At 40.8% G+C, this 115,343-nt stretch carries 108 protein-coding genes, 1 tRNA gene and 1 other RNA gene (1 of these 110 running past the window's edge); 41 read left to right on the top strand and 69 right to left on the bottom strand.

Going from position 1 to position 115,343, the window contains the following annotated elements:
• Positions 1-1,242, bottom strand: partial view of a tetratricopeptide repeat-containing sensor histidine kinase gene (locus WG989_RS19840; protein WP_340431833.1) — the 5' portion only. Its footprint begins 687 nt before the window's first position; 1,242 of the gene's 1,929 nt are visible here — the first part of the coding sequence; the start codon lies at positions 1,240-1,242; the stop codon falls past the left edge of the window.
• A gap of 160 nt (positions 1,243-1,402) precedes the next feature.
• Here WG989_RS19840 and WG989_RS19835 point away from each other — a divergent pair, with 160 nt between their 5' ends.
• The 4 genes from WG989_RS19835 to WG989_RS19820 all read left to right on the top strand — a co-directional run bounded on the left by WG989_RS19835 (position 1,403) and on the right by WG989_RS19820 (position 8,259).
• Positions 1,403-1,918 carry a hypothetical protein gene (locus WG989_RS19835; RefSeq protein ID WP_340431832.1) on the top strand — a complete coding sequence of 172 codons (516 nt, stop codon included), beginning with the start codon at positions 1,403-1,405 and terminating at the stop codon, positions 1,916-1,918.
• Positions 1,919-1,939: 21 nt separating this feature from the next.
• Entirely contained in the window at positions 1,940-4,069 is a 2,130-nt protein-coding gene (locus WG989_RS19830; RefSeq protein ID WP_340431831.1) for a tetratricopeptide repeat protein, read from the top strand.
• A 14-nt stretch (positions 4,070-4,083) separates the two neighbouring features.
• A complete protein-coding gene (locus tag WG989_RS19825) occupies positions 4,084-5,445 on the top strand; it encodes a hypothetical protein (protein WP_340431830.1) in 1,362 nt (453 codons plus the stop codon).
• A 90-nt stretch (positions 5,446-5,535) separates the two neighbouring features.
• Positions 5,536-8,259, top strand: a complete 2,724-nt coding sequence (locus WG989_RS19820) for a hypothetical protein (RefSeq protein ID WP_340431829.1) — start codon at positions 5,536-5,538, stop codon at positions 8,257-8,259.
• A gap of 508 nt (positions 8,260-8,767) precedes the next feature.
• On the opposite strand, the gene WG989_RS19815 is transcribed toward WG989_RS19820, so the two are convergent.
• The 8 genes from WG989_RS19815 to ssrA all read right to left on the bottom strand — a co-directional run bounded on the left by WG989_RS19815 (position 8,768) and on the right by ssrA (position 19,377).
• Positions 8,768-10,111 (bottom strand): MFS transporter, encoded by a 1,344-nt coding sequence (locus tag WG989_RS19815; protein ID WP_340431828.1) that lies wholly within the window; start codon positions 10,109-10,111, stop codon positions 8,768-8,770.
• 134 nt (positions 10,112-10,245) lie between these two features.
• On the bottom strand, positions 10,246-11,139 hold the full coding sequence (locus WG989_RS19810; RefSeq protein ID WP_340431827.1) for a glycerophosphodiester phosphodiesterase family protein: 894 nt from the start codon (positions 11,137-11,139) through the stop codon (positions 10,246-10,248).
• A 26-nt stretch (positions 11,140-11,165) separates the two neighbouring features.
• Positions 11,166-12,341 (bottom strand): glycerophosphodiester phosphodiesterase family protein, encoded by a 1,176-nt coding sequence (locus tag WG989_RS19805; RefSeq protein ID WP_340431826.1) that lies wholly within the window; start codon positions 12,339-12,341, stop codon positions 11,166-11,168.
• A gap of 38 nt (positions 12,342-12,379) precedes the next feature.
• A complete protein-coding gene (locus tag WG989_RS19800; RefSeq protein ID WP_340431825.1) occupies positions 12,380-13,732 on the bottom strand; it encodes a RagB/SusD family nutrient uptake outer membrane protein in 1,353 nt (450 codons plus the stop codon).
• A 26-nt stretch (positions 13,733-13,758) separates the two neighbouring features.
• Positions 13,759-16,935, bottom strand: a complete 3,177-nt coding sequence (locus tag WG989_RS19795) for a SusC/RagA family TonB-linked outer membrane protein (protein ID WP_340431824.1) — start codon at positions 16,933-16,935, stop codon at positions 13,759-13,761.
• Between the two features lie 86 nt (positions 16,936-17,021).
• On the bottom strand, positions 17,022-18,071 hold the full coding sequence (locus tag WG989_RS19790; RefSeq protein WP_340431822.1) for a FecR family protein: 1,050 nt from the start codon (positions 18,069-18,071) through the stop codon (positions 17,022-17,024).
• Positions 18,072-18,138: 67 nt separating this feature from the next.
• Positions 18,139-18,702, bottom strand: coding sequence for an RNA polymerase sigma factor (locus WG989_RS19785; RefSeq protein WP_340431821.1), 564 nt, complete (start codon positions 18,700-18,702; stop codon positions 18,139-18,141).
• Positions 18,703-19,004: 302 nt separating this feature from the next.
• Positions 19,005-19,377, bottom strand: a transfer-messenger RNA (tmRNA) gene (gene ssrA / locus WG989_RS19780).
• 230 nt (positions 19,378-19,607) lie between these two features.
• Between ssrA and WG989_RS19775 the strand changes: the two genes are divergently transcribed.
• Positions 19,608-21,410: a MutS family DNA mismatch repair protein gene (locus WG989_RS19775; RefSeq protein WP_340431820.1), complete on the top strand. Its 1,803-nt coding sequence runs from the start codon at positions 19,608-19,610 to the stop codon at positions 21,408-21,410.
• 77 nt (positions 21,411-21,487) lie between these two features.
• Here WG989_RS19775 and rseP read toward each other — a convergent pair whose 3' ends face one another.
• From rseP to WG989_RS19760, 3 genes are all read right to left on the bottom strand, one after another.
• The gene (rseP, locus tag WG989_RS19770; protein WP_340431818.1) at positions 21,488-22,858 is read right to left on the bottom strand and encodes an RIP metalloprotease RseP; all 1,371 of its coding nucleotides are present in this window, start codon (positions 22,856-22,858) and stop codon (positions 21,488-21,490) included.
• A 93-nt stretch (positions 22,859-22,951) separates the two neighbouring features.
• A complete protein-coding gene (locus WG989_RS19765; RefSeq protein ID WP_340431816.1) occupies positions 22,952-24,118 on the bottom strand; it encodes a 1-deoxy-D-xylulose-5-phosphate reductoisomerase in 1,167 nt (388 codons plus the stop codon).
• Between the two features lie 57 nt (positions 24,119-24,175).
• Positions 24,176-25,672 (bottom strand): GH3 family acyl-acid amido synthetase, encoded by a 1,497-nt coding sequence (locus tag WG989_RS19760; protein WP_340431815.1) that lies wholly within the window; start codon positions 25,670-25,672, stop codon positions 24,176-24,178.
• Between the two features lie 141 nt (positions 25,673-25,813).
• Here WG989_RS19760 and rplU point away from each other — a divergent pair, with 141 nt between their 5' ends.
• The 3 genes from rplU to WG989_RS19745 all read left to right on the top strand — a co-directional run bounded on the left by rplU (position 25,814) and on the right by WG989_RS19745 (position 26,680).
• Positions 25,814-26,116 (top strand): 50S ribosomal protein L21, encoded by a 303-nt coding sequence (rplU, locus tag WG989_RS19755; RefSeq protein WP_340431814.1) that lies wholly within the window; start codon positions 25,814-25,816, stop codon positions 26,114-26,116.
• A gap of 67 nt (positions 26,117-26,183) precedes the next feature.
• Positions 26,184-26,450, top strand: a complete 267-nt coding sequence (gene rpmA, locus WG989_RS19750) for a 50S ribosomal protein L27 (RefSeq protein WP_340431813.1) — start codon at positions 26,184-26,186, stop codon at positions 26,448-26,450.
• A gap of 77 nt (positions 26,451-26,527) precedes the next feature.
• Positions 26,528-26,680, top strand: coding sequence for a hypothetical protein (locus tag WG989_RS19745; protein WP_340431812.1), 153 nt, complete (start codon positions 26,528-26,530; stop codon positions 26,678-26,680).
• Positions 26,681-26,763: 83 nt separating this feature from the next.
• Here the strand turns inward: WG989_RS19745 and ftsY are convergent, their stop codons facing one another.
• From ftsY to rpmB, 4 genes are all read right to left on the bottom strand, one after another.
• Positions 26,764-27,726 (bottom strand): signal recognition particle-docking protein FtsY, encoded by a 963-nt coding sequence (gene ftsY / locus WG989_RS19740; RefSeq protein ID WP_340431811.1) that lies wholly within the window; start codon positions 27,724-27,726, stop codon positions 26,764-26,766.
• Positions 27,727-27,835: 109 nt separating this feature from the next.
• Entirely contained in the window at positions 27,836-28,009 is a 174-nt protein-coding gene (locus WG989_RS19735; RefSeq protein ID WP_340431810.1) for a DUF4295 domain-containing protein, read from the bottom strand.
• Positions 28,010-28,071: 62 nt separating this feature from the next.
• Positions 28,072-28,254 carry a 50S ribosomal protein L33 gene (rpmG, locus tag WG989_RS19730; protein WP_182801770.1) on the bottom strand — a complete coding sequence of 61 codons (183 nt, stop codon included), beginning with the start codon at positions 28,252-28,254 and terminating at the stop codon, positions 28,072-28,074.
• A gap of 24 nt (positions 28,255-28,278) precedes the next feature.
• On the bottom strand, positions 28,279-28,515 hold the full coding sequence (gene rpmB, locus WG989_RS19725; RefSeq protein WP_340431808.1) for a 50S ribosomal protein L28: 237 nt from the start codon (positions 28,513-28,515) through the stop codon (positions 28,279-28,281).
• 152 nt (positions 28,516-28,667) lie between these two features.
• On the opposite strand from rpmB, the gene WG989_RS19720 reads away from it, so the two are divergent.
• The 3 genes from WG989_RS19720 to WG989_RS19710 all read left to right on the top strand — a co-directional run bounded on the left by WG989_RS19720 (position 28,668) and on the right by WG989_RS19710 (position 32,818).
• Complete coding sequence (locus WG989_RS19720; protein ID WP_340431806.1) at positions 28,668-29,084, top strand: OsmC family protein; 417 nt, start codon at positions 28,668-28,670, stop codon at positions 29,082-29,084.
• A gap of 57 nt (positions 29,085-29,141) precedes the next feature.
• Positions 29,142-31,739 (top strand): DNA mismatch repair protein MutS, encoded by a 2,598-nt coding sequence (mutS, locus tag WG989_RS19715; RefSeq protein WP_340431804.1) that lies wholly within the window; start codon positions 29,142-29,144, stop codon positions 31,737-31,739.
• Between the two features lie 62 nt (positions 31,740-31,801).
• The gene (locus tag WG989_RS19710; protein ID WP_340431803.1) at positions 31,802-32,818 is read left to right on the top strand and encodes a helix-turn-helix domain-containing protein; all 1,017 of its coding nucleotides are present in this window, start codon (positions 31,802-31,804) and stop codon (positions 32,816-32,818) included.
• A 101-nt stretch (positions 32,819-32,919) separates the two neighbouring features.
• Here the strand turns inward: WG989_RS19710 and WG989_RS19705 are convergent.
• A tRNA-His gene (locus WG989_RS19705) sits at positions 32,920-32,996 on the bottom strand.
• Between the two features lie 101 nt (positions 32,997-33,097).
• Here WG989_RS19705 and WG989_RS19700 point away from each other — a divergent pair.
• The 11 genes from WG989_RS19700 to WG989_RS19650 all read left to right on the top strand — a co-directional run bounded on the left by WG989_RS19700 (position 33,098) and on the right by WG989_RS19650 (position 43,023).
• Positions 33,098-33,703: a DUF445 domain-containing protein gene (locus WG989_RS19700; RefSeq protein ID WP_340431801.1), complete on the top strand. Its 606-nt coding sequence runs from the start codon at positions 33,098-33,100 to the stop codon at positions 33,701-33,703.
• Between the two features lie 136 nt (positions 33,704-33,839).
• Positions 33,840-36,458 carry a TonB-dependent receptor gene (locus tag WG989_RS19695; protein WP_340431800.1) on the top strand — a complete coding sequence of 873 codons (2,619 nt, stop codon included), beginning with the start codon at positions 33,840-33,842 and terminating at the stop codon, positions 36,456-36,458.
• Between the two features lie 155 nt (positions 36,459-36,613).
• Complete coding sequence (locus WG989_RS19690) at positions 36,614-37,294, top strand: NAD-dependent epimerase/dehydratase family protein (protein ID WP_340431799.1); 681 nt, start codon at positions 36,614-36,616, stop codon at positions 37,292-37,294.
• A gap of 9 nt (positions 37,295-37,303) precedes the next feature.
• On the top strand, positions 37,304-38,158 hold the full coding sequence (locus WG989_RS19685) for an endonuclease/exonuclease/phosphatase family protein (RefSeq protein ID WP_340431798.1): 855 nt from the start codon (positions 37,304-37,306) through the stop codon (positions 38,156-38,158).
• 203 nt (positions 38,159-38,361) lie between these two features.
• The gene (locus WG989_RS19680) at positions 38,362-40,068 is read left to right on the top strand and encodes a S41 family peptidase (protein ID WP_340431797.1); all 1,707 of its coding nucleotides are present in this window, start codon (positions 38,362-38,364) and stop codon (positions 40,066-40,068) included.
• A gap of 67 nt (positions 40,069-40,135) precedes the next feature.
• Positions 40,136-40,390 (top strand): exonuclease/endonuclease/phosphatase family protein, encoded by a 255-nt coding sequence (locus tag WG989_RS19675; RefSeq protein WP_340431796.1) that lies wholly within the window; start codon positions 40,136-40,138, stop codon positions 40,388-40,390.
• 88 nt (positions 40,391-40,478) lie between these two features.
• Positions 40,479-41,171 (top strand): RibD family protein, encoded by a 693-nt coding sequence (locus WG989_RS19670; protein WP_340431794.1) that lies wholly within the window; start codon positions 40,479-40,481, stop codon positions 41,169-41,171.
• A 41-nt stretch (positions 41,172-41,212) separates the two neighbouring features.
• Positions 41,213-41,554: a tyrosine-type recombinase/integrase gene (locus tag WG989_RS19665; RefSeq protein ID WP_340431792.1), complete on the top strand. Its 342-nt coding sequence runs from the start codon at positions 41,213-41,215 to the stop codon at positions 41,552-41,554.
• Positions 41,555-41,822: 268 nt separating this feature from the next.
• Positions 41,823-42,194: an ArsR/SmtB family transcription factor gene (locus WG989_RS19660; protein WP_187256061.1), complete on the top strand. Its 372-nt coding sequence runs from the start codon at positions 41,823-41,825 to the stop codon at positions 42,192-42,194.
• Complete coding sequence (gene merTP, locus WG989_RS19655; protein WP_187256062.1) at positions 42,191-42,808, top strand: mercuric transport protein MerTP; 618 nt, start codon at positions 42,191-42,193, stop codon at positions 42,806-42,808. Before WG989_RS19660 ends, merTP begins: the two co-directional genes overlap by 4 nt.
• Positions 42,808-43,023: a GDCCVxC domain-containing (seleno)protein gene (locus WG989_RS19650; RefSeq protein ID WP_276505010.1), complete on the top strand. Its 216-nt coding sequence runs from the start codon at positions 42,808-42,810 to the stop codon at positions 43,021-43,023. Before merTP ends, WG989_RS19650 begins: the two co-directional genes overlap by 1 nt.
• A gap of 219 nt (positions 43,024-43,242) precedes the next feature.
• Here the strand turns inward: WG989_RS19650 and WG989_RS19645 are convergent, their stop codons facing one another.
• On the bottom strand, positions 43,243-43,908 hold the full coding sequence (locus tag WG989_RS19645) for a protein-L-isoaspartate(D-aspartate) O-methyltransferase (protein WP_340431788.1): 666 nt from the start codon (positions 43,906-43,908) through the stop codon (positions 43,243-43,245).
• 175 nt (positions 43,909-44,083) lie between these two features.
• The gene (locus WG989_RS19640; RefSeq protein WP_340431786.1) at positions 44,084-45,811 is read right to left on the bottom strand and encodes a phospho-sugar mutase; all 1,728 of its coding nucleotides are present in this window, start codon (positions 45,809-45,811) and stop codon (positions 44,084-44,086) included.
• A 68-nt stretch (positions 45,812-45,879) separates the two neighbouring features.
• Between WG989_RS19640 and WG989_RS19635 the strand changes: the two genes are divergently transcribed.
• Both WG989_RS19635 and WG989_RS19630 read left to right on the top strand, forming a co-directional pair.
• Entirely contained in the window at positions 45,880-46,848 is a 969-nt protein-coding gene (locus WG989_RS19635) for a DUF2279 domain-containing protein (protein WP_340431784.1), read from the top strand.
• A 4-nt stretch (positions 46,849-46,852) separates the two neighbouring features.
• On the top strand, positions 46,853-47,170 hold the full coding sequence (locus tag WG989_RS19630; RefSeq protein ID WP_340431783.1) for a hypothetical protein: 318 nt from the start codon (positions 46,853-46,855) through the stop codon (positions 47,168-47,170).
• Between the two features lie 2 nt (positions 47,171-47,172).
• Here the strand turns inward: WG989_RS19630 and WG989_RS19625 are convergent, their stop codons facing one another.
• A complete protein-coding gene (locus WG989_RS19625) occupies positions 47,173-47,757 on the bottom strand; it encodes a DUF6702 family protein (protein WP_340431971.1) in 585 nt (194 codons plus the stop codon).
• Between the two features lie 70 nt (positions 47,758-47,827).
• Between WG989_RS19625 and WG989_RS19620 the strand changes: the two genes are divergently transcribed.
• From WG989_RS19620 to WG989_RS19605, 4 genes are all read left to right on the top strand, one after another.
• On the top strand, positions 47,828-48,406 hold the full coding sequence (locus WG989_RS19620; RefSeq protein WP_340431782.1) for a HupE/UreJ family protein: 579 nt from the start codon (positions 47,828-47,830) through the stop codon (positions 48,404-48,406).
• 11 nt (positions 48,407-48,417) lie between these two features.
• Positions 48,418-50,739, top strand: a complete 2,322-nt coding sequence (locus WG989_RS19615; RefSeq protein WP_340431781.1) for a M1 family metallopeptidase — start codon at positions 48,418-48,420, stop codon at positions 50,737-50,739.
• 164 nt (positions 50,740-50,903) lie between these two features.
• Positions 50,904-51,743: an alpha/beta hydrolase gene (locus WG989_RS19610; RefSeq protein ID WP_340431780.1), complete on the top strand. Its 840-nt coding sequence runs from the start codon at positions 50,904-50,906 to the stop codon at positions 51,741-51,743.
• A 12-nt stretch (positions 51,744-51,755) separates the two neighbouring features.
• Positions 51,756-52,187 carry a hypothetical protein gene (locus tag WG989_RS19605; RefSeq protein ID WP_340431779.1) on the top strand — a complete coding sequence of 144 codons (432 nt, stop codon included), beginning with the start codon at positions 51,756-51,758 and terminating at the stop codon, positions 52,185-52,187.
• Between the two features lie 124 nt (positions 52,188-52,311).
• Here the strand turns inward: WG989_RS19605 and WG989_RS19600 are convergent, their stop codons facing one another.
• From WG989_RS19600 to WG989_RS19575, 6 genes are all read right to left on the bottom strand, one after another.
• The gene (locus WG989_RS19600) at positions 52,312-53,721 is read right to left on the bottom strand and encodes a TolC family protein (RefSeq protein ID WP_340431778.1); all 1,410 of its coding nucleotides are present in this window, start codon (positions 53,719-53,721) and stop codon (positions 52,312-52,314) included.
• Positions 53,722-53,748: 27 nt separating this feature from the next.
• Complete coding sequence (locus WG989_RS19595) at positions 53,749-55,110, bottom strand: HlyD family secretion protein (protein ID WP_340431777.1); 1,362 nt, start codon at positions 55,108-55,110, stop codon at positions 53,749-53,751.
• Positions 55,111-55,120: 10 nt separating this feature from the next.
• Positions 55,121-56,818 (bottom strand): peptidase domain-containing ABC transporter, encoded by a 1,698-nt coding sequence (locus WG989_RS19590; protein ID WP_340431776.1) that lies wholly within the window; start codon positions 56,816-56,818, stop codon positions 55,121-55,123.
• 135 nt (positions 56,819-56,953) lie between these two features.
• Positions 56,954-58,381 (bottom strand): L-serine ammonia-lyase, encoded by a 1,428-nt coding sequence (locus WG989_RS19585; RefSeq protein ID WP_340431775.1) that lies wholly within the window; start codon positions 58,379-58,381, stop codon positions 56,954-56,956.
• Between the two features lie 82 nt (positions 58,382-58,463).
• A complete protein-coding gene (locus WG989_RS19580) occupies positions 58,464-58,973 on the bottom strand; it encodes an FKBP-type peptidyl-prolyl cis-trans isomerase (protein ID WP_340431774.1) in 510 nt (169 codons plus the stop codon).
• A 71-nt stretch (positions 58,974-59,044) separates the two neighbouring features.
• Positions 59,045-59,371, bottom strand: a complete 327-nt coding sequence (locus WG989_RS19575) for a hypothetical protein (protein ID WP_340431772.1) — start codon at positions 59,369-59,371, stop codon at positions 59,045-59,047.
• Positions 59,372-59,547: 176 nt separating this feature from the next.
• Between WG989_RS19575 and WG989_RS19570 the strand changes: the two genes are divergently transcribed.
• The 4 genes from WG989_RS19570 (at position 59,548) to WG989_RS19555 (ending at position 63,013) form a co-directional block, all read left to right on the top strand.
• The gene (locus tag WG989_RS19570; RefSeq protein ID WP_340431771.1) at positions 59,548-60,480 is read left to right on the top strand and encodes an SPOR domain-containing protein; all 933 of its coding nucleotides are present in this window, start codon (positions 59,548-59,550) and stop codon (positions 60,478-60,480) included.
• Positions 60,481-60,490: 10 nt separating this feature from the next.
• On the top strand, positions 60,491-61,156 hold the full coding sequence (locus WG989_RS19565; protein ID WP_340431770.1) for a lysoplasmalogenase: 666 nt from the start codon (positions 60,491-60,493) through the stop codon (positions 61,154-61,156).
• A gap of 161 nt (positions 61,157-61,317) precedes the next feature.
• The gene (gene nhaA / locus WG989_RS19560) at positions 61,318-62,460 is read left to right on the top strand and encodes a Na+/H+ antiporter NhaA (RefSeq protein ID WP_340431768.1); all 1,143 of its coding nucleotides are present in this window, start codon (positions 61,318-61,320) and stop codon (positions 62,458-62,460) included.
• Between the two features lie 13 nt (positions 62,461-62,473).
• Positions 62,474-63,013, top strand: a complete 540-nt coding sequence (locus tag WG989_RS19555) for a hypothetical protein (protein WP_340431767.1) — start codon at positions 62,474-62,476, stop codon at positions 63,011-63,013.
• Positions 63,014-63,066: 53 nt separating this feature from the next.
• On the opposite strand, the gene WG989_RS19550 is transcribed toward WG989_RS19555, so the two are convergent.
• The 5 genes from WG989_RS19550 to WG989_RS19530 form a co-directional block, all read right to left on the bottom strand.
• Complete coding sequence (locus WG989_RS19550) at positions 63,067-63,189, bottom strand: hypothetical protein (RefSeq protein WP_340431765.1); 123 nt, start codon at positions 63,187-63,189, stop codon at positions 63,067-63,069.
• Between the two features lie 149 nt (positions 63,190-63,338).
• Complete coding sequence (groL, locus tag WG989_RS19545) at positions 63,339-64,976, bottom strand: chaperonin GroEL (protein ID WP_340431764.1); 1,638 nt, start codon at positions 64,974-64,976, stop codon at positions 63,339-63,341.
• A gap of 97 nt (positions 64,977-65,073) precedes the next feature.
• Positions 65,074-65,355 (bottom strand): co-chaperone GroES, encoded by a 282-nt coding sequence (locus tag WG989_RS19540; protein WP_182801800.1) that lies wholly within the window; start codon positions 65,353-65,355, stop codon positions 65,074-65,076.
• Positions 65,356-65,536: 181 nt separating this feature from the next.
• The gene (locus WG989_RS19535; RefSeq protein WP_340431762.1) at positions 65,537-66,040 is read right to left on the bottom strand and encodes a hypothetical protein; all 504 of its coding nucleotides are present in this window, start codon (positions 66,038-66,040) and stop codon (positions 65,537-65,539) included.
• A 68-nt stretch (positions 66,041-66,108) separates the two neighbouring features.
• Positions 66,109-70,155, bottom strand: a complete 4,047-nt coding sequence (locus WG989_RS19530) for a T9SS type A sorting domain-containing protein (RefSeq protein WP_340431761.1) — start codon at positions 70,153-70,155, stop codon at positions 66,109-66,111.
• Between the two features lie 140 nt (positions 70,156-70,295).
• Here WG989_RS19530 and nusB point away from each other — a divergent pair, with 140 nt between their 5' ends.
• The 5 genes from nusB (at position 70,296) to WG989_RS19505 (ending at position 73,423) form a co-directional block, all read left to right on the top strand.
• The gene (gene nusB / locus WG989_RS19525; protein ID WP_340431760.1) at positions 70,296-71,222 is read left to right on the top strand and encodes a transcription antitermination factor NusB; all 927 of its coding nucleotides are present in this window, start codon (positions 70,296-70,298) and stop codon (positions 71,220-71,222) included.
• 43 nt (positions 71,223-71,265) lie between these two features.
• A complete protein-coding gene (locus WG989_RS19520; protein ID WP_340431758.1) occupies positions 71,266-71,709 on the top strand; it encodes a DUF1573 domain-containing protein in 444 nt (147 codons plus the stop codon).
• A gap of 11 nt (positions 71,710-71,720) precedes the next feature.
• Positions 71,721-72,053 (top strand): preprotein translocase subunit YajC, encoded by a 333-nt coding sequence (gene yajC, locus WG989_RS19515; RefSeq protein ID WP_340431757.1) that lies wholly within the window; start codon positions 71,721-71,723, stop codon positions 72,051-72,053.
• A 99-nt stretch (positions 72,054-72,152) separates the two neighbouring features.
• Complete coding sequence (gene coaE / locus WG989_RS19510; RefSeq protein ID WP_340431756.1) at positions 72,153-72,758, top strand: dephospho-CoA kinase; 606 nt, start codon at positions 72,153-72,155, stop codon at positions 72,756-72,758.
• An 11-nt stretch (positions 72,759-72,769) separates the two neighbouring features.
• The gene (locus WG989_RS19505) at positions 72,770-73,423 is read left to right on the top strand and encodes a CPBP family intramembrane glutamic endopeptidase (protein WP_340431754.1); all 654 of its coding nucleotides are present in this window, start codon (positions 72,770-72,772) and stop codon (positions 73,421-73,423) included.
• Between the two features lie 78 nt (positions 73,424-73,501).
• On the opposite strand, the gene porQ is transcribed toward WG989_RS19505, so the two are convergent.
• From porQ to pafA, 3 genes are all read right to left on the bottom strand, one after another.
• Positions 73,502-74,566 (bottom strand): type IX secretion system protein PorQ, encoded by a 1,065-nt coding sequence (gene porQ / locus WG989_RS19500; RefSeq protein WP_340431753.1) that lies wholly within the window; start codon positions 74,564-74,566, stop codon positions 73,502-73,504.
• A gap of 204 nt (positions 74,567-74,770) precedes the next feature.
• Positions 74,771-77,194: an endopeptidase La gene (gene lon / locus WG989_RS19495; RefSeq protein ID WP_340431752.1), complete on the bottom strand. Its 2,424-nt coding sequence runs from the start codon at positions 77,192-77,194 to the stop codon at positions 74,771-74,773.
• A gap of 105 nt (positions 77,195-77,299) precedes the next feature.
• Positions 77,300-78,952, bottom strand: coding sequence for an alkaline phosphatase PafA (gene pafA, locus WG989_RS19490; RefSeq protein ID WP_340431751.1), 1,653 nt, complete (start codon positions 78,950-78,952; stop codon positions 77,300-77,302).
• A gap of 149 nt (positions 78,953-79,101) precedes the next feature.
• Here pafA and WG989_RS19485 point away from each other — a divergent pair, with 149 nt between their 5' ends.
• Positions 79,102-80,403: an aminotransferase class I/II-fold pyridoxal phosphate-dependent enzyme gene (locus WG989_RS19485; RefSeq protein WP_340431750.1), complete on the top strand. Its 1,302-nt coding sequence runs from the start codon at positions 79,102-79,104 to the stop codon at positions 80,401-80,403.
• Positions 80,404-80,713: 310 nt separating this feature from the next.
• Positions 80,714-83,185 carry a T9SS type B sorting domain-containing protein gene (locus WG989_RS19480; protein ID WP_340431749.1) on the top strand — a complete coding sequence of 824 codons (2,472 nt, stop codon included), beginning with the start codon at positions 80,714-80,716 and terminating at the stop codon, positions 83,183-83,185.
• Between the two features lie 71 nt (positions 83,186-83,256).
• On the opposite strand, the gene lolA1 is transcribed toward WG989_RS19480, so the two are convergent.
• The gene (gene lolA1, locus WG989_RS19475) at positions 83,257-83,922 is read right to left on the bottom strand and encodes an outer membrane lipoprotein periplasmic chaperone LolA1 (protein ID WP_340431748.1); all 666 of its coding nucleotides are present in this window, start codon (positions 83,920-83,922) and stop codon (positions 83,257-83,259) included.
• Positions 83,923-84,134: 212 nt separating this feature from the next.
• Positions 84,135-86,651 carry an FtsK/SpoIIIE family DNA translocase gene (locus WG989_RS19470; protein WP_340431746.1) on the bottom strand — a complete coding sequence of 839 codons (2,517 nt, stop codon included), beginning with the start codon at positions 86,649-86,651 and terminating at the stop codon, positions 84,135-84,137.
• A 333-nt stretch (positions 86,652-86,984) separates the two neighbouring features.
• Here WG989_RS19470 and WG989_RS19465 point away from each other — a divergent pair, with 333 nt between their 5' ends.
• The gene (locus WG989_RS19465) at positions 86,985-88,655 is read left to right on the top strand and encodes a sensor histidine kinase (RefSeq protein WP_340431744.1); all 1,671 of its coding nucleotides are present in this window, start codon (positions 86,985-86,987) and stop codon (positions 88,653-88,655) included.
• Here the strand turns inward: WG989_RS19465 and WG989_RS19460 are convergent.
• From WG989_RS19460 to rpsJ, 32 genes are all read right to left on the bottom strand, one after another.
• Positions 88,652-89,047 carry a DUF423 domain-containing protein gene (locus WG989_RS19460; RefSeq protein WP_340431742.1) on the bottom strand — a complete coding sequence of 132 codons (396 nt, stop codon included), beginning with the start codon at positions 89,045-89,047 and terminating at the stop codon, positions 88,652-88,654. The genes WG989_RS19465 and WG989_RS19460 overlap by 4 nt on opposite strands.
• Positions 89,040-89,546 (bottom strand): shikimate kinase, encoded by a 507-nt coding sequence (locus tag WG989_RS19455; RefSeq protein WP_340431741.1) that lies wholly within the window; start codon positions 89,544-89,546, stop codon positions 89,040-89,042. Before WG989_RS19455 ends, WG989_RS19460 begins: the two co-directional genes overlap by 8 nt.
• Positions 89,547-89,786: 240 nt before the next feature.
• The gene (gene rpsA, locus WG989_RS19450; RefSeq protein WP_340431740.1) at positions 89,787-91,703 is read right to left on the bottom strand and encodes a 30S ribosomal protein S1; all 1,917 of its coding nucleotides are present in this window, start codon (positions 91,701-91,703) and stop codon (positions 89,787-89,789) included.
• A 273-nt stretch (positions 91,704-91,976) separates the two neighbouring features.
• The gene (locus tag WG989_RS19445) at positions 91,977-92,774 is read right to left on the bottom strand and encodes a TspO/MBR family protein (RefSeq protein ID WP_340431739.1); all 798 of its coding nucleotides are present in this window, start codon (positions 92,772-92,774) and stop codon (positions 91,977-91,979) included.
• Positions 92,775-92,823: 49 nt separating this feature from the next.
• Positions 92,824-93,735: a 1-acyl-sn-glycerol-3-phosphate acyltransferase gene (locus WG989_RS19440; RefSeq protein WP_340431737.1), complete on the bottom strand. Its 912-nt coding sequence runs from the start codon at positions 93,733-93,735 to the stop codon at positions 92,824-92,826.
• A gap of 118 nt (positions 93,736-93,853) precedes the next feature.
• Positions 93,854-94,387 carry a hypothetical protein gene (locus WG989_RS19435; protein WP_340431735.1) on the bottom strand — a complete coding sequence of 178 codons (534 nt, stop codon included), beginning with the start codon at positions 94,385-94,387 and terminating at the stop codon, positions 93,854-93,856.
• 70 nt (positions 94,388-94,457) lie between these two features.
• The gene (locus WG989_RS19430; protein WP_340431734.1) at positions 94,458-95,744 is read right to left on the bottom strand and encodes an aminotransferase class V-fold PLP-dependent enzyme; all 1,287 of its coding nucleotides are present in this window, start codon (positions 95,742-95,744) and stop codon (positions 94,458-94,460) included.
• Positions 95,745-95,916: 172 nt separating this feature from the next.
• On the bottom strand, positions 95,917-97,152 hold the full coding sequence (locus tag WG989_RS19425; RefSeq protein WP_340431733.1) for a BaiN/RdsA family NAD(P)/FAD-dependent oxidoreductase: 1,236 nt from the start codon (positions 97,150-97,152) through the stop codon (positions 95,917-95,919).
• A 9-nt stretch (positions 97,153-97,161) separates the two neighbouring features.
• Positions 97,162-98,694 (bottom strand): M20/M25/M40 family metallo-hydrolase, encoded by a 1,533-nt coding sequence (locus WG989_RS19420; protein WP_340431731.1) that lies wholly within the window; start codon positions 98,692-98,694, stop codon positions 97,162-97,164.
• Positions 98,695-98,735: 41 nt separating this feature from the next.
• Positions 98,736-99,542, bottom strand: a complete 807-nt coding sequence (gene map / locus WG989_RS19415; RefSeq protein WP_340431730.1) for a type I methionyl aminopeptidase — start codon at positions 99,540-99,542, stop codon at positions 98,736-98,738.
• A 61-nt stretch (positions 99,543-99,603) separates the two neighbouring features.
• On the bottom strand, positions 99,604-100,944 hold the full coding sequence (gene secY, locus WG989_RS19410; protein WP_340431729.1) for a preprotein translocase subunit SecY: 1,341 nt from the start codon (positions 100,942-100,944) through the stop codon (positions 99,604-99,606).
• Between the two features lie 77 nt (positions 100,945-101,021).
• On the bottom strand, positions 101,022-101,471 hold the full coding sequence (gene rplO, locus WG989_RS19405; protein WP_340431728.1) for a 50S ribosomal protein L15: 450 nt from the start codon (positions 101,469-101,471) through the stop codon (positions 101,022-101,024).
• 125 nt (positions 101,472-101,596) lie between these two features.
• Complete coding sequence (rpmD, locus tag WG989_RS19400; protein WP_340431727.1) at positions 101,597-101,779, bottom strand: 50S ribosomal protein L30; 183 nt, start codon at positions 101,777-101,779, stop codon at positions 101,597-101,599.
• A gap of 85 nt (positions 101,780-101,864) precedes the next feature.
• On the bottom strand, positions 101,865-102,383 hold the full coding sequence (gene rpsE, locus WG989_RS19395) for a 30S ribosomal protein S5 (RefSeq protein ID WP_340431726.1): 519 nt from the start codon (positions 102,381-102,383) through the stop codon (positions 101,865-101,867).
• Between the two features lie 28 nt (positions 102,384-102,411).
• On the bottom strand, positions 102,412-102,771 hold the full coding sequence (rplR, locus tag WG989_RS19390; RefSeq protein WP_340431725.1) for a 50S ribosomal protein L18: 360 nt from the start codon (positions 102,769-102,771) through the stop codon (positions 102,412-102,414).
• A gap of 48 nt (positions 102,772-102,819) precedes the next feature.
• Positions 102,820-103,374 carry a 50S ribosomal protein L6 gene (gene rplF, locus WG989_RS19385; RefSeq protein WP_340431724.1) on the bottom strand — a complete coding sequence of 185 codons (555 nt, stop codon included), beginning with the start codon at positions 103,372-103,374 and terminating at the stop codon, positions 102,820-102,822.
• A gap of 87 nt (positions 103,375-103,461) precedes the next feature.
• The gene (gene rpsH / locus WG989_RS19380) at positions 103,462-103,860 is read right to left on the bottom strand and encodes a 30S ribosomal protein S8 (RefSeq protein ID WP_340431723.1); all 399 of its coding nucleotides are present in this window, start codon (positions 103,858-103,860) and stop codon (positions 103,462-103,464) included.
• Between the two features lie 89 nt (positions 103,861-103,949).
• On the bottom strand, positions 103,950-104,219 hold the full coding sequence (rpsN, locus tag WG989_RS19375; protein WP_340431722.1) for a 30S ribosomal protein S14: 270 nt from the start codon (positions 104,217-104,219) through the stop codon (positions 103,950-103,952).
• Positions 104,220-104,222: 3 nt separating this feature from the next.
• A complete protein-coding gene (gene rplE / locus WG989_RS19370; RefSeq protein WP_340431721.1) occupies positions 104,223-104,798 on the bottom strand; it encodes a 50S ribosomal protein L5 in 576 nt (191 codons plus the stop codon).
• 27 nt (positions 104,799-104,825) lie between these two features.
• A complete protein-coding gene (rplX, locus tag WG989_RS19365; RefSeq protein ID WP_340431720.1) occupies positions 104,826-105,158 on the bottom strand; it encodes a 50S ribosomal protein L24 in 333 nt (110 codons plus the stop codon).
• A 68-nt stretch (positions 105,159-105,226) separates the two neighbouring features.
• A complete protein-coding gene (gene rplN / locus WG989_RS19360; protein WP_129132878.1) occupies positions 105,227-105,595 on the bottom strand; it encodes a 50S ribosomal protein L14 in 369 nt (122 codons plus the stop codon).
• Between the two features lie 102 nt (positions 105,596-105,697).
• Entirely contained in the window at positions 105,698-105,955 is a 258-nt protein-coding gene (rpsQ, locus tag WG989_RS19355) for a 30S ribosomal protein S17 (protein WP_182801835.1), read from the bottom strand.
• A 54-nt stretch (positions 105,956-106,009) separates the two neighbouring features.
• A complete protein-coding gene (gene rpmC, locus WG989_RS19350; protein ID WP_340431719.1) occupies positions 106,010-106,219 on the bottom strand; it encodes a 50S ribosomal protein L29 in 210 nt (69 codons plus the stop codon).
• Positions 106,220-106,251: 32 nt separating this feature from the next.
• Positions 106,252-106,671, bottom strand: coding sequence for a 50S ribosomal protein L16 (rplP, locus tag WG989_RS19345; protein ID WP_340431718.1), 420 nt, complete (start codon positions 106,669-106,671; stop codon positions 106,252-106,254).
• Positions 106,672-106,742: 71 nt separating this feature from the next.
• Positions 106,743-107,525, bottom strand: coding sequence for a 30S ribosomal protein S3 (gene rpsC / locus WG989_RS19340; protein WP_340431717.1), 783 nt, complete (start codon positions 107,523-107,525; stop codon positions 106,743-106,745).
• 18 nt (positions 107,526-107,543) lie between these two features.
• Positions 107,544-107,909 (bottom strand): 50S ribosomal protein L22, encoded by a 366-nt coding sequence (rplV, locus tag WG989_RS19335; protein ID WP_340431716.1) that lies wholly within the window; start codon positions 107,907-107,909, stop codon positions 107,544-107,546.
• Positions 107,910-107,982: 73 nt separating this feature from the next.
• Positions 107,983-108,255 carry a 30S ribosomal protein S19 gene (gene rpsS, locus WG989_RS19330; RefSeq protein ID WP_340431715.1) on the bottom strand — a complete coding sequence of 91 codons (273 nt, stop codon included), beginning with the start codon at positions 108,253-108,255 and terminating at the stop codon, positions 107,983-107,985.
• A gap of 37 nt (positions 108,256-108,292) precedes the next feature.
• Positions 108,293-109,132: a 50S ribosomal protein L2 gene (rplB, locus tag WG989_RS19325; RefSeq protein ID WP_340431714.1), complete on the bottom strand. Its 840-nt coding sequence runs from the start codon at positions 109,130-109,132 to the stop codon at positions 108,293-108,295.
• A 60-nt stretch (positions 109,133-109,192) separates the two neighbouring features.
• On the bottom strand, positions 109,193-109,492 hold the full coding sequence (gene rplW / locus WG989_RS19320) for a 50S ribosomal protein L23 (protein ID WP_340431713.1): 300 nt from the start codon (positions 109,490-109,492) through the stop codon (positions 109,193-109,195).
• A gap of 31 nt (positions 109,493-109,523) precedes the next feature.
• Positions 109,524-110,156, bottom strand: a complete 633-nt coding sequence (gene rplD, locus WG989_RS19315; protein WP_340431712.1) for a 50S ribosomal protein L4 — start codon at positions 110,154-110,156, stop codon at positions 109,524-109,526.
• Between the two features lie 20 nt (positions 110,157-110,176).
• Positions 110,177-110,794, bottom strand: coding sequence for a 50S ribosomal protein L3 (rplC, locus tag WG989_RS19310; protein WP_340431711.1), 618 nt, complete (start codon positions 110,792-110,794; stop codon positions 110,177-110,179).
• A 281-nt stretch (positions 110,795-111,075) separates the two neighbouring features.
• A complete protein-coding gene (gene rpsJ / locus WG989_RS19305; RefSeq protein ID WP_129132889.1) occupies positions 111,076-111,381 on the bottom strand; it encodes a 30S ribosomal protein S10 in 306 nt (101 codons plus the stop codon).
• 667 nt (positions 111,382-112,048) lie between these two features.
• Between rpsJ and WG989_RS19300 the strand changes: the two genes are divergently transcribed.
• Positions 112,049-113,563 (top strand): Ig-like domain-containing protein, encoded by a 1,515-nt coding sequence (locus WG989_RS19300; protein WP_340431710.1) that lies wholly within the window; start codon positions 112,049-112,051, stop codon positions 113,561-113,563.
• 104 nt (positions 113,564-113,667) lie between these two features.
• On the opposite strand, the gene WG989_RS19295 is transcribed toward WG989_RS19300, so the two are convergent.
• A partial coding sequence (locus WG989_RS19295; RefSeq protein WP_340431709.1) for a T9SS type A sorting domain-containing protein occupies positions 113,668-115,343 on the bottom strand: 1,676 nt, incomplete at its 5' end.

The raw sequence follows: 115,343 nt of genomic DNA, 5'->3' as shown, positions 1-115,343 counted from the left end.
GTGCCTGTAATTGCGATACGATAATAATGAAATGATCAGTATTGTTGCGGCGCTGCCAACAAGTAAATAATTGATAAAACTTTTTTGTTTCAACTCAGATTGTTGAAGTTTTATTTGATTGTCCTTTCGTTCAGACTCATATTTTTTTTCAATATCAATGATGTCCTTCTTAATTTGATCATTATTGATGCTGTCCAGAATCATCGCCGCTTGCACGGCATATTGCTGGCCGGTTACAACATCCTGCCGGGCATAATATATGCGGGAGAGCTCTTCGAATATCTTCGCTTTTTCAGGCAGCATTTGTTCTTCATTTACAATAGCAAGTGCTTTCATTGCCATATTTTTGGCCTGTTGAAAATCTCTTTTAAAAAAATAATAAATTGAAATACCACGATAAGAGATCGCCTGTATTTCCTTACTGTTTAATTCCTTTGCTACGGCAAGAACTTGTTCATAGGCAGTTTTCAGCATTTCATAATCTCCTTTTTTATAGCTTAAATCTGCTAGATTCAATAGAGCCGAAGCATGCATATCTAAATTATTTATCCTGCTGCCAATCTCAACAACTTCCTCAAAACTGCTTTCAGCTTTGTCACACTTCAACTGTTTTGAATAACTTAAACCCAGATTATTTAACGAATTCCCCAGCCAGACGGAATCGGTTGTTTTTCGGAAATATTGAACTGCTTTTTCTCCATAAAAGACTGCACGCTCATAATCTTTAAGATCATAATATAAAATCTGTAAAATATCATTAGCTTTTGCTTCCATCGATTCATTCATAATACCGGCAAATATTTTTTTACCCTCCTCATAGTAAACAGCGGCATTTTGATATTGTGATAATATGCGATAAGAGGTACCGGTATTAAACAGAGCCTTACCAATCAATTCCGGGTCAGCTGTTTTTTTGGCTAACGCTACAGACAACAGATTCAGTTGAAGACTCGAGTCAAATTTGCCCTCAACATTCAGTACATAGGTATAATTAAAAATGTAACGGGTTTCGCCTTCGGGGTAGTTGATTTTTTTACTGAGATCTCCGGCTTTTCTGTAATAAAATTTTGCAATCGCAGGTTCATTTGATTCATATTGCTGCCCGAGATTAATATACAGGTCTACCGCCTCTTTATTGTCTTTTACCTGCGGTAATAACTTCAACAGACTGTCTCTATTCATCAATACCTGTGCATGAGCAGTGGTAAACAGAAAGACCGTATAGAAAAGTAGTTTTTTCATTCAAATAAAGTAAACCAAATTTATCTTATTACAAATAAAAAGGACTATTACCAAACTTCTTATCCCAGTTTTCCATGATATACCGTCCTGAAAATCCTGTTTTTCAGGGAAATAGTTGAAACGTTCGGGGTGCTACGTTTACATCGCAAATCATTCCAACATGAAACGATCATTTCAATTTTTACTGCTTGCTGTATTAACAGCTGCTTTTACATCGGCTGATCTACAATTGAAACAGCAAACTTTTTTACAGATGGTTGATGCAAAAGGTCAGCTTATACAAGGCAGCAGTGTGCAACGTGGCTATGAACGACTGATCACTGCCACTTCTTTCTCGGGTGTTACTACCGGCAATGCACAGGTGAAGTATACGATGCCTTCGGGTGGAGCTTCTGCGGTATTAGCAACCATGCAAGGAAGTAAGCAAAAACTTCCATATGCTGTTTTTACAATTACTGAACCCGGAGAAGCACGATTGAATGTGCTCTCCACCATTCGTCTTGAATCTGTCAGCATTATTCGTGTGGAAGATGTAAATGGCAGCACCAACGTAACTCTGCAGGCTGCCCGCATTGGCACTACTTATTTTCAAAATAACCTGAAAACAGGTATACGAACAATTAGCGGTAAAACGGGATTTGATTACACAACAGGACAAACCTGGAATTCATTCTGATCCAACCTGAACATATTAATCATGAAAATACTTTTGTTATTACTACTGCTGCTTAGTCTGCAAACATCAGCACAAAAAAAACCGGTTAAAAAAGATCCGCCTCCTTCTCAAAAAGAAATGAATGAAATGATGAAGGAAATGGAGGATGCGTTTAACAACATGAGCCCTGAGGAAAAAAGGTTTATGGATAGCATGGGCATTAAAATGCCGAATGCAAAACAGATGAAAAAAACGGCTGATTTTGCAATGGCAAACTCCAGTGTACAACCAGATGTGCTTGTACCAAAACGGGATGCAATAAGAATTGCTGCTATTTCAAAAATGCCATTAACAAAAGCAGCGTTACCTGTGTACCTCCAATCGGTTTATCAAAATCTGATCAGCAAGTTTCCATCATCTGTAATTTCAAAAACAGATGAACTGTATAAGGCTGTAAAGTCGAAATACGGTTCATCAACGGCCGTTGCTAACGCTGCCGTGGGTTGCTGGGCCTTTGGCAAAGCAGCTCCGGCATTACTTTTATTGGGTCGTGCCTGTTCTGAAGATCCAACAAACAGTAACCACCTGAATAATTTTGCTGCCATGTTGAACATGTGTGGTGGTGAACAATTATCGCTTCCGCTTCTCAATTACCTCAATAAACAACATCCGCAAAACAGTACCATTCTAAACAACATAGCGCATGCATGGTTTGGATTGGGCGATGTAACAACTGCATCAAAATATATTGACAGTACCATTCGCTTATGTGCATGGCATCCGCAAGCCAACCAGATCAAAGCGGCTATTGCAGAAAGTAAAGGCAATAAAACCGAAGCTATAAAAGCATTGAAGCAATCGATCAGCCGGATGCACACACCAGACAAAGAACGGGCGCTTAATAATCTGGGATATGAATTGAAAAGCGACGACATCGTATGGGGTCCACGTAATGCACCCGACCAATTAGGTCTTTCGAAGTTTGCATGGCCATCGTTTCCAAAATCTGTTACTGAAAGTGAAGATGCAGAGATTTATTGGAAGGCAATCCGCAGTGAGTTTGATGCCAGGATGGCTGCATTGAAAGTTGAACACGAGATACTCCTCAATAATTACAACCAAGCATTCCAGGCCCGGATGAAGCATGATATGAATGCACCACAAACAGGCGCCACTACTTCAGCAATGTTTGGCAATGTTGTTCCCAAAGCAGTGATCAAACTCAGGCCTTACGTTGATATGTTACTCGAACAGGAAGCAAAAGATCCTTTGGGTTTAGCAGTGGTGACGTTGAGAGATACGCTGAGAATTTACGAAGAAAATTATGAGAAAAGATTGAAAGAAATCAATGAAAATATATCTCCCGGTGCAGAAGGAAGCGGCATCAACAAAGCTTATTGCGATGCGATGGATGCCGCTGCAACAGAATTTCTGAAAAGTGCGAATACAGTGATAGAAGCATTCTGCATCAGGCATCGGGACAGGGCAAAAAAGCGTATCACTGAATTGGTAAATCTTAAACTGTATAGCGAGTTCCCTGAAAAATTTGCGCTTACTGTTAATGAAGCGAAAATGGAGTGGCTCTCGTTAATGATGATGCCCAAAGACCTCATCTACTTTAAAGATCCCAACAGGATGTGCACCCAAAAACAGGAAAACACAAGGGGTAGGTTTGCGTTGGCTGATTATGATGATGTGAACTGTCTTTACCGCAGCAAGTCCGACTTTGTTTTCGGATCTATTGAAACCATTTGCGGACGCATCGTTGCTGAAATAGAAATTGATTTTGTAAAAATCGGATTGGAAACCAAATCAGCTGATCTTGAAGCGAACCGGAATTTCATGGACGAATTTCAACGATGCACAATTGAAGTTACAGCAGGCGTAGACAGATCGATTGGCGAAGGCCCATTGCAATTACAAGCATCAGTTGGAGCAACAGGGTTTTTAGAATTCGATCGTTCAGGATTAAAAGATGCAGGTGTAAAGATCGATGCAAATGTGAGTGTAGGAAGCAATGTGCTGGATACAAAAGTCGACACTGATATTGGCGAAGTGAATGTTGGACCAAATGAACCTTCGTTATCACTTGGCGGCGTAAATGCAACCATCTCCATCAATAGTGGCTTTACAGCAACAGGCAGCGGCATCTTAAAAGGAGTTAAACTGTAATTAAACTAAACATCATGAAACAAACTTTCATTTTCATTTTTCTATTGCTTCAGCAAATTGCAAATGCACAGCAACAGACGTTCGACATATTTACGTTTACCCCACCAAAAAAATGGACCAGAGCGGCAAAAGAAAATAGTCTCATCTTTTCAACAACAGATAATAGTAAACGTACATGGGCACAAATTGATTTTGTAAAAAGTACTGCCAGCAAAGGAACCATTGATGCCGACTTTGAAAATGAATGGAAAGAACTTGTAATGAACCGTTATGGTGTGCAAGGAGAGCCGTTGGCAACAGACACACAAACCTTCAATGGATGGAAACTTTACACAGGGCTTGGAAAGTTTCTATTTAATAATGACACCTCAACTGTATTGTTAAATACGTTCAGTGATGGCCTCAATTGTGCAAGTTTTCTTTTGTTGAGTAATACAACATCGTATGGACAAGTATTGGATGAGTTTATTGCATCATTAAATGTTTCGTTACCCAACACAAATAAGCCGCAGGATAATCCGGTTCAAGAAATTAAAACGACTCCAACGAACGATGGCTTTACGTTCAACACCACCAATTTTGATGATGGCTGGACAAGCGTGGTGAAAGAAGATTGGGTAGAAGCTACAAAAGGCAACATCAAAGTATTACTGCATTATCCACGTGCAGAAGACAGCAAATATTATACACAGCACGATGAGCGGATGAATACATTTTGGAATCTGCTGGTTGCGCCACGTTATTCAAATCTGCGTAACTACGAAGCTCCTGGAAGCAATCTTCCTGAATCGGCCTACTTTGCTTGTGGCATGTTGCAAGACAATACAACGGGTAAAGATGTTTGGGTAACATTGTTCAATAAAGGAAAGAGTGGTTGGATCGAGATCATCACACCCGATAAAAATACATTTGTGCAAGCCTTTGGTATCAACAATCCGCACATGTATTATACTGAATGGAATTCATTATTAAATCTTGCGGGCATGAATCGTTTTGCCGTGGGCGAAAAAGATCTTCCCGGTAAATGGTCGAATGAATTTCAGGGTTCAACTGCGTACTATAATATGTACACCGGTATATACGCTGGTTCTACAACACATGCATCAAGACAAAATTTCATTTTCCGTAATAACAAAACATACAATTGGGATTTGGTAGTGGGAAGCAGCGCTTATGGTTCTACCATGAAAGTTGACCAGGCAAAAGCAAGTGGCAATTGGAAATTTTTAAATAACTGGCAGATCTGGTTTTCTGATATTGAACGCAGTGCTAAAACATACAACGCCTATTTCTCTTGTTTTAAAGGTGGCCGCATTTTGTGGTTGCAGGATACAAGTTACGGCAGCTATACTGCTTATGGAAAAATAAATCAATAAACACAAAAGCGTATCATGTTACAAAGAATATTCGCATGTATATTATTAGTTACCTCGGCACAAACTCATGCACAAGACAATGATGCATGTATGAATCGCATTATGGCAAAATCGGGTGTTTGGAAAAAACTACCTGAAGCCGTGAAGAGTAGCACGGCCGATCAGGCAATTCAAAGGCGTTTTTATAACGCAGTGCATACTCCCTTGCAAGCCGCATACCAGCCGAAAGGTTTAGATGCCGCTTATTCAGGATCGTTTCAACCCGTTCAATACAGCCAGAAACTTTCGTACTGCTGGTACACATTATTTGGAGAACGTTACTTCTGTGAAGGTGATGGGCTAACCTTAAACAAGTTCGATATCAATTCCACGTTAAAAGTTCTTTTCAACTATGCTCCGTTTGTAGAAATTTATGATACAACTGTTTCTGATAATCCTCTTGGGTATCATGTGCTGCGTGAAGGTTTTCCGGTTGAAATTCGTCCAGGCATCTGGCAGTTTAATGAAGTAGTCTTTAAAAAAAGCAGTACAGAAGTCTATCACACGAAAATGTGGTTAATCACTTACGATGCACAACTGCCCTGGAGCTACGTTACCCGTCGTGAATTTTTACTGAAGCGAAAGGTTTTTCTGCAAAAGCAAATGGCGGCAGTAGCTCCACGTTTAAAAGAACAACTGCTTAGATGGGAGCAAATGAAAAAAGCGAAAGAGCAGGAATGGAAATCCGAACCTGCAAAGCTCGCCAACTATATGTCAGGCACACATAACCCGGCTATTGAACGTGAACAGTCGAATTTTAAAAAAGAAATGCAGGGGTACGAAAGAGCCTTGGCAAGAATTGACGAGCAACTCTCGGCACCTGCTGATGAATTGGGTAAATGGGCGATCGTGATCAAAAGCACACAAAACAATTTCGATTACAGTTTTACCGATAAAATAGAACCGTTTGCAGAATTGCTGATTAAACCTAACCCGGCTTATTTCAAAAAAATGAGTTCGCCTGCTGTGCCGCAAATGATCAATGTAATCCTTAACTCTGAACCGAAAGATCCAAGATCAGCAACCTTTGCTACAGAAATAGAAAAGCTGTTAAATTTCGATTATTACAAATCTTTCATCGGTAAAACAGCACCACCTTCATCTACGGTATCATCGTCTTCACAAAATCAAGTTGGTAGTACAACCAATAAAGTGAGTGCACCTGCATCTTCTGGTCAAAGTACATCTTCATCAAAAACCAATAAGGAAACAACATCGAAACCATTAACTCCGCAAGGTCCTTTAGCAAGTAATGGAATGTTTCTTACAGGCACATTAAGTGCACCGGCAGAAGTACCTGTTACTCTTGCTTACAATAATGGTAACGATCTCACCATCACACCGGCAAAAGCCAACGGAAATTTGTATTCTACATCGCCCATACGTTTTTCAAAATCTTTGAAAGAAGAGGAAGCGTATAATGTGACGCTGAAAAAAATTGCTTCCAACATGAAAGGCGTAGTGTATTATGGAAAAGGGAAAGCGCCTAATGATGTAAATCAAATAAAAGTGGGTGTTGATTTCACCTATGAATTGCTCACACGCAGTTCAGAAGACAAAGTGATGAGTAGCTTTTATGAATCGTTTGCACCGGCTGTTGGTGGATTTCAAGGAGAAGAAGGCAGGTATGTTGTATTTGTATCAGCAACAAAAGATTTTGCAGGATCAAACGGCAAGTTCCGGCAGGTGTTTTGGCGTGACAGGAATACAGGGGTTACAAAAATGATTTCGGTTAGTGCAAGCGGTGAGCAAGGCAATGCTGATTGTGCCGAGCCATCGATTTCTGCAGATGGACAAACCGTTGTGTTTGAATCAAAGGCTACGAATCTTGTATCGGGCGATAATAATAATGCAAAAGATATTTTCCTTTGGAGAAAGAGTACTAACAACATTGAGCTGATCAGCAAAGCAACAAACGGTGCTGCTGCAGATGCAGAAAGTTTTGATGCATCCATATCGGGCAATGGTAATTTTGTTGTGTTTACTTCACCCGCTACCAACCTCGCTACAATGCCTAAAGGAAGATCGCTTGCTAACATTTTCTTACGTGATATTCAAAATGGAAAAACAGAAATGATCAGCGTTGATCCTGTTGTGAAAACAGGGGGCAATGGTTATAAAGGAAGTATTTCATTCGATGGGAGTCGCATTAGTTTTTGTTCTCCCTCCGGTACTTTAGTGGCGAATGACAAAAATAATTTGTGGGATATTTTCTTGTGGCAACGTGGACAACCAGGTTTGAAACGAATCAGTATGACACACGACGGCAAAGAAAAAAATGGCGGCACTGAATCAGCTTCACGCCAGGTAGCGTCTTCCATCTCCGGCAACGGACGCTATGTAGCATTTGCCACCACCGCCAGCAATATGGTGCCCAACGACAATAATACATTTCAGGATGTATTTGTGGTTGATGTAGAAACAGGGAAAGTAAATGTTGCCAGCTTTACCGATGATGGACAACCTTCCAACAACGACAGTCCTATAGAACAGGGTGAACGTGTAGCAATCAGTTACGATGGTACGTGGGTCGCCTTTCCAACAAAAGCAACCAATCTTGGTGCTGCAGCTTCCAACATTATTTTACACAATACGATCAGTGGGAAAAAAACAGCAGTGAGTAATGTAAGCGGCAGTTATGGCGGCAGGCCGGCCATTTCATACAGCGGCAGCTATGTGTTGTTTGGCAAATCCGTTAACCTTGACAATCGATTTTCAGATTCAGGCATTTTCGCACACTTTACCGGTAACGGACCTTGCAGGGATTGTAAATAAACAACATTCATCAATAAAAAATTGACCGACTGTATGTCGGACAGCGGAACGAAATAAACAAACGTCGATAATTTTGATGATAGTATGTTTATATCACGTTTTCATAGTTAAGTCAAAACAAACCAGTGATTGAAAATTTTCCGAAATAATCCGGATTATATTACAATAGAATCGAACTATTAATACAGCGCCGTTACATTCATAGAATTCATTTAGTAATTTTCCAGAATATTCCGAAATATTGTTTACAGTTTCAGAATATTCCGGAAGAGGAATTTATAAAGCCACAATAAAATGAACATTTAACTTAACCTTTGAGCATCTTTTGAGCATCGTAATTGAAAACAAAAATCAAATTGTAGAAGGTTCGACATGACACAAAAAACTTAGCGTTTATTCCAGAAAAAACTCACTTCTTCTTCAAGCCCGCTTTAATCGCTTGAAAACTTTCCAACGCTACTGCTGAATTTTCAACGACCTTTTTTTCAATATCAATTTTTCTTATCCTCTAATCTTTCGCCTTGGCATTCCACACCAACAACGCAAGTAAAAAAGAGATAACAGACGAACCAATCCATAGATAGCTTATAGAAGTAAAGTCATAATTGGCAACTCCGTTCACGACTGTTTTATTTGTTTGAATAAAAGATCCACTTACAATATCCTGAATAGCCGCTCCGATATAGCTGGCAATACCTACAATACCCACTGCTGTACCCGCTGCTTTTTTTGACGCAATATCTACCGCCATCAATCCACCTAAAAAACAAATCAGCACACCCGTAGCCATTCCGAAAATAACCATGCTTACCATGTCGATCCATAAATTACCAGCAGGATTAAATAAAAAAAGTGTTAGTGAAAAAGCATTCAGTATTCCAAATAATAAAGCCGGCACATTTCTTTTCCCTTTAAAAAACTTATCGGAGATCAGTCCTGAAATAATATTGCCCACAATACCACTTATAGAACTGATAGAAATAATGAAACTGGCATTGATCGTTGTGTACCCTTTGTGCGTTTCGAGAAATAACATTCCCCAACTGTTCACTGCATACCGGCTCACATACATAAATGCACTCGACAAAGCGAGTATCCAGATAAATGGATTTTTTAAGACTTCTAACTGAACCGAGCCAACTGATTTGTCTTTGGTAATTACAGGTACTTCATCTTTCTTGTACGCTGCAGCCGATGGCAGCCCCTTGCTTTGCGGACTATCATGCAGAAAAAACGAAATGAGTACTACGCCTGATAAACCAATAATGCCCGCTCCCCAAAAACCCCATCTCCATCCCAACACAGTTACTAAAAACGCTGTTGCAATAAACGTGATTGCTTCGCCAATGTTATGGCTTGCACTGAACAATCCGTAGTAAGTACCCCGCTCACGGTTACTAAAGAAACGTGTAATTGAAATAATAGCCGGCGTTGCGCCCATCGATTGAAACCATCCGTTGATACCCCATAGGATGGCGAAGAGAAGAAAAGAGGAAGTGAACCCTAACGCTAAATTGATCAGAGCAGAAACGAGCAAACCGGTTGCCATAAACCGCTTGATATTGCTGCGGTCGGCTAAAAAACCGTTCACTAGTTTTCCAACTGCATAAGAAAAAAATAAAGTAGAACCGATAATACCTAATTGCGATTCTGTCAGGTAGCCACCATTGATCAGTGGCTTTTTAATAACGTTGAGGCTAAGCCTGCAAACATAATACAAGCCATAACCAAACGTCGCTGATAAAAAAACAGACCACCGTAACCGGTTGAATGTTTTCTTTACTTCATCTTCTGTCCTTTCAATGCTGATAGCACCGGCAGGTTTAAAAAAAATCCTAAGCCAATTAATCATTGGATATTATTTAGTCGATAGTAAATGTTGTGAGTGAAAAAAAGAGATAAAATAAACCGGTACTATAGAAATAATACCGGTACTTGATTATGAACCGTCAAACTGCTTGCTGTAACCAGGTGATCAGGTAAACATCAAAGATGAAAACCAATTCGTTTTAAATAGTTGAGCAGATCTTCGGGCCTGTCCGATTGAATAAAGTTGGGTCGATGTTTTACAAGCCATCCCCAGCTTTGATCAGGCTTGTTCTCCTCTACTGCTTTATCATCATCATGTCCACCGTTTTGTTCGGGCCAAATGCTGTTAAACCAGATCGCATATCGTTTTTTAAATTCCGGAATACGCTGAAGTATGGCCGCATTATCATTTTCAAATATGATTTGAATGATGGTGCGACTATGACTCTGGTATGTTTCAATAATTTTTTCGATAGCAGGATTCTTTGGATTAATGATCAACTGCAAGGTGAGTTCCTTTGGTATGTTTCCATGCTTTGCTACCAGGCTGTCATAAGGCAATCCATAAATATTCAAGATCGTTTGTTCGAGCATGTTGTGTTTCTTCAACTCAACAAGCACCTCACTATAATATTCGTATCCCTTATCAATATCAATAATAATTTTGTCCTTTGCAGCCACCAGCATTTCTTCAAAAGTTGGAATAACATGTTTTGTGGGGTGACCGGTGCCGCTTAGCAACCTGAATTTTCTGATTTCCTCCAACGTGTAATCCTCTGGCTTCCCCTTTCCCGTAGTTGTCCGGTCAATTGTCTTATCATGCATAACAATTAACTGCCCATCTTTTGTGCGCTTGAGATCAAACTCACACACATCAATCCCTTTTTCAATACAATTGGTTAAACTCTGGATAGAGTTCTCCGGTGTATTACGCCAATCGCCCCGATGAGCAGTAACCAGAATGTTCTTAGATGCTGGATAAAAAACGCTGTTCAGTTTTTGCTGGGGCTGTTGCTGCGCAGCTGCTAAAAAGGACAGCAATAAAAAAGAAGCAAAAAGTATTCGTCTCATAAAAATGTTGATAGTTTAAACTTCTGCTATTGCAACCATAAATTTCGAGCCTGCAAATAGGAAATAATTTCCATTGGAAAATCCGTTTGAATAAGAGAGATCTGATTAGTAAGTAAGTTCGATACAACCGCATCATTACCTGTAGCAGGTGGAGAAGTGGAAGTATTAACATAGGCATTCGCCCAGAGTTTAATCCCGTTGTTCACAGGCCAATTGGTATAATTGGATGCTAATGTAGCAGACGACATATGCCAAACAGATGCTTTCGGATTCATAGTGGAAGCATTGTTATAATCGGAGGCATTCCCTGCACCTAACAAAACAATTACATCTGGATCCATTGCAAGTAACCCTTTCGCTACTTCGGCCGACTCAGTATAGATCATCACCATGTTCACCATATTTAAAGCAGCCACGGTGTTATAGATCTTATTGTAATAAAAAACAGAATTATCCCACGACGCATCAATATCTACATATACTTTTCCTTTGGCTTTTTCCAGTGTCTCTTTCAGCGTAGGAATTGTATACGCTGTAGGCGTGCCTTGAAACAATAATTTCAATTGTTTTAAATCCGACAATGTTGTCTGCGCAACAGTAAAGCTTCCATTAGTTGTTCTGGTTGTTGTTGCATCATGCATTAATACCAGTTCTTTATCAAGTGTCAGGCGTGTATCTATTTCTATCATGTTAATTTGGTTCAAAACTGCATCCTCAACTGCTTCCAATGAATTCTCAGGAAAGTTTTTATGATAGGCCCTATGTGCTGCCACCATTACTTTCGGATATAACAAAGCCAATTTTTCTTTTAGCCCGATGAGATTACCATAGTCTGGAGCAATTGCATTTTTTACCAACACCCGTTTTGAAAAACCGGCGCTTTGCCCTCTCTTATTCTTTACAGTAAGTGTTATAAGGTAGCTGCCCGCCAATGCAAACTGATGCGTTACATTTTTAGTAGTAGCAAGAGGCGAGCCATCTGCAAAATCCCACACCCATGAAACAATATTGTTATCATCATCAGTTGCAATGCCGCTAAACTGCAGCTCGTTGTTCACGGTAGTCTGGCTCACACTGCCTGTAAAAGAAACCTTTAGTTCTTCGATTGGAGGAACTTCATTTTCCGGGTTCGGCTTTGAGCATTGTATAACTACAATGCTCAAAAACAGGAACCAGGTTTTCTTTAGGAGAAATGTTTTCATTTCATGTAATTAATAGTTACAGCCTCCAACACATCTAATCAATAACCGTCGTTTTGCGTATAGCCGGTTAAATCCCTTTCCACCTGTGGTATTGGATAATATAACAGATAGTTACGACCAGCCAGCGATGGAAGCAAATCAAGTCTGTTCGTTCGCTTAATATCGTACCAGCGATAACTTTCGCCATAAAACTCACGTTGACGTTCATCCAAAATCAGGTTTTGAAACTCAGTTGCTGTTAGAGAAGCTATTGTACCTGCCAACGGTGCTGTGGTATAACGTGCAGTAAAATAGCTGGCAAGTGCAGTTGCTGCAGCAGCTCCCACACCAAGCGCTTCTGCTTTTATTAAATGCATTTCAGAGTAGCGTGTCACCGCTACCGGTGTGGCATCTGCATTACTTGTAGTTACTAATTGCTGTCCCGCTTTACCATTTGGAAATTTAATGATGCGGGTGTTAGCTCCAGCTGCAAAAACGGCTGTTCTTCTTTTATCCCCCGTACGCACAGGCGTAGCACCATCAGCATAGAGATTTGTAAAGAGATTTAGATCGGGTGAATAGTTCCATGTAGGATCTACATCGTTTACACTTTGATAATATAGTTTTCGGTTATTGGTGTTTGAATTCACAAAAGCAAAAATCACTTCCTTGCTGGTGGTATTCGCAATAAAATTAGAAGCAAACCCATTTGCATCGCTGGTGAGGGTAAAATTAGAAGAGGATGCACCATAAGTTAATACCTTGTCTGCGTATACCACAGCATTTGTTTTACCATTCACTGATAAATATACTCTTGCCAACAGCGCCTGAGCTGCCTGCTTTGATACAAAAAACTTATTGCTGAAATCGGGTAACAATAATTCAGATGCCAGTAAATCGTCTGTTATTTGCTTCCATACTTCTGTTTCAGTTGAACGCTGTACAATATCAAAAGTCGTTTTCGTTAACACAGGCACCCCACCCCAACGGGTAACAAGATGATAATACATCAGTGCCCGGAAATACAAGGCCTCACCCCTGTACCGCTGAATGTCGCCCGTTTGAGAAGCGGATTTATCCAACGCTTCAAGTAAGAAATTAACATTGGCAATCCGGTTGTATGCATTGCGCCACATACTCAATACGCCCGCATCAGAAGGGATCATATTTACTGGGTCAACAAGACTAAAGCCAGGTCCACCTCTGAAATGATCGGCTCTGAGATCAAAATCAAACGCAAATCCAAATACACCGATTTCTGCCTGTGCATACACGCCATTGCGCAACTTTAAAATATCTTCATCTTTTAACTGCTCCTGTAAAATAGCATTTCGAGGCCTTATATCATCCAGTTGCTTTGAACATCCAATAGCTGTAAAAGCGATGCTGATGATTAACCAAAACTGTTTCATATCAAATAATTTAAATAGCGTAATAATTAGAATTTAATATTCACTCCAAACAAAAATGTGCGTAAAGTTGCCTGTAATCCAAAGTCAACACCATAGTTTGAATCGCCGGGGCTGCTTTCAAATGTCTGCTCGGGATCGTAACCGGAGTATTTGGTAAGTGTGATAAAATTATCAACTGATGCAAAGACCCTGATACCCGCAATTGATTTTAGTTTCAATGTTGTTGTCGGAATATTGTACGACAGTGTTGCTGTTTTCAGTTTGAAGTAAGACGCATTTTCTAAGAAACGTGTACTTGTAAGAAAATTATAACCTGCCGAACCGTACCCTGTATGCACACCACGCCGCACAGGTCGTGGAGTGGTATTACTTGTACCCGGCCCATTCCAGTAATTCAGCGCCACTTCTTTTCTTATTCCAAAAAACTGCTCTACAGTTGTGCCGTTCAAAAGTCTGGTATTAGAAAATGCATTACCAAGATGGTCCGTTCCTTCCGTACCATTTACACCCCTCCAGGCGGCCATTACTTTATTGCCAACAGCGAATTGACCAAACAAACTCAATTCAAATCCGCCATACGATAAATTTGAAGTAAACCCACCAAAGAAATCAGGAATAGATTTGCCCACATTCAATCGATCTGCGTCAGTGATATCCCCATCCTTATTTACATCTCGGTAGATTACATCGCCTGCTCGTACACCTTTAGCAAACAATGCAGTTGGCACGTCGGCATCCGTTTGATAAATGCCGGTTTGCTCATAGATAAACCAGGTACTCACCGGCTGCCCTGTTATTAACGCATGCATCTGGCCACCATACAGATTTGATCCGGAAGATGGAACAATCAGAAAGTTGGTATTATCAATTAATGAAACAACCTTGTTCTTTACAAACGAAATGTTTCCGCCAAAATCCCACTTAAATTTTTTGGTGAGAATTTTACCAAAAGCAGAGAATTCGATTCCACTGTTTTCCATCACGCCAATGTTGGAAGCAATGGTGGTATAACCCGACGTGGCCTGCACCGGCTTATTGTATAAAAGATCAGATGTGCGTTGTTGAAACACATCAACTGAAAACGACAAGCGGTTGTTCAGGATACTCGCATCAATTCCAACATTTGTTTGCTGCGCTTTTTCCCAGGTAATCGGTTGACCGATTTGTGATAAAGAGAATCCTGATTGCCCGTTATAAGAGTTTGTACCAGATGTTACTAGTGAACGTGATGCAAAATTACCCACACCCGAAATACTTCCCGTAACACCATAACTTGCTCTGAGTTTCAATTCATCAAACAATTGTTGCTTTTCCATAAACGCTTCTTTATGGATCAACCATGCGGCTGAAACAGATGGGAATGTACCGTAGCGTTTATCCTGCGAAAACTTTGACGCACCATCGATCCGCATACTGGCATTCAACATATATTTTCCCTGGTAACTGAGATTCAACCGACTGATATATGACTCCAACCCGAATGCAGTATATCCAAAACCATTTGCATAAATATTCGGTCCTGCATTGATCAGTCCAAAACTGCTCGATGGAAATGCACCGTTTGCGTAATTATCACTCAACACACCAAAATCTTCTGACGAAAACCGTTCAAACGAATGCCCTGCCAGTATACTGTAGTCCAGATCACCAACCTGGTTATTGTATTGAAACAGGTTGTCAATAACATAACGTAAGCGGGTATCCTTATTTTGCGCAATGGCACCCCAGCCCGCACTTTGGGCTCTCGCTACCATTTTCTCTGTCAGTGTTTTTTTCTCATCGTAATATGATGCAAATACTTTTACCGATGGGGTGTATTTAAATCCTTTAAACGGTTTTACATCGAGACTGATTAAGCCAATACCTTCATATCGTTTTGAGTTCCATTTTTCTTCGTTGATCAACATAAGTGGATTGTGTCTGATCAACTGCGTTCCATTTACTTTATAATCGCCGCTGGCGGTGTACGGACTGTACCAGGGTTGTTCCTCCCGTGCTGTTCGTAAAACTTTTAGTCCTGAATTTTCTTCTTCAATTAAATCTCTGTCAGCCAATGTAAAAGCAAGATTCGTATTAAACTGTAGAATACGATTTAACTTATGGTTCAATTTGATACGATATGAATACTGATTAAACTCGCTCGTTTTTAAAATACCTTCCTGTTTAAACGCACCAAATGAAGTGAAGTAGGTTGTTTTCTCATTTCCACCACTCACCGATAAATTATAATTGGACGTTTTTGCATTGGAGCGTTGCACCACTTTTGTCCAGTCAGTTTCTTCGATTTCAGAAGCCAGCGGTCTGTAATACACCAATGAAGTTCCACGTTGTGCGTTGTAATTATCAACTGCTACCTGCATCACATTTGCGTACTCAGTTGAGTTCGCCATTGTAATATCATTGGCTATTACGCCAAATCCCTGACGTGCTTCAAACTCAACCACCGTTTTTCCAATCGCTCCGGCTTTTGTAGTGATCAATACAACACCACTGTTTGCACGGCTCCCATAAATAGAAGCCGCCGAAGCATCTTTCAATACTTCCATTGATTCAATATCGTTCGGATTAATGTTTGGATAACCACCTTCGTTTGGAACGCCATCAACAACAAAAAGCGGAGCACTATTCCCACTGATTGAACCTACACCACGGATTAAAACAACAGGCCTTGCACCCGGAATGCCCGATGCGCTTGTGATATTAATTCCACTTGCCCTGCCTTGCAACATTTTTACAGGGTTATAGCCGGCACCCTGATCAACAGTGTTCATTTTTACCGTTGAAACTGCTGTTGACATTTGTTGCCGCTTCTGTGTACCATATCCAATCACTACGATATCACTCAATAGAGCAGTGCTGTCCTTTAATTTAATAATGATGGAAGTGGTTGCATCTTCTTTGAGTGCATAACCGGATAAGGTTTGAGGTTCATATCCAATACTGGAAAAAATAAAACTGTAACGTCCGCTAACGGGAAGTTTACTAAACTTAAAAATACCTGAGCTGTCTGTTTGTGTGCCCGATGTTAAATTCGTACTGTTATTTTTTGCCACCACTGTAACGTTAGCCAATGGTTCGCCATTTTCACTACGTACAATACCGGTAACATTACTGGTTCGTTCCTGCGCAGAAGCAGATAAACTTAATAATAATGTAAGCGCAGGCAATAGCCGTCCTAATGCTGCAAGCAATCCTTTCTTCATTTTAGCAGTTTTTTTTGTTATGGTAAAAGAATCCCTGATCACTGATAAAACCAGTGAAGTAAATCGTTATCTATAGTTGATTTGTATTACTTTCTTCGTATCGAATAACCACTATCTGTTTTCGTAACAGTTAGATTATTCAGCAAGGCTATGTCGTTTAGTATTTGTTCAATTGAATCAGACTTTTCAATTTTCCCGATAAAATTCATCTTGTTCAACTCCGTACCTGAATACTCAATTTTTACATTATAGATCGCTGATAACTGATCAAGCACCTGGCTCAGTTTCTGATTGTTAAACATAAACCAGTTCGATTCGTTCTCATCATCTGTTTTTACATCGCCGTTCTTTTTATTGCTTAACGGTTTCGAACTTCTTACAACCGTAGCAACATTGGTGGTCCGGTTATATCTGAATTCATCTCCGGGTATAAGAAAATAATCCCTTTCCAATTTCGTCGACTTTACTCCCCCTTTAACAACTACTCTTCCTTCGTGTAGCTTCACTGTTATCATCGCATTGGTTTCAAACGCACTCACGGTGAAAGCGGTTCCAAGGGCCGTTGTGGATATTTCGTTACTGTAAACAGTAAACGGTTTCGTTTTATCTTTTGCAACTTTAAAATAAGCTTCACCCTTTAAATAAAAACTTCTCTTTTCTGCTTCAAAAGGTTCGTAGTATTGAAGTTCACTGTTAGCCTCTAACATAACAACTGAACCGTCTGCCAACTTTATTTCCTGAGCATTCTTCGTTTTGTTAGTCACTAATTTCAAAACAGGTGAAGCACTGTCTTTTTCAACCACTGCCGTCTGTTCGGTTATCACCTCGTTACCATTTCGGGTAAAATAGTTCACCCCAAAACCTATTGTAATAAGCACTGCGGCCGCTGCCACATATCGCAGCCATGTTCTTGCTTTCACTTCCCCGTAAGTTGATTGACGGATCGTTGAAAGCATTTTTTCCGACACTACAGGGTGCAACCTGTTCATTTGCTGAAAATCAGACCAATCCGCTTCACCAATATATTGTTCAACAACACCCGGATGCTCATTCAGGTACGCAATCACAGCCTCAACCTCCGAAGCATTGCATTGATCCTGAAAAAATTGTTCGATGAGTTGATCCGTAATCTTCATGTAGTCTGTTAATACTGTTATATAATACGCTTCAAAAGCAATTACCCCCTCCTACCCTGAAAAATATTTATTTAAAAACAAGCAGAAGCAACCATAACAAAGAAAAAATAAGAACTTTGAAAGCTTTTCGTATCTGCTTAATGGCCTTTGCTATATGGTTCTCAACATTTTTAGTAGTGAGCGAAAGTTCCGCTGCAATCTCTTTGTGTGTCAATCCACTTTCACGGCTTAATTGAAACACTTTTTTACGCACAGGCGGCAACCGCTCAATAATCGCACTGATCCGTTCGCCAGCTTCCTTTTTCATTAGGTTGGACATTACGTTTTCACTTTCCTGGGGAATAACATCTGCATAACGATCCAGTACCTCTCGCTGGTTGGCATTCTTTCGTAAAAGATCAATTAAAGTAGTTTTTGCAATTCGGAAGAGTTGTACTTCCAATGAAAATTCTTCCGACAAACTTTGCCTGTAGTTCCAAAGCTTAATAAATGTCATCTGCACCACTTCCTCTGCGATATAGCTCGAGCTCGTTTTCTTCAGAATGTAGAAGTACAGTTTTTCATGGTGCAACGCATACACCTGCTCAAAAACAGACTCGTCACCAATTTTTATAGCAGCAATTTGGGTCAATGGAATTGATTCTTTTCAATTGCAAGTTCGGGAAAATACTCAACCATTATAAATACGAAAAATTAATTGATCATCAATGTACGAGGACATTGATTGATAATTTATACATAACATGGTATCAAAGCATAAAGTTCATTGCTCAAATTATTCGCAAATAAGAATAATTTCTCGCTACTTTGAATACAAAGACATAAATGGTTGAACGTTTAACCATTTATTTGCAAATAATATAGGTACCTCAATATCGATAATTCACTAAATAAAAAACCCTGAAACCTTTATAATAAATGGTCTCAGGGTTAAAGTGGAGCTGAGCGGATTCGAACCGCTGTCCAAACATATTCGCCAAAAGCTTTCTACATGCTTATTTCATGATTGATTGTCGGCACTACACAGGACATGAACATACCAATGTAATACGTAGCTGGATGGTCTTTTGCAACAGTCACAGCCTTCTGTTACAGCAACCTGTTTTGTGTTTGAGTCGGCGGCGGAACTTGGTAACAGATCAACCTGTTCGGCGGCCCTAATGACTACCTAATCACTGATTAAGCGGCCATGGCATACTGTGTATTGCCATTTGAGTTTTTGAATATTCAGATTAAAGTGCTAATTATCCAACGCACTGCATGCTTACACCTTCAAAGATCTATGCTGTCAAAACCAGGCAGCCCCATTTGCGAGTACGAAGTACAAAGTGAAAAGTACAAAGTAGCTGCGGACAGCAAAAATACATTTATTTCTGTTACCGGCCTTTGTAAGTGCATCGTCGGCATCGGCGTCGCACTCTTGTACTATGGTACGGTAGGTCACCCGCAGTTCTATAGTGTGGCACACAAAAAGAGACGGTAAGAGTACAAACAGTAAAACAAAGTCATTGTTTCTTTCTTTCTTAGTTTTACAACATGGCAGGAACTATTACACCAGAAAATTTTTACAGAAAACAACTAGAAGATTTAAAAAATCACTTAAACAATCTTCTGAAACAAAAACAGCTTCTTGGCTGGACTCGATTCGGGATTCTGGTTGCAACCGGTTTGCTCATCTGGTTGTTTGCTGAGTACGGTATTTTTTTAGCAGCAGCCATTTTTGCAACCGGACTGGCAGTGTTTTTATTTGCTGTGCGAAAAGATTTTGCAAACAAAGATGCCATCAGTCATCATGAAAGGTTGATCGCTATTAATCAGCAGGAATTACTTTACCTGCAACACAAGTACACACATCAAAAAGATGGCAGTGAATTTTATAAAGATGAACATCCGTACGCAGGCGATCTTGATATCTTCGGCCGGGCTTCGCTTTATCAATACATCAACCGTACAAATTCACAACAAGGAAATCAACGTTTGGCCGGTTGGTTATTAGCTCCATCAAATGCTATTACGATTCAGGCACGGCAACAAGCAGTTCAGGAGTTGATACAAAATACAAACTGGCGTCAAGAGTTACAGGCCTATGGTTCATCAGCCATTATTACTATTGCAACGCAACAGAAAATGGAAGATTGGCTGAAGGAAGGAAATCAATTCATTCATAAAAAAATATGGCATGTCATTCGTTATTTGTTCCCGATCGTAGCAGTCAGCACATTGATTTGTTTTCTGTTTGATGTGATCAGCTATCAGGTTTTTCTCCGCTCGGCCTTAGTATTTACAATTGTGGCATTTGCCATTACCCGCATTATTGTACCGCTCTATCGAAAGCTCAACAAGATCACCGAAGAAATGGAAACGCTATCGAAGAGTATTGCCTGTATCGAGCAGGTTACTTTTCAAGACCCGTTACTCACTTCGTTAAAACAACAATTTTATACCGGCAATCAAAAAGCATCGCAACAGATCTTTCAACTGAAAAATATCTTCAACCGATTCGATTACCGTTTGAACCCTGTTGTATTTATTCCATTGAACATTTTTCTGCTATGGGATCTGCAGCAAGTACTTCAATTGGAGAATTGGAAACAAAAAAATAATCAGCAGATCAATCATTGGTTTGATGCATTGGCAGAACTGGAAGCACTGAACAGTATTGCCATAGTTGCATTCAATCATCCGCATTGGAGTTTCCCGCAATTAAAAATAGATGAGCCAACTTTTATTGCTGAGCAATTAGGTCACCCGTTAATTGATGAAAGCAAAAATGTATTGAATGATTTTTCTACTATCGGAAAAGAGCAGATCAATCTCATCACCGGTTCAAATATGGCGGGCAAAAGCACCTTCCTGCGAAGTGTGGGAGTAAACATGGTATTAGCTGCAATGGGTGCACCTGTTTGTGCAAAGAAATTAACAGTTACTCCGTTGAAAGTAATGAGCAGTATGCGCATTAAAGATAATCTGGAAGAAAGCACTTCTACTTTTTATGCAGAGCTAAAGAAATTGAAACAGATCATTGATGCAGTGAATAACAATGAGCCGGTGTTTATTTTACTGGATGAAATATTACGAGGCACCAATTCAAACGATCGTCACACTGGATCAAAAGCACTCATTAAACAATTACTGCAACATAAAGCAACCGGCATTTTAGCAACACATGATCTGGAACTCGCCAATCTTGCACATGAATATCCGGTAAGCATACACAACTATCATTTTGATGTGCAGGTAAATGCCGATGAATTATACTTCGATTACAAATTAAAAAGGGGTATCTGCCAAAGTATGAATGCTTCTATCTTAATGAAGAAAATTGGTATAGAACTTTAAACAGCATCAAAAAAAATGAGAAGACAATTCCTGTCTTCTCATTTTTAATTATCCATTAAAGAATTATCAATTCACTTTTATCTGTTCCAGCCAAACAGATCATTTCCGTTTGCATAGATCAATAAACCAAATAGAATTACCATGCCCACAATTTGTGCGTATTCTAAAAATTTCTCGTTTGGTTTACGTCCGGTGATCATTTCGATTAATGTGAAAAGAACATGCCCGCCATCCAGTGCAGGAATGGGCAACAGGTTCATGAACGCAAGAATGATGCTGAATAAAGCTGTGATATTCCAGAAACTTTCCCAATCCCATTCTGAAGGGAAAATAGAACCCATCGATTTGAAACCACCGATGCCTTTGTAGGCTTCAGTATCAGGATTGAGAATAAGTTTGAACTGGTCAACATACTCACCTAACTTACGAAACGTTTTATTTACACCGGCAGGAAACGATTCAAAAAAACCAAAGCTTTGATGATTGATCTTGATAATACCCATTTCAGCATATTGACTATGATTGAGATAAGGAATTCCTGCTCTTCCTTCTTTATCAACTTTTGTTGTAAGTTGAAGCGTATCATTTTTACGAACAACTGTCATTTGTGCTGTTGCACTTTTCTTTTGCTGAAATAACGTAGGCATTTCATCGTAAAAAGAAACGGGATTGCCATCTATTGCAATAATTTTATCATATTCCTGTAAACCCGCCTGCTTACCAAAAGCTGTATCCTTTGGATCGTAGGCGCCAACAATTGATGGAATACGATATGCTAATAAACCTCTCTTTCGTTTACTTTCAATTAGTTTTCCTATTAATCGAACAGGTATATTAATTTCATGATTTTTACCATTCCGTTCAACAAGTATTTTCCCACCTGAACCAATGAATACTTTCAGATTTAAGTCTTCAAGATATTCAATTGGTTTCCCATTAACCTCCAGTATTTTATCACCGTTACGCAAACCAATTTCGTTCATTAAGGAGTGCTGAGTCCAAATACCATCTTTCAAACTGTTCATTGGTGTTCTGTCTTCACCCCACACAAATAAAATCATGGCATAAATGATAAACGCAAGCAACACATTCACCGTTACACCGCCAATCATAATGATCAAACGTTGCCAGGCCGGTTTACTTCTAAACTCCCAGTCTTGGGCAGGTAGTTTCATGGCTTCTTTGTCCATGCTCTCATCGATCATCCCGGAAATTTTTACATAACCGCCTAATGGCAGCCAGCCGATACCATATTCTGTATCGCCGACTTTCTTTTTGAAAATAGAGAACCAGGGATCAAAAAATAAATAGAATTTTTCAACACGGCATTTAAACCAACGTGCTGTAATAAAATGTCCGAATTCATGAAAGATGATGAGGATGGAAAGCGACAATAATAATTGTGCGGCTTTGATCCCAAACTCGGCCCAGTTAATTGCTAATAACATAGATTAAAAAATAATTATAAACGTTGTAGGTCAAATACGGAATCTGCAAATATCGAAGAAAAACAGGAGGCTGAATCCAAAACTTTTACAAAATTAAAGTTGGATCAACGATGCGGTGTAGTTTCTTGCCTCTGCATCACTATCCAGGTACTCATCCAATGTTGGCTTTTCAATAAACGGAACATGGTTCATCGTCTTTTCAATAATATCCGTCATATCCAAAAATCCAACCCGGTTGCGCAAAAACGCCCACACAGCAATTTCGTTGGCCGCATTCATGATACAGGGAAGATTACCTCCTTTATTCAATGCATCAATTGCCAAGGCCAGATTGCGGAAGGTTTTAAGATCAGGCTCTTCAAAATTCAATGTGTTGATCTTTTTAAAATCAAAGCGTGGAAACTGATTGGCAATCCGCTGCGGAAACGCCATCGCATATTGAATCGGCAGTTTCATATCAGGTAAGCCCATTTGAGCTTTAATACTTCCATCTTCAAATTGCACCATGCTGTGAATAATGCTTTGCGGATGAATCACCACTTGTATCTGTTCAGGTGCAAGATTAAACAACCATTTTGCTTCGATCATCTCCAGCCCCTTGTTCATCAAGGTGGCAGAGTCAATGGTAATTTTAGCACCCATACTCCAGTTGGGATGCTGCAACGCATGATCCCGTTTTACATTCACTAAAAAGTTAGGCTTTCGTCCACGAAAGGGACCACCGCTTGCTGTAAGAATAATTTTTTCGATCTTATTTCTGTGTTCCCCAACCAAACATTGAAAAATGGCCGAGTGCTCACTGTCAACCGGAATAATCGGCACCCTGTTCTCCACTGCTTTCTGCATCACAATATCACCTGCAACCACCAACGTTTCTTTGTTAGCTAATGCAATGGCTTTTTTATTTTCGATGGCCCGCAATGTAGGTTTCAATCCGGCAAAGCCGACAATAGCAGCCAGCATCATATCATACGTATCAAACGCTGCCACTTCTTCCAATGACTGTTCGCCTGTAAATACTTTTACATCGGTTGAAGCCAATGCATCTTTTACTTTTTGATATTTTTTTTCATCAACAATTACAACTGCATTGGGATTGAATTGCAACGCCTGCTTTACCAGCAGTTCATCATTTGTATGAGCGGTGAGAATTTCTACTTCAAACAGTTCGGGATTTGCTTCTATAACATCCAGTGCCTGTGTACCGATGGAACCCGTTGATCCGAAAATGGCAATACGTTTCTTTTGTTGTTGCTGCATATATATTCTTGTGTGATGATGCTGCAGAGACAGGCAGCCTGCATCTTACTTCGTCAATTAATTATCTACCCATTTCACTAACGCATCGGCAATCTTGCGATCGTTACTGAGACGTGGCACTTTGTTTTGTCCGCCCAATTTACCAATACTTTTCATGTAATCGATAAATCCATTCTTTTTCATCGGGGTGATCTTGAGTGGCTTTAAAATATTGCCGGCAATAAGATCATCATAATAAATATTCTGATTCCGCATCAGCTCATTGAGTTTGTTGGCAAACCGTTCCATATCTGAGGGGCGGTTTTCAAACTCAATAAACCATTCATGGTAGCTTTTTCCTTCGCCCTGCTGGATCATAGGGGCAACTGTAAATTCTGTGATATGTATATTTTCCTCGGCTGCAGCCTTGAGCAGACTTTGCTCCACTTCTTCCCCGATTACATGCTCACCAAAAGCAGAAATAAAATGTTTGATACGTCCTGTAACAACGATCCGGTACGGACTGGTAGATACGAATTTCACGGTATCGCCAAGATTGTAGCCCCAAAGTCCGGCATTACTATTTATAATTAGTGCATAGTTTTCACCCACTTTCACATCTTTCAACGTTAGTCTCGTTGGGTTTTCGGTATGAATTTCTGCTGCCGGCACAAACTCGTAAAAAATCCCATCATTGGTGTTTAGCAATAATCCCTCTGCTTCCTGCGAATCCTGAAAGGCAAAAAAGCCCTCGCTGGCGGGGAACAACTCAATACAATCGATTTTTCGTCCAATGCTTTCAAACAGTTTGGCTTTGTAGGGTTCAAAATTCACCCCACCCTGGATCATTACGCTGAAATTGGGGAAAATATCGCCTACCTTTTTCCCGGTGCGGCTCATCAATTCATCAAAATACATCTGCATCCATGGCGGAATACCGCTGATGAGGGTCATATTCTGGTGAATGGTTTCATCCACTATTTTGCCCAGTTTGGTTTCCCAATCTTCAATACAATTGGTTTCGTATGATGGGAGCTGATTGGTACGCAGGTATTTCGGAATCAGGTGGTTGGAGATGCCGCTTAACCGGCCGGTGGGAATATTACCGATCCGCTCCAGCTCCGGTGACCCGGATAGAAAGATGAGTTTTCCATCGAAAAAACGGGTATTACCGGTTTCAGATGCATAACAAAGAGCGGCGTTCCGGGCGGTTCCAAAATGATTGCTGACCGATTCTTTGGTGATGGGGATATATTTCGCTCCGCTGGTGGTGCCCGATGTTTTGGCAAAATAAAGAGGAACGCCCTTCCACAATACATTGTGCTTGCCTTCAATGATCTTATCGATCCAGGGCCGCATTTGCTCATAATCCCTGATGGGCACGGCCTGTTTGTATTCGTCGTAGCCGTTTACCTTGTCCAGCCCCAGCTCTTTGCCATAATCGGTACCTCGCCCCACTTTGATCAACTGCTTCAGGATCTGCTCCTGATCTGGCACAGCCGTTAATTTATTTTTCTGGATGGTCTTATATATATAACCGGCAAAGGGTTTTGCCAATACTGATTTAATTTTCATTCCAAGTCCTCGTTTAAGAGGTCACAAATTTAGCTTTACCAGCTCAAAGCATCCCGTTAAAATGAGAGCAAATTTTTTGTGTGGAAACTTGTTTTCAACGAAATTTTATCCCTACCTTTGCAGCCCTAATATTGGAAAGTTATGTTTGCAGTTGTTAAAATAGCCGGTCAGCAGTTTAAAGTATCAGAAGGTCAGAGCCTGTACGTTCCCCACATTGATGGTAACGCAGGTGATCAGGTTGAGTTTTCTGATGTATTGTATGTTGATACCGATGGTAACATCAGCGTTGGAGCTGATGCGAACGTGAAAGTGAAAGCTGAAATTCTTGCAGAAAGAAAAGGCAAAACAGTGATTGCGTTTAAAATGAAACGTCGTAAAGGTTTCCGTAAAAAGAAAGGTCATCGTACGCTTTATACGCAGATCAAAGTAACAGGAATTGCGTAAAAAATGAGTTTGTTGAGCTTTTCAACGAACATGTGTATAAATATTCAAAACGTCAAATTGTTATAAAATGGCACATAAAAAAGGTGAAGGTAGTGTAAAGAACGGTCGTGATTCACAAAGCAAACGCCTTGGTGTAAAGATCTATGGCGGACAACCTGCTGCAGCCGGAAACATCATTATCCGCCAGCGTGGAACGGTTTATCATCCTGGTAAAAACGTTGGTGTTGGTAAGGACTTTACCATCTTTGCATTAGCTGATGGACTCGTAGAATTTAAAAAAGGAAAAGACAATAAAACGTTTGTTTCTGTTGCCCCCGTTTTAGCAGGTGCTTAAAAAAATTTTTTTAAATAAAAAATTTTTTTATTTTTACCCTGTTAAGTTTTTTTACTAATCATTAAATTCTACAAAAAATGGCAACAAAAAAGAAAGCCGCTAAAAAAGCTGCTCCAAAAAAAGCCGCTAAAAAAGCCGCTCCTAAAAAGAAAGCTGCTCCAAAAAAGAAAGCTGCTAAAAAAGCTGCTCCTAAAAAGAAAGCTGCTAAAAAAGCCGCTAAGAAGAAATAAGATTCTAGCGAATCAAAAAAGAAACCTCCTGATTACAGGAGGTTTTTATTTTTAGCGACTGTTTGTATTGTTGCTATTCGACCTTATTTGATACTAAACAAACTGTCGGCAAACTCATGTTTGTCGAATACCAGCAGATCTTCCACTTTCTCTCCCACACCTATAAACTTCACCGGGATCTGAAACTGATGTGCAATTGCCAACACTACACCACCTTTGGCAGTACCGTCCAGTTTGGTGATCACCAGCCCCGTAACATCGGTAGCTGCTGTAAACTGCTTTGCCTGCTCAATCGCATTTTGCCCGGTTGACCCATCGAGTACCAGCAACACATCATGCGGCGCATCCGGGATCACTTTCTGAATTACACGTTTGATCTTGCTCAGCTCTTCCATCAAATGGGTTTTGGTATGAAGCCGGCCAGCCGTATCAATGATGAGGATATCAACATCCTTCGCCACGGCGCTGCTCACTGCATCAAAGGCAACCGATGCCGGATCGCTGCCCATCTCCCGTTTTACAATTGGTACACCTGCACGTTCGCTCCAGATCGTTAACTGATCTACAGCTGCAGCACGGAAGGTATCGGCCGCACCCAGCATCACTTTCTTACCCGCTTGGGTAAAATGGTGTGCCAGTTTTCCGATAGTAGTTGTTTTACCCACTCCGTTTACCCCTACGATCATTAACACAAACGGCTTTTTACCTTTTGGAAGATCAAAGTTGGAATAGGTTGTATCAGCCGGCGCATCCACCAACATGCTTTCAATTTCCTGTTGAAGAATGGAATTGAGCTCGGATGTGTTGATGTATTTGTCTTTTGCTACCCTTGCTTCAATGCGTTCAATAATGGCAACGGTTGTTTCAATGCCTACATCGGCACTTACCAATGCTTCTTCCAGGTTATCGAGCACTTCTGTATCAACAGTGCTTTTACCCGCAACAGCTCTGGCGATCTTTCCTAAAAATCCTTCTTTGGTTTTTTCCAAACCCTGGTCGAGACTTTCTTTTTCTTTCTTACCGAATAATTTTCCAAAAAAACCCATGATTCCGTTTTTACAATATTACAATGAAACACGCAGTGTATAAAAACAACAAAGCCGCTCCATGTTTGGTCAACTTGGAACAGCTTTGAATATACTGATCAGGTATAAGTTATTTTGTGGCCAGGTAATCTTTCACCTTGTCCTTGTGCACAATTTGTTCTTTGAACGTGTATGCACCTGACTTCGGGCTGCGTTCAGCACGGATCACTTTTGTCCAGTTTTTTGATTCAGCCGCTGCTTTAGCGTCTTTGATCTTTGCGTTCTTTGAAGCTGCTTTTGCCATGACTTCTTAATTTTTAACCCGGAGGTTATTAGTTTGAGTAATTCAAATGTGTACGAAACACATTATTTGATTTCTTTGTGCGTAGTTACCTTTTTCAGGATCGGGTTGAATTTTTTCAACTCCAAACGCTCAGGTGTGTTCTTTTTATTCTTGGTAGTGATATAGCGACTAGTACCGGCCTGACCCGATGTTTTGTGCTCTGTACACTCCAGGATTACCTGAACACGATTACCTTTCTTTGCCATTGTGCTCTGTTTAAAATATGTTTCTTAAATATGTACTCCCTTTTCTCTTAACTCTTTCACCACGCTGTACAAACCATTTTTATTGATTGTACGGATCGCTTCTGTAGAAACCTTCAGCGTAACCCACTTATCTTCTTCAGCGAGGAAGAAACGCTTGGTTTGCAGGTTCGGTAAAAAACGACGCTTGGTCTTAATATTTGAGTGCGACACCTTGTTTCCACCAACCGGCACTTTTCCTGTAAGCTGACAAACTCTAGCCATGATACAAATTTTTTGGACGGCAAAGGTAGGAGAATTCGACTAAAAAAAGGAAATTAAATCACATTTTTCTTTCCCCTTTTTTACCGCCCTTTTGTGCAGAATTGCAAATGTGCGCCATATTTCCATAGGTTTGCGCTAAAATTCAGGTTTTTATGGCAGATCATGTAGTTACGACCCGTTTTGAAGGCGGCATGCGATTCACAAGCCACCTCGACAATCATACCATTATTATAGATACAACTGAAGAGAACGGTGGAACCAATATGGGACCACGCCCCAAAAAGCTGATGCTTTCCTCTCTGGCTGGCTGTACCGGCATTGATGTAGTAGGCCTCTTGAACAAAATGCGTGTGGAGTTCAGCGATTTCAGCATGGATGTTGAAGCTGATCTCACCAATGAAACACCCAAAACATACGAATGGGTGAAGATCACTTATAAGATCAAGGTAAAAGAAGAAGATCAGGAAAAAGTACAAAAGGCCGTAACCATGTCGAAGGAAAAGTACTGTGGTGTAAGCGCCATGTTTGCTGCTTTTGCAGAAATTGAATATGAGATCGAGTACCTGTAAGAAAAGTCTGAACAATTAATCGCTTACTGAACAAGGGGCTTCCTTATTTTTGCCGCCATGGCAAAAGCAGGCGGAGATACTCCATTGATGCAACAACACAAAGCGATCAAGGCAAAATATCCTGATGCAATTTTATTATTCCGGGTAGGTGATTTTTATGAAACATTTGGTGAAGATGCCATCGTTACTTCACGTGTGCTTGGTATTACATTAACCAAACGAAACAATGGCTCTGTCGACAGTAATGAACTTGCCGGCTTTCCGCACCATGCATTAGACACCTATTTACATAAACTGGTAAAAGCCGGCCATCGTGTTGCTATTTGTGATCAGTTAGAAGATCCCAAGCAGGCAAAAGGAATTGTAAAACGTGGCGTAACAGAATTACTTTCTCCCGGCACAGCTACCAGCGATAAGTTGCTTGAACATAACAGCAACAATTTTCTTGCGGCTATTCATGAAGAGAATGAGCAATACGGTTTAGCGTTTACTGATATCAGTACGGGTGAGTTTTTTGTAGCGGAAGGAAACAGGGAGTATGCTGATAAACTATTGCAAAGCTTGAAACCTGCTGAAGTTGTTTTTCAACGTAACAAACAAAAACAATTTAAAGAACATTTCGGTACTAAGTTTTATACCTATCACTTAGAAGAATGGATCTTTAGTGAAGCATATACAACAGAGTTGCTGCTGAAACATTTTCAAACACATTCACTGAAAGGGTTTGGAATAGAAACATTCACACTCGGCAGTATTGCAGCAGGTGCTGTGTTACATTATTTGCGTGATACCGAGCATCCCAACCTTAATCATATTACTTCGCTGCAACGTTTAGATGAAGCAGATTATTTATGGATGGATCGTTTCACCATCCGCAATCTTGAATTACTGGGAAGTAATGCCGATGGAGGTAACTCATTATTGAAAGTGTTAGACAATACTGTTTCACCCATGGGCGCCCGGTTAATGCGCCGCTGGATGGTGTTGCCATTGAAAGACAAAGAACGCATCAATGAACGATTGGATGCTGTTCAATCAATGATACTGGAACCGGAATTAAAAAAGCAATTGCAATTATTGATCAAACAGTGTGGCGATGTGGAACGACTGGTTGCAAAACTTCCATTGAAGAAGATCAACCCAAGAGAAATTCTTCATTTGGCAAAAGGATTGGGATTTGCAGAAAAGATCAAAGAACAATGCAACACTTCTTCGAACAACTATCTCAAACGTTTAAGTGACACCATTAACCCCTGCCATTATATCGCTGAAAAAATTCTGAATGAAGTAGTGGAGAATCCACCAGTGATGATCAGTAAGGGTGATGTGATCCGTGATGGCATCAACAGTGAATTAGATGAGCTTCGACGAATTGCCCATCATGGCAAAGAATATTTGCTGGAAATACAGCAGCGTGAAAGTGAAGCAACAGGCATCCCCTCGTTGAAAATTGCATTCAACAATGTGTTTGGTTATTACTTAGAAGTAACAAATACGCACAAAAATAAAGTGCCGGCTGAGTGGACACGGAAACAAACGCTTGCCAATGCTGAACGTTATATTACACCGGAGCTAAAAGAATACGAAGAAAAAATTATTGGTGCTGAAGAAAAGATCCTGAAGATAGAAACCGAGTTGTTTGAAAAAATATTGATCGAACTGCAGGAATATATTGGTCCTATTCAAACCAATGGGCAAGTAATGGCCATTCTTGATTGCATTGGTTGCTTTGCAGAAAATGCATTGCAGTTCAAGTATGTTCGTCCGCAAATACAGGATGGTGCCGAGCTTGTGTTGAAAGATGCACGCCATCCCGTAATTGAACGTAACCTTCCGGTTGGTGAACCCTATATTTCAAACGATCTGTTGCTGGATAAAGAACAACAGCAGATCATTATTCTCACCGGCCCGAACATGAGTGGTAAAAGTGCATTGCTGCGTCAAACAGGATTAATTGTATTGATGGCACACATGGGAAGTTTTGTACCGGCATCGGCAGCCAGCATTCCACTAACCGATAAAATTTTTACACGGGTTGGTGCCAGCGATAACCTGAGCGGCGGCGAAAGTACATTCATGGTGGAAATGAATGAAACCGCCAGCATCATCAATAATCTGTCGGCAAGAAGTTTAATTCTGTTAGATGAAATTGGCAGAGGTACTTCTACTTACGATGGCATTTCCATTGCGTGGAGCATTGCCGAATTTTTACATCAATCAACCTTTCAACCTAAAACATTATTTGCCACCCATTATCATGAACTGAATGAGCTGGAAGAAAAATTTCCACGGATCAAGAATTATCATATTACCAATAAAGAAGTGGGAAACAAGGTGATCTTTTTACGCAAACTGGCACCCGGTGGCAGCACACATAGCTTTGGTATCCATGTAGCAAAAATGGCGGGCATGCCTTTGTCGCTGATCAACCGTGCCAACGAAATCCTCAAACAACTCGAAGACCAACGAAGCAGCAGCGATATAAAAGAACAACTGAAACAATTACCCACACAAAAAATGCAGTTGAATATTTTTGACATCCACTCGCAAACTTTTGATGAAATACGTACCATGCTGGAAGGAATGGACATTAACCGCCTCACACCGGTTGAAGCGTTGTTAAAACTGCAGGAAATTAAACAACGCCTGAACTGATGATCAATTATCATATTTCGTTCTACATAACATTTCAAACCGTTACCGTACTTTAGCATCGGATGATTCTTCGATTTAAACAGAAAAACTTCAAAACCTGGATACAGGAACTTTGCAAAGCAACCGGTACCGATGCAAAGAATAATTTGTTTACGCTACCCGAAACGCTCGGCAAAGGTTATTGTTTTGCCGATAGTATTGACCGCTCCTTCTCTTATGTGTTGATGAATGTAGAACTGAATGAAGATTGCACGCTTCACCGCATCAGTAATAATCAAATGGGGTTGCTCATCTTTTTCAACAGGACCATCATCAGCGACTATATCCGTTTACGGCATAAAAAAGATTCGTTAACAGACAGTCTCAATAAAATCCGGAGTAACATTTTTGTTTCATCTACCAACACAGAACTGGAAGTGAATTACAGAGCCGGATCAAAATTGAAACGGTTGGGTATTTATTTTTCTCCTCAATGGATCGCTGAACATTTTGACAGCAACACCAAAATGCAGGTAGAATTATTAACACGCCAGGGATTGGAGTTGATCGATAAACTTCCCATCAATGAAGCGATGGAAGAAAAACTAAACCGGATTTTTGAAACCAATCTCAGCAGCGAATCCGATAAGCTGGCATTGAAAAGCAGGATCATTATTTTACTTGAATACTTTTTTACTACGCAACTGAACGATTCGTTGGTGATCAAAAACAAAACGATCATTCCGGATGAGGATATAAAACGCCTGCGTAGTGTGGAAGAACTGCTGGCTAATGAAGAAATTGAAAAGTTCCCTTCTATTTCAAAGTTGGCACGGATCGCTCAAATGAGCGGCACCAAATTAAAGCAACGCTTTAAACAAGTGTATGGTTACAGGCTCTATGAATTTTATAACAAACAACGGCTGGAGAAAGCAAAAGAATTGATATCAAATGGTGTAACACCAAAAGAAGCCGGTTACAGTATTGGCTTTAGTGATGTATCCAATTTTACAAAAGCATTTAAAAAAGAATACGGTTATACCCCGGGTACACTTTCAGAAAAAGCAACAGCGCAAAAACAAAACCAAGCCTTGCAGTAATGGAAGGTTTTCGAATTCAAGCTGTTTTATATAACATAACAACATTGACAAAAATTATGAATAAAAAATCCCTGCACTACTTGTGCAGGGATTAATTTTTTTGGGGAGATTGAAGGGTTTCGAACCCTCGACCCTCAGAACCACAATCTGATGCTCTAACCAACTGAGCTACAACCTCCGTATTTAAGCGATTGCAAAAGTAATGGAATTCCGTTTTCCAAGCAAATCACTTCTGCAGTTTTAAAAAAATAAACGTTCTTTGCAGCCATTGGAAAAATTATGAATTACTGGTTATTAATCATTCCTGTTATCTCCGGCTTTATTGGATGGGTCACCAACTGGGTGGCAATTAAAATGTTGTTTCACCCCCGCAATCCCGTTAATATACTAGGGATCCGTGTGCAGGGAATTTTTCCAAAACGCCAACAGCAGTTTGCTGAAAAACTGGGACGGTTGGTGAGTAACGAGCTCCTCTCCTTCTCCGATATTGAAGAAAAGATCAACAAACCGGAGAATCTTCAAAAAATATTACCACAGGTTGAAACGCATATCGATCATTTCCTCCGGGTAAAGCTGGGCGAAAGTATGCCCATGATCAGCATGTTTATAGGCGACAAAACCATTGACAAGCTGAAAGGAATTTTTATGGAAGAGCTGGAGATCCTTTTTCCAAAAATGATGAAGGAATACTCTGCCTCGCTGAAAAACCAACTCGATCTGGAGCAAATTGTAACCGATAAAGTAAAAGCCTTTCCAAGCGATAAGCTGGAAGACATCCTGTACCAGGTAATGGCAAAAGAGTTCCGTTTTGTAGAATTAATCGGAGCAGTATTAGGTTTCCTCATCGGTCTCCTTCAGGTGGGCATCACCCTTCTTACGCAATAATTTCCACTCATCACATTCAAATTGGGGCCAGATGAACATTTGCCGTCTAAAACGGTTAATTACACATTCATACCAAATGGAATTCACAATTAATCAATTACGCAGAAATTTGCGCCTCAATTTTAAACAGACCAACATGAGATTTATTCTTGGAGTATTATCCTTATTTATTAGCATACAACTGGTTGCACAAGCTCCGGGTGGCGGGCGTCCGGGCGGTGGACAAATGAACATTGGCCGCTTTTATGGAAAAATTGTAGAAGCCAAAACCAACAAGCCAATCGATGCAGTTTCGGTTCAGTTGTATCAAAACAGGATGGATACTGCCAGCAAATCAAGAAAAGACGTGTTGGTAACAGGGCAATTAACGCAAGCCAATGGCGATTTCAGTCTGGAAGGATTGAGCCCAATGGGTAACTATAAATTATACATTACAGCTATCGGTTTCAAAACCATTGAACAAACCATCAGCTTTGGTTTAAAGCCGGGCGGCGCACCAGAAGATATGATGGCGCAGATGGATAAAGATCTTGGCAACATTAAACTGGAAGCAGATGTACAGCAATTGAGTGAAGTAGTTGTTACTGCTGAAAAGCCAACACTGCAACTTGGTATTGATCGTAAAATATTTAATGTAGAAAAGAATATTGTTTCACAAGGTGGCACCGGTGTGGATGTAATGCGGAATGTACCTACCGTGAATGTTGATATTGATGGAAACATTACCATGCGTAACAGTGCTCCGCAAATTTTTGTAGATGGTCGGCCCACAGTATTAACATTGGATCAGATACCTGCTGATGCTATTCAAAGCATTGAGCTTATTACCAACCCTTCTGCCAAGTTTGATGCAAGTGGTGGCCAATCAGCTATTATCAATATTGTATTGAAGAAGAATCGTCGTGTAGGTTATAGCGGAAGTGTTCGTGCAGGTGTAGATATGAGAGGTCGTGTAAATGGTGGTGGAGATATCAACATCCGTCAGGGAAAAGTAAACTTCTTTGCAAACATTGGTTTAAATCAACGTAAAGGCATCGGCTTTGGTGAAACAGATCGTAACAACTTTGGCGACAAAACTCCAAACACAATTTTTACCCGTAACCGCAACATTAGCGAAGGCATGTTCAATTTTGGCCGTGCGGGTTTTGACTTTTTAATTGATAACAGAAACACGATTACAATTTCGGGAAACTTTGGTGGCGGTAATTTTGATCAGTTGAATCAAGACTATCTGCGCTACGATTCAGCATACAGCACACCAAAAACTATTTGGAGTTATCGTGAAACAAATGGAACGAGCACCTTCCGTAATGCAGGTGCGTCAGCAAGTTTCAAACATAATTTTCCCCGTGCCGGAAAAGAATTTACTGTTGATGTAAATTATAACAAGAGCCGCAGTGAAAATGATCAATCAATTGACGACACAAAATGGTTTGATAAAGATTGGACCAATCTTTACAGACAAGATGTTCAAACGATAAACGCAGGAGGTAACAACTCGTTGGTTGTAGCGCAGGTTGATTATGCTGACCCCATCAATGAGAATATCAAGTTTGAAGGTGGTGCACGTACGCAAATCCGCTATTTCGAAAGTTTCCAGCGCAACTCATTTAATGGTGGCCCTGTAAACGCTGCATTGAGCAATGAGTTCAGATATGTTGATTATGTACATGCTGCTTATGCAACTTATTCGCAGAAAATTAAAAAAGCCGACTTTAACTACCAGGTTGGTTTGCGTGTTGAAAGTTCAAAATATGACGGCGAACAAATCGGCAAGCCCGGACGCTTTCAAAATCAATTCCCGTTAGCATTTTTCCCAAGTATCTTTTTATCGAAAACGCTTGCAGAAAAGCAGGATATTCAATTGAACTACAGCCGTAGAATTAACCGTCCGAGCTTCTTCCAATTATTACCGAACACCGACTATAGCGATATCTTCAATTATCAAACAGGTAATCCAAATCTAAAACCGGAGTTTACAAATTCACTCGAATTAACGTATCAAAAAACATACGGCGAAAAGAACAATACAGTATTGGTTACCTTGTTTGGAAAGCAAACCAACAATCTTATCTCGAGATATTTGTACAAAGGTTTATTGGGTGAAAGTACAGACAGTGCAAATATTACCACATGGGTAAATGCAAACAGAAGTTATGCTGCTGGTGTGGAATTGGTGTTCCGCAACACGGTGAGTAAATGGTGGGAGATCAATTACAACGTAAACGTTTATTATTCGAAGATTGATGGCAGTGATATTTCCCCTGATCTTCAAAATGAGCGTACCAGCTATACAGTTAAATTAAACAACTCATTCCGTTTAGGAAAAGGATGGAGCATGCAGTTGAGTGGCGATTATAATTCACGTTCTATCTTACCGGTATCATCTGGCGGTGGCCGTGGTGGTCGTGGTGGTGGCGGCTTTGGTGGTGGTGGCTTTGGTGGCGGCCCTGTTTCTACTACACAAGGTTATATCGATGATAACTACTATGTTGATTTCGGCCTGCGTAAAGAATTTAAGATCAAAGCAAATACTGCTTCCTTTTCCTTGAACTGGAGCGATGTATTCAGTACACGCAGAAATAATGTATTTTCTCAATCAAGTATTCTGGAGCAATACAGCTGGAGAAGAAGAGATCCTTCGTTTGTACGTTTAAACTTCAACTACCGTTTTGGTAAGTTTGATGCATCGCTGTTTAAGCGTAAGAACACACGCAGTGAAGGTGGTGGTGGTGAAGACATGCAAATCCAATAAATTTTTATGGATCAATAGAAGCCCTCCGGATAACCGGAGGGCTTTTTTATTTTTATCCGGATCGATAAAAAGTAAATGCTGCTGCTGAATCGTTTTACAGAGAAACCGTAACTTGAAGAAAGCAAAATCATTTTTCACTCACAAACAAAACGAACATGCAACAAAGCATTTTATCAAATATAAAAGTGATCATAACAGGCGCTACAGGAATGGTGGGTGAAGGCGTGCTGCACGAATGCCTTAACAGTACCATCGTAACCGAAGTATTGGTGATGGGGAGGAAAAGTTGCGGCATAACACATCCAAAGCTGAAAGAACTATTGCACAACAATTTTCACGACCTCTCGCCTGTTGCTGATCAATTGAAAGGATACGATGCCTGTTTCTTTTGTGCAGGCGTATCATCAGTAGGCAAAAAAGAAGAAGAGTTTTATCATTTAACCTATACACTCACCCTGCATGTTGCTGAAACATTAGCGAAGCAAAACAGCAACATGACCTTTTGCTATGTATCGGGTGCAGGAACCGACAGCAGTGAAAAAGGCCGCCTGATGTGGGCACGGGTAAAAGGTAAAACAGAAAACGATCTCATGAAACTTCCCTTTGCACAAGTGTACAATTTCCGGCCGGGCATTATTGAGCCGGGCAAAGGAATGAAGAACACCATTAAGATGTACAACTATTTTATGTGGCTGTTACCGATTGTAAAACGCATCAGCAAAAACGGCGTGGTGAGTTTGACAGAAATCGGACAAGCCATGATCAACGCCGGCACAAAAGGCTACAAAAAACAAGTGCTCGAAGTAAAAGATATTAAGGAACTTGCTGCTGCTTAACATTGCAGCATGAAAAAAATCTCCTTACTTGTTGTTACAACCTTCATTTGTGTATCATTACTACAGGCACAACAAGCGTTACGGGTAATGACGTTTAACATACGGCTCAACACATCATCGGACAGTTTAAATGCATGGCCCTATCGTAAAGACCATGTTGCTTCGCAGGTATTATTTCATAAGATCGAATTATTGGGTGTGCAGGAAGCATTGCACGATCAGATGATCGATCTGCAACAACGTTTACCACAATTCAAATACACCGGCGGCGGACGTGATGACGGAAAAACAAAAGGTGAATACTCCGCTATTTTTTATGACAGCACACGGTTACAATTGCTTGCTACCGATATGTTCTGGCTAAGTGAAACAACAACTGTAAAAGGCAGCAAAGGTTGGGATGCAGCCATTACACGTATTGTAACATGGGCAAAGTTTAAAGACAAGCGTTCAAAGAAGATCTTCTTTGCCTTCAACACACATTTCGATCATGTTGGAAAAATTGCACGGAGAGAAAGTGCAAAACTCGTACTGCAAAAAGTAAACGAAATAGCCGGCTCCACTCCTGCTGTTATTACGGGTGATTTTAATGCAGAGCCAACCGATGAACCAATACAGGTGATCGTTGATAAAAACAATCCGCTTCGCTTGACCGACAGCAAAGAACTTTCACAAACACAACACTACGGACCAACAGGTACGTTCAATGCATTTCAAAACAAAGAACGCAACGATAAGCCGATCGACTATATTTTTCTGAAAGGCAGGTGGAAGGTATTAACACATGCTACTATTTCACAAACATGGATGGGACGATTTGCGAGTGACCACTTTTCGGTGATGGCGGAGTTGTTGTTGAAGTAAATTTTGTTGGTCAGGCGACCAACAAAGACAAAGAAATAAGTTGCGTTCGCAATCTTTTACATTTCATTTACTTTTATTTACAATGGTAGAAAGCTAAACAACTTGCAGCAGTTTAATTTTAGACAAAAAGCAATATGCCAAAGAACTGTCTGAAGTTTATAGGGTTGCCCGTATTAAGTTGCAGTTTACTCATGGGATGTTGGATGAATAAGCCAGCCCTTTCTACAACGGAGGCTCCAAAATCCGGGGATAGCTTACTCAAACAACAATCGATCGTCCAAAAACTGAAAGAAAACGATCATTTATCCATTGCGGAACGAATCAAACTCTACCACAAACTAAAGCAAGAAGTTCCACGGATTTATAAGTTTGAAGATGAGACCGAACTTACCTTATACGGCTACTCGATCTTATGGGCAAATAAAACGAGCGATGCGATTGAAGTCTTTAAGTTGATTGTGTCCGAATTTCCCGGCTCTTCCAATGCCTATGATAACTTAGGAGAAGGGTACCTGAAAAATGGAGAGATGGAACTTGCTTTGAAAAATTATTCGCAGTCATTGGCGCTTGATCCTGAAAACTTTAATGCCGAAGACCAGATAGCCCGTATTAAATTCCCCGAGAGGGTTCCGGAAACTCCAGCTGAACAATTCCATAAACTATTTCCCGCTCAATTATATCGTGCAGATTTGGATCAATTAGGGAACACGTTATTGAAGGTGCACCCAAATGCACTCAAGTTCATAACAAAGGAGGCCTTCCGGCAATCCATTGAAGCGAAGAAGCGCTTGATCACTGACAGTACAACCTATGCTGAATTCGTTTGGCACTGCAGCGAAATCATTGCCAATGTGCATTGTTCACACACCAATATGGGGAGTTTTGATTATGAAGCATCCATACTACCGAAATCAATGCGGTTTCCGATGCAAATCCGTTGGATCAATAATCAATTATTTGTTATTGACCCATTGAACAATCAGAAGAACGTTCAACGAAAAGACGAAATCGTTAGCATCAACGGAATACCGGTAGCTGAAATCATCAAAGAATGCTACAAGCACATACCTGCGCAAGGTTATATTGAAACAACGAAGAACCATTTTTTTAATACATGGAGTACGGCCATGATCCCTTTTGCCATGGGCTTTCCCGAAAAATATGAGATCATTTTAAAAGGCGTCGAATCTCCTATTGCATTGCAGAAAGCAACAACCATAGAAGAACCATTTTTTGATCGAACAACTGGTTTATCCGGCAAGAATCTATCCCTTAAATTTATTGAGAACAATCAAATCGCATTACTTAGAATTGCTTCATTCAATTATTACAGATGGAATAATTTCGAGGTATTCAAAACATTTATTGACAGCAGCTTTGATGAGATCAATAAAAAAGGCATCAATAATCTGATCATTGACCTGCGACAAAATGGGGGTGGTTCTCAGTCCGCAAGTATTCATTTGCTGCAGTACCTCGTTAACAAACCCTTTACCTATTATTCAACTGTGCAGTTTGAAGGAAAAAAAGAAAAAATAGAAGGTGAGGATATTGTGTACCCGTTTGGAAATCGATTTTCAGGAAAATCCTATTTTATGATTGATGGAGTTGGGAATTCAACAACCGGTCATTTCATGTCGATTGTGCGATACCTCAATCTTGGAACAATTGTGGGCGAGGAACTCGGCTCCAATCAGTTTTGCTCAGCCGGAATGACCACACGAAGACTCTCCAATACAAAGCTGGTATATTATGTGGCCAACAACACACATGAATCGCTGGCCATCACATTGCCGGATGAGAAAGGAATTTTACCGGACCATTATGTGACACAAACGATCAATGAGTTTTTAAGTAATATTGATGTGGTAAAAGAGCACACCGTCAGGTTGGTGAAAGAACGTAAATAAATATGGGTCATCAGTTTTTAACATCCCCCGACGCTTCTGCATCGAACGTAATGAAATAACAAGCGCATTGCGTTCCAGGCAAAATGGATGGATGCTGGTTCTTCATTTAACCGACTGCAAAGAACTTTCACAAACACAACACTACGGACCAACAGGTACGTTCAATGCATTTCAAAACAAAGAGCGTAACGATCAACCGATCGACTACATTTTTCTGAAAGGCATGTGGACAGTGTTAACAAACGCAACCATTTCACAAACATGGATGGGACGTTTTGCAAGCGATCATTTTGCGGTGATGGCGAAGTTGTTGTTGAAATAAGTTTTGTTGGTCAGGCAACCAACAAAAGCAAAACGACCAACAAAGGCAAGAGGAACATAACTTGCATACCAATTAAAAACAGATACACATGAAACCATACGTTATTTGCCATATGCTGGGATCGGTCGACGGACGCATTAAACAAAACATCTGGGGATTGAAAGATCATCATAAATACTTTGAAGAACCGGCATCAAAAATAAAAGCCGATGCATGGCTCGTGGGGCGTAAAACCATGCAGGAGTTTTGCAGCAAAAAGAAACACAAACTCGAAAAGCCGAAAGAAAAAATTGCAAAAGAAGATTTTGTTGCAGCAAAAGTTGCGAAGCAATATGCAGTGGTCATCGATCCGTCGGGTAAATGTTTTTGGGATACCAATATGGTTTCCACCGAACAGGTAATTGAAGTATTGAGCGAAGAGGTAAGCAGCAGTTATCTGGCACACCTGCGCAGTAAAAATGTATCGTACATTTTTGCCGGTAAGAAAGAACTTGATCTTGCATTGGTGCTTAAAAAACTAAACAAAAACTTTGGTATTAAGCGTGTGCGTATTGATGGTGGCGGACATGTAAACGGCTCGTTCCTGAAAGCAGGTTTAATTGATGAATTCAGTTTGGTATTGGCACCATTGGCTGATGGTACTATTGGTGCACCTACTGTGTTTGAAGCAGAAGAAGGTTACGGCAAACGAAAAGCAACAAAGTTTACCTTACAATCGGTGAAGCGGATCTACAACGATTTTTTATGGTTGCGTTACGTTACTAAACGTGGTAAGCAGTGAGGGTTATGTTTCAGATTAACGATAAAATACTGTAAAAAGAATTGTACCAACAACAATACAAAGAGCAAAAGAAACGGCCGAAAAAATTTCTGTTTGAAGGTGAGTTGGAAAACGAACCATACCCTCCCCGTACAGCACAAAAAGTGTTTCAACGGGCAAAAGAAAAAGCAGGTATACAAAAACATGTAAGCTTTCACAGCCTGCGACATAGCTTCGCCACACATTTATTGGAGAAAGGGGTTGATATCAGGTTTATAAAAGATATTCTGGGGCATTTCAGTATTAAAACTACTGAACGATACCTCCATGTTACAAAGGAAAAATTAGTAAATATCAGCAGTCCGCTTGATGATATTTGGGAAAAAGGAACGATACAATGGTAAAGGCGACATGTCGCCTTTTGTTTTTCAACAATCCAAAAAGGCGACATGTCTACTGCTGAGAATCAAACGTTTGGAAAATTTGGTTTTGTGGCGAGTGGCGCATAATTTAGTGTTAGCTGCAACCCTGTAGGACACTTCCCGTTAACTCAATCGGACATTTTTTGCGACACTTCAAAACCATCTTGTAACGTTGCTGATGTCTTTGTATTTAAGTATTTGCTTAAATAAGTAATCTTTGCTACATTTGACCCGACAAACAAATTTGACAATGGCAAACGACACTTGCATAAGGTTACAGGCAGACATAGAACAAATTAAAAGCTGCCGAGAAAAATTAAAGTCTAACTCAAAATCATTTTTGCAGTTGGGACAGGTTCTTGCTTTAGCAGGCAACGAAGTGCGACTGAAAATACTGTTTCTGCTTGAAGAGGAAAATGAACTTTGCCCTTGCGACCTTAGCGATATTTTGGGAATGAGTATTCCTGCCATTTCTCAACATCTTCGCAAACTAAAAGACGGTAACATCATTGAAGCCAGAAAAGCAGGGCAAACTATTTTCTATTCTTTACGCAGCGAACATCTAAAAACTTTAAGACCGTTTTTTAAATTTATTAATCAACAAAATTTGGCGACAGTATGACAACGACAACAAAAAATAGTAAAGGTTGGGTTGCAGGTCTGTTGACAGCAGTTGCGGCTTCCCTTTGTTGCATAACACCAGTTTTGGCTTTCTTAGGTGGTGCAAGTGGACTTGCTTCCTCGTTTTCGTGGATTGAACCGTATCGTCCATATTTAATCGGTTTGACAATTGCAGTTTTTGCATTTGCCTGGTATCAAAAACTCAAACCGCAAAAACAAATTGACTGCGACTGTGAGGCAGACAATAAAAAATCATTTTGGCAATCAAAAGCATTTTTAGCTATCGTTACAGTAGTTGCAGGATTGTTAATTGCATTTCCTTATTACGCAAAAATATTTTATCCAAAGCCTCAGGAAGCAAAAGTTATTATTGTTGATAAAAGCAATATACAGACTGCAGAATTTAAAATAAAAGGTATGACCTGCGAAGGCTGTACAGAACATATAAACAGCGAACTTTCAAAAACATCGGGAGTGATTGAGTTCAATACTTCTTATGAAAAAGGCAGCAGCCTTGTTAAGTTTGACAACAGTAAAACTTCCGTTGACAGCCTTGTATCCGTCATTAATAAAACTGGCTATAAAGTAACTTCTCAATCAGTAATCAACAACTAATGGAAAAAACTATCATACTTCAATCTGTTATTACTTGCCCTGTTTGTGGACACAGACAAGAAGAAACAATGCCAACAGATGCTTGCCAATATTTTTATGAGTGTTCAAATTGCAAGACACGACTTAAACCAAAAGAAGGTGACTGTTGTGTTTATTGTAGTTACGGGACAGTAAAATGTCCACCAATGCAATTGGGAACATCCTGCTGTTCGTAGTGACGAAGGGTATGCAGCTAACAGCGAGGTTTGCTGCTATGCTGGCTGACGAATATAAACTCATCTTCATATCGCTATCAGCCCATATCCAGCCGACGGAATTCTATCAGCTTTTGTTGTTATCTTCATCATCAGTTTTTCAATCGGCTACGGCTCCGGGCTGGACATTATAAAATACCAGCACAGCAGCAAGCTGTCAACGTTGGGCATTCAAAAAACTCAATTCCCATTCTGTTTCCCGCCCAGCATCGGTACAAATGAAAACGAATCAAACAGTTCTTCTGTATATGTACCGTCTTCGTGTTTGGTCAAACGTTTCATGCGTTGCGTATCGCCTTCATCAACCGGTATCACCATCTTAGCACCCGGTTTCATTTGTGCAATCAACTTTGGCGGAACAAATGGTGCAGCAGCTGTAATAATTACTTTGTCGAAAGGAGCATAAGTAGGTAAGCCTTCAAACCCATCGCCAAAAAAGAATTTGATGTTGAGATATTTTTTCAGAAAGGGAAAAGCGGTTTTATTAAAGTCGAATAATTTTTTCTGCCGTTCGATGGTGAATACCTGTGCATTCATTTCGGCCAATACACATGCCTGGTATGCACTGCCCGTTCCGATCTCTAATACTTTCTCGTAGGGTTTTATTTCAAGCAACTGCGTTTGATAAGCAACGGTGTACGGTTGTGAAATGGTTTGTCCTTCACCAATGGGAAAGGCACGGTCTTCGTATGCAATTTCATCAAAGGCCGTATCTAAAAAATAATGGCGGGGAAGATTGTTGATGGCTTCGAGCACACGTTCATCGGTAATGCCTTTGCTGCGCAGCAGATCCACTAATTTTTTACGTAATCCTTTATGGCGGTAACTATCTTCAAAACGTCTCATAAGCGGGTGCAAAATAAGAAAGCTGCACCAATTGATGCAGCTTAATCTTTTATTGTCTTTTCCAGATAAAGAGAAATCTGTTGACGTATGTACTTTGTCCGGCAGATCCCTCGTGCCTCGGGATGACAGATGAAGATGAACTTCGTCCATCGAACATCTAACATCGTACCTTTCTTTACTTCAACTGCATATCCTTTATAATACCGTCGATGCGTTCGTTAAGTTGCTGATGCACGGCATCAAAATTTTCTGCTTTATCGAGTGTTGTGTTTACACTGAAATAAAATTTGATCTTTGGTTCAGTGCCGCTTGGTCGTGCAGAAATTTTACTTCCATCCGCCAACAAAAATTGCAACACATTACTCTTTGGTAAGTTGATGGTCCACTCCTCTCCTGTTTGCACATTCTTTCCTTTCTGCAATTGATAATCGAGCAACTGCACCACTGCCGAACCATTGATGGATGTTGGTGTGTTGGTACGATAGCCTTCCATCATGGCAGCAATTTCCGCTTGTCCGTTCATTCCTTTTTTCGTGATCGAGATCAGATGCTCTTTGTAAAAACCATGTTGTACATACAGATCGATCATCTTCTGATACAGACTGCGGCCTTTGTTCTTTTCGTAAGCTGCCATTTCGCACAACAATGCAACCGCACTGATAGCATCTTTATCACGCAGCTGGCTGCCGATCATCAAACCATAACTTTCTTCACCACCAATAATATAATTTTCGGTTGCTTCTTTTTCTTTGATGAGTTCAGCGATCCATTTAAAACCTGTAAGCACATTGTAACAATTGATATCACTTGCTTTTGCAATGGCATCGATCATTTCTGTTGTTACAATGGTTTTCACCACCATATCGTTTGGTTGATTGATACCTTTTGCTTTGCGTGCCTCGATCATATAGTTGAAAGCAAGTACAGCCGTTTGGTTTCCGTTCATCAACACCCAATTGCCTTTATGATCTTTAATGGCAATACCCACACGGTCGCTGTCGGGATCGGTTCCCAATAAAATATCCGCATCCATTTCCTTGGCTTTCTGCAAACCGATATTCATGGCTTCTGCTTCTTCCGGATTGGGATATACAACGGTGGGAAAATTTCCATTGGGTTCTTTCTGTTCGTCCACAATGGTAACGTTGGTAAATCCAAAACGCTCCAGTATCTGCGGCACCAATGTAATACCTGTACCATGGATGGATGTGTACACAATTTTAAGATCGTGTTGTGCCTTGCACACTTCGGGATAAACGCTGAGGCTTTGCACCATGTTGAGGTACACTTCGTCCATTTCTTTTCCAATGATGGTGATGTTTTGTTCACCACCGCTCCATTTCACATCATCCACATCGGTGATCTTATCTACTTCAACAATTACATTTTTATCATGTGGCGGCACCAACTGCCCTCCATCATTCCAATAGGCTTTGTAGCCGTTGTATTCTTTGGGATTGTGCGATGCAGTACAAACCACCCCACCCTGACAACCCAAATGACGGATCGCAAAACTGATCTCGGGTGTTGGGCGCAATGCTTCAAACAAATACACTTTAATGCCATTCGCTGCCAAAACACCCGAAACAATTTCAGCAAACTTCCGGCTGTTATTTCTGCAATCGTGCCCGATCACACAACTTACATTGCCTTCGCCGAAACTTTTATTGAGATAGTTGGCATAGCCTTGTGTAGCCATCCCTACTGTGTATGTATTCATACGGTTGGTACCAATGCCCATAATGCCACGTAAGCCACCCGTACCAAATTCAAGATTGCGGTAGAAAGAATCGGCCAGTTCATCAGGATTGTTTTGCTGCAGTGTTTTGATGTTATCTTTTACCGATTGCTCATAATTTCCGGTGAGCCACTTTTCTACATTGGCCTGAATCGTTGCTTGCATACAGTTATTTTTTAGGAAATCAAATGTATGATTCTCCTGCTTTTGTTTCAACAGCAATTTCAGAAAGAATGGATATTTTCTGCAGCTTCCGTATTTTGCAGCAGCCTATGGCGTGTAAGCATTATATCAGCAAGATTATTTTATTGATTTTGATTGCATCGATCTCTGCAAAGCAGGCCGGTGCGCAGCAATATTTTCTGCCGGCCAGTGATCAGTTTCGTCCCGACCGTTTGAAGAAAGTTGTATGGACCGAATCGGCTGTGTTTGTGCTCACCTCTGTTGGTTTGTATTTTCTCTGGTATAAAAAATTTCCAAAGAGTAAGTTTCATTTGTTGAACGATAACAAGGAATGGTTGCAGATGGATAAGCTGGGCCATGCCACCACTGCTTACAATGTATCGGTAATGCAGCACGACCTATTGCGATGGAGTGGTGTAAAACCCAATCAGGCAATTCTTGGTGGTGCATTAACCTCCCTCGCCTTTTTAAGTATTGTGGAAGTAATGGATGGCTTTAGCCGTGACTGGGGTTTTTCCGGTGGCGATATGTTGGCCAATATTTCCGGAGCGGGTTTGTTTGCGGCACAGCAATTTGGTTGGAAGCAACAGCGAATCGGTTTAAAATTCTCGGCAAGTTTTTCGCCGTATGCACAACACAATCCAAAATTATTAGGGAAGAAATGGGCCGAACGTTTGATGAAAGATTATAACGGACAAACCTATTGGCTATCGGTGAACCTTCGTTCATTCATGAAAACAGAAAGCAATTTTCCGGTTTGGCTGAATGTAGCGGCCGGTATTGGTGGAGATGGTATGATTGGTGCAATAAAAAATCCTTCAGAGATCAACGGTAAAGAAATACCTTCATTCAAACGTACCCGTCAATTTTACTTCGCACCCGATGCAGATCTGCATCGGATACGAAGTGTACAGGCCTTGAACGCACCGTTGTTTCTGCTGCAATATTTTAAAACACCTGCACCCGCCATTGAATGGAAAACTGATGGCAAACTAACATTAAAACCCATCCAATTCTGATTGTATGCTAGTACTTGTGTTTTATGGTTCGATCGCTGTTTTTTTGTTGCTGTATGTGCTGCGTGCATTACTAATGGCGGGATACGACAATCAAAATATAAAACACAACCAACGAACCGGCAGCTCTATTGTAAGAGGCTGGATCAGAAAGATGTTGCGTTTAACGCCCATTCTGCAGTTAAAACTTAATCCACGAAGTATTGATCATAAAGTGCATGTCCGTTTTCAACGAATCGCATCGTTTTACTATTATGGATTATGGGCCTGTCTTTTTGTAATTCTGTTGCTCGCAGCAAAAATCTATCTTGGTCTTTTTAGTTGATGTTACCAGCTTAATGTTACCTGCTTTGTGGGATAGTTGAGGCGATGGCTCTTTCGCTCATTTGCATTTTTGAAATGAACGATATTGATCTGCTCTTCTTTATAGCTGTAGAGTATATCGTTAAACACAGTTGCCGATTTAAACTGAGCTGTATTTTTTGTTACAAGGTAGATCCACACCGCTTCGCCTTCCTGTTCAAACCCGATCATTTGCATCGGCACCACTTTTCCATCGAGTTGTAATTTCAAGTGCTCCTGCACATAGTTGTTCAGCAATTGCTCATTTTCTTTTTTAGCAGATGCGTTGAGTATGTCTACTTTTCGTTTCAGTGATTGCTTCAACGCCCCTTCCAGATCATCCGTAAAAATTTTGCAGGAAACCTGCACTTCTTTTTCTGCAGGATTATAAACAAATTCTGTTACGCTCATGTAATATGGGTGGAAGCTAAAAGCTGTAAGGCATAGGGTAAAAGCTGCCAGGAAAGAAAGTCGACGGACGACAGTCAACGGACCACTAACCACTAGCCACTTACTACTTACTACTACCGGCTTGCCTTCCCCCAGCCGCTTATGTAATTTTCCCGCCATTTTCATATTAAATTTCAAGGTTACAAACTTCTGGTTTATTTTCCATGCTTCAATTACCGCTGCCACAATAATGGGAGATTTTGGGTTTTATTTAAGGGAGGGTTTTTATCACATTACAGACTGGAAGGGGTACGATCATATCCTTTTTGTATTAGCACTGTGCCTGCCCTATCCCGCAAAAAACTGGCGGCAGGTATTGATCCTTATCACCGCATTTACCATTGGCCATAGTATTACCTTAGCCTTGAGTGTGTTTAACCGTATTCTCATCTCCAGTTCATGGATCGAGTTCCTGATTCCGGTTACCATCCTCATTACTGCCTTGGAAAATGTAAGGCGCAACAATACCGATCAAACGCAGAACCGCTGGCGTTATGGTTCGGCTTTGCTCTTTGGTTTGATTCATGGTATGGGGTTCAGCAACTATTTAAAAAGTATGTTGGGGAAAGATGAAAGCATCATCACTCAATTGCTGGCGTTTAATGTGGGATTAGAGTTAGGTCAACTGTTAATTGTAGTAGCTGTGTTTCTAATTACGTTTGTGTTTGTGCAATTGCTCAACTTCAAACGCAGCAACTGGACCTTGTTTGTAAGCGGTGGTATTTTTGGTATTTCGTTGATCATGGCGCTGGAGCGTCTTCCGTTTTAAAAATTTGAACTATGCATATTCGTTTTTTACTTGGTTGTTTGTTACTCACGGTGGTGAGTGTGGCACAACCGCCTCAGAGCAATCCCGGCAGTAATCATGGCAACCGCTTTGAACAGTTGGGATACCTGTTACAAAGTCCCAATGAATACCGTACGGCCAGTGGTGCCCCCGGTCCAAAGTACTGGCAACAAAAAGCTGATTACGACATCAGCGTTGAATTAGATGAAGCCAATCTTCGTTTAACCGGCACCGAAACCATTACGTATTTCAACAACTCTCCTGATCAATTGACGTATTTGTGGATGCAACTGGATGAAAACATTCACAATCCTGATCATGATTACTTACGCAACGGCCGCAACCGTATGGAAGCAACCATGAGCAATACACAATTGGTGAATCTTGAAAAATGGCGTACTGCGCAGGAATCGGGTCTTGGTATAAAAATTACAAAGCTCACTGATGCTGCAGGCAATTCACTGAAGTACACCATCAATCAAACGATGATGCGTATTGATCTGCCCGTTGCATTAAAGCCCGGACAGAAATTTATTTTTAAGATCGATTGGAATTATAATATTCCTGATCGTGGTGTATGGGGAAGCCGTGGCGGTTACGAATTATTTCCTGAAGATGGAAATGCCGTGTTTACCATGAGCCAGTTCTATCCACGCCTGGCAGTTTACAGCGATTTTCAAGGATGGCAGAACACACAGTTCAGCGGTGGTGCAGAGTTTGCATTAACGTTTGGCAACTTCAAAGTGAAAATGACCGTGCCTGGTGATTTTGTGGTAGCTGCAACTGGTGAATGCCAAAACTATAAACAACTTTTAACGGCTGCACAGTTTCAACGTTGGCAGCAGGCACAAACAGCGAAAGATGTGGTAGAAGTTGTGACGTTAGGTGAAGCCACTGCCAATGAAAAAGATAAATCGACCGATAAAAAAACCTGGATCTACTCTGCTGAAAATGTACGTGATTTTGCATGGGGTGCCAGCCGCAAATTTATCTGGGATGCGATGCCTACTTATGTGGAAGGCAAGAAGATCATGAGCATGAGTTACTATCCGAAAGAAGCGTATAGCCTGTACCGTAAGTATTCAACCAAAGTAACAGCGCATACGTTGAAAGTATATTCAAAGCACACCATTCCTTATCCTTATCCCGTTGCCATTTCGGTGGAAGCATCGCAGGGTATGGAATATCCAATGATCGCTTTCAACTATGGCCGTACAGAAAAAGATGGTACATACAGCGAAGCAACCAAGTACGGAATGATCGGTGTGGTGATCCATGAAGTAGGTCATAACTTCTTCCCGATGATCGTTAACAGCGATGAACGCCAGTACTGGTGGATGGATGAAGGGTTGAATACATTCACACAATTTTTAACGGAAGGTGAGTTTGACAATAACTATCCTTCACGTCGTGGCCCTGCACATTTGATCACTGATTACATGAAGTTATCAGGCGATCAGCTCGAGCCGATCATGACCATGGGTGATAACGTAACACAGGTGGGTGCCAATGCGTATGCTAAAGCAGCAACCGGTTTAAACATCCTGCGTGAAACAGTAATGGGTCGTGAATTGTTTGATTTCTCTTTCCGTGAATATGCACGTCGTTGGGCATTTAAACATCCAACACCTGCTGATCTGTTCCGTACAATGGAAGATGCAAGCGGTGTTGATCTTGATTGGTTCTGGAGAGGCTGGTATTATGGAACTGAAGCGGTTGATATTTCACTCGACAGTGTACGTTGGTTCAAGATGAATGATGCATCGAATGCGGCAGCGTTTCAGCAAAAAGAATTTGATGCGGTGCATAAGCAACGTAACAAAGATGATAAGAGCATCACGTATGCAACAGATGCCGATACCAGTTTGCGTGATTACTATTATTTCAACCCCGGTGCTGATGCAAAGTTTGTACAGGAGCGTCGTGAAGCAGCGATCACTGTAGATGCGGAGAACAAAAGCAAATGGGCGAATAAGAATTTTTATGAGTTAAGTTTCACCAACAAAGGCGGCATGGTAATGCCAGTAATTGTTGAGTGGACGTTCAAAGATGGCAGTAAAGAAGTGGATCGTGTACCGGTGAGTGTTTGGAAACTCAATGAAAATAAATTTACCAAGGTGTTCATCAAGGACAAAGAAGTAGCAGCTATCCGCATTGACCCCATGCGTGAAACAGCTGACATTGATGAAAGCAATAACTTATGGCCGGTGAAAGAAATGCCATCGAAGTTTACGTTGTTCCGCCAGGGTGGTGGTCCAGCACGTGGTGCAAGTACAGGTGGCAATTCAATGCAACGGGCGGAGAAAAAGAATTAATTTGATATAGACTCTGAGAGAAGGCGACAGTTGTACAACTGTCGCCTTTTTTTGTCATCCCGAGATACGAGGGATCTGTTCATCATTTGTACTATTGCCAGGCAGATCCCTCGTACCTCGGGATGACAGCTTTTTTGAACAGCAGAAATATTTATCTTCAAGCCATGAAACAACTTGCCTCTCTCCTCCTTTTCTTATTCATCTCAGTTCATCTCTTAGCAGCCAAAGTTGATACCGTTACCGTGTTCAGCAACAGCATGCAGAAAGAAATTAAATGTGTGGTGATCACACCAAAGAACTATAAGAAAAGTAAAGAACGCTTTCCGGTAGTTTATCTCCTGCACGGTTACAGTGGCAATTATGCAGGTTGGATAAAAGAGGCGAAACAACTTACACAACGGGCAGATGAATTGCAGCTTATGATTGTATGTGCCGATGGTGGTTTTTACAGTTGGTACTATGATAGTCCTGTTGATCCGAAGATGAAGTATGAAACCTTTGTGAGCAAAGAACTGGTGAGTTATATCGATACACGTTATAAAACTATTGCTGATAAAAAAGGAAGAGCCATTACCGGGTTGAGCATGGGCGGACATGGTGCACTTTATCTTGCTGTTCGTAACAAAGAAGTATATTCCCAGGCTGGTTCAATGGCTGGCGGTGTTGATATCCGTCCTTTCCCCAACAACTGGCAGATCAAACAAGTGTTGGGCGATATTACTACACACAAAGAAAACTGGGATACGTACACAGTGATCAACCAAATAGAAACCTTGAAGAATGGTGAACTACACCTCATCATTGATTGTGGTTTGGGTGATTTCTTTTTAGAAGTGAATCGCAACCTGCATCAAAAATTGATGACGTTGAAAATAGATCATGATTATACTGAACGACCCGGTGCACACAATGGTGCGTATTGGGGCAGTGCGGTGGATTATCACTTGTTGTTTTTTAAGAAGGGGTTTGAAAAAAATAAAATTGCTGTACTAAAAAAATTATAAATTCCAAGCAATATGAAAAAACTATTCACGATCGCAGGATTAATGCTGCTTACATTTTACGCAAATGCTCAATCAGATTATTTAATAGGTGTTTCAGAAACTAAATCTTTCTCTGAAAAAATTACAAAACTTTTTTTTGAGCAAAAAATATCAGAAGCAACGAAGGAACTTAAAAAATTCTGGCCAATATCCGAAAATGAAGTCGCTTCATTTGAAGAAAAAACTATAAAATATCTCAACCTAATAAGTGACAGATTTGGCAATCCTATTGACTTCGTTAAAATAAAGAATGAAGTTATCTTAGACTTCGCAATAAGAGAAACATTCTTAATTCGATATGACAATACAGCAATTCGAGTCCTTTTTACATACTACAAAAATAAAAAAGGGTGGATTGTTAATGCTTTTAAATGGGATGACTCATTTACTGAAGAGTTTAAATAACCTCGTTTGACGCAAGCGTCCCGCTTGTGCCTGTTGAAAACGAACTTCAAATCGTTATTTATAGGCGTAAGCACAAGCGAGACGCTTGCGCTATCCTAAGCTTTTCGAATGCGCTCAGGACATTTTACTGCAATCCACCTGCCGCCCAGTTCAACGCTGCAAATGCCTGGTAGAACTTTACTTTCAGTTCAAGTAATTTCTGTTGAGCCTCCAGCACTTTTGTTTCACGTGCATTGAGTAAGAAAAGCGTTGTTTCGCCTAATGAAAATTTCAGTTGCTCCGCTTCAAACAGGCGCACATAATTACGATAGGCGTTTTCGTAAATGCTGATCTGTTTTTGCAGGTTCAGTACTTCGTTGTAATGAAAACGTACTTTGTTCTCCAGGTTCAGTTCGGTAAAGCTGCGGTCAAGTTCCGTTGTTTTGATCTTGATTCGTGCTGCACGGTAATCACCAATGCCGCTGCGGTTCGGAATCGGAATAATGGCATTCACACCAAACTTGTAATTGTTTTCAAAGAAATTAGCGTTTACTGCATTCACTACATTATAACCCCGTTGTAAAAAATTATACTTCAGATCAAGCTTGGGTAACAGATTCTGAAACTTCAACCGACGCTCTACTTCCAACGATTGTAATTTAAAATCGATCTGTTGCAGTTTCGGATGGTTGGTAACTGTTTGTGTGAGCCAGTTACTGAGTTGGTCAACTTTAAAATTCGTAAATGATTGTGCGGTCCATACGGTATCAGGTATTACACGTTCACTTAAATAAACCGGCTTATTCCCTTGCAACCATAAAAACGTTGACAACTCGAGTGTTGACTTTCTGAATTTCAACCACGCTTCTTCACGCTGCTGCTGAAAGTTCTGCAACTGTGCCAGCGCTTCGGTAGTATCAACTGCCGCACGGTCGCCCTGTTGAAAAGAAATACGGACCAACTCATATCTTGCTTCGTTCAAAAAGATCGTTGTATCAAGCACCATCAACACTTGATAATCTCTTGCCCAGCTCCAATAGGCTTTGTATGCATCAAACAACAGATCGTTAATAACTGTACGTCGTTCAAATTCTGATTGCTGTGTAAACAGTTTGCCCTGTTGCAATGCAGCACGGCGTTTATCCAATACCAGATCCCGTAACAATGGCAAACTGATACCGGCATAACTGGCGGGGCTGGTTGTTGCTTCAGTTGTAATTAAATCACCGAAATTATTTTCAAGCCCTCCATATACTTCTACACCAAACCAGGTAGGCACAGCCAGTTCGGCATTGTTATAATTGTAATAACTTTTTCCATCAAATGTTTTTTGATCGTTGTTCAAAAAAATAACGGGATCAAAATTTCCACGAATGGAAAGCAGTTGTGCTCTTGCAGCATCCACTAACAACCCTGCTTGTTTTGCAACAGGATGATGCTGTTTTACGATCGAAATAAATTCATCTTCTGCCAACACACGCAATGTATCCTGTGCATGCAACGCTGAACTTGCTGCTACGCACAACATCAATAAACTCAAAATTCCTTTCTTCATCATGTATGTTGATCCGTTTGTGATTCCTTACTTCGTTTGCTTCTCCTCTTTTCCATTGGCTGTTGTTTGCGGCCGATAATAATCCGGTGGAAATCCATTGATCTGCCGCCACAATTCATACCACACCGATACATCTTTCAGCAATGTAAAATTTACAGCACCTGTGCCGAGTTTCATATTGGTTGGCCACGGACGATCGTTTTTATCTTCTGCTACCAATACACGAAACATACCGTTGCTGCTGAGGTTTGATTCGATCGCTACAATTTCACCACCAAATGTTCCATACGATGCCTGTGGCCATCCACTAAAAATAATTGCCGGAAAACCATCGAACATAAAGCGTGTTTTTTGTCCAATAGTAATCAATTGCAGATCCATTGGTTTTACCCACACTTCCACTGCGAGTTGATATTGCTTTGGTACAATTTCAACGATCATATCACCTTCTTTCAGCATTTCATTGATACCGGCTTTCATAGCTTTGATCACCTGCCCGTCCTGCGGCGCCAACACAAAGTATTGTCCGTTTCTTATCCTGTAATTATCATATTGATTTTGCAGCTTCGCTACTTTCCCCTGGCCCGTTGCAATTTGCGATTGCGATTGAAAACGATCGCCGGATGCTTTTGCAATTTTCTCCGCATATTCCTGAATGGCTGCACTACGTTCTAATTGCAGAATCAATAGATCCTGTTTGCTGTTATTGAAATCGTTTTGTGCACCGATCATTTTTGCATTCACATTCTGATGCATCACTTTCCTTCGTTCAAATTCAGTTAAGGGAATAACACCTTGTTCATACATTTTTACTGCACCTTCGAGTTGTCGATCAGCTACATTCATTTCATTTGTAGCCGCACTCACTTTCATGCTGTCACTCTGCACTTTCCTTCTTGTTTGTATGAGTTTATTATCGATTGAACTCAACTTTAATTCCCGTTCGTTTTCCAGTGCTTCAATTTGCTGACCGGTTGTACTTACTTTTCCTTCATAATAATCAATGGTCATTTGTTCGGCACTCAATTGCTGTTCGGTACGCTGCAAGAGATTCGGATCGAGGTAATCATCTTTGATCTCTGCTAACTGCACAATCGTATCGCCCTTCTTAACAAAGTCGCCTTCTTTTACCCACCATTTTACAATACGTCCGGCAATAATATTGTTTACCTGCTGCGGCCGCTGCTCCTGGCGAAGTGTAGTAACAGTTCCGTTGCTACGGATGTTTTGTGTCCATGGTAAAAACAAAATCACAATCACAATTCCGATAATAAAATAGAAATATTTACGGATACGGCTGCTCTTATGCTGCCGGTAAATTTCGTTGAACGAATTCAACTGTTTACCTGCTTTTTCCTGTATATCGGGTGTAAGAATCTGATACGACATGGGCTGTTACTTACTGTTTTGAAATGGGTTGTTCTTCTCTTACAACTTTTCCATCGTGCATATAAAAAATACGGTTGCACCTGTTTGCAAAAGAATCATCGTTTGTGATCACCACCACTGTAGTTGCCGGTATCTCTTCAAGCAGATATTGTTCAATTCGCCGACGGCATTCGGGATCAAGGCCAAGCCATGGTTCTTCCAGCAATAATAATTTCGGACTTGATACCAGCGCCCGTAACAATAACACTTTGCGAATAACGGCACTGGATAAACGATTTCCTACCGCATCAATTTCCGTATCAAATCCTTTTTTGAGCGATGCAATAAATTCGCTGATACCCAGTTTTGCCGCCAATGCATTGATCTGTGAGGTGGTGATGTTTGTATCGCCCAACGTAATATTTTCATACAAGGTTCCCTGAAAAATTTCCAGCCGGTTAAACAGAATACCCGTTTCGGAACGCAATAGCACCGGTTTGTAATTTCCAAGCGGGACATCATTCATCAGAATATTCCCATCAAAATCAGAATAGGCACCCGTCAGTAATTTTAAAAAGGTTGATTTGCCCGAACCCTCACCGCCTCTGATACATACTTTTTCACCTGCACCAATTTTTAACGACAGATTATTGAGTATTGGCCGCTGATCGTTATAACTGAAACTTACATTATTCACTTGAATAGATACTCCTTGCAATGAAGCATCAAGACCCAATGTGCCTTCCGGTTCCAACGGCTTGTCAATTACTTTTCCTAATTTTTCGACAGCCGTTAATATATCATAGATCTTATCTAAACTGCGAATCAGTTTTTCTACTGAAGCCAATACAAGCAGTATCACAATCTCAGCTGCAGCAAACTGCCCCACGTTGATTTCATTGCTTACAAGCAGCACTGCACCCACAATTAACATACCGGCGGTGATGAGAATTTTAAAACCGATCAACGACCAGTATTGCATCAGCAGAATTCGAAAATGACTGGTGCGTGCATGCAGATATTTTGTAACGAGCAGATCGGTTTTATCAACCGGCAGTGAAGAGCCACGTGAAAATTGAAACGACTTTAATACTCGTGCAATTTCTTCAAGCCATCCTGCCACTTCATATTTGTATTCACTTTCGTCGAGACTTGTAGAAAGGCCTCTGGCATACGTGATCCGGATAATTAAAAACAAGATGAGTAAAACAAGCAAACTAAAAATGATAAATACATTGGCGTAGAGCGATAACAGGATCAAACCAAACAATACCTGTATCAATGCTGCCGGAATATCGAGTAATAAACGGCTGAGACTTTTTTCAAGATTAATGGTGTCAAAAAAACGGTTGACAAATTCAGGAAGATAGTACTGGTCAATTTTTTTTAGATCGAGACGTGGAATACGCCATGCAAATTCAAATGAATAACGGGTGAAGATCCGTTGTTGAATTTTCTCAATGATCTTCATCTGGTTTACCTGCAGCAAACCGGTAAAGAAAACACTGATCACCACAAGAATGATCAATACAATAATGGAAGTAGATAAACGGCCGGCAAGTACAAAATTGATAATGGCCTGTATACCCAACGGCATAGCCAGTTGCAATACACCCGCAAGGATTGCGTAAAAATAAATTGCACCTATCTCCTTTCGCTCCAGGTTCAATACCTGTAATAAGCGTTGCAGCGGACGTTTCAGGTCCTTCGCTGCCTGGTTGTTTGCCATTAATTTGACCGTTATGTTAAAGAAAGTTGCTGCCTAAAACCTGCTCCTTTGAACAAATTTTAAATTCGTTTGCAAAAGAACATCATTTCTCCAAAATTGTTGGCTGATTTTGTTTTTTTTAACAACTAACGGTTCTTAACACTCAGGAAGAGCAATGGAAATATTGATAGCCAGTCCACCTTCTGCAGTTTCTTTGTATTTGTGATTCATATCCTTGGCGGTATCCCACATGGTTTTTACCACACCATCTAATGAAACCTTTGCATAATCGGGTGTGCTTTGTAAAGCAAGTTGAGAAGCGGTGATGGCTTTGATGGCGCCCATAGTATTTCGCTCAATACAAGGTACCTGCACAAGTCCGGCAATAGGATCGCAGGTCAAACCAAGATGATGTTCCATGGCAATTTCAGCAGCCATCAATACCTGTCGCTGGGTACCACCCATACATTCAGTGAGTGCCGCTGCGGCCATTGCACTTGATACGCCAATCTCTGCCTGACACCCACCCATTGCAGCAGAAATGGTTGAACCTTTTTTAAAGATGCTGCCCACTTCGGAAGCAGTTAATAAAAAACGGATGATCTTTTCTTCATCCATTCCATTGCAGAAACAAACATAATACATGAGCACAGCAGGTATAACACCGGCAGCACCATTTGTTGGTGCAGTTACTACTCGTCCGAACGAAGCATTCTCTTCATTCACGGCTAACGCAAAACAACTTACCCAATCGAGGGTGTATTTAAAATCGTTGCCACCACTACGGATCGCTTCCACCCACTCCTGAAAATTTGTATAAGGTTTTTGCTGTAGTAATTTTTTATTCAACCCGGCACCACGCCGTTTCACATTCAAACCACCCGGTAAATAACCTTCTGTATGGCAACCTTTGTACATACACTCATGCATTACATGCCAGATGTTGAGTACGCCTTGCTTTGTATCGTCTTCAGTGCGCCATGCATTTTCATTTTCCATCACCACTTCACTGATACTCATGCCTGTTTTCATACACCAATGCAACAGATCTTCGGCTGTATCAACGGGGAAAGGTAACTGCACCTGTGCATGGCCGGTAGTTGATTCATTTTCTTTTACTACAAAACCACCACCAATTGAATAATATGTTTCAGCAACAGAAGTGCCATCATTGAACGAAGCAAGAAATGTAACAGCATTGGGATGAAATGGTAAACTCTCACTCATCAAAAAATCAATATCCTCTCTTGGATCGAATTCTATTTCATGCTTGCCGCCCAACACGATCTCTTTCATGGCAGCAATATCATGCATCTTGGCATCAATGGAGTTAACATCAAATGTTACAGGATCATCGCCACACAAACCCAATTGAATGGCAACATCTGTTCCATGGCCTTTGCCCGTTTTCGCCAATGAACCATACAGCAACACTCGCACAGTTGCCACTTGTTGTAACGGTTGTATTGTTTGAATGGATTGCACAAAACGTTGAGCGGCACGCCATGGCCCCAGCGTATGACTGCTGGATGGACCAACACCGATCTTAAACATATCGAAAACGGAAATAGGTTCGTACGACAAGCGATTGAGTTTTTACAAAAGTATGAAAACAAAAAAAGCTCCTGTATTTAATTACAGGAGCTTTGTGAAATATCACAGCAATTTAGCTGGCTACCGTTACCAGTTCAATATCAAACAGTAAAACCGAATTCGGTGGAATAGTATATTGACCTGTATTGGAATTATATGATCCCGCAGCACCATATCCCAAAGCCGGAGGAACAATTAATTTGATCTTTCCACCTTCGCCCAACAATGGAATGGTACGCTGCCATGATTCGATCAAATTCGCCAATGAAAAAACAGCTGTATTGGTGCCTGTTGTTTGATCGAAAATAGTTCCGTTTGTTAAACGTCCCACATATTTTACCGCAACTGTGGTGCAAAGCCCGGGTTTTTTACTGTTGCCAGGCGTTTCAATTACATAATACAATCCGGAGCTTCCCAGTTCTACAGCACCCGTAATATTATTAGCGGCAATATATTCTGTAACCATTGCCTCTTCCTGTGCAGATGCGGATGTATTGCCGGGTTTAGCATCACATCCTTCGTCTTTCTTTTTACATGCACTCAACAACACAACAACCGATAATAACGATAACAAATACTTCATGATCACTTAATTTATATAGATTTTATAATAAATTGATTTTATTCATTTGCAACAGCTATCAGTAATGACAATCAGCTTTCCTGCAACGTTGCGTCAACTTTTTCTTTTTGTTTCAATTCAGCATAGCGTTGTTCATTCATCTCCCATTTAAAACGCATTTTAAAAATGGCGTAAAACACAATGATCAATAATACAGCGATCAATATCAATGTGAACTGCGTACCCGAAACATAGGGCATCCGTTTAAACCAACCTCTGAATAAAAAACTCAACAGCATCGGAAACCCAAATGCTAAACCGAGCGGCAACCCCACCATTAACTGGTTCATCAGTTTTTTTTCGCCGTTGCGGTTTTTCTCCCACCACCCGATAAATTCTTTTTCCTCTTCTGACAGCATCAACTGTTTTTTGCAAATGTAGGCAAGAGCAGGCTGTGATGGCGCTTATTTGGCGAAGATTTGCCGAAACGACCGAAATCACCGGGTTTGTATAAGTAAATGCCTGTATTACAAAGCTGAATCGGCAATTTGTATGAGAAAAGCTGCTTTTTAAGTATGTTTGAAAAAAATTATCCGTGAAAATCCAGGACATTCTATCGCAGTACTTGTATAAAGAGAAATCACTCACCCTTCCCGGGCTTGGTCGTTTTGATCTTGATCCTTCTGTAAACGTATATGAATTAAAAGAAGAAGGCTGGCCGAGCAATACCATTTCGTTTACCCCCAACCGTAATGCGCCACTCAACGATGAACTGCTGCAGTTCCTTGTACAGCAAACCGGCAAAATGAAACCGCTTGCGATGAGCGATCTTGAATCGTACATCAGCAGCGGATTGCAATTGCTCAATATTGGCAAACCATTTCCGATCAAAGGCATTGGATCGCTCACCAAAACAAGAGATGATCATTTTCAATTTGAACAGGGAAGTCCTGCGTTGGAAAAAATTGATTCCATCAATACCGATCATGTACGTGACCGTACTATAGTTGCCGATGGAGAAACAGCGATTGATTTCTCACATGAAGAACGAAAGAGCTCAAAAAAACCGATTCTCATGGTCGGAAGCCTTGTTGCGTTGGTATTGGTTGGCTTCGGGGTTTATCTTGCTATACAAAAATTTAAAACTACTGCACAAGAACCGGTAGTAAGCGAACAAGAGGTAGCGATGGATACCATTGCACCTGCTGTTGATACGGCGAGCACGCCTTTAGATACGGCACAAGTTGCAGCGGTTGATACAACGGTTGTTACTCCCCCACCTGCTCCAGTGCAGAACACTGTAAACAGCGGATCGTTTCAATTGATCGTTGATCAGTTCAAAGCAAAAGCTGCGGCCGACAGACGTGTCGAAGCGTTGAAGATTCGTGGGTTTGATGTAAGCGTCAATCAAAAAGACAGCAGTACTTATCGTGTAGTATTACAGGTGAACCGTCCATTAGCTGATAGTGCTGTTGTGATGGACTCGCTTCGCAAATTCTATCTCTGGAAACCCAAACTCATAAACTAATTTTTGATCGATGAAGCAATCGGCAACCATCGTTTTCCGCATCTATGCATTGGTGGTTGTGTGCGAACTGTTGCTGATTTATTTTCAACAACCGGAATGGCGATGGTTTACCAAACCATTGCTGATGCCGTTGCTTCTGCTCGGCTTTTATCTTAGTTCAGCAAAGCGAAACAGTACAGGTTTCTATCTCATTGCTGCTGCATTAATTCTATCGTGGGCCGGTGATGTGTTATTGCAAATGAAAGGAATGTTTATTCCGGGGCTGATCTCATTTTTACTGGCACATATTTTTTACATCGTTTATTTTATTCGCAGTAACCCGGGCAAAAAAGGATTGCTGCAGTTTCAACCATTGATCGGTATTCCGGTGTTGCTGTATATTCTTCTCTTTCTGTGGATGCTCTTTCCTTATTTAGATGCGTTAAAAATTCCAGTTATAGTGTATGGCATTACAATTGGAACCATGTTGTTGATGAGTATCAACATGCGACGAAAAACAAATCATGTGGCAGCCACTTATTTCATTGTTGGCGCATTGCTGTTTGTTATATCTGATTCTTTACTGGCTGTAAATCTTTTTGCATACAGCAGCATGCTGTTGGGTTTATGTGTGATGCTTACGTATGCCTCTGCACAGTATTTGATCGTGAAGGGAGCCTTTCAAAATGCGGGGTAACAAATTGTTTCACAGCTATTACATTGAAACAAACAAATTCAAACTTACTCTTCCTATTCCCGCTTACATGAAATTCAGTAGTTTCGCCTGATCCGGTAATACATCTGCTTATTTCCAACGTGTAAACAAATTATTCACGCTCATCAGATAAATGGAAGCGAATGAATCCAACTAAACTATTTAAAGATTTCTTCGAAAGTGAAAAAGCAGGAGGTTTAACACTCATTGCCTGTACTGTTGTTTCATTATTGATCGCTAACTCTGGCTGGGGTGAAGGTTATCATGCATTCTGGCAATCGAATTTCGCCGGTCTTTCTGTGGAGCATTGGGTAAATGATGCATTGATGGCTGTTTTCTTTTTGCTGATCGGCCTTGAATTAGAAAGAGAGATCTACCAGGGAGAACTTTCAAACCCAAAAGATGCGTTGCTGCCGATGTTTGGTGCATTGGGTGGTTTACTTGTACCGGCGGGATTGTATCTTTTACTCAATATTGGAACCAATACACAATCGGGTGCAGGTATACCTATGGCAACGGATATTGCATTTGCGTTGGGTATTTTGTCGCTGCTGGGTAACAAAGTTCCTACTTCATTAAAAGTTTTTCTAACAGCTCTTGCTGTGATCGATGACCTGTGTGCAATTTTAGTAATTGCCATCTTCTATACAAAAACACTGTTGTGGACCAACCTGTTTATTGCGTTGGGAATATTTGTTGGTTTACTGGTGATGAACAGAATGAAGGTTCGAAACCTGATACCATATTTACTGGGTGGTATAGCCATGTGGTATTTTATGTTGCACTCGGGTGTGCATGCAACCATTACCGGTGTGTTACTTGCTTTTGCGATTCCTTTTGGTAATGGCGATGAGAAATCAACTTCCTACATCCTCCAACACTTCCTGCATAAACCTGTCGCCTTTCTAATACTGCCTATTTTTGCGTTGGCAAATACAGCAATTATTATCAGCGGCGACATTACACAAACGCTTACTGAAAATTACAGTATGGGTATTGCTTTGGGACTGATCGTTGGTAAACCACTTGGCATTTTTGCATTGACCTTTGTAGCAGTTTCAACCAGGCTTTGCAAATTACCAGACGATTTGAATTGGAAACATATTTTCGGTGTTGGTCTGTTAGGTGGTATTGGATTTACTATGTCCATCTTTATTACACTGCTGGCTTTCGAGAATGAAACGATCATCAATAATGCAAAACTGGTGATCCTGCTTTCTTCATTAGTCGCTGGTTTGCTTGGTTTTTTTGTATTGAAATTAACGCTGAAGAAACAGGCAGCATAACAACTGAACTAAAGTGCGTAAAAAGAAAAAACAAAAGCTGAAGGAACAACAGTTCTGGGGAACGTTTGCTTATTTCAGCAAACCTCAACTTCCCGACAGTATTCCTACACATCTGGAACGGGTCAATTTCCGCATATGGAATCATGTAGACGATGAACAGATTGAAATGATGGTTACGCATGTGCAGTCGATCAATATGCTTGATCTGGATGAAACAGAGATCACCAATTACAGCATTCAACTGCTCACAAAACTCAGCTTTATTAAAGAACTGCGGCTGAAAGGTTGCAATGAAATAGATGATGATGCGATGACTCACCTCAATAATATCAAAGGACTGGAGCTGTTGCATATCGATGGCACATCCATCAGTATCAAAGGCGTGTTGCAGTTACGTGCAGATCATCCGCTGCGAATGTTGCTGATAAGAGTTGATGATCCGGAGCAACATCTAAGCGATCTAACAACGATTGCACAACGTTTTCCCGATTGCGAATTGATCGTAAATCACAAGAGCTTCACAATTAAGAAAGAAGATGGTTGGTCGATGTAAAAAATCATCTCACATAAAAATGCCCCGCAAAAAAACGGGACATTTTTTTTGTTTCAATAAATAATATAAGGATTGCCAAACGAATCATCATCTCTTCTTCTGATACGTTGCATCAACAGACTCAATTTGTGTTTCAATTTCTGCATAAACGGCAAAAGCATGTTTCTTCTTTTCATGTCGCATGTTTTTAATCGTGATGAATCATTGAAATGCAAAGTCCCCTGTTTTACCAGAGGACTTTGGTTGTATGTTCAAGCTGTTACTGATAGTTAAAGTGATTGTGTAAAATGTACTTCGTACTTCCAACTTCTCACTTTTTACTTGCTTAGTAACCACCCATGCCCCCCATATCAGGAGCGCCATGTGCGTGTGCTTCTTCTTTCTTTGGTTTGTCAGCAATTACACACTCAGTAGTTAATAACATACCAGCGATAGATGCTGCATTTTCCAAGGCAACACGGCTTACTTTCGTTGGATCAATTACACCTGCTTTAAACAGGTTCTCATACACTTCTGTACGGGCATTGAAACCAAAATCACCTTTACCTTCTTTGATCTTCTGTACAACGATAGAACCGTCAATACCTGCATTAGCAGTTAATGTACGCATTGGTTCTTCCAGTGCACGACGAACGATCTGCATACCGGTTTGCTCATCTTCAATTTGTCCACGAACTTTTGCTTCCAGTGCATCTATTGCACGGATGTAAGCAACACCACCACCTGGAACAATACCTTCTTCAACCGCTGCACGGGTTGCATGTAATGCATCGTCAACACGATCTTTCTTTTCTTTCATTTCCATTTCAGTAGCAGCACCAATGTACAATACAGCAACACCACCTGCTAACTTAGCAAGGCGCTCTTGTAATTTTTCTTTATCGTAATCAGAAGTTGTGTTTTCAACCTGTGCTTTGATCTGGTTTACACGTGCAGTGATCTCAGCTTTCTTGCCTTTGCCACCAACAATAGTTGTGTTGTCTTTATCAATTGTAATTGAAGAAGCCTGGCCTAAATAAGTAAGATCAGCATTCTCTAATTTGTAACCTTGTTCTTCACTGATAACTGTACCTGCAGTAAGGATCGCAATATCAGTCAACATTTCTTTACGACGGTCACCGAAGCCCGGAGCTTTTACAGCAGCAACTTTTAATGTACCACGGAGTTTGTTTACAACCAATGTTGCTAATGCTTCACCTTCGAGATCTTCAGAGATGATCACTAATGGACGACCACTTTGTGCAACTTTCTCCAAAATGTGAAGAATATCTTTCATTGCAGAGATCTTCTTATCATAGATAAGAATGTAGGGGTTCTGCAATTCAACTTCCATTTTTTCGCTGTTTGTAACGAAGTATGGAGAAATATAACCACGATCGAACTGCATACCTTCCACTACATCAACAGTAGTATCGGTACCTTTTGCTTCTTCAACAGTGATCACACCTTCTTTACCAACTTTTGCAAACGCTTCTGCGATCAGTTTACCGATCGTTTCATCGTTGTTAGCAGAGATAGAAGCAACCTGTTGAATTTTTTTGCTGTCGTTACCAACAGTTTGTGATTGACTTTTCAGGTTTGCAACAACCAGGCTTACAGCTTTATCAATACCACGTTTCAGATCCATTGGATTTGCACCGGCAGCTACCATTTTCAAACCTTCGCTGATGATTGATTGCGCCAATACAGTTGCAGTAGTAGTACCATCACCCGCAATGTCTGCAGTTTTAGAAGCTACTTCTTTCACCATTTGTGCACCCATATTTTCAATAGGATCTTCCAGTTCAATTTCTTTTGCAACAGTAACACCATCTTTCGTTACGGCCGGTGCACCGAATTTCTTTTCGATCACTACGTTACGTCCTTTTGGACCGAGTGTAACTTTCACAGCGTTGGCCAGAATGTCAACACCTCTTTTCATCTTATTTCTTCCTTCAATATCGAAGAATATTTGCTTTGCCATAATACGTTAATTTGAAAATTAATTGATTTGAAAATTTGAGAATTGAAGACTTGAAGCAGCTAAAGGTTTCACATTAGCACATCTTCAAATTTTCAAATTATACAATTGCCAGAATGTCGCTTTCACGCATGATCAACAGATCATCGCCATCAATAGCGATTTCAGTACCTGCATATTTACCATACAAAACCGTATCGCCGACTTTCACGGTAACAGGTTCGTCTTTTTTGCCAGGACCGGCAGCAACTACAGTACCACGCTGTGGTTTTTCTTTTGCAGTATCGGGGATGATGATACCACCAGCTGTTTTTTCTTCAGCAGGAGCAGGCTTCACAATTACCCTGTCATGTAAAGGGGTAACACTTACCTTCTTAGCCATAATTATTCGTTTTTTGGTTTTGAAATGAAATTGATTAAGCCCTTTTCAGGGGGCAACGAAGGTAAGCGAATACAGTGCCACCCCGCCAGAATGCGTAAAAATTTCAGAATTGGCGGAAATAGTTGAAAATAGCAGAAAAAATCTGGCAGGGAGAAAGACAAATTTGCATGTTTGTCCTTTCTCAATAAGCAGGCAAAGTTTCCAACTCTTTTACCGGACCTGCTTTCCATACAATTATTTTGCCTTTGTATGTTCCCCGAAACAGTATCTCTCGTAACTGAAGATTTGATGGAGCGATAAAGTTTTTTGTTTCAACCGGTTCAAGGGTAAGACGAATTATCTTATTTGCAGAATCAGTTTTGCTGATGATAACTTTTTCACCACTGTTTTTCATAACACCCAGTTCCAGTGATTGCTCCGTGAACATATAAGGTGATATACTGAATTGTTGGGTGCTGCTCCAGGCACTGTCCCATACAATATCCTTACTTGCAGCCTCCACATAAATAGCCGTTACGGTATCAATTTTTGCAGGCATTTCATTCCCATTCTCATCTTTCATGGCAATACCAGGCATGTGAATACTGGAGTACGCATACACCTGTTTGATCACTGCTTTTTTACCGGCGCAGGAATTCAACAGCAGCAATGAAAAAAAACATATCACCGGAACAAAAAAACGCATGGAATGAATATTGATTGAATGAAACGATAAAACAGGAAGTCTGCCGTGGCAGACTTCCTGTTTTTAATTTATTGCTTTACTACTTTGAGGCTTTGTGTTTTTGTACCGGCATCGATCCGGAGAATATAAACACCGGCAGGTAATGCTTTCCCACTTAATGGCAATTGACGATTCCCATCTGCACGACCAAGGTTCCAGCGTTGCAGTAATTGGCCATTATTAGTAAACAAAGTTGCTTCAATATTTACCCGGCTTTGATTACCGATGCTCAGCGGAATAGTTGTGCTAATCGGGTTTTGCAGCAGTTTTACAAAATTTTCCTGTTGGCTTGGGTTGCGGATGGAGGTAACATTTCCCTCTGCAAGGAAAAATTTACCTGCACCTGTAACTGTTGCTGTAAACACATACCCTGTTGCTCCATATGTAACAAAATTGGTAGCATAAACAGTTGAATTGGTAACATCGGCATTTGCCAACGTTGCTGCAGTTGTTCCGGCAATTTTCAGCGCACCTGGTGTTTTTCCATTTAATTCCGCAACTGTAAAATATAGCGACAATGTATATGTTGCAGATGGATTGGTTGACACAGCAACATCTACCACTTTTTGTGAACGGGGGCCTGCAAAAAACGATTGCCAGGTTGTGCCAGATGCCGACAGGTTGGACGTAACACAACCCAGACTTGCAGAAGCGCCAGAAATTCGACTGATGACTTTGTTAGTAACGGGACGGTAGAAATTATAAGTTCCACTACCGGCCACATTTTCCAATTTTCCTGAATTGACCACTGTTTCAATTGCGTTTCCAACAATTGATGGCAGTATTATATTGGGTCGTACGAAGGTGCCGGCAACACTTCCGAAAAGGCCACCTGTGATCTCACACCCAACACCTGTTGCTGTCCTTCCCCATATTCCTTTTTGATCAGCAGTAATATTTGTAGCAAGATTATCGTCGCCTGTTACTGCGTTATCAATATTGTTATAACAAATCTCAACCAATAAATTGCTAACACCATCCCAACCAAAAGATGCAACATTAAAATTGAGTGTATTTACGCCCAGGAATGTTGAATAGTTACCGGTATAACAAACTGTTGCTCCGGCTTCAAAACTTCCTGATAAAATAGTTGATGAAGTATTTTTTAATGAAACTGTCAACCCTGTGAAAGGCGTAGTGCTGCCCTTTGATGTAACATTAAATCCAAGCGATGTAATATCGCCTGCCTGAACACCAGCCGCTATAAGCTCTGCTGCTGTATAAATGTATTGACTTCTTGCTTTCGCAAAACTTCCACGCAACGGTTGTACATAACTTCCATAATTACCTGAACCCACTGTCACTTCTCCTAAACTTGGAACTACAGGGGCTGCATCGTCGCTGCTGATATTGAATGTGAACGACTGACTGCTTGGTGCGGCCAACACATTTGTTACTCCACTTACTACATAAGAAAGTGTAAACGATTCTTCTGTTTCAACTTCAGCATCATTATACACCCGGATAGTAATTGGCTGCTCGGCTGTGGATCCGTTTGCGAAAGTTAAAACATTGCTTGCTGCAGTAAAATTTCCATTCGTTGTAAAATCAAAATCAACTCCCTGCACTGCTGTACCACCTGCAACACTCAAGGTTATTGTAGCAGCTCCAACAGGAGCCTGATCTACACGCATATTAACTACATAATCCTTATAACTCTTACATAGATCGGTTGTTGCTGTTGTTGCTTCCACAGCATTGTTGTAGTTATAAGTAGATGCAAATCGTACAAAGGGAACAGACATAGGAAGAGAAGCCGTCCACAAACCACGGCCATGTGTAGCCGCCAACAATGTTCCATCTCTCTTTCTGTATTGAAACATATTTGTGCGAACTACCGGGAATGTGGTATTCTGAACCCAAACAGTAGAACTTCCATTAATATCGTCTGTTTCAAAAATCCCCATGTCAGTTGCTATAATAGCTTTATCATCGTCTTCAGGATAAAACATTGCCCATCTAACAGGGATATCTGGCAGGTTTCCTGTAATATTTGTCCATCCGGCTGCACCCCCACCTGTGTTCGTTACAAACACATGGGCTACGCTGTAATTCGAAAATGTAGCGATCAGGTTGTTATCACTTGTGCCCGTTTCTACACATGATACGGTGTTATTAACCGGCATATTAGATCCCGTAATATTAGTAACAACAGGCGTCATTAAATGAGCATTGTCAACTTTCACAACTTTACCTTCCTGAGAACCGAAAAAGACCCTGTTATTTGTGTAGCTTGATACTTTTACATTGGTAATTGCTCCTGAAGTTCCTGCTGAAATTGACACTGAATTAAACGTGGAGCCATTCTGTGGATCCTCCCATCGGATATAAGATCCGCCGGCATTTAAACCTCCACTTGTATACATTTTATTGTTGATATCATCATAGTCAGTTGGATTGATAAACAAGCCAAACTGATCAGAATAATTAATTCCGGTCCATGACGCACCACCGTTGATACTTCTCAGATAATTACTGTACACGGTGGAGCCGAATTGAAATTGTGGTTCGTTTTCATCGATATGTACAAAACCACCATCTCCTCCCCTTACTTCAATACTTGCCCCAAGACCGGGAGTTGTCAATTGATGGGTGCCATTATCCTGTGTACCAGCCAAAAAATAATTTGTAGTAAGAGGGTGTATAGCACAAGAATAAAACTGCTTGGTTCGTAACCCAACGTTCCGGTCTGCGAAACTGGTTCCACTGTTAATAGAATAAAATATACCCCCATCAGTTGCTAACAAAACCTGGGAACCGTTCCAAACAACTGAATGATGATCGGCATGTACATAGTTGATCGTATTACCAACCCACCTGGTAATTTGCGACCAGGTTTCACCACCATTTAACGTACGATAAAAATTCAGTCCACCTGCAATTACAACATTAGGATCAGTCGGATCAATGCCAATTGCCAGATCAAACCACCCTTGACTTGCATTAATTGTTGGCTCTGAGGCTCCTCCCGGAGGTGAAGTTGTTGTTTGCGCCCAATTAGCTCCTCCATCAATCGATTTATAAATCGTTGGCGTTCGATAACTTGAGTTAGCTGGCAATACGTACAATACGTTGCCGGAAACAGCCAGTTCAGAATTATACGCTGTAGGAAAAGTAGTAACAGGCTCGGTCCAACTATTTGCAGTTACTGTTGAAGGATTATCGGTATAACGATAACCTGAAGTACCACTGTTACGATATCCGCAAACTATATGCATACGACCAGTATTGCTGATCCGCATTTCCGTAACTCTGGTTGTCAATCCGGTTGGTGTAATGCTTGTCCATGATGCACCGCCATTTGTTGATCGCTGAATACCAAAATTGCCTATGGTTGCTACATATACATTTCCTGCTGCATCACACAGCACTCTTGACACGTTCCAAAATCCTGTTGTATTTGGCAATAAATTCCATGTAACTCCATGGTCTGTACTTTTCCAGATACCACCTCCTCGAACGGCATCTGCATTTACTGTTTTCTCACCCGTACCAAAATACATAATGTTTGTGTTGGTAGGGTCTTGACAAATACTTGTAACAGCGAGGTTCCCTAAAAAATCATTCACCAATACCCAGTTTGCGGGGTTGATGGATATATTGTTGGTTTTCCATAAGCCTCCGCTTACACTTCCTATCCAAACAGTTTGATTGGTGGGATCTGCCAGGTCAACCCAAATTGCACGCATACGACCACTCGTTACAGCATCATTTGATGGCCCCCTGATATTCCCGTTACTTGGACCTACTGAGTTGTTATTTGGACCTCGCTCAACCCAGTTTAAAGCAGACACCCTGCTAACAACACCCGATCTTCTGGCTGCCAATGCGTTGTCCACCGCTCTAACCAAACGATCGCTCGGCACATAACCAAGTTTTACGTCCTTGGTCATTGCAAACTCCATCTTCATTGCTTCTTCAGCTCCACTTGTCTTGTTAACCGTTCTATCTTTAATCGGGTTGGCATTGAGGACGGGTACCTGCTCTGCTAAATCAGCCTTGCTTTTATTTCCATTACACGAACTGATCAGTTGTACGAAACAAATTACAGCGAGGCCAAAAAAAAATTTCTTCATGCTTTAGGTAGGTTTTAACCGGTTTCATATCGCATTGCTATTTGATACAATGCTGCGGTAAAATCAAAAAAATAGTAAATATCAAATATAAGGGAAACCAATGCTTATCTTTGCCGTTTGTTAAACAAGTTCTTTCATAAATGATCAGCAGAAGAAACATACGGGTAAAGGTGATGCAGACATTGTACACCTGTTCTACGAGAGAAGGTGATATCACCAAGTTAGAAGCTATTCGCACATTAGATAAGCATGTAGACCAAAGCAGACAATTATTTGTTGTACTGATTTACACATTAACGGAAATTGCACGTTATGCAGAAACAGATGCACGTCAAAAAGCATCGAAACATTTGCCTACGGCCAAAGATCTGAGCATCAATACAAAAATTGCCGGCAACCGTGTGTTGTGGCAAATATTGGAACATCCTTCTTATGCCACAGTGGTTAAGGAGATCAAGCCGGAATTGATGGGAATGGAAGAATGGGTGCGGAAATTGTACAATGAATTGGTATTGTCGGATGTTTACCATCAATACATCAGCCGTGAAAGCCGTGAGAAAAAAGATGAAAAAGATATTCTCGAATTCATTTTTACCGATCTGATGCTGCCGAATGACGATTTCGTTTCGTTTATTGAAGAACGGTTTCTCCATTGGGAAGATGATGCAGAAATGATAAACCTCCTGATGCTGAATTTATTACAGAAACCTCATACCGGCGATTTTCAGCAATTTGTAAGCAACGAAAAACTCAAGTTTGCAAAGGACCTGCTGGTAAGCGTAATTGAAAAGGAAGAGGTGTGTAACGAATACATCAAAGACAAATTACAGAACTGGGACCCGGAGCGTACAGCAGCATTGGATATGATCCTGATGCGCATGGGTATTTGCGAATTTCTTTTCTTTGAAACGATTCCGCCAAAGGTGACGATCAACGAATACATTGACCTTGCAAAGGATTACAGCACCCCCCAAAGCGGTCATTTTGTAAACGGTATCCTTGACAGCATCCACAAAGAACTGGCAGCTCAAAACAAACTGCATAAAGTGTCTTTTAAGAAATCATAATCACCGCTTTCCTTTACATTTGCAATCCGATAAACAGATATATATGAAACATTTGATTCTATTATCCACCTTCATTGCATTCCTCACAGCTTGTGAAAATGCAGACAAACAAACAACTGATGCTGCAGCTCCCGTAGCAACAGAACAAACAGTAACAGACCTTCCGGAAGTTACAACTGTTCAATGGCTCGACTCAGTACAAAATTTCGGCAAAGTAACCGATGGTGAAAAAGTAGTGATCACCTTCCATTTCAAAAATACCGGCAACAAGCCCCTGATCATTTCCAATGTACAGGCAAGTTGCGGTTGCACCGTTCCATCAAAACCGGAAGAGCCCATTGCTCCCGGTGCAGAAGGAAAAATTACTGCCGAGTTTAACAGCGAAGGCCGTGTAGGTAAAGCAGCAAAAAATATTACCGTTTCAGCAAACACAAAAGAAGGTATTACCAGCCTTTTGTTTGAAGGCGAAGTACTTCCTAAAAAATAAAAAACAAACACATGTACGAACTACTCTTATTTGCAGGCGATCCCAAAGGCGGCGGCGGAAGCATCCAGTTAGTATTTCTTGGATTAATGATCTTAGTATTCTGGTTATTCATGATCCGTCCGCAAGCTAAAAAAGCAAAACAACAAAAGTCATTTATTGAGAACCTGCAAAAGGGCGATAAAGTTGTAACCATTGCCGGCATCCATGGTGTGGTAAACAAAGTGAATGAAGATGGCACGCTTTCATTAGAGATCAACCCTGGCAGCTATATTAAAATTGAACGCAGCTCTATCAGCTTGGATTGGACAACACAGCTGAACAAAGTTGCTACAGATAAAAAATAATCTTCAGCCGATAGTACATAGCCGGTAGTTATTAGTCAGAATAGTCAACATGGATCGGGCTAACGACTAACAACTATCGGCTATCGGCTTCTTAAAACAATGTTGAAGATCGGATTAACAGGAGGCATCGGCAGCGGCAAAACCACCGTTGCCAAAGTACTTGAAGTGCTGGGCATTCCTGTTTACTATGCTGATGAAGCCGCAAAAGAACTGATGTATAAAAATGAGCTGTTAAAACAACAGCTCATTTTTCATTTCGGTAAGGATACGTATTTCGAAGATGGGCAACTGAACCGTAAACATCTTTCAGCAATTGTATTTACAGATAAAGAAAAACTGGAATTGCTGAATAGCCTTGTTCATCCTGTTACCATTGCTGATGCAAAAGAGTGGTTCAGTAAGCAAACAGCTCCCTATGTAATTAAAGAAGCTGCCCTGTTGTTTGAAAGCGGAACAGCAGAAGGTTTGGATAATATCATTGGTGTTACAGCCCCCGTCACACTTCGTATCAAACGTGTAATGGATCGTGATAATGTAACAGCAGATGAGGTGAAACGAAGAATGAACAATCAACTGGACGACAGTATAAAAATGAAGCTCTGCGACTTTGTATTGCAGAATAACGAACAGCAATTACTACTGCCACAGATTGTACAATTACATGAAGAACTGATCAGGCGATCAAAGGAGGAGATGAAGAAATGAGTTTATTGTTTATGATAATCATTGCGGCCGGTCTTCCGTTTCTCACAGCGTTGAGTTATAAAAACATACGCAAGATGGAAGCGGAAATGGAAGGTGCACAAATTGCGAAAGTTCCGGTGTACCTGCAAAGCATGTTGATGCAGATCATTCTTTGTGTACTTGCATTTTTTGCTGCCCGCAGTGAAAAGATCAGTATTTCATTTACCAGCCAGTTTACAATTGTGTCTGTTGCAGCAGCAATTGGATTGATTGGCGTTGCATTACTACTCGCCTATTTATCTCAAAAATTTTCAAACGAAAAAGACGACAGCACACTACATCATATTTTACCTGATACCGGGTTGGAACGTGTGTTGTGGGTGTTGGCTTGTGTAGTTGCGGGTTTTTGCGAAGAATATATTTATCGTGGCGTGTTGTTTCAAATGATCATGGGTTACATGGATCATATCTGGATACTGGCGGCCGCACTCAGTGCAATTGTATTTGCGTTTGGGCATGGTACGCAAGGTGAAAAAGCGATCATCCAGATCATACCATTTGCGATCGGCTTTCAGTTTCTTGCATGGATCAGCGGAGGATTGCTGTTACCGATGATCGCTCATTTTATCTATAATATTCTGGTTGAACTTTTATTTGGAGCGAAAATCAAACGAGACGCAGTTTGATCGATGGGCAATAGACAATAAGCAAAGTGTTCTGAAAGTTGTAATCAAGCTTCACTATTAGTTTTTTGCTAATTAAATTTACCATCCAACCTTCTCACCCCAACTTCCCAATCCGAACGATCGATTGAGCGGCATCGTTAATCCAATTTGATTATAGGCTGTGTTGTTTTGAAAATGCGTTCTTGCATAGCGCAACTGTAATTTTGAAAACAGTACACCAGCACCCAGCGAAAAACCCGTAAGGCCATTTCCTCCGTTTGATACTTTTAATTCTTTTCCACGTAATACGTTATACGCTGCCGTTAGTTCAACCCGCTCTCCAATGAGTATTTGTGTTGCAAACACAAAATGTTGAAACAGTTTATCAAGTGTGAATTTTTTCGTTGATACATTTTCAAATCCATTATCGTTGTTGAACAGGGTATCGTTATACAAAATATCAAAGCGATGCAGATGATGTGCTGTCAACGAAAAACGGATGGGCGCTTTGGCCAGTCGTTTGGAAATACCTGCTTGCAAATCGAATGGCAACTCTTCCGGTTCAGCAGGATTGTATCGCTTCAATTGTCCACCCATGTTTACCGCTACAATGCTTGCCTGCAAAAAGTTAGCGGTATCTCTGTATAAAACGCCTACATCGGCAGCCATTGCAGATGAACGGTACATTCCATAATTGCTTGCAACAAATTTTACTGTTATTCCATATTTCCAACGGGTCAGATATTCTCTGCTTGCCATCAACTGTACCACATAATCCCGTGGACGGTAAACACCCTCTATATTTCCCGCTGCATCTGTTTGTTGTGTACTGCCATAATCGAAATACAAAACACCGATGGCAAAATTTGTTTGCAGCTTTGGATGCCGATAAGCCAGCATCCAATGGACATTATTGACACCTGCAGCAAGTGAATTAAAATTCGCCACCATTTGTGTGTGCATGGCTGAATCGAGTTGCGAAGGATTGACGAAAGCCAGCGACAGATCATTCGATTGATTGGTCAAATTAATTCCACCTAAAGCTGATAACTGCGGCGAGGCAGGAAAACGCAGAAAATTATACGCACTGCTGCCACCAAGTGTTTGTGCAAACAGGCTGCTGTTGATAAAGAACAAACTCACAAAACATACCAATCGGATCATACAGGAATTCTAAGCCTGTAATTTAGGCAAAAACGAGAAAGGCTATTCAGGAAGAGAGGATATATAAAAAATATCCCCCATGGAAATGGGGGAATCTCTTTAACCCTTAAAACAACCAACATGAAATAAATTCATATTTGTTGATAAGAAGAACAAGCTTGGATTTATTTAGTTCAGCCAAAGGCCAACTTTTTTTCAAAAAAATTAAAGCAATGCAAGATCCAGAACCTGCTGCATGCTTTTTACATAATGAAACTTCATTCCTTTAATGTATAAAGAATTGATTTCCTGTACATCTTTTTCATTCTGCCAACAAAGGATCACTTCTTTGATACCTGCACGCTTCGCTGCTAATATCTTTTCTTTAATCCCACCAACTGGCAATACTTGTCCACGCAGTGTGATCTCCCCTGTCATTGCAAGAAAAGGTTTTACTCTTCTGCCGGTAAATGCACTGCTGATGGCTGTAAGCATGGTGATACCTGCACTCGGGCCATCTTTCGGCACTGCCCCTTCAGGAACATGAATATGAATATTTTTCTTTTGAAAATCATCTGAATCCACTCCGATCTTTTTGGCGTTGGCTTGCAGATAACTGAGAGCGGTAGTCGCACTTTCCTTCATCACATTACCGAGATTACCGGTTAACCGCAACTCTCCTTTGCCTTCAGCAAGGCTGGTCTCAATAAAAAGAATTTCGCCACCAACTGCTGTCCATGCAAGACCAACAGCAACACCCGGCATGTTCGCCGTTTTATAGATCTCATTGCTGTAACGGGGTTTACCTAGAATGCGTTCAATATCATTGACCGTTAACGTAGGTTTCAGTTTTCCTTTAATGGCAACTTCTTTTGCCTGTGAACGCATGAGCGATGCAAGTTGACGATCGAGTTCACGAACACCACTTTCACGTGTATAATCTTCAATTACTTTTCGCAGTACGGTATCGCTGATCTTGAACGGAATTTTTACAAGTCCGTGTGCTTCGATCTGCTTTGGAACAAGATAATTTTTAGCGATCTCAATTTTTTCCTCTACTGCATAACCACTCAGATCAATAATTTCCAAACGATCCCGTAATGCAGGTTGAATAGATGCTAAACTGTTGGCCGTCGCCACAAACAACACTTTACTGAGATCATATTCCAGTTCAAGATAATTATCGTAGAATGTATGGTTTTGTTCAGGATCGAGTAACTCAAGCAACGCACTGGAAGGATCGCCACGAAAATCGTTCCCCAGCTTATCAATTTCATCGAGGATCATTACAGGGTTCGACGTTTTTACTTTCCGCAATGATTGGAGGATACGGCCCGGCATTGCGCCGATATATGTTTTGCGATGACCTCTGATCTCGCTTTCATCATGCAAACCACCAAGACTGATACGCACGTACTTACGGCCAAGTGCAGACGCTACGCTTTTTCCCAATGATGTTTTACCAATACCGGGAGGACCGAGTAAACACAATATGGGGCTCTTCATATCGCCCTTCAACTTGAGTACCGCTAAATATTCAAGAATGCGTTCTTTTACTTTTTGAATTCCGTAGTGATCATGATCCAATACTTTTTTTGCTTTCTTGAGATCGTATTGATCGATGGTATATTCATTCCACGGCAGATCAAGCATCAGATCAAGATGATTATACACCACTGAATAATCAGGAGTAGATGGATGCATGCGTTCCAGCTTCTCAATGCCTTTGCGGAACATTTCTTTTGCAGCATCACTCCACTTTTTATTTTCTGCTTTCTTCTTCATCTCCTGGATCTCCAGGTCGTTTGCATCACCACCTAATTCTTCTTTGATGCTTTTCATTTGCTGCTGCAGAAAATAATCACGCTGCTGTTTATCCAGCTCGGTTCTTGTTTTATTAGTGACTTTGTTTTTCAGCTCTGTGTACTGCAGTTCTTTCTGCAACAACGTAAGCAACATTTCAGCACGCAGCTTAATGGTTTTTGTTTCGAGCAAACGTTGCTTATCGGATATATCACTATTAAGATTGTTGCTTACAAAATGAACCAGGAACGCCGGGTTCTCAATATTTTTTAAAATGATCGATGCTTCACTCGGAATATTTGGCGACAGTTGAATGATCTGTGCCGCCATATCTTTGATCGATCCCGCAACTGCTTTAAAATTTTCATCCTCCGGAGTTGGTTCTTCCTGCAACACTTCAATGCTTGCTTTAAAGAACGGATCATCGGAAGTAAGCATGTTGATGCGGAAACGTTTCTTCCCTTGAATGATCACGGTTGTTCCGCCATCCGGCATTTTGATGAGCTTCACCACTTTTGCAATAGTGCCTGTATATTCAAGATCAATCACTGTAGGGTCTTCTACATTGCTGTCTTTTTGAGCAACAACACCTACAAGTTTGTTTGTTTTGTATGCTTCATTAACTGCCTGTATACTTTTATCTCGTCCTACAGTAATGGGAAGTACAACACCCGGAAACAACACCGTATTTCGTAATGGAAGAATCGGCAATTCATCGGGTATATCAACCAATTCATCATTGTCTGATTCTGCTTCGTTTAGTGGGATGATGGGTAAAAAATCAACATCTTCATCAGACGGACGTAAGAATAAATTCTTTTCATTCATAGTTTTCGCTTTAGTCATTTTGACAGATAAGCCCCTCGAAAAGGGGCTTTCTGTAATTCTTTATCATAGTGCCAACATTAATGCCAGAGGCAGGTCAACTGCTAAATCTTCATATCCGGATTTTTATTGCTGGAGTACCGGAAGAATAGGTTTTCCAACGCAACCACTCGGCATCTGTATTTTCAATAATGCTGCAAGAGTTGCTGCAATATCTGTCATGTAAACTTCCTGATTGCTTTTGCCGGGTTTGATTCCCCATCCGTACCAAAGCAAAGGAATATGACTATCATACGGGTTCCACAAACCATGTGTGGTTCCGGTAGGGCCACCATCGATCCAACCCGGTGCAAATATGATTTGAATATCGCCGCTGCGTTTCGGATGCCAGCCATTACCAATCCTTTCTTTTACTAAAGCCGCCATGGGCTGCATCATCAACATGTTCATTTCAAATACACGATCAACACCTTTGATAGCACGTGCATAATTCATCACTGTTTGCACAATTGCTGAACGATCGAACTTTGCTGAATCAATTACATGCTGATTGATGGTTATCTGATAATTGTAGGCACTCAATACCAGATTATCAGCACCATATGCAGCTTTCAATTGTTTGTTCAAATCGCTCACCATTTTGTTATCATCTACAGCACCGCCAGGCAATTTATGTTCGGTTGAAAAACCAGGTACATGCGCCACACCATGATCGGCTGTAAGAAAACTTACATACTGTCCTTTACCAACCGTTCTGTCGAGATAATCAAACAGCTCACCGAGATCTTTATCCAGACGTAAAAAACCATCTTCAGCTTCAATTGAGTTAGGACCAAATGCATGACCAATATAATCAGGTGATGAAAAGCTTACTGCAAGAAAATCTGTAACAGCATCTTTGCCCAACTCTTCATTTGCAATTGCTTCTTTAGCAAGCATCATCGTTAACGTATTTCCATGCGGCGTTGAAGAAACTGTTCCGTAGTTTTTACCAACAAACCGTTTCAAATCATAAGGGAAACCTTTCTGCTCAGCGCCAAATGGTTTGGCTTCATAATCGTTTTCATCTTTCGTGCTTTGCCCATAACTGTTGATGGGATACATGGTGTTCCAACCTTTCGCATAAAATGCATCCACATGTTTTTTATCGTTGAACGATTTTACCCATTGTGGCAAATCATTCATGTAATAAGTTGAAGTGATCCAGTTACCATTGCGTCCATCGTACCAATAAGCTGCATCAGCGCTGTGACCTGCCGGCAAAATTCCTCCACGATCTTTGATAGCGATACCAATTACTTTACTGCGAAAGTTGGTTGCCAGTTTTAATTCATCACAAATAGTAGTCGCAAGCATATTACGTGGACTCATTTCACCTGCGTTGGAAGTGCTTCCAACCGTTTTTACAGTTTTGTCTTCGCTGCAATAAACAATTCGCTTCAGTTCATTATCGTACCAGGCATTACCGGTAATACCATGCACAGCAGGTACACTGCCGGTATAAACAGATGTATGGCCACATGCAGTTACGGTAGGTGCGTAGTTGATGAACGCATTTTCACAACTCATACCTTGGTTGAGCATGCGTTTAAATCCTCCATTGGCGGCATAACGGTCGTAAAAGCGATAGAGATAATCCCAACGCATTTGATCAACCATAATCCCTACCACGAGTTTCGGACGTTGAACAGTAACGCCCGCCTGATTTACTGTTGAAGTTTTCTGTGCCGTAAGCTGCAAAGAGCTAAGGATTAAAAGAAAAGAAAATACAAAACGCATACATTTGATTTAGAGGGGTAAAGATACCGTTGATTGCCTGTTTACAAAGTGATTTTTGTGCAAACGAATCTCTTCGTTTTCATCCTTTTCTGATCGGTGTCAAAACCTTACCTTTGCCGCAAATTTTTCACCCTTAACAATTTCATCATATGGCAGATATTTTTGAGAAGATGCTTAAGAATTCCGGACCAATTGGTCAGCACAGAGAAAGAGCACACGGTTACTTCGCTTTCCCCAAACTGGAAGGACCTATCAGCAGCCGTATGATGTTTCGTGGCAAAGAGAAAATTGTGTGGAGTCTTAACAACTATCTCGGTTTAGCCAATCACCCGGAAATACGTAAAGTGGATGCCGATGCAGCAAAAGAATGGGGACTTGCCTATCCAATGGGTGCCCGTATGATGAGTGGCAACTCAACGCTGCACGAACAACTGGAAAGAGAACTGGCCGAATTTGAAGTAAAGGAAGATGCGATTCTGTTGAACTTCGGTTACCAGGGAATCATGAGTACGATCGATGCGATCTGCGGCCGCCATGATGTAATTGTGTATGATGCAGAAAGTCATGCATGTATCATTGATGGTTTGCGTTTACATCCTGGTCATCGTTATGTGTTTAAACATAATGATTTGGAAGATTGCGAAAAGCAATTACAACGTGCAACAGCACTTATTGAAAAACAAGGTGCAGGTGGTATTCTGTTGATCACAGAAGGTGTGTTTGGAATGGCCGGTGATCAAGGTAAACTGAAAGAGATCTGTGACTTGAAGAAACAATATGATTTCCGTTTATTGGTAGATGATGCACACGGTTTTGGTACACTTGGTAAAACAGGTGCCGGTGCAGGTGAAGAGCAAGGCTGCCAGGAAGAAATTGATCTTTACTTCAGCACATTTGCAAAATCAATGGCATCGATTGGTGCGTTTTTAGCTGGGCCAAAAGCAATTATTGATTATATCCGTTACAACATCCGCTCCCAGATATTTGCCAAGAGTTTACCAATGCCGATTGTGGTTGGCAACTTGAAACGTTTGGAAATGTTGAAGACAATGCCAGAACTGAAAGAAAAGTTATGGAGCAATGCTCAAAAATTGCAAACAGGGTTAAAAGAAAGAGGATTTGACATTGGTAAAACAGACAGCCCCGTTACTCCAGTGTACATGAGTGGAGGTGTTGAAGAAGCAACTGCAATGGTGATGGATCTGCGTGAGAACTATCACATTTTTGCTTCTATTGTTGTTTATCCTGTTATTCCAAAAGGACATATCATTTACCGTTTGATTCCTTCTGCGGCACATACTGATGCAGATATTGAACAAACACTAACTGCCTTCTCCGAAACAAAAGCAAAGCTTGATGCTGGTGCTTATAAAGTTGAAGCTATTCCTGATATGGCTGATGTAAGCGGCAAACGATTTGATTACATGACCGATCGTTTAAAAAACAAATAAACTTAAATGAAAAAGCCCGCCACTGCGGGCTTTTTCATTTATATAACAGGAATTAGTTCAATATTACAATACACAAGGCAGATCAACTGCTTAACTTAGATAAGGCCTTTTCTAATTTTCGAATGAACTCTCATGCAGAAATTACGGTAATTCCTATGGGTTTCCCTCATATCTCCTAATTGTTCCCTACTACTATATACGATTGGGTTGTATTTTTCGTTTCTCTTCTTTATTTTCGAGCTGTTAACCGGAACGTACCCTGTTGACAAACGACATAAACCAATATTCTATTCGATCCAAAAACAACCACATGAATTGGATAAGTAAAACCTATTTAATACTAACCTGCTTTCTGCTTTCAACTCTCAGCACCTTTGCACAGATTGATACTGAATTTTGGTTTGCTGCACCGGACATTTCATCAAGCACCGGTCTTGACCAGCCTGCTTTCTTGCGTATTGCGTCTTTCAAAGAAGCTGGCACCATAACAATTTCTCAACCTGCCGCAGGAGGACTGCCCACACAAGTAATTAATCTGCCAGCTAACTCGAGTGCATCCATCGATTTAACAGCATGGTTAGGTTCAATTGAATGCGGACCTGGTAATGCAGTGCAGAATAAAGGGATACGAATTGTTTCTACAGCACAGATATCCGTTTATTACGAAGTGAACCACACGAGTCGTAATCCTGAGTTATTTGTATTGAAGGGAAAGAATGCGTTGGGGAATGATTTCTTTATCTCATCGCAGAATGCAGGACCAAACACGTCAACACATAACCCCTTACCTTACTCTTCATTCAATATTGTTGCATCGGATGATAATACATCAGTAACTATTACACCTTCAAAAAATATTGTTGGGCATGCTGCAGGTGTACCATTTACGATCACACTTAACCGAGGTCAAACATATGCAGCCATTGCTACTTCACAGGCAGCAGCGGAGCATTTAGGAGGTTCCAGAGTTACATCAACCAAACCGATAGCCATAACGTTAGCTGATGATCTGGCAACATCACCTGGTTATGCCTGTGCTGATTTGATTGGTGATCAAACCATTCCTACCAATATCATAGGCACGGAATATGTTGCGACAAAAGGTTATTTATTAGGCACGCAGGAAAAAATCTATATTACTGCAACTACCAATGCTACAACAGTATCGCAAGATGGGATTGTAGTTGCTACTATAAATGCAGGGCAGTCATTTCAGGCAAATCTTTCTAATTCATCAACATATATTGTGGCTTCAAATCCGGTTTATGTGTATCAGATCTCCGGTATTGGCTGTGAATTAGGAGGTGCTATATTGCCACCAGTAAAATGTACCGGTAGTTTGGCTGCAACATATACCAGAAGCAGCAGTCGTGCAAATTATCTAAATGTATTGGTGAGAGCCGGAGGCGAATCTTTCTTTAAAGTGAATGGTAGCAGCAGTGTTATTACTGCAACAAATTTTACCCCCGTACCTGGCTCGGCAAATCAATGGCTGTCAGCAAGCATCTTATTATCGAATTCGATTTCAGCATTAAACGCCCCTGTTACAATCACAAACTCCCGTACGTTCTTTCACTTAGGTGTACTGATCGGAAATGACAGAGAAGGAACTGCATTTGGTTTCTTCAGCAGCTTTAATAACAACTATGCGAATGCAAGTACAAAGACTCCACTTATTTGTGATGGTGGAAGGATTGAACTGTTTGCTGACACATTGCTTACCGCAACTTACCAATGGGCGGGACCAAATAATTTCATCAGCAACCAACAAAACCCTGTTATTACAAACGCATCTGTTTTGAGTGCAGGTAAATATTATTTGACCGTATCGCTGCCTGGTTGCGGCAACCAGCTTGATTCTGTCACAATTGGAATTGGTGGCAGTAAAACTTCGGCTGTAAGCCAAACAATTTGCGAAGGCGATACACTGGAGGGTTATACCACAACGGGCGTATACATCGATACATTAAGAACAGCACTTGGTTGCGATAGTATCCGAACACTAACGCTTACGGTGCTTCCAAAATCTGTTCTTACAATTACTGAAACAATTTGTGAAGGCGATAGCTTCCTTGGCTACAACCAAACCGGGACTTACATTGACACCTTGGTTGCAGCAAATGGTTGCGATAGCATACGGACATTAAACCTAACTGTATTGCCAAGTTCCAGAACAACTTTAGTTGAAACAATTTGTCAAGGTCAAACATATCTTGGCTATTCCATTGCAGGCACATATGTTGATACATTGGTTGCAGCAAATGGTTGTGACAGTATCCGAACGTTGGTGTTAAATGTAGATACTCAACCTCGTCCGAATCTTGGACCCAACAAGGAATTGTGCACAGGTGATACCTTAGAACTATATCCGGGATTATTTTCCGCCTATTTATGGCAGGATAATTCAACCAATGATCGATTGGTTGTAAACCAAACAGGTACTTATTCAGTAACTGTAACCAATGCCTGTGGTTCTGCATCCGATGAAGTGATGATCCGAAGTGTAGACTGTGTCATTCTCTTCCCCAATGCATTTACACCAAATGGTGATGGCAGAAACGATCAGTTTAAAATTTTGAATGCATTTAATTTGCAAGACTACTCGCTTTCGGTTTATAACCGATGGGGACAGATGGTTTATTCATCTACTGATTTCCGACAAGGATGGAATGGTGAAGTAAAAGGCAAGCCACAAGATCCCGGCACATTTGTATACTTCTGTAAATACATAAAAGATAATATTCCCGTAACAACAAAGGGCAGCTTTATCCTGATCAGATAACAAACAGCTCCTGAAAAATAAAAAGAGCCGCAACAATAGTTGCGGCTCTTTTGTTTATAAATCAAGTTTTTTTATCGAAGATCAACTACTTCAACACCCGGATATTTTGCTTTGTCGAATGCAAATTGAGCATCGGCTATTGCAGCTTTTCCATTGAGTGAAGAAACGGTGTATGTGTATTTATTACCGCTTTTCTCCAACACCTTCATACTGTAAATTGTTTTGGCAGCCTTATCAACCCAAACAATTACTTTAAAAAACGACTTTGTTTTATCGAAAGGTGTTAACTCAATTTCCTGTAATGTTTTTCCTGCTTCTTTCTTATCACCATTCAACTTATAAAGAAAATCTTTATCATAAAAATTGGTAAAAATCTTTTGTGGTGTGATCGAACTTTGCGACTGATCGTATTTAGAGATCGTTACTTCATTTACTGATTTATCGTATGTCCAGATATTCACACCATCGCAAAATATATCCTGTGCGCCTGTAATGGTTACACGATACTTAGTTCCTTTTGTGTAAACTGTACCTTTTTTAATACCTAATACTTTCCCTTTTGCGTCTTCATTTTTAAACGAGAACAAAGCTTGTACAGCTTTAAACGTTTTGAATTTTGCACTTACAGCATCCAATACTTTCTTTGCCTCAGGGTCGCTTTTACCCATATTGGAAGTTTGCCCCATACCGGACATGCTTGTGAGAACGATGGCAACAATTAATAAAACTGGTTTCATTCGATCGGTTTTCGTTTAACTTGTTAATATTGTTAGTGATTTTTTCTGCATCACCGGCTTTCTGATAGTTGAGATAGCAAATGAAGATGATAGGTTGCAACGTAATAACTTAAGATTTTGCTTTGCCCCGAACTAAACAAATGTAGGGCCGCAAAGATAGGCATCTGTCCTGTAATTGGGTAAGCAGTATGCATTCGCCAAACTTTAACAGCTTATCCCATCATTTCAAGGTGCTGATCGAGCTCAGCTTCGGTTTTAATAAGCACATCTCTTGCTTTGCTTCCCTGGCTTCCACCAACTATACCGGCAGCCTCCAACTGATCCATTAAACGCCCTGCCCTGTTGTAACCCAGCTTCATACGGCGTTGGAGCAATGAGGTAGAACCAACCTGATTCTGTACGATCAATCGTGCCGCATCTTCAAATAACGGATCACGGTCGCTCAGGTCAAAATCTTTACTCTCCAGCTCCTTCTCATCAATATACTCCGGCAGGAGGAACGCCTGCGGATAACCACGTTGCTTGCTGATAAAAGAAACGATATCATCGACCTCAGGTGTATCAACAAACGCACATTGCAAACGGGTAAGCTCTCCATTATAACTGATGAGCATGTCTCCTTTACCAATCAACTGCTCTGCACCACCCGTATCAAGAATGGTACGACTATCGACTTTAGACGATACCTTAAACGCAATCCTTGCTGGGAAGTTGGCTTTGATGGTTCCGGTGATAATATTTACAGAAGGGCGTTGTGTGGCAATGATCAGGTGAATACCAACAGCACGGGCCAACTGTGCCAAACGGGCAATCGGCATTTCAACTTCTTTACCAGCCGTCATGATCAGGTCGGCAAATTCATCCACAACCAATACAATAAACGGCAGGTATTGATGACCTTTTTGGGGATTGAGTTTACGTGCTACAAACTTTTCATTGTATTCACGTAAATTACGGCAACCCGCTTCTTTTAACAGGTCGTAACGGTTATCCATTTCAATACACAATGCATTCAATGTATTGATTACTTTCTTAGTATCTGTAATGATCGCTTCTTCTTCGCCTGGGAGTTTCGCAAGAAAATGTTTTTCAATGTGACGATACAAACTCAACTCCACTTTCTTAGGATCAACCAACACCAATTTCAATTGTGATGGATGCTTTTTGTACAACAAGGAAACAAGAATAGCATTTAATCCAACCGATTTACCTTGACCCGTTGCACCCGCCATTAGCAAGTGCGGCATGGTGGTTAAGTCAACAATGAAATTTTCATTGTCGATCTTTTTACCAATAGCAATAGGCAACCCAAAATTGTTATGCTGAAATTTTTCAGACGCTAACAATGTTTTCATACTCACCACTGTCTTCTTTACATTCGGCACTTCAATACCAATTGTTCCTTTACCGGGGATTGGTGCAATGATACGTATGCCCAATGCAGCAAGACTTAATGCAATATCATCTTCCAGATTTTTAATACGTGATATCCGCACACCAGCTGCCGGTACAATTTCATACAATGTAACTGTAGGACCAACGGTTGCAAATATTTTTTGAATTTCAATATCGTAGTTGCGAAGCGTATTAATGATCTGGTTCTTGTAGTTCTCCAATTCATGCGGATCTTGCACAATTTTTTCGCTACCGTGATTCTCCAATAAATTCAACGATGGAAACTTATAATCTTTCAGATCAAGAAACGGATCATACGGAGGCAGGTTTTCAACCACCTTTTTTTCTGAAGGCGTTTCCTCGTCTTCTTCTTCTTCCGGCTCAGCATTTTTTATCTCCAGCGCCAAATCACTTTCTGCTAATTCATCTTTAGCAGATTTTCTCGGCTTCTCAATAACCGGAATCTCCATTTCTACTTTTGGTTCATCTGCAACCGGAGGTGCATACACATTTATTTGCTCCTTTGCTAACTCTTCCTTTTCAATCACCGAAAATTCGTGTAAAGGATTTGCATCATCTTCAGGAAACGTTGGTGCTGTAAAAGCCGATTCTTTTTTAAGCTGATTATTTGCTTGTTTATCTTCAACCAGATCGATCACCAAAGGCTGGGTTATTTCTTCAGGAAGCGGATCAACAACAGGTTGTTTTTGTTTCTTAGCAGGCAGATTAAATACAGGATTGAAGCGCCAGATGAAATAAGAAACAGCCGCTAAAGAAAGGATAAGTCCGGTACCAGTTGTACCAACAAATCCACTTAACCAACCGGAAGCATAATTACCAAAAGCACCACCCCACGGAAAGCCAAATCCCTGCATAAAAAAGGAAAAGAAAACCGGAAGAACCAACAACCCTACCAATACATATTTGAGATTACGGGCCATAGAAAACAACTTCTTTCCAAAAAGGAAGTTAGCGCCTACAATAAAAAAGAATGTGCAAACGAGGTAAGATGCAACACCAAAGCCTTTATAAAAAAACAGGTGCGATATCCATGCACCAAAACGACCAAGCAAATTATTTACCTGCATTTCTTCATTGAATAATACCCCGGTTGCATAGCGCAACACTTTATCCTGATCTTCTTTCCAGGTAAACAGGTAGGAAGTAAATGCAATGAACAATACAAGCGAAGTGATCAGGAAAGCAATGCCGGTGATCTTATGCGTTCGTTCATCCTTCACCAGTTCCTTCATCGTTACCTGCTCCTCCTTTTCCTGCTTCAGTTGTTCAGGGTTACCCTTTTTCTTCTTTTCCTTCGAGCGGTTTCCAGCCATACGAACAAAGATAAAGAATGGGAACATCCTAACAACCGGTAAAAGAAAAGCAGTTTCCTCAAAAAAATTTTTATCTTGATGCGGAACTTCTGCTTCATGAAAAAATACTGCCTGCCCATTATTCTGTTCCTCTTGCTGTTTTCCACGGCCAGGGCTCATGAGGATACCAGCCTGTCGGTGATTTATACATCAACGGTAAAGAACCTGCATTTTTTACCGAAAAATATGCATGTCTTTATTGACACAAATAACAATACCGATATCCAGACATTACGGGGAATCAGGTTTCTTCACCTCAACGAAAAGCATATAAAACCCCCAAAAAAACACCTGATGATCGATTCAAAAGTGTACCTGCTTTTTTGGATCAACAATGATGAAGACAAACCCCGTGATTTTTTTATCACGCCAGGTATCTATGCAAAAGAATGTGTACTCTTTACAAGAATAAATAATGATTTTCCCTGGAAAGAAATTCCAGAGCAAATTGATCCTGATAAAAATGAAGATGCCTACCGCTATTTCACCATACAACCGGGAGTGGAAATGCAGATACTGGTACGGAGCCGTTATGCAAAAACCAATATCATTACCCTTAATCCCTACCTCATCAATCCAATCTTTTTTGAGGCCCATGTAAATAATATTCACACCAACTGGTATGGCGTAAACACATTTACCTATGTACTTTGCGGCCTTTTACTGATGATGTTGCTGTACTCTCTTGCAAACTATGTACAGAATTACAAACGGGCTTTTCTTTACTATTCCATCTATGCTTTATGCATGGCAGTCTTGTTGTTTTTAAAGGCAGCACTTTATAAACGATCAACACCATTCAATTTTTTTAATGAAGAGTACCTCGATTATTTTTTGCAAATGCTGGGGTATATTTTCTACATCGGTTTTACCCGTATGTTTCTTGATACGCCTAAAAAATTTCCTACACTCAATAAAATGTTCATTATTGCAGAAGTAGTTTTGGGTGTATTTCTTATCATTTTTTCGGTTTTTTACTTTACAAATTCACCTTACAACAACCTCGCATTTGTTGAAAACGCCAGCAAATTTTTTCTCATTTTTCTAGGTCTGATGTATATTATTCTGGGGATTGTGAAACGAAACCGGCTGATGAATTACCTGTTGGCTGGCAACGTATCAAATCTGCTGATGGGCGCTTTCTCACAATACCTCATCCTTGTGCCAACAACTAACATTGTACCCGCTACCGGTTTGTTCCGTCAATCGCTGGTGTACTTTGAAGTGGGAATATTTCTTGAACTCATATTCTTTCTGCTTGGTCTTGTTTATAAAAACAAAATTGAACTGATTGAAAAAGTAAAGATGGATGAAGCCATTAAACAAGAAGCGGAAAAACAGGAATACGAAAAACAAATCGCTGTATTGAGCGCCCAACAGGATGAACGAAGCAGAATTTCGGCTGATATGCACGATGAGTTAGGGAGCGGTGTTACTGCCATTCGTTTGCTGAGCGAAATTGCACGGCAGAAAACCAAAGCACAACCAATTGATGAAATTTCCCGCATATCCTACAACGCAAATGAACTGATGACCAAAATGAATGCGATCATCTGGAGTATGAACCCTGGTAATGATACAGTGAATAGTCTTGTAGCCTATATCCGTTCATATGCCTCTGAATACTTAGATAATTTCGATATGGAGTATCATATCAATGTTCCTTCTGAAGTTCCCAATACAATGATATCGGGTGTAAAACGAAGAAATATTTTTCTTGTATTGAAAGAATCGATCAACAACGTAATGAAGCATGCGGCCGCAACAGAAGTAACCATCAGCATTCAGTTCAATCATCAAATGATCATTGAGATCAGCGATAATGGCAAAGGAATTAACACGGAGCAACTCAATCAATTTGGCAATGGATTAAAAAACATGCAGCGACGTATGGAAAGTATAGGAGGAAACTTTTCTATTTACAATAACAATGGAACAACAGTAAAAATGGAAATTCCTTTTTAGGATTTCGGTAATGTTTTTACGCCCATCAACAAACACAACCAGCCAGTAATAAAACAAATACCACCAAGCGGAGTAATGGCACCTAACCAGCCAACACCTTCAACTGAAGCAGCTTTTAAAAACGTCATAGCATACAATGAACCACTGAAAATAATAATGCCGGTTATAAATAAGTAACCAGCACGCTTGTACCAATCATTCGTTCCACTTTTTAATAGCAAGCCTGTTATTGCCAGGGCAATTACATGATAGAAATGATATTGTACACCTGTTTGATAAGTTTCGATTGCATGTTCGTCTACCATTTCTTTCAATGCATGTGCACCAAACGCACCCAATGCAACAGCCAATGCCCCAAGTAAAAAGCTGATCGATAAAAAACGCTTATCCATTCCGTCGTATAATTTTATAAAAGTTATCCAAACTCATAAATTCAGCTGGCAAATGATACATAGCCTGATGATAGCAGCTTTGACGTTCTGCAAGTTTTGCTTCAATGAACTGGGCCAACACTTCATCATCCATACCTGCTATCAACGGACGGGTTTCTTTTTCAACATGCAACCGCTCAACCAATTGCTGTACGGTACTTTTAATATAGATGGTAATGCCGTGTTCATTCATCCGCTTCATGTTGTTATGAAAACAAGGGGCTCCTCCCCCACAGCTTAAAATAAAATTATCCAGCTTCATGTAAGTACACAGCGTTTCTTTTTCCATTTGCCTGAACGCTTCTTCTCCCTTTTCTTCAAAAATGGCTGTTACTGATTTGCCTTCACGCTTTTCAATTTCTTCATCAAGATCGTAAAATTTCAAACCATATTTTTCGCTCCATAGTTTACCCCAGTAAGTTTTTCCGCTGCCCATAAATCCGGTAATGAAATAACGCATGAAGGAGTTGGTTGTTTGCTACGAAGGTAATGAATGATGAGTGATGAATAATGAGTGATGAATAATGAGTGATGAATGATGAGTTTGGTGCAATCACTTAACTGAGCTTTATTAAGTGAATGGTTACTGGTGGATTGTGAATGAAACTTTTAGGCAGAACTCACAACTAAACGCTCACTACTCAGCAAAAAAAAGCCCATCGTTTTTCAACGATGGGCCTGTATTGAAAGTTGCGTTAAATTAACCTTCTTTTTCTTCGCTCTTCGCTTCATCAGCTGCACCGCTGTCTAACTTTTTCTTTAAGTCAGCCAGTACACCTAAATCACCAAGCGTGGTTTTTTCCACTTTGCTTTGTACGTCTTTCACCGCTTTCTTGGTGCGTACTGCATCAGCTTGCTTTTCTTTAAACTCAGCGTTCTTTTCGTCTGCAATTGCTTTCTCCCATATGCGTGCATGACTGATCACTACACGTTTTTCGTTACGATCGAATTCGATCACAACAAACTGTGCAGTTTCATCGGCCATTACCTGCTTACCATCTTCCTTGTTGAGGTGACGGTTTGGAGCAAACCCCTCGATGCCATAAGGCAATTGTACAATTGCACCTTTGTCATCTTTCTTCGTTACATGTCCTTCATGAACAGTACCGATAGCGAAGGTTTCTTCCAATGCATTCCAGGGATCTTCTTCCAGTTGTTTGTGGCCCAACTGTAATTTGCGATTTTCCTTATCAATGCTGAGGATCATTACGTCGATATCCTGTCCAACCTTTGTGTATTCACTTGGGTGGTTGAAACGCTTGGTCCAGCTGAGATCACTGATGTGGATCATACCGCCGATACCAGCTTTCAGTTCAACAAACACACCATAAGGAGTAATGTTTTTCACTAAACCTTTGTGCTTGCTTTCAACAGGGAATGTATCTTCAATTGTGCTCCAAGGATCCTGACTCATTTGCTTAATGCTCAAGCTCATCTTACGGGAGTCTTTATCAAGCGTTACAATTTTCGCTTCATGTTCGTCGCCCATTTTGAAGAATTCTTTTGCATTTACCGGCGTGTTAGCCCAGCTGATCTCACTTACGTGAACCAAACCTTCAACACCTGGCATGATCTCTAAGAATGCACCGTAGTCTTCGATATTCACTACCTTACCTTTTACGGTATTACCTTCAGCAATGTCTTCGCTGAGTGTATCCCAAGGATGCGGAGTCAATTGTTTCAGACCAAGGCTGATACGCTTTTTGTCATCGTCGAAGTCGAGAACTACAACGTTCAATTTCTGATCCATCTTCAACACTTCTGTTGGATGGTTGATACGGCCCCAACTGATATCAGTGATATACAACAAGCCATCAACACCACCAAGGTCAAGGAACGCACCGAAATCGGTGATATTCTTGATAGTACCTTCCAGTACCTGACCTTTTTCTAGTTTGCCCATGATCACCGCACGTTGTGCTTCAATATCGCTTTCGATCAATGCTTTGTGACTTACAACAGCGTTCTTGATGGTTTCGTTGATCTTCACCACTTTAAACTCCATTGTTTTGCCAACAAACTGATCGTAATCTGTTACAGGCTTCACATCAATTTGTGAACCTGGTAAGAATGTTTCCATTCCAAATACATCAACGATCAAACCACCTTTGGTTTTGCTGGTAACAGTACCGGTAACAATTTCGCCGGTTTTGTGCACTTCCATAATACGCTCCCATGCACGTGTGATACGGGCAAGCTTGCGGCTAAGATGTAAGTGACCTTCCCTGTCTTCTTTTTCAACAACCATTACTTCAACAGTGTCGCCGATCTTTAAACCTGGCAAATCACGGAACTCGTTCAACGAAACAAGACCATCACTTTTAAAACCAATGTTTACAACCACATCTGTTTTTGTTAATGCCACAACCTGGCCATCAACAATTTCAGCATCGTTTACTTGCTTGAACGTACCATCATAAACTGAATCGTACTTTTCACGTTCTTCTTTGCTGTAGATTGCTACGTTGCGCTTGTCAACGCTCCAATCAAAATCATCATGAGCAGTTTGCTCAACTACAGGTGCCTTTGTTGTCGCTGTAGATGTTTCGGCAACTGGTGTTGCTTCCACGTTCTCCTGTGCATCAGCGTTTGAGTTAACAATTTCGTTTTCTGACATAAAATAGCCCCGATTTGTTTAGTTGATTCGGGGGTGCAAATGTAGGCTAAAAAGCCGGTGAGGCAAGAGGTTTGAGCTTGGTTTTTTTGAAGAAGGAAAAGCATTTTTTGGTGCCGGCCAAGGTATCTCATGGAATCGCCTGTTGCCACGCTCGTTTCAGGGTTCCGAATTCTGATTTTCAGCGTGTTACGAGTCAGGCAACTCCAAAGCGACCAGACTACAAAAAGGCTCAAGACCGGTTCAATGCACTATAAAAACAAGCTGGCTTCACAATTATGTGTGAGGTGATGGTCTCTTAACAGTTGCCCTACGCAGCAATCCAATCACAATCATTACCAAACAAAGGCTTATTCCTCCATATGCAATCGTTACAATTTCACTATACTCTTTTTGTGAAACAGAAATGCCATACAAGGCCCATGCTACCACCAACGTGTAAAAAAAATCTCTGCGAAAAATAGAGAAGAATGCACCTAACAGTGCGGCGATGGTAATCATCATACAACTCCACATCACTGCATCAATACCAAAGCCATTCCAATTGTAATGCACTAACAAAGCCGTTGTATTGGCAATCGTTGCTACACTGATCCAACCGAGGTACACAACAAACGGAACATAAAGAAACAATTTTTGTATACCGGTCGATTGGGTTCGATGTGGTTGCAGTTTTTTATAGATCACAATAAGTGTCACTAAAAATCCCAACATCAAAACCAATGATAATTCGATCAATAACATGTGCCACATCATGATCCATACAGCATTCAACGCACAGGTCAATATGAAATAATTGGCAGTCGTTATGACTGCTTTCGATAATGGATTTGCTTTATCCCGTTTCCACAATACCGATGTGCTGTAAATAACATATCCCAACAGAAGTAAATAAATAATTCCCCAAATACTGAATGTAAAACCAGCCGGCACAAACAGGTTGGGATACATATCGCTGATCTCACCTGTGTTATAACCATTCAGGGGTAAGCCATTGGCTAATGCATTCATGGTGATCATGAAAACAAAAAACAGAAGTTGAAGAATGGCAAGTTGCTTTGTGTTTGTGATCATGGCCTGTTCGTTTTAATTTATTATAACAAGCAGAGAAGCTTGCTGTTCATTATTTCCAAAGTACATAACTTTTTGCAAGCAGCGGCATTATAGCAACCACACCCAAAGCCCACCATGCTCCAACGAATGAGCAAACGATCAATCCAACAATGAGTAAATAGAATGGATACAAAAATGCCAACAAACTAAACAAGATACTATCGTAGTACTGCTCTGCCTGTAACTTCCAGGCAAGCCTTTCCAACGGCAGGTAAAAAACAATATGCGTTACAACTCCAAGCATTGCAGGTAAAAACAACAATAATTTTGGAATCCTGAAACCGGGAGCATTAATTTTTTCTGATAAATGCTGTAGTTCTGTTTCTGCTTTTTTATTAATGGCCACCATTGCCGCACCCGTTTCCATTTTTCCATTCAATACTTCTTTCCCAAACGTAGAGCCGTAGTTGATATCGATTTCCTTTGGAAAATCAACAAACGAATTATAACGTAGCCATACCGGCAGAAACCTTACATCTAACCCATCTTCCCATGCCTGCAATAACATGCGTGGTGCACCTTTTTTCAATGGTGTTTGTAATGTAGTTTGATGTTTACAAAACCCTTCTACAAATATGAGTACATGCTCTCCACGTTGTAAAATTTTCCGAACCTCCTCAAAGCTTGCATCGTTATTGCCAAGCTGCCCTTTCCCATCGCTTTTGCGATAGATCGGAATCATATTTACAGAACGCAGTATTTTTCGAACCAGCGGATGTTTGAACACACCACTGCGTGTAATAAAATGAACCCGATGATCCATGTTCGAACCAACTAAAAAGGCATCAAGAAACGAGTTGGGATGATTAACGCCTACAATTAACGGTGTTACAATTTTAGCTGCTTCACGGTTATAGATCCCGAGCCGCTTCACGTACACCCACAAACTGAACCGTACTAAGTATTTGAAAAAAATATACATTGGATAAGCAGTAATTAAGTGCGACAAAGTAAGGGAAAAAACCAATGACGAGCATTGCCCTAACTAAAAACGCCACCCCTTAGACCGGGATGGCGCTTTAATATTGCTAACTACCTGATTATTGCTCTAACACAAGTTTCCCTTTTTCATCAAGAAGCAACGTTCGCTTTTTACCAGCTTCATTTAAAATTATCTGAAACAGATTTGGATTTTTTGGCTTTTCGATCTTAATGATGTCTTTTGTTTCACCCGTTGGAAAACGGCGCAATATTTCATCCATTACAGAACGTGGCGCCTGTTCTCTTGTTAAGGGTGTTCTTGTATCAACACGTTCGCCATTGCTGTGGTATGTAGCGGTTGAACGCCAAACTCCATTACCAAACACAACTGTCCAATCACCACGGTTCTTGGTCCAGGTTGCGTTGGTTGCGTTCGGATATTCTGCGACAAATGAGCTGCGTACTTTGGTGGGTATATTCTTCCTTACTTTGCTGTTGCCGTTCTGCTGTGCATCATCGTTACTGTTGCCTTTGTTAGTTTGAGCAGGATTTTCTGTTTTCTGTTTGTCTTTATTTTTTTCTTTACTTTTTCCCTGGGCAAAACCAATTAAGCCTGCAACGAGAAAAATACTGAGCGCAAGAATTTGTTTCATTTGTACTGTTTTAGTTATACGATTTGATCGCATGTTTATAAGACGACAATTGTTGTATTTGGTTGCAGCATCATCCGGCTATTTGCCCGATCGCTGTCACCAACCGATCAAGGTCTTTGGTTGACGTATACACATGTGGAGTAACCCTTACCCCATGAACGTTTTCCCAATCAATTGAGACGGTGTGGATCCTGTATTGATCGTGCAGTTTTTTGGCAACTTCGGCAGGCTTAATTCCGTCGATTGCAATATTTGATATTGCACAGTAGGATTGTTTATTCTTAGGTTGAAGAAACGATACACGCTTCAGGTCACTTACTTTGTTGATCCAGTAATCAGTTAAATAGCGCAAGCGCTCTTCTTTGCGTTGCGAACCAATCACGTTATGAAAATCAACCGCATTTCCAATTGCCATTTCACTTGCAAAGGATCGGGTGCCCAGAGATTCAAACTTTCTGATATCTGTTCCATCGGGCTCATTGCTACTAAGCAAGGCCCAAATATTTTTGATCTTTTCTTTTTTAATCCATAACAAACCACTGCCGAATGGAGCCGAAAGCCATTTGTGCAAAGAAGAAGCAAAATAATCACAACCAAGATCGGGTATCTTAAATTTTGTATGTGCAAATGTATGTGCACCATCGCCTATTACTTCAATTCCCCGCTTGTGTGCCTCATCAGCTATTTTCCGGATTGGAAGTATTTGTCCTGTCCAGTTAATGAGATGAGTAACGTGTACAATTTTTGTTTTGGAGGTAAATGCATTTACATATTGCCGAACGATCTCATCTTCGTTTTCAATGGGCAGTTTCAGATCAAGCCAAATCAATTTAATTCCATCTCTTTTTTCCCGCTGCTTCCATGCATTGATCATGTTAGGATAATCCTGTTTGGTCAACACAACTTCATCGCCGGCTTTTAAATTCAATCCGAAAATGATGGTATTCAATCCTTCTGTTGAGTTGCGATTAATTGCAAGTTCTTCAGCATCGCAACCCGCAAGCTCCGCAAGTTTACCACGCAATCCTTCCCGACCTTCATCCAATGTCCGCCACATATAAAACGAAGGTGCTTCATTACTGAATTGATAAAAACGTATATGCGCATCCTGCACAACTTTTGGTTGCGGACTCACTCCGCCATTGTTGAGATTTAATAAATTGGGCGATACTGTGTACTGCTCTTTCACCCATCCCCAAAAATCTTCATCAGAGATCGCTTCTTCGGGAGTGAGCGACTGAAACTGCAAATATTTTTGCTCTGCTTCTTTTGCAAACAACGAATTGGTGAACGGCAGGAAACTAAACACGCCTGCGGTAGCCGTTAGATTTTGTATAAATTTTCTACGGGACGACATGTGGTTGGGTTTAGCTAAAGATAGTTTTTTTGATGAATAGAAATCCTGATAAGAATCATACCAACTGAATTTGAAATGATCGATCAAAAACCGGAATCTCTTGCTAATTAATAATTAAACCACAGAAATATATTTTTATTTTTTAACTGTGTTTACCGGGCGTATATCTGTGTTATTTAACGAGTGAAGCGATCGATTTGGCGGCAATAAAACCACTCGTCCAGGCATGCTGAAAATTGAACCCACCGGTAATACCATCCACATCAAGGATCTCTCCGCCAAAAAATAAGTTTGATTGAAGTTTACTCTGCATTGTATTGGGATCAACTTGTTTCAGGTCAACACCACCCGCAGTTACAAACTCTTCTTTAAACGTTGTTTTTCCTTTCACCTGAAATTCATGATTGCACAATAGTTGAATCAGTTTGTTCTGTTCTTTTGCGGGCAGATCGGCCCAGCGCCATTCTTCTTTTACACCTGCTTGTTGTAACAAGAATGCCCACAAACGGTTTGGCAAATGAAAGAGATTATTGTTAGCTATCTTTTGTGAGCCTTTGCTGTTACGAATCAACTGCAGCTCATCTTTTATTTCCAGCTCCTTTGCATCGTTCAGCCAATTCACATTGATGGTGAAATCATAATTACGCTCCTGTAATTCTCTTGCACCCCACGCTGATAATTTCAATACACAAGGTCCGCTCATTCCCCAATGCGTAATGAGTAGTGGTCCGGTATTCTTTAATTTGGTTGATTGAATTTTTATTGTCGCTTCAGGCACTACGACTCCCATCAATTCGGTGATGGGATGCTTCGGCATATTGAACGTGAATAAAGATGGTACGGGTGATATGATTGTATGCCCGGTTCCTTTCAGCCAATCGAATTGTTGCAGCTTGGGAAAGCCGCCACTGGCAATGCAAACAAAATCTGCATCCATCATTTCATAATTGCTTAATTCCACTTTCCATTTGCCACTTTCCACTTGCAATTTTTTCACTTCCTTGTTCATCAATATCTCCACGCTATTACGATTCACTTCCTTCAGCAGGCAATCAATAATTGTTTGTGATGTATTGGTAACAGGAAACATCCGTCCATCTTCTTCTGCTTTCAACTTCACTCCTCTTTCTTCAAACCATTGAATTGTATCGCTGGTAAAGAATTGATGAAACGCCTTACGTACAAAATGCTCACCACGGGGGTAACGTTTACTCATCTCCTGTATTTCAAAACATGCATGCGTAACATTACAACGGCCACCACCACTCACCTTCACTTTTGATAAGAGCTTGCTTGATTTTTCAAGAATGGTTACCTGCAATGCAGGGTTAATGATTGCTGCGTTTATTGCACAGAAAAAACCTGCTGCGCCTCCTCCAATTACAATCAAACGTTTTTTTTCCGGCATGTGTACTGATTATTTCATCATCATCAAAGCAGCCATCGTTTCAATTCCGTTCCAGAAATTCAACAGCCTGATGTTTTCATTTTCAGCATGCTGGTTATTGTCATGATTGGCAATAGGAACAGAAATTGTTTTTGCATTGAGATATTGTTCAAATAAAAATAACGGAAGACTCCCTCCTGCGGTAGGCATTAAAACAATAGGCTCTGTACTTGTTGATTGTACAGCAGCGATTACTTTTTTTGCAATAGGCAGATCCATTGATGTTTTCTGCGCATTGTAGCCACTACTCAGTTCTATTTTTGCAATTTTATCGTACTTTCTTCGCTCTTCTTCTGTAGGTTCTGCAGTTGTAATATAGTAACCCTGGTTTTTGATATGCTCCACTACACGTTGTTGCTGTCTTTTCCAATCGTTCCCTGCAACCAATCGCAAATCAAGAACAGTGGTCGCATTTGTTGGTATTACATTACTTGCATTTTTTCCAACATTGGCACTATTGATCCCATTGATGTTGAGAGATGGCAATCCAATTGATTGTGCAAGGTTATAGTCTTTCATTTCCCGTGTGCGAAAACCCAGTTCTTTTTTCATTTGATCATCCACTGGTGGAATTACTTCAAGCGCCTTCTTTTCCATTTCACTTAGTGGAATAACATCCGCATAAAAGTCTTTGATTGTAACATTGCCATCTCTATCCTTCATCGAAGCCAAGAGTTGCACCAACATCATGGCAGGATTTGGTGCCCAGTTTCCATAATGACCACTATGCAACGGACGCTTAGAACCATACACAGTTATGTCTACATGTGCATCACCTCTTACACCAAACACTACTTGCTTTTTACCCGATTGATGAACAGGCCCGTCACAAATCAACCAAAGATCACTTTGTAATAAGCTTTTGTATTGCTGTAAAATTTCGTGCAGAAAATCAGAGCCTTTTTCTTCCTCGCCTTCAAAAAAGAATTTGATGTTTACCGTTGGCTTCATCCCGCTTTTTACAATGGCATCATATGCATTCAATATCGCCATTACACCTGCCTTATCATCACTTGCACTTCTTCCATAAATTCTCCATTGCGGATCAAATGCTTTATCAGCTGTTGGAAATTCAATAAAGCTTCCGTTTTGTTCCAATGAAGTGGTAAGCAGCTTTGGTTCAAAGGGAGAAAGTCCTTTTGCCCACTGTGCTGCATTCACCGGTTGACCATCGTAATGTGCGTAGAAAATAATTGTTTGTGTTGCACCCGGTGTTATTACTTCGCCATAAACAGCAGGTACGGCTTTATTTGTTGCAGGTGTAAGTAACTGTACGTTTGCGATACCCCTTTTCTTCATTGCATCCATAATGAATGATGCGTTCTTATAAATGCCAATTGAATCGCCAACAATATTGGGTAATTTCAGAAAGGAAACAAATTCAGAAATGATCGCATGTTCATTTGCCTGACGATACTGCCTCACTTTTAAAACAGCAGGACTTTGTGCCAATAAAAAATGAGTGCAGCAAAAAGCAGCACTCATAAATATTATTTTTCGCATCATACACTTTTATTAGAAGTGTAAATTACTGAATTGTACGATCAGTAGTAAGAAGCGTCCAGATTTGTATTGGCTTTCTCAGCAGCTTCAATACTTACGAACGAAGAAAGAATATCAGCTTTGCCTTTTTTCACACACACATCATGTTCGTAGTGTGCCGATGGCAAACCATCTATTGTGCGAATGGTCCAGCCATCTGCATCATGGTACACTTCCTTCTTGCCAAGATTGATCATTGGTTCAATTGCAATCACCGTTCCCTCTTTCAATTTAGCACCGGTTCCCCGTTTACCATAGTTTGGCACTTGCGGATCCTCATGCAGGTTACGTCCCAACCCATGCCCCACTAACTCACGTACTACACCATAGCCATGTTGTTTCTCTGTATAATCCTGAATAGCAAATGAAATATCACCAACCCTGCTTCCATGTACCGCCTTTTCAATGCCTTTGTACAACGATTCTTTTGTAACACGAAGCAACTTCTTCACTTCATCTGTTGTGCTTCCGATGATAAATGTATACGCACTATCGCCATGGTAACCGTTCATGAATACACCTACATCAACAGAAACGATATCACCATCTTTCAAAACATTATTTGTTGGAAAACCATGTACTACCGCATCGTTCACAGAAATACAGGTTGCAAATGGATAAGTGCCCTGATAATTTTTAAACGAGGGTGCAGCTCCGTTATCACGAATAAACTGTTCCATACGTGTATCAACCTGCATGGAAGTAACTCCCGCTTTCAACATTTTTGCTGCTTCGGCCAACGCATCGCCTACCAACAGGGCACTCTTGCGGATCAATTCAATTTCTAACGGAGATCGGTAATGAATCATAATTCGTTTATTAAAAAACCCCGGCTGTTATGCCAGGGCTTTTTGTATGTTAATCTGATAATTAGATCGCTGATGAAGATACTGTCTGGCGTCCCTGAATTTTACCACCTTTCATCAAACCGTCGTACTGTCTCATCAAGAGATGTGTTTCGATTTGTTGTAAAGTATCCAGAATTACACCTACCATGATCAACAATGAAGTACCACCAAAGAAAGTAGAGAAACCACTTGTTACACCAACGTTCTTCGCAATACCCGGAAGGATACCAACAATTGCAAGGAAGATAGCGCCTGGTAATGTTACACGATCCATGATCTGTCCAATATAATCGGCAGTTGGTTGGCCCGGTTTCACACCAGGAATAAAACCATTGTTCTGCTTCAGATTATCTGCGATTTGCTTCGGATTAAAGATCAATGCTGTATAAAGGAACGTAAATCCGATTACTAATACTGAATAGATCACCATATACCAAATGTTACCATGATCGCTCAATGTTGCTGCAATACCTTTTGTTGCATTGAAACCGGTAAGCAATGTAGGCAGGAACATGATGGCCTGTGCAAAAATGATTGGCATTACACCAGAGCTGTTCACCTTAATTGGTAAGAACTGACGTGCACCACCAAACTGACGGTTGCCAACAATTTGTTTTGCATAATTGATCGCAATCTTCCGCACACCTTGCACAAGAATGATCAAGCCCATGATGATAGCGATAAGCGCTGCAATTTCAATCATGAACATTAATAAACCACCACCTGCACTACCGCTCTTTGCATCAAATTCCGCAGCAATTGAAGCAGGGAAACGTGCAAGGATACCGATCATGATGATGAGTGAGGTACCATTACCTAAACCTTTATCAGTAATACGCTCACCCAACCACATTACAAACAATGTACCTGCAGTTAAAATGACAGTAGTTGATAACCAGAAAAACGGAGTGAATGAAGTAAGAATTGCACCACCTGCAATTTCAGGACTCTTCAGGTAAGTTACATAAGCACTTGCCTGGAAGATGGTAACAATCACTGTAAGATACCTTGTCCACTGATTGATTTTTTTACGTCCGCTTTCTCCTTCCTTCTGCATTTTCTGTAATTGCGGCACCATAATGCTCATCAACTGCATAAAGATCGAAGCGGAGATATAAGGCATAATACCCAATGCAAAAATGGATGCACTTGAAAACGCACCACCTGCAAATGAATCAAAAATACCAAGAATACCTTCTTTTGCTTTCGAGTTCAGTTGTTCCAATCCGTTTGGATCAACACCCGGCAAAACGATATGTGAACCCACACGATATACCAGCAAAAGCAAGAGAGTATAAATGATCTTACTCCTCAACTCTTCAATGCTCCAGATATTCTTTAGGGTCTGTATGAGTTTTTTCACTGGAAAAATTCGTTTTTAAAAATTTGCTGAAAAGAAAAAAGACGCACTTACATGCGTCGGGCAAATATCGGGAAAAATTACTTCACTACTTCAACAGTTCCACCAGCTGCTTCGATAGCTCCTTTCGCTGATTCACTGATCGCATTTACCTTGAAAGTAAGTTTTGATTTGATTTCGCCATTGGCCAGAATTTTCACTCTGTCGGTACGGCTGATCAGCCCGTTTACATATAGATTCTCAACAGAGAATTCAGTAATACCATATTTCTCAGCAAGCTGCTCTACCTGTCCAAGGTTGAATACACGGTACTCAACACGATCCGGGTTTTTGAAACCACGCTTTGGAACACGACGCTGAATAGGCATCTGTCCACCTTCATGTGCCATTTTGCTTTTATAACCGGCACGACTTTGTCCGCCTTTATTACCTTTTGTAGATGTACCACCCTTACCGGATGCTTCACCACGACCAATACGTTTTTCTTTGTGAGTAGAACCTTCAGCAGGTTTTAAATTGTGCAGTTTCATCTTTAATTGATTTTGAACTTTCGGGGAATCACCCCTCGCATTTGTTAATTGATAATTTTGAAATTAATAACTGATAATGCTAACCGATATTCTCAAATTATCCATTGACCAATTATCAATTCTTCTTAAGCTACTTCTTCCACCTTCAGTAAATGACTCACTTTGTGAATCATCCCTAACACCTGTGGAGTGCCTTCTACTTCTTTGGTAGAGTTGGTCTTATTCAAACCAAGTGCCTTCAGCGTTTGCTTCTGGCGTTCAGGTCTGTCAATCGGACTCTTTACTAAAGTGATCTTTATCTTTTTCATATCCTAAAAGGTTTAAGGTGTATGGTGTAAGGAGTAAGGTTGCTTGCTTCAGCAATTTACCTTCTGCCTTCTACCCTCTACCATTTTATCCGTTAAATACTTTCTTTAATGAGAGGTGACGTACTCGTGATACAGCAATTGGTTCACGCAACATTGCTAATGCTTTGAAGGTTGCTTTTACCACGTTGTGTGGGTTTGCAGAACCTAATGATTTTGCTAATACGTCGGTAACACCAGCGCTTTCCAATACAGCACGCATGCTGCCTCCGGCAATTACACCCGTACCATGTGCAGCAGGCTTGATCAATACTTTTGCAGCACCTTCTTTCGCCAACTGATCGTGAGGGATACTTCCTTTCATTACAGGAACTTTGATGAGATTTTTCTTCGCATCTTCAATGCCTTTTGAAATAGCTTCCTGTACTTCCTTGGCTTTACCTAAACCATGACCAACCACACCATTGCCATTGCCTACAACAACTAATGCTGAGAAACTGAATGCACGACCACCTTTTGTTGTTTTAACAACACGGTTGATAGAAACTACTTTTTCTTTCAGTTCCAGGTCACCTGCTTTTACTTTGTTTACAATTACTTTCGACATTTATGCTTTATTAAATGTTTACAATTGATTAGAAAATTAAACCTGCTTCACGTGCGCCTTCAGCTACCGCTTTTACACGGCCGTGGTATAAGTTACCGCCACGATCAAATACAACAGCTGACAAACCCAGCTCAGTTGCTTTGCGTGCAATAGCAGCACCTACCAGTTTACTTTTCTCAATTTTGGTTACTTTCTGTGCCAGAATCTCTTTGTCTTTTGATGACGCTGCTGCAATTGTTACACCAGTTACATCATCAATCAACTGAACATAAATATCAGAGTTGCTGCGAAACACACTTAAACGTGGTTTTTCAGTTGTACCTGCTACTTTCTTACGAATTGAGTAGCGGATCTTTTGCCTTCTGACTAATTTGTTATCTGTTTTCATCTTTCTGTATTTAATATTCCTGATTCTGCCAGGAACTTCGTTTAATGATTATTTACCAGCTGCTTTACCTGCCTTACGACGGATAAATTCTCCAACATACTTCACACCCTTTCCTTTGTATGGTTCAGGCTTACGTAAACTGCGGATCTTTGCAGCAACAGCACCTAACAATTGCTTATCGATACCAGTAATGGTGATGGTAGGATTCTGTCCTTTTTCCTGCGCAGTTGCAATTTTCAATTCACTTGGTACTTCAAAAATGATGTTGTGTGAATAACCCAATGCCAGATCAAGAATATTTCCCTGACTTGCGGCTTTATAACCCACACCCACCAATTCAAGTTTCTTTTCAAAACCATCGGTTACGCCTTTCACCATGTTTGAAACAAGTGAACGGTATAAACCATGCATAGCACGATGACGGCCCTGATCAGTTGGACGGTTAAACGTTACTTCACCATCTTTCACCTCAACAATAATATCACGGTCAACGGTTTCTTTCAACTCACCTTTGGGTCCTTTTACTGTAACCACGTTATCTTTTCCAACTGTGATTGTTACTCCCTGAGGAACTACAACCGGCTGCTTACCTATACGAGACATAGAATCTGTTTTATTTATGATTTGTTTGGTTGTTGACCGGTCAGCTTAGTATAGTTCAGCTTAATGTATCAACAACATTTACTATTTTTAGTAGATATAACACAATACTTCACCACCTACATTGCTGGCTTTCGCTTGCTTATCAGTCATAACACCTTTAGATGTGCTGATGATGGCAATGCCTAAACCATTCTTTACACGGCGGAAATCTTCCGGCTTAGAGTACTGGCGTAAACCCGGACGGCTTACACGCTCCAATGCCTGAATTGCAGGAACACGTGTTTGAGGATCGTACTTCAAGGCAATTTTAATTACACCTTGTTTGTTATCATCTTCAAACTTATATTTTAAGATATACCCCTGATCGTATAAAATTTCTGTCATACGCTTTTTGAGGTTTGAAGCAGGAATTTCTACAATTCTGTGGCCTGCCATCTGCGCATTACGTACACGAGTGAGAAAATCTGCAATAGGATCTGTAACCATTTTATTCTTTAATTGAATGATTTAAAAATTGTTTGCTTTGTGCATCATATTCAATACCTGCACAAACTTCCCTTTCGGGGTTGGCTGTATTACCAGCTGGCTTTTTTAACGCCTGGTATTTTACCATTCAGCGCCATGTCACGGAACATCACACGTGAAATTCCAAAGTAACGCATGTAACCTCTTGGACGGCCGGTCAATTGACAACGGTTCTTTAAACGTACAGGTGATGCATTCTTTGGAAGTTCATCCAAACCGGCATAATCACCAGCAGCTTTCAGAGCAGCACGCTTCTCAGCATACTGAGCTACCATTTTCTCTCTTTTGTTTTGACGGGCTGTTATTGATTTTTTAGCCATAACTTATTGTTGATCTTTTTTAGCATTTTTGAATGGCATTCCCATTTCTTTCAGCAACTCATACGCTTCTTCGTTAGTTGAAGCTGTGGTTACAAAAGTGATATCCAAACCGGTGATCTTATTCACCTTATCGATATCGATCTCAGGGAAGATGATCTGCTCAGTAACACCCATTGTGTAGTTACCACGGCCATCGAATGATTTTTCATTCACACCTTTAAAGTCACGTACACGTGGTAATGAAGCAGAGATCAGGCGATCGAGAAATTCATACATATTCACACCACGCAATGTTACACGGGCGCCAATCGGCATGTTCTTACGAAGCTTGAAGTTTGAAATGTCTTTTTTAGACATTGTTGCTACTGCTTTCTGACCAGAGATCGTAGTTAACTCATCGATTGCAATATCAACGAGTTTTTTATCGTTCACCGCTCCGTTTACGCCACGGTTCAAGCAGATCTTTTCCAGCTTAGGAACCTGCATGATGCTTTTATAACCAAAACGTTTCATTAAGGCAGGTACAACTTCTGCTTTGTACTTGCTTGCCAAACGGGGTGTATATTTTGTAGTGCTCATCTTCTTCTTGTTTTAACCTTGGTTAAATTATTTTACGGGTTGTCCTGATTTTTTAGAAACCCTTACCAGCTTTCCGTTCTCACGACTGCGCTGTACTTTGGTTGCTTGTTTACCATCCCACAACATCACGTTTGAGATGTGGATCGGAGCTTCCATTTTAACGATACCACCTTTTGTGTTTTGAGCCGATGGCTTACTGTGTTTGGTTACGATGTTTACACCTTCAACCAATACACGGGCAGCGTCCGGAAATACTTCCAGTACCGTACGTGGCTTCAATACATCTTTATCATCACCGGCAATAACAACTACTGAATCGCCTTTCTTGATGCTAAACTTGGGTTTAAATCTTTTGCTCATTTTTTTCGCTTTATGCTTAATGCTAATGCTTGTTGCTTTAGCTGATACTTTGTTTTGTTTTGCTACGCTTACAACACCTCAGGTGCCAATGAAATGATTTTCATGTAACCCTTATCACGCAACTCTCTTGCTACCGGCCCGAAGATACGTGTACCACGAGGCTCATCAGAAGCATTGAGAATTACCACTGCGTTATCATCGAAACGGATGTAAGAACCATCCTTACGACGTAATTTATTTTTTGTACGAACAATAACAGCTTTTGCTACGGTACCTTTTTTAATACCACCACCTGGTAATGCATCCTTTACTGTTACAACGATCTTGTCGCCAATCTTTGCATAATCCTGGCCGCTGTTTCCGAGTACTTTAATACAAAGCACTTCTTTGGCACCACTGTTATCGGCTACGTTTAATCTACTTTCTTGCTGAATCATTTCTTTAAACTTTAAACTCTTGGTTTGTGAACGTTGAGTATTTAAAAATGTTTATCCATTACAGAGGCTTGCGGTTTGCACCGGAAGCTTGCAGCGTTTATTTTATTTCGCTTTTTCAACAACCTCAACCAGTCTCCAGCGCTTTGTTTTGCTCAAGGGACGGCTCTCCATGATCTTCACTGTATCACCAATACCGCACTCATTCTTTTCATCGTGAGCATGGAACTTGGTCGTTTTCTTTACGAACTTTCCATAAATAGGGTGCTTTACTTTACGTTCAACCGCTACAGTAATGGTTTTATCCATTTTGCTGCTGGTTACTACACCTGTCTTTGTTTTACGCAAATTTCTTTCTAACATTTTTTGCTTTTTTTCTGTTCATGGAGCCAAAGGCGCCATTGTTTATTCAATGGATTAAACACCCATTTGTTTTCTTCGTAATTCTGTTTTTAAACGAGCAATATCACGGCGAAGGCCACGGATGCTCACGGGATTCTCCAATGGAGAAATAGCGTGTGCAAATTCCAGCTTCTTCAAACGCATCTCATCTTCTTTGATGCGTGCTGTGAGGTCTGTGAGGTTCAGCTCTTTTATGCTCTTTAAAAAATCAGTTGTCTTTGCCATGTTAATCAGTTTAAATCAGTTCAACGTTTGAGTTACGCCATTAAATCCCTGCGGATAATGAATTTTGTTTTGATGGGAAGCTTTTGTGCCGCCAATGCCATTGCTTCTTTTGCAACAGTTTCAGGTACACCATCTGCTTCGAACAAAATACGACCTGGCTCAATAATAGCTGCCCATCCTTCGGGGTTACCTTTACCTTTACCCATACGTACTTCAGCAGGCTTACGGGTAACGATTTTATCGGGGAACACACGGATCCACACATTTCCTTCACGCTTCATTGCACGTGTCATTGCCTGACGGGCACTTTCAATCTGGCGGTTGGTTAACCAAACCGGCTCCAATGCTTTTAAAGCATATGAACCAAATGAAATACTACTACCACGCTTGGCCACAGCACGTATGCGTCCTTTCTGCGATTTTCTGTGTTTTGTTCTTTTCGGCTGTAACATTGTTTAAATATGTTTCGTGTTACTGTTTGTTATTTGCTTCGTACTTCTTACTTGTAATTAGTACTTGATTATTACCCTTTGCGGCTGTCTCTGCGTTGACCACCACCACCGCCACCACGACGATCATCTCTTCTGTCACCACCACCTCTGTTATCATCACGACGATCTTTGCGATCGCTCACATCACTCTTACCACCAATAAAGTTGGGGTTCAAATCACGCTTGGTCAATACTTCACCTTTACATATCCATACTTTGATACCGATTTTACCATACACTGTTAATGCAAACAGATTGGCATAATCAATATCCATACGGAATGTGTGTAACGGCGTACGGCCTTGTTTGATCTCTTCAGTACGTGCAATTTCAGCACCACCTAAACGACCGGCTACTTTCACTTTAATTCCTTCAGCACCCATGCGCATAGCAGAAGCAATCGCCATTTTAATAGCACGCTTATAGTTGATACGGTTTTCGATCTGGCGTGCGATAGTGTCAGCAACAATTGTTGCATCTACTTCCGGACGACGGATCTCAAGAATGTTGATCTGCACATCATCTTTACCAGTCAATTTCTTCAACTCTTCTTTGATGCGATCAACTTCACCACCACCTTTACCGATGATGATACCTGGCTTTGATGTGTGAATGGTTACAATCAATTTGTTGAGTGTACGCTCAATCACAATCTTAGCGATACCGCCTTTATTGATACGGGCGTTCAGATAGGTTCTGATCTTGTTGTCTTCAATCAGTTTACCAGCATAGTCTTTTTTGCTACCATACCAGTTACTTTCCCATCCGCGGATGATCCCTAACCTGTTACCAATTGGATTTGCTTTCTGACCCATAGAATGGTTTATAAAGTTTTAATCAATTAATTTTTTATCTACGATAATAGTTACGTGGTTGCTGCGCTTTCTTACTCTGTAAGCACGACCCTGTGGAGCAGGACGCAAACGCTTTACCATACGTGCACCGTCAACAAAAATTGTCTTCACAATCAATGATGCATCTGCTGCACTTTGACCGCTGTTCTTCTGTTCCCAGTTGTTGATGGCACTTTTTAATAATTTACCAAGCGGTGTGGCCGAGTGTTGTGGATGAAACTCCAACATAGCCAGCGCTTTTTCAACATCCATACCACGGATCTCATCAGCCAACAGACGCATTCTGCGGGGTGACGTGGGATAATTTCTGAGTTTTGCTACTGCTTCCATTTTTATTTGTTTCATGTTGCTGGTCGCTGGTTTCTTGTTGCTGGCTGAAATTCAACCTTCAACTCGTAACCTGTAACCGGTAACTGTATTATGCAATCTTCTTACTTGAGTGTCCTTTAAAGTTTCTTGTTGGTGCAAATTCGCCCAGCTTATGACCTACCATGAATTCAGTTACATAAACAGGAATGAATTTGTTTCCGTTGTGCACCGCAAAGGTGTGACCAACAAAATCGGGGGTAATTGTAGAGCGGCGGCTCCATGTCTTAATTACACCTTTCTTTGATTTACCCTCGTTGATAGCGAGCACCTTTGTTTCGAGGTGAGCTGCTACATAAGGACCTTTTTTAATCGAACGAGCCATGTTATATTTTCGATTTTAGATTTTCGAATGCTGATTATTACTTCGCCAGTTTTTTACCATCCTTACGTTGGATGATGAGTTTGTTAGAACCCTTATGTTTCGAACGAGTCTTCTCGCCTTTTGCATATTTACCGGTTCTGCTACGTGGGTGACCACCACTGCTGCGGCCTTCACCACCACCCATCGGATGATCTACAGGGTTCATCGCAACACCACGGTTACGTGGACGAATACCTTTCCAACGGTTAACACCGGCCTTACCAGCTTGTTCCAAACTGTGATCGCTGTTACTTACCACACCTACTGTTGCATAACAGTTGATCAATAACTTACGCAATTCACCACTTGGCATTTTCAATACTGCATATTTTCCTTCCTTGTTGGTTAACTGTGCACTTGTACCTGCACTGCGAACCAATTTACCACCCTGGCCAGGTTGCATTTCAATGTTGTGAACATTCGTACCCAATGGCATGTTCTTCATTTGAAGTGCATTTCCTAAATCAGGTGCTACTGCATCACCAGCTAAAACGGTTGTACCAACAGTTAAGCCATTCGGAGCAAGAATGTAACGCTTCTCACCATCAGCATAATGCAACAAAGCAATAAATGCTGTACGGTTTGGATCGTATTCAATTGATGCAACTTTTGCAGGTACATCTTTCTTACTACGTTTAAAATCAATTACACGGTATTTCTTTTTATTACCACCGCCGATGTAACGCATAGAACGACGGCCCTGGGCGTTACGACCACCTGTTGACTTTACACTTTCAAGCAACGACTTCTCAGGTTTGTCGGTTGTAATCTCCGCATACGCATTCCCGATTCTCCATCTGGTACCTGCGGTTACCGGTTTGTATTTCTTTAATGCCATTTTTAAAAACTTTTATTGTTCAACTTTTGCGGTAGTTGATCTACCATTCGTTATTCTTAATTATACTGTTCCGTACAGGTCAATTGTTTCGCCTTCTGCAACAGTTACATAAGCCTTTTTGTAAGCTGGTTTACTACCCTGGATATAACCGGCTTTGGTCATACGGTTTTTGCTCTTGCGGGGAGCTACCATTGTATGTACATCAGCAACTTTTACATTGTAGAATTCTTCTACTGCTTTTTTGATCTCGAGCTTGTTGGCTTTACGACCTACACGAAAAGCGTATGTATTCTTTTTCTCGGTTAAACGATTGCTTTTTTCAGATACAATCGGCTTTATTAAAATTTCACTCTGTCTCATCTGGACGTTGTTTATTCAGTTCAATGATCAATTATGCTGCAGCTTCTTCTTCAGAAAAAATCTTTGCAGCGCTTTCAGTTAATACGAGTACATCGCTGTTGATGAGGTCGTATGTATTTACATCAGCGAGTAATGAACCAACAACTGAAGGAACGTTACGTAAGCTGAGGTAGAGATTGTCGTTGTAATCAGGGATCACCACCAATGCTTTTTTACCTGCAATGTTCAGGTTGGTCAACACACTCATGAATTCCTTTGTTTTCGGAGTATCCATGTTAAGGTCTTCAACCACTACGATGGCGTTTTCTTTTGCTTTGTAAGCAAGAGCACCCATTTTAGCAAGATCCTTTACTTTACGGTTCAATTTAAAATCGTAACCGTGAGGTTTTGGTCCAAAGATGGTACCACCACCCTTATACAAAGGGTTGCGGATATTACCTTTACGTGAACCACCGGTACCTTTTTGGCGGTGAAGTTTACGGCTTGCACCTTGTACTTCTGCACGTGTTTTAACTTTGTGTGTGCCTTGACGCTGTGCTGCACGGTATTGCTTTACAGCGAGGTAAATCACATGGTCATTTGGTTCGATACCAAAAATTTCATCCGGTAATTCGATCGTACGACCTGTTGCTTTTCCTGATTTATTTAAAACGTCTACTTGCATGACTTCTTGAATTAGTTTGTTTACTTCTGGATGTATACGATTGAACCGTTAAAACCTGGTACAGAACCGCTCACAAGGATGTAATTCTTTTCAGGGAAAATTTTCAACACTTTTAATCCTTTAACTTTCACTCTGTCTGCACCCATACGGCCAGCCATACGCATACCTTTCATTACACGTGAAGCATCAGAAGAGTTACCCAGTGAACCCGGTGCACGCTGACGATCGTGTTGACCGTGCGATTGACCGCCCACACCGTGGAAGCCATGGCGTTTTACAACACCCTGGAAACCCTTTCCTTTTGTGGTACCCACAACTTCAACTTTATCGCCTTCAGCGAAAATGTCGGTTGTGATTGTTTCACCAATATTTTTTTCGAGAGAATAGTTGCGGAATTCTTTTACGATCTTCTTGGGAGAAGTGTTTGCTTTTGCGAAGTGGTTTTTTTCAGCGGCGGTAGTGTTCTTTTCTTTCTTTTCGCCAAAAGCCAATTGTAATGCGCTGTATCCGTCAGCGTCTTGTGTTTTTACCTGTGTAACAACACAGGGACCAGCTTCAATGATGGTACAGCTCTGCTGTTTACCATCGGGACTGAAGATGCTGGTCATGCCAATCTTTTTACCAATAATACCTTTCATTTGTTTACAGTTTATGCCCTGTAAGGTTGTTGAGACATAACGCTGGCGGCGTCATTCAATCCCCGTTTACCATCGACCTTTTCCTTGTTTCCACTTTGGATCGGAAGTACCGATGGTAAACTAACCACGAAGGGCTAGTTTATATGTTCCTCAACTTTTGGTTGAGAATGTTTTTTTGAAATTCAGAGCTCTTTTTTACAGACCTGAGTCGTATTGAGAGATGAAATATTATTACTTATTTATAAGAACTAAGATGCTTCGTCCCGCTTGCGGGGCAATCATCATGCTTTGATTTCTACGTCAACACCACTTGGCAAGTCTAACTTACTCAATGCATCAACCGTACGGCTGCTGCTGGTGTAGATATCCAGCAAACGCTTGTGCGTACAAAGCTGGAACTGCTCACGGCTCTTCTTGTTAACGTGCGGTGAACGCAATACAGTAAAAATTCTTTTACGTGTAGGAAGAGGAATAGGTCCTGTTACTACTGCACCGGTACTGCGAACCGTTTTCACGATTTTCTCAGCCGATTTGTCGACCAGATTATGGTCGTAGGATTGCAATTTTATTCTGATACGTTGCGCCATAAGATCTATCCCAAATTTTCAATTGGGAGCGCAAAGGTAGGGTTTGAAATGTTCCCTGCAAAAACTTTGAGAAAGTTTTTTCCAAAAAACTGGGCAACCACTCTTAACTTATATCAAGAGTAGGTTTTTCATGGCCATTCAGATGCCTCTTACAGCAATTTTAAACGCATATGCTCCTTAAACTATAATCCCATATCTGTCTAAAACAGCAAATCGCCAGTTATTATATTTCAACAAAGTCGATAACATGTTCTGTTATTTTCCCTTACCCTCATGTTCGTATCTAATCAGTTGTTATACAGCCTGTCATGCAAATAGCAATGATCAAACCATACAATGCAGCAGAGGATCAGTGAGCAATCATGCTGCGTAATTATTCGATTTTTTACTACAAAAGAGTAGTAGTTTGTCCTAGTGCATAAACTTTGACAGCAAAAAAAGGTATTTTAACTTTACCGACGAATCCATAGCCGAAGCCCAATTTTTCGAAGAACCATTTTACTACAGCCAGGACCTACACCATTGGTTTTTTTCTACTTAAATAAGTTTAAAGTACATATGAGGCATTAAAATTGCTTGTTTTGGTACGATGTTTTTATTTAAGAATTAAAAAACTGCCTGAAAAGGAGTTTTCTATTAAACTATTATACCACTAAAAAATCCGACAATGAAAACCGTACTCCGATCCTATGCTATGCCCACTCTGGTTGCACTTACTTTATTTGCAGCATCCTGTTCAAAAGAAAAATCTTCGCAGTCGATTGACGACCAAACAGCAGTAGGTCAAACTCGCTCAGCAGGTGCTGTTGCCGATGATCCGGCTTTACAGGCAAAAGTTCCGCTCATTGTATCTCCCGGCTTTTTAAACACAGGTATAAATGGCAGAGCTGGCAGTTTTGATGACTTCGCAGCAAAAGGAAAGCCCGATAACGTACCGCCAACAATCAGCTTTGTAGCTCCTTCAAATAATGCATCTGTTTCAGGAACAATCAGTGTGCAGGTAAAGGCTACCGACAATGTGAAGGTCACATCCGTGAGTTTAAGTATTGATGGCAAGGTTGTAAGTACAAGCACTACATTACCCTTTACAAATACATGGAATTCCGGCACTGTTACAAACGGCAACCACACTGTTACAGTAACTGCAAAAGACGGAAAGGGGAATAGTGCTTCAGCCTCAATTCAGGTATCAGTGAATAATGTAACAGCTGGCGATATTACAGCCCCTTCAGTGGACATCACCTCACCAGTAAATGGAACTACATACGAAGCGAATACAAACTTAAATATCAGTTCCTCTGCTTCCGATAATGTCGGTGTTGCTTCTCTTAGTATCAGCATTAATAATGTTGTAGTGAGCACATCAGCAAGCGCCAGCACCAGTTATTCCTGGAATACAAGTACTGCGGCCAGCGGATTTCATACCATTACCGCAACAGCAAAAGATGCAGCAGGAAACCAATCAGTAAGATCGGTGACTGTAACAATCAATACGGTTGTTGTTCCTCCTCCAGTTAGCAGTGGTGTTCATCTGGTTATGCCTCCTGTTGGCAATCAAGGTGGCGAAGGAGCATGTGTGCCATTTGCAATTGGATATGCAGCCCGCTCAGCAGAACAATATTATCGTACCAACGCCAGCACGTACAGTTTCTCTACCAATGTATTTAGCCCTGAATTTTTATACAATCAGATAAAATTCAGCACAGATTGTTCAGCAGGTACTGCCATGCAAACGGCACTTGACTTCATTGTAACCAAAGGTATCAGCACGTTCCAATCAATGCCATACAGCAGCACGAATGGCTGTTCTCTATTACCAACAGCTGTTCAAACAAGTGAGGCTTTGAATTATAAAATTAATGGCTACTCCAAAATTTATTATACTGACAGAGCGGCCATTAAATCAATGATCGAACAAAAGCATCCGGTAATAATCACAATACTTGCTGACAATTCATTTATCAGTGCAAAAACAGGATTTCTCTGGAAGGCATATTCAGGGTCAGGTATGCTGGCACATTGCCTTGTTATTTGCGGCTACGATGATTCAAAAAATGCTTATAAAATTTTCAACTCATGGGGAACAACGTGGGGCGATGCAGGTTATAGCTGGATCGATTATAATTTCTTTGAAACCGGAGGCAGAACTGCAGGTGGCGGATATTGTTATGTAATTAATTAAACCTGCAAATGCGCAATTCACCCAATTGCAAAAAAGACGAACGATTGAATTAAAAATAAAAAAGGCTGCCCAAATGGGCAGCCTTAGTTTTATGTTTAAAAAATTTATTGTCTGATGTTCACCAATTTGCCTGTCACTTCATCCGTACCGATCCTGAGTTTGTAGATCAGCGTACCATTGGCGTTCGTTGAAGTTTTGTATTCAACAACCTGGTTTCTGCCAGCAGAAATAAATCCACTGTAAACTGTTTGCAGTTTACGACCCATCATATCAAATACCTCGAGGGTAGCCTGACCAGAAACCGGTGAAGCAATTACAAAACGAACACGGTCAATGAACGGATTAGGATAGGTTGAAACATTTAGCTTATCAGTTATTATTGCATTCGGATTCGCAATTGTGCCCGAAGGATTTAAATTAATCCTGCGTGAAACAACTTCAACCTTACATGGTTCAACATCCCATCCAATAAATATTCTGCACTCATCAAATCCTTCATTGATTTGTGCTGCTGCACCACTAATGGATGACAACGAAGCACCAGCTTCAGAACCAACAACTCCGTCAACATTACCTAAACCGTCATTCGCCAATTGATATAATCCTCCCACTGTATGAGGGTATCCTTTGGTTGTAAGGGCTGCGATAATATCTACAGAAATTGTTTTGTAGAGATACTCATTTACTACTACCAACTGCATTAACTCGTTGTAGTAACAACTCCTCGCTTTTGGCGTTGTTGAACCACAACCACCATCACGTGCTGCTGTTGCAAATGTACCTGCCTGCAATACAAAGTCTGCCAGTCCTGAGCTTACTCTCAGATTTAACCCAAGCGCAATTGTTTGTGACAGGAACACATTATTGATCCTTCCTTGTTTTGTGATATATGTAGTTGAAGAATTATTACCAGGAGTCCAGCACGCTGGCAAACTTGGCACATTATCAACAGTACAATTTCCAAACAATTCACTCGCTTTTCCACCACCTGGCATCGACGCATTCAGCAATACTGCTGCGCTTGAAGTAGATGGAATGGTTATCCGTGGCTGTGTCGTTCCATTACCACCGATGTAAAGAGGATTACCAACACCACCAACACCCAACATTGCTTTGATCATATCTGTTACTGTTGGATAGGTATAGGCAGGGCCTGAACCATCAATACCATCGCCATCGCATAATGGGCTTCTATTGCCATACTTTCCTTGCGTGTAAGTACAGAAATTGCCACAAGCGATAACCGGCACTTCATAGGTGCATTCGTTTGTACCTAAATCCGGATTTGCATATGAAATGCTGAGCTTTAATGTAAAGCTTTGGCCTCCTGCTGTTACAGAAACTGTTTGTTGGCCGTTTGGTGCATTAATGGATGCTCCGTTATTTGCTGACCATACCCATGTTTCATTTACAGATGGGGCACGACTTGCGGTATAACTATTGGTGGAACCATTACATACTTCAATTGTTTCTACAGTTGGGCATGAACCTGCTGCTGTAACATTCACTTCGCAATTTGAAGATGCAAAGCAACCTGTTCTTTTATGCGTAACTGTAACTTTAAACTTAACAGTACCGCCCGCATCGCCAACAGCCGCAGTGTATACAGGACTAACTGCCGACGTACTACTCAAGGAACCTACTCCCTGCGTTATTTCCCACAAGTAAGTATAATTGTCTGGATCAGCATCTATAGAACCAGCCAAACTTGCACTCAATGTGGTATTATGTGCAGCTGATGTAATATCAATAGGATTTGGTGAAGCAGAACATGAAACTA

The sequence above is a fragment of the Lacibacter sp. H407 genome (assembly GCF_037892605.1).
GTDB lineage: Bacteria > Bacteroidota > Bacteroidia > Chitinophagales > Chitinophagaceae > Lacibacter.
Note: the sequence above shows the minus strand (reverse complement) of the source record. Positions and strands in the feature narration are given on the sequence as shown.

What these genes read in the sequence shown, in the direction of transcription:
- WG989_RS19835 (WP_340431832.1), top strand. Translation starts at nt 1,403, where the DNA reads ATGAAACGATCATTTCAATTTTTACTGCTTGCTGTATTAACAGCTGCT.
- WG989_RS19830 (WP_340431831.1), top strand. Translation starts at nt 1,940, where the DNA reads ATGAAAATACTTTTGTTATTACTACTGCTGCTTAGTCTGCAAACATCA.
- WG989_RS19825 (WP_340431830.1), top strand. Translation starts at nt 4,084, where the DNA reads ATGAAACAAACTTTCATTTTCATTTTTCTATTGCTTCAGCAAATTGCA.
- WG989_RS19820 (WP_340431829.1), top strand. Translation starts at nt 5,536, where the DNA reads ATGAATCGCATTATGGCAAAATCGGGTGTTTGGAAAAAACTACCTGAA.
- WG989_RS19815 (WP_340431828.1), bottom strand. Translation starts at nt 10,111, where the DNA reads ATGATTAATTGGCTTAGGATTTTTTTTAAACCTGCCGGTGCTATCAGC.
- WG989_RS19810 (WP_340431827.1), bottom strand. Translation starts at nt 11,139, where the DNA reads ATGAGACGAATACTTTTTGCTTCTTTTTTATTGCTGTCCTTTTTAGCA.
- WG989_RS19805 (WP_340431826.1), bottom strand. Translation starts at nt 12,341, where the DNA reads ATGAAAACATTTCTCCTAAAGAAAACCTGGTTCCTGTTTTTGAGCATT.
- WG989_RS19800 (WP_340431825.1), bottom strand. Translation starts at nt 13,732, where the DNA reads ATGAAACAGTTTTGGTTAATCATCAGCATCGCTTTTACAGCTATTGGA.
- WG989_RS19795 (WP_340431824.1), bottom strand. Translation starts at nt 16,935, where the DNA reads ATGAAGAAAGGATTGCTTGCAGCATTAGGACGGCTATTGCCTGCGCTT.
- WG989_RS19790 (WP_340431822.1), bottom strand. Translation starts at nt 18,071, where the DNA reads ATGAAGATTACGGATCAACTCATCGAACAATTTTTTCAGGATCAATGC.
- WG989_RS19775 (WP_340431820.1), top strand. Translation starts at nt 19,608, where the DNA reads ATGGCAGGAACTATTACACCAGAAAATTTTTACAGAAAACAACTAGAA.
- rseP (WP_340431818.1), bottom strand. Translation starts at nt 22,858, where the DNA reads ATGTTATTAGCAATTAACTGGGCCGAGTTTGGGATCAAAGCCGCACAA.
- WG989_RS19765 (WP_340431816.1), bottom strand. Translation starts at nt 24,118, where the DNA reads ATGCAGCAACAACAAAAGAAACGTATTGCCATTTTCGGATCAACGGGT.
- WG989_RS19760 (WP_340431815.1), bottom strand. Translation starts at nt 25,672, where the DNA reads ATGAAAATTAAATCAGTATTGGCAAAACCCTTTGCCGGTTATATATAT.
- rplU (WP_340431814.1), top strand. Translation starts at nt 25,814, where the DNA reads ATGTTTGCAGTTGTTAAAATAGCCGGTCAGCAGTTTAAAGTATCAGAA.
- rpmA (WP_340431813.1), top strand. Translation starts at nt 26,184, where the DNA reads ATGGCACATAAAAAAGGTGAAGGTAGTGTAAAGAACGGTCGTGATTCA.
- WG989_RS19745 (WP_340431812.1), top strand. Translation starts at nt 26,528, where the DNA reads ATGGCAACAAAAAAGAAAGCCGCTAAAAAAGCTGCTCCAAAAAAAGCC.
- ftsY (WP_340431811.1), bottom strand. Translation starts at nt 27,726, where the DNA reads ATGGGTTTTTTTGGAAAATTATTCGGTAAGAAAGAAAAAGAAAGTCTC.
- WG989_RS19735 (WP_340431810.1), bottom strand. Translation starts at nt 28,009, where the DNA reads ATGGCAAAAGCAGCTTCAAAGAACGCAAAGATCAAAGACGCTAAAGCA.
- rpmG (WP_182801770.1), bottom strand. Translation starts at nt 28,254, where the DNA reads ATGGCAAAGAAAGGTAATCGTGTTCAGGTAATCCTGGAGTGTACAGAG.
- rpmB (WP_340431808.1), bottom strand. Translation starts at nt 28,515, where the DNA reads ATGGCTAGAGTTTGTCAGCTTACAGGAAAAGTGCCGGTTGGTGGAAAC.
- WG989_RS19720 (WP_340431806.1), top strand. Translation starts at nt 28,668, where the DNA reads ATGGCAGATCATGTAGTTACGACCCGTTTTGAAGGCGGCATGCGATTC.
- mutS (WP_340431804.1), top strand. Translation starts at nt 29,142, where the DNA reads ATGGCAAAAGCAGGCGGAGATACTCCATTGATGCAACAACACAAAGCG.
- WG989_RS19710 (WP_340431803.1), top strand. Translation starts at nt 31,802, where the DNA reads ATGATTCTTCGATTTAAACAGAAAAACTTCAAAACCTGGATACAGGAA.
- WG989_RS19700 (WP_340431801.1), top strand. Translation starts at nt 33,098, where the DNA reads ATGAATTACTGGTTATTAATCATTCCTGTTATCTCCGGCTTTATTGGA.
- WG989_RS19695 (WP_340431800.1), top strand. Translation starts at nt 33,840, where the DNA reads ATGAGATTTATTCTTGGAGTATTATCCTTATTTATTAGCATACAACTG.
- WG989_RS19690 (WP_340431799.1), top strand. Translation starts at nt 36,614, where the DNA reads ATGCAACAAAGCATTTTATCAAATATAAAAGTGATCATAACAGGCGCT.
- WG989_RS19685 (WP_340431798.1), top strand. Translation starts at nt 37,304, where the DNA reads ATGAAAAAAATCTCCTTACTTGTTGTTACAACCTTCATTTGTGTATCA.
- WG989_RS19680 (WP_340431797.1), top strand. Translation starts at nt 38,362, where the DNA reads ATGAATAAGCCAGCCCTTTCTACAACGGAGGCTCCAAAATCCGGGGAT.
- WG989_RS19670 (WP_340431794.1), top strand. Translation starts at nt 40,479, where the DNA reads ATGAAACCATACGTTATTTGCCATATGCTGGGATCGGTCGACGGACGC.
- WG989_RS19660 (WP_187256061.1), top strand. Translation starts at nt 41,823, where the DNA reads ATGGCAAACGACACTTGCATAAGGTTACAGGCAGACATAGAACAAATT.
- merTP (WP_187256062.1), top strand. Translation starts at nt 42,191, where the DNA reads ATGACAACGACAACAAAAAATAGTAAAGGTTGGGTTGCAGGTCTGTTG.
- WG989_RS19650 (WP_276505010.1), top strand. Translation starts at nt 42,808, where the DNA reads ATGGAAAAAACTATCATACTTCAATCTGTTATTACTTGCCCTGTTTGT.
- WG989_RS19645 (WP_340431788.1), bottom strand. Translation starts at nt 43,908, where the DNA reads ATGAGACGTTTTGAAGATAGTTACCGCCATAAAGGATTACGTAAAAAA.
- WG989_RS19640 (WP_340431786.1), bottom strand. Translation starts at nt 45,811, where the DNA reads ATGCAAGCAACGATTCAGGCCAATGTAGAAAAGTGGCTCACCGGAAAT.
- WG989_RS19635 (WP_340431784.1), top strand. Translation starts at nt 45,880, where the DNA reads ATGGATATTTTCTGCAGCTTCCGTATTTTGCAGCAGCCTATGGCGTGT.
- WG989_RS19630 (WP_340431783.1), top strand. Translation starts at nt 46,853, where the DNA reads ATGCTAGTACTTGTGTTTTATGGTTCGATCGCTGTTTTTTTGTTGCTG.
- WG989_RS19625 (WP_340431971.1), bottom strand. Translation starts at nt 47,757, where the DNA reads ATGGCGGGAAAATTACATAAGCGGCTGGGGGAAGGCAAGCCGGTAGTA.
- WG989_RS19620 (WP_340431782.1), top strand. Translation starts at nt 47,828, where the DNA reads ATGGGAGATTTTGGGTTTTATTTAAGGGAGGGTTTTTATCACATTACA.
- WG989_RS19615 (WP_340431781.1), top strand. Translation starts at nt 48,418, where the DNA reads ATGCATATTCGTTTTTTACTTGGTTGTTTGTTACTCACGGTGGTGAGT.
- WG989_RS19610 (WP_340431780.1), top strand. Translation starts at nt 50,904, where the DNA reads ATGAAACAACTTGCCTCTCTCCTCCTTTTCTTATTCATCTCAGTTCAT.
- WG989_RS19605 (WP_340431779.1), top strand. Translation starts at nt 51,756, where the DNA reads ATGAAAAAACTATTCACGATCGCAGGATTAATGCTGCTTACATTTTAC.
- WG989_RS19600 (WP_340431778.1), bottom strand. Translation starts at nt 53,721, where the DNA reads ATGAAGAAAGGAATTTTGAGTTTATTGATGTTGTGCGTAGCAGCAAGT.
- WG989_RS19595 (WP_340431777.1), bottom strand. Translation starts at nt 55,110, where the DNA reads ATGTCGTATCAGATTCTTACACCCGATATACAGGAAAAAGCAGGTAAA.
- WG989_RS19590 (WP_340431776.1), bottom strand. Translation starts at nt 56,818, where the DNA reads ATGGCAAACAACCAGGCAGCGAAGGACCTGAAACGTCCGCTGCAACGC.
- WG989_RS19580 (WP_340431774.1), bottom strand. Translation starts at nt 58,973, where the DNA reads ATGAAGTATTTGTTATCGTTATTATCGGTTGTTGTGTTGTTGAGTGCA.
- WG989_RS19575 (WP_340431772.1), bottom strand. Translation starts at nt 59,371, where the DNA reads ATGCTGTCAGAAGAGGAAAAAGAATTTATCGGGTGGTGGGAGAAAAAC.
- WG989_RS19565 (WP_340431770.1), top strand. Translation starts at nt 60,491, where the DNA reads ATGAAGCAATCGGCAACCATCGTTTTCCGCATCTATGCATTGGTGGTT.
- nhaA (WP_340431768.1), top strand. Translation starts at nt 61,318, where the DNA reads ATGAATCCAACTAAACTATTTAAAGATTTCTTCGAAAGTGAAAAAGCA.
- WG989_RS19550 (WP_340431765.1), bottom strand. Translation starts at nt 63,189, where the DNA reads ATGAAAAGAAGAAACATGCTTTTGCCGTTTATGCAGAAATTGAAACAC.
- groL (WP_340431764.1), bottom strand. Translation starts at nt 64,976, where the DNA reads ATGGCAAAGCAAATATTCTTCGATATTGAAGGAAGAAATAAGATGAAA.
- WG989_RS19540 (WP_182801800.1), bottom strand. Translation starts at nt 65,355, where the DNA reads ATGGCTAAGAAGGTAAGTGTTACCCCTTTACATGACAGGGTAATTGTG.
- WG989_RS19535 (WP_340431762.1), bottom strand. Translation starts at nt 66,040, where the DNA reads ATGCGTTTTTTTGTTCCGGTGATATGTTTTTTTTCATTGCTGCTGTTG.
- WG989_RS19530 (WP_340431761.1), bottom strand. Translation starts at nt 70,155, where the DNA reads ATGAAGAAATTTTTTTTTGGCCTCGCTGTAATTTGTTTCGTACAACTG.
- nusB (WP_340431760.1), top strand. Translation starts at nt 70,296, where the DNA reads ATGATCAGCAGAAGAAACATACGGGTAAAGGTGATGCAGACATTGTAC.
- WG989_RS19520 (WP_340431758.1), top strand. Translation starts at nt 71,266, where the DNA reads ATGAAACATTTGATTCTATTATCCACCTTCATTGCATTCCTCACAGCT.
- yajC (WP_340431757.1), top strand. Translation starts at nt 71,721, where the DNA reads ATGTACGAACTACTCTTATTTGCAGGCGATCCCAAAGGCGGCGGCGGA.
- coaE (WP_340431756.1), top strand. Translation starts at nt 72,153, where the DNA reads ATGTTGAAGATCGGATTAACAGGAGGCATCGGCAGCGGCAAAACCACC.
- WG989_RS19505 (WP_340431754.1), top strand. Translation starts at nt 72,770, where the DNA reads ATGATAATCATTGCGGCCGGTCTTCCGTTTCTCACAGCGTTGAGTTAT.
- porQ (WP_340431753.1), bottom strand. Translation starts at nt 74,566, where the DNA reads ATGATCCGATTGGTATGTTTTGTGAGTTTGTTCTTTATCAACAGCAGC.
- lon (WP_340431752.1), bottom strand. Translation starts at nt 77,194, where the DNA reads ATGACTAAAGCGAAAACTATGAATGAAAAGAATTTATTCTTACGTCCG.
- pafA (WP_340431751.1), bottom strand. Translation starts at nt 78,952, where the DNA reads ATGCGTTTTGTATTTTCTTTTCTTTTAATCCTTAGCTCTTTGCAGCTT.
- WG989_RS19485 (WP_340431750.1), top strand. Translation starts at nt 79,102, where the DNA reads ATGGCAGATATTTTTGAGAAGATGCTTAAGAATTCCGGACCAATTGGT.
- WG989_RS19480 (WP_340431749.1), top strand. Translation starts at nt 80,714, where the DNA reads ATGAATTGGATAAGTAAAACCTATTTAATACTAACCTGCTTTCTGCTT.
- lolA1 (WP_340431748.1), bottom strand. Translation starts at nt 83,922, where the DNA reads ATGAAACCAGTTTTATTAATTGTTGCCATCGTTCTCACAAGCATGTCC.
- WG989_RS19470 (WP_340431746.1), bottom strand. Translation starts at nt 86,651, where the DNA reads ATGGCTGGAAACCGCTCGAAGGAAAAGAAGAAAAAGGGTAACCCTGAA.
- WG989_RS19465 (WP_340431744.1), top strand. Translation starts at nt 86,985, where the DNA reads ATGATCGATTCAAAAGTGTACCTGCTTTTTTGGATCAACAATGATGAA.
- WG989_RS19460 (WP_340431742.1), bottom strand. Translation starts at nt 89,047, where the DNA reads ATGGATAAGCGTTTTTTATCGATCAGCTTTTTACTTGGGGCATTGGCT.
- WG989_RS19455 (WP_340431741.1), bottom strand. Translation starts at nt 89,546, where the DNA reads ATGCGTTATTTCATTACCGGATTTATGGGCAGCGGAAAAACTTACTGG.
- rpsA (WP_340431740.1), bottom strand. Translation starts at nt 91,703, where the DNA reads ATGTCAGAAAACGAAATTGTTAACTCAAACGCTGATGCACAGGAGAAC.
- WG989_RS19445 (WP_340431739.1), bottom strand. Translation starts at nt 92,774, where the DNA reads ATGATCACAAACACAAAGCAACTTGCCATTCTTCAACTTCTGTTTTTT.
- WG989_RS19440 (WP_340431737.1), bottom strand. Translation starts at nt 93,735, where the DNA reads ATGTATATTTTTTTCAAATACTTAGTACGGTTCAGTTTGTGGGTGTAC.
- WG989_RS19435 (WP_340431735.1), bottom strand. Translation starts at nt 94,387, where the DNA reads ATGAAACAAATTCTTGCGCTCAGTATTTTTCTCGTTGCAGGCTTAATT.
- WG989_RS19430 (WP_340431734.1), bottom strand. Translation starts at nt 95,744, where the DNA reads ATGTCGTCCCGTAGAAAATTTATACAAAATCTAACGGCTACCGCAGGC.
- WG989_RS19425 (WP_340431733.1), bottom strand. Translation starts at nt 97,152, where the DNA reads ATGCCGGAAAAAAAACGTTTGATTGTAATTGGAGGAGGCGCAGCAGGT.
- WG989_RS19420 (WP_340431731.1), bottom strand. Translation starts at nt 98,694, where the DNA reads ATGCGAAAAATAATATTTATGAGTGCTGCTTTTTGCTGCACTCATTTT.
- map (WP_340431730.1), bottom strand. Translation starts at nt 99,542, where the DNA reads ATGATTCATTACCGATCTCCGTTAGAAATTGAATTGATCCGCAAGAGT.
- rplO (WP_340431728.1), bottom strand. Translation starts at nt 101,471, where the DNA reads ATGAAACTGCACAATTTAAAACCTGCTGAAGGTTCTACTCACAAAGAA.
- rpmD (WP_340431727.1), bottom strand. Translation starts at nt 101,779, where the DNA reads ATGAAAAAGATAAAGATCACTTTAGTAAAGAGTCCGATTGACAGACCT.
- rpsE (WP_340431726.1), bottom strand. Translation starts at nt 102,383, where the DNA reads ATGTCGAAAGTAATTGTAAACAAAGTAAAAGCAGGTGACCTGGAACTG.
- rplR (WP_340431725.1), bottom strand. Translation starts at nt 102,771, where the DNA reads ATGAAAACAGATAACAAATTAGTCAGAAGGCAAAAGATCCGCTACTCA.
- rplF (WP_340431724.1), bottom strand. Translation starts at nt 103,374, where the DNA reads ATGTCTCGTATAGGTAAGCAGCCGGTTGTAGTTCCTCAGGGAGTAACA.
- rpsH (WP_340431723.1), bottom strand. Translation starts at nt 103,860, where the DNA reads ATGGTTACAGATCCTATTGCAGATTTTCTCACTCGTGTACGTAATGCG.
- rpsN (WP_340431722.1), bottom strand. Translation starts at nt 104,219, where the DNA reads ATGGCTAAAAAATCAATAACAGCCCGTCAAAACAAAAGAGAGAAAATG.
- rplE (WP_340431721.1), bottom strand. Translation starts at nt 104,798, where the DNA reads ATGAGCACTACAAAATATACACCCCGTTTGGCAAGCAAGTACAAAGCA.
- rplX (WP_340431720.1), bottom strand. Translation starts at nt 105,158, where the DNA reads ATGAGCAAAAGATTTAAACCCAAGTTTAGCATCAAGAAAGGCGATTCA.
- rplN (WP_129132878.1), bottom strand. Translation starts at nt 105,595, where the DNA reads ATGATTCAGCAAGAAAGTAGATTAAACGTAGCCGATAACAGTGGTGCC.
- rpsQ (WP_182801835.1), bottom strand. Translation starts at nt 105,955, where the DNA reads ATGTTAGAAAGAAATTTGCGTAAAACAAAGACAGGTGTAGTAACCAGC.
- rpmC (WP_340431719.1), bottom strand. Translation starts at nt 106,219, where the DNA reads ATGGCAAAGACAACTGATTTTTTAAAGAGCATAAAAGAGCTGAACCTC.
- rplP (WP_340431718.1), bottom strand. Translation starts at nt 106,671, where the DNA reads ATGTTACAGCCGAAAAGAACAAAACACAGAAAATCGCAGAAAGGACGC.
- rpsC (WP_340431717.1), bottom strand. Translation starts at nt 107,525, where the DNA reads ATGGGTCAGAAAGCAAATCCAATTGGTAACAGGTTAGGGATCATCCGC.
- rplV (WP_340431716.1), bottom strand. Translation starts at nt 107,909, where the DNA reads ATGAAACAAATAAAAATGGAAGCAGTAGCAAAACTCAGAAATTATCCC.
- rpsS (WP_340431715.1), bottom strand. Translation starts at nt 108,255, where the DNA reads ATGGCTCGTTCGATTAAAAAAGGTCCTTATGTAGCAGCTCACCTCGAA.
- rplB (WP_340431714.1), bottom strand. Translation starts at nt 109,132, where the DNA reads ATGGCATTAAAGAAATACAAACCGGTAACCGCAGGTACCAGATGGAGA.
- rplW (WP_340431713.1), bottom strand. Translation starts at nt 109,492, where the DNA reads ATGAGACAGAGTGAAATTTTAATAAAGCCGATTGTATCTGAAAAAAGC.
- rplD (WP_340431712.1), bottom strand. Translation starts at nt 110,156, where the DNA reads ATGCAAGTAGACGTTTTAAATAAATCAGGAAAAGCAACAGGTCGTACG.
- rplC (WP_340431711.1), bottom strand. Translation starts at nt 110,794, where the DNA reads ATGAAAGGTATTATTGGTAAAAAGATTGGCATGACCAGCATCTTCAGT.
- rpsJ (WP_129132889.1), bottom strand. Translation starts at nt 111,381, where the DNA reads ATGGCGCAACGTATCAGAATAAAATTGCAATCCTACGACCATAATCTG.
- WG989_RS19300 (WP_340431710.1), top strand. Translation starts at nt 112,049, where the DNA reads ATGAAAACCGTACTCCGATCCTATGCTATGCCCACTCTGGTTGCACTT.